This window comes from Pseudomonas sp. NPDC088368, from assembly GCF_044753445.1.
Taxonomy (GTDB): domain Bacteria; phylum Pseudomonadota; class Gammaproteobacteria; order Pseudomonadales; family Pseudomonadaceae; genus Aquipseudomonas; species Aquipseudomonas bambusae.
Genome location: NZ_JBIVNG010000012.1, coordinates 173,015 through 258,269, shown reverse-complemented (window position 1 = coordinate 258,269; position 85,255 = coordinate 173,015). Strand labels below are relative to the sequence as shown.

83 protein-coding genes and 1 pseudogene (1 of these 84 only partly in view) are annotated in these 85,255 nt (G+C 60.9%); 43 read left to right on the top strand and 41 right to left on the bottom strand.

Annotated elements, in window-relative coordinates; all coding sequences use genetic code 11:
• Window positions 1–231 precede the first annotated feature (231 nt).
• Window positions 232–687 carry a YkgJ family cysteine cluster protein gene (locus tag ACIQAL_RS25760; protein ID WP_341961318.1) on the bottom strand — a complete coding sequence of 152 codons (456 nt, stop codon included), beginning with the start codon at window positions 685–687 and terminating at the stop codon, window positions 232–234.
• 174 nt (window positions 688–861) lie between these two features.
• Between ACIQAL_RS25760 and ACIQAL_RS25755 the strand changes: the two genes are divergently transcribed.
• Window positions 862–1,428: a phosphonate degradation HD-domain oxygenase gene (locus ACIQAL_RS25755; RefSeq protein WP_401150397.1), complete on the top strand. Its 567-nt coding sequence runs from the start codon at window positions 862–864 to the stop codon at window positions 1,426–1,428.
• A gap of 156 nt (window positions 1,429–1,584) precedes the next feature.
• On the opposite strand, the gene ACIQAL_RS25750 is transcribed toward ACIQAL_RS25755, so the two are convergent.
• The gene (locus ACIQAL_RS25750) at window positions 1,585–2,970 is read right to left on the bottom strand and encodes a DUF3482 domain-containing protein (protein ID WP_401150395.1); all 1,386 of its coding nucleotides are present in this window, start codon (window positions 2,968–2,970) and stop codon (window positions 1,585–1,587) included.
• Window positions 2,963–4,342 (bottom strand): DUF2868 domain-containing protein, encoded by a 1,380-nt coding sequence (locus ACIQAL_RS25745; protein WP_401150394.1) that lies wholly within the window; start codon window positions 4,340–4,342, stop codon window positions 2,963–2,965. Before ACIQAL_RS25745 ends, ACIQAL_RS25750 begins: the two co-directional genes overlap by 8 nt.
• A 155-nt stretch (window positions 4,343–4,497) precedes the next feature.
• Here ACIQAL_RS25745 and ACIQAL_RS25740 point away from each other — a divergent pair, with 155 nt between their 5' ends.
• The gene (locus ACIQAL_RS25740; RefSeq protein ID WP_401150412.1) at window positions 4,498–5,010 is read left to right on the top strand and encodes a dihydrofolate reductase; all 513 of its coding nucleotides are present in this window, start codon (window positions 4,498–4,500) and stop codon (window positions 5,008–5,010) included.
• Window positions 5,011–5,304: 294 nt separating this feature from the next.
• Window positions 5,305–6,360 carry a haloacid dehalogenase-like hydrolase gene (locus ACIQAL_RS25735; RefSeq protein WP_401150393.1) on the top strand — a complete coding sequence of 352 codons (1,056 nt, stop codon included), beginning with the start codon at window positions 5,305–5,307 and terminating at the stop codon, window positions 6,358–6,360.
• 150 nt (window positions 6,361–6,510) lie between these two features.
• Here the strand turns inward: ACIQAL_RS25735 and ACIQAL_RS25730 are convergent, their stop codons facing one another.
• Both ACIQAL_RS25730 and ACIQAL_RS25725 read right to left on the bottom strand, forming a co-directional pair.
• Window positions 6,511–7,893: an ATP-binding protein gene (locus ACIQAL_RS25730; RefSeq protein WP_401150392.1), complete on the bottom strand. Its 1,383-nt coding sequence runs from the start codon at window positions 7,891–7,893 to the stop codon at window positions 6,511–6,513.
• On the bottom strand, window positions 7,890–8,600 hold the full coding sequence (locus ACIQAL_RS25725) for a response regulator (RefSeq protein ID WP_401150390.1): 711 nt from the start codon (window positions 8,598–8,600) through the stop codon (window positions 7,890–7,892). The genes ACIQAL_RS25730 and ACIQAL_RS25725 overlap by 4 nt, the downstream gene beginning before the upstream one ends.
• Before the next feature lie 257 nt (window positions 8,601–8,857).
• Here ACIQAL_RS25725 and ACIQAL_RS25720 point away from each other — a divergent pair, with 257 nt between their 5' ends.
• The 3 genes from ACIQAL_RS25720 to ACIQAL_RS25710 are packed head-to-tail and all read left to right on the top strand — an operon-like array spanning window position 8,858 to window position 11,819.
• Complete coding sequence (locus ACIQAL_RS25720; RefSeq protein WP_401150410.1) at window positions 8,858–9,958, top strand: ABC transporter substrate-binding protein; 1,101 nt, start codon at window positions 8,858–8,860, stop codon at window positions 9,956–9,958.
• A gap of 17 nt (window positions 9,959–9,975) precedes the next feature.
• A complete protein-coding gene (locus tag ACIQAL_RS25715) occupies window positions 9,976–11,037 on the top strand; it encodes a FecCD family ABC transporter permease (protein ID WP_401150389.1) in 1,062 nt (353 codons plus the stop codon).
• Entirely contained in the window at window positions 11,034–11,819 is a 786-nt protein-coding gene (locus ACIQAL_RS25710) for an ABC transporter ATP-binding protein (RefSeq protein ID WP_401150387.1), read from the top strand. The genes ACIQAL_RS25715 and ACIQAL_RS25710 overlap by 4 nt, the downstream gene beginning before the upstream one ends.
• Window positions 11,820–12,001: 182 nt before the next feature.
• On the opposite strand, the gene ilvD is transcribed toward ACIQAL_RS25710, so the two are convergent.
• Complete coding sequence (ilvD, locus tag ACIQAL_RS25705; protein WP_166595792.1) at window positions 12,002–13,849, bottom strand: dihydroxy-acid dehydratase; 1,848 nt, start codon at window positions 13,847–13,849, stop codon at window positions 12,002–12,004.
• Window positions 13,850–14,307: 458 nt separating this feature from the next.
• On the opposite strand from ilvD, the gene ACIQAL_RS25700 reads away from it, so the two are divergent.
• The gene (locus ACIQAL_RS25700; protein WP_401150385.1) at window positions 14,308–15,033 is read left to right on the top strand and encodes a magnesium transporter; all 726 of its coding nucleotides are present in this window, start codon (window positions 14,308–14,310) and stop codon (window positions 15,031–15,033) included.
• A 55-nt stretch (window positions 15,034–15,088) separates the two neighbouring features.
• Here ACIQAL_RS25700 and ACIQAL_RS25695 read toward each other — a convergent pair whose 3' ends face one another.
• Window positions 15,089–16,285 carry a class I SAM-dependent rRNA methyltransferase gene (locus ACIQAL_RS25695; protein WP_401150383.1) on the bottom strand — a complete coding sequence of 399 codons (1,197 nt, stop codon included), beginning with the start codon at window positions 16,283–16,285 and terminating at the stop codon, window positions 15,089–15,091.
• Between the two features lie 213 nt (window positions 16,286–16,498).
• Between ACIQAL_RS25695 and ACIQAL_RS25690 the strand changes: the two genes are divergently transcribed.
• From ACIQAL_RS25690 to ACIQAL_RS25680, 3 genes are all read left to right on the top strand, one after another.
• Window positions 16,499–17,311, top strand: a complete 813-nt coding sequence (locus ACIQAL_RS25690) for an HDOD domain-containing protein (RefSeq protein WP_166595895.1) — start codon at window positions 16,499–16,501, stop codon at window positions 17,309–17,311.
• Window positions 17,312–17,350: 39 nt separating this feature from the next.
• Complete coding sequence (gene mutM, locus ACIQAL_RS25685; protein WP_166595788.1) at window positions 17,351–18,163, top strand: bifunctional DNA-formamidopyrimidine glycosylase/DNA-(apurinic or apyrimidinic site) lyase; 813 nt, start codon at window positions 17,351–17,353, stop codon at window positions 18,161–18,163.
• A 108-nt stretch (window positions 18,164–18,271) separates the two neighbouring features.
• Window positions 18,272–18,610: a multidrug transporter gene (locus ACIQAL_RS25680; RefSeq protein ID WP_401150381.1), complete on the top strand. Its 339-nt coding sequence runs from the start codon at window positions 18,272–18,274 to the stop codon at window positions 18,608–18,610.
• On the opposite strand, the gene ggt is transcribed toward ACIQAL_RS25680, so the two are convergent.
• The 4 genes from ggt to ACIQAL_RS25660 form a co-directional block, all read right to left on the bottom strand.
• Window positions 18,592–20,334 (bottom strand): gamma-glutamyltransferase, encoded by a 1,743-nt coding sequence (gene ggt, locus ACIQAL_RS25675; protein ID WP_401150380.1) that lies wholly within the window; start codon window positions 20,332–20,334, stop codon window positions 18,592–18,594. The genes ACIQAL_RS25680 and ggt overlap by 19 nt on opposite strands.
• Window positions 20,335–20,417: 83 nt before the next feature.
• Window positions 20,418–20,669, bottom strand: coding sequence for a YfhL family 4Fe-4S dicluster ferredoxin (locus ACIQAL_RS25670; RefSeq protein ID WP_074752410.1), 252 nt, complete (start codon window positions 20,667–20,669; stop codon window positions 20,418–20,420).
• 91 nt (window positions 20,670–20,760) lie between these two features.
• Complete coding sequence (gene coaD / locus ACIQAL_RS25665) at window positions 20,761–21,246, bottom strand: pantetheine-phosphate adenylyltransferase (RefSeq protein WP_401150408.1); 486 nt, start codon at window positions 21,244–21,246, stop codon at window positions 20,761–20,763.
• 139 nt (window positions 21,247–21,385) lie between these two features.
• The gene (locus tag ACIQAL_RS25660) at window positions 21,386–22,825 is read right to left on the bottom strand and encodes a coniferyl aldehyde dehydrogenase (RefSeq protein ID WP_401150378.1); all 1,440 of its coding nucleotides are present in this window, start codon (window positions 22,823–22,825) and stop codon (window positions 21,386–21,388) included.
• A gap of 206 nt (window positions 22,826–23,031) precedes the next feature.
• Here ACIQAL_RS25660 and ACIQAL_RS25655 point away from each other — a divergent pair, with 206 nt between their 5' ends.
• The 5 genes from ACIQAL_RS25655 (at window position 23,032) to ACIQAL_RS25635 (ending at window position 27,366) form a co-directional block, all read left to right on the top strand.
• Window positions 23,032–23,964, top strand: a complete 933-nt coding sequence (locus ACIQAL_RS25655; protein ID WP_401150376.1) for a phytanoyl-CoA dioxygenase family protein — start codon at window positions 23,032–23,034, stop codon at window positions 23,962–23,964.
• Between the two features lie 102 nt (window positions 23,965–24,066).
• Window positions 24,067–24,513, top strand: a complete 447-nt coding sequence (locus ACIQAL_RS25650; protein ID WP_401150374.1) for a sugar 3,4-ketoisomerase — start codon at window positions 24,067–24,069, stop codon at window positions 24,511–24,513.
• A gap of 3 nt (window positions 24,514–24,516) precedes the next feature.
• On the top strand, window positions 24,517–25,644 hold the full coding sequence (locus tag ACIQAL_RS25645; protein ID WP_401150373.1) for a DegT/DnrJ/EryC1/StrS family aminotransferase: 1,128 nt from the start codon (window positions 24,517–24,519) through the stop codon (window positions 25,642–25,644).
• A 114-nt stretch (window positions 25,645–25,758) separates the two neighbouring features.
• Complete coding sequence (locus ACIQAL_RS25640) at window positions 25,759–26,448, top strand: TetR/AcrR family transcriptional regulator (protein ID WP_166595779.1); 690 nt, start codon at window positions 25,759–25,761, stop codon at window positions 26,446–26,448.
• A gap of 63 nt (window positions 26,449–26,511) precedes the next feature.
• Window positions 26,512–27,366 carry a sulfurtransferase gene (locus ACIQAL_RS25635; protein ID WP_401150371.1) on the top strand — a complete coding sequence of 285 codons (855 nt, stop codon included), beginning with the start codon at window positions 26,512–26,514 and terminating at the stop codon, window positions 27,364–27,366.
• 43 nt (window positions 27,367–27,409) lie between these two features.
• Here ACIQAL_RS25635 and ACIQAL_RS25630 read toward each other — a convergent pair whose 3' ends face one another.
• The 9 genes from ACIQAL_RS25630 to ACIQAL_RS25590 all read right to left on the bottom strand — a co-directional run bounded on the left by ACIQAL_RS25630 (window position 27,410) and on the right by ACIQAL_RS25590 (window position 36,087).
• Window positions 27,410–28,336, bottom strand: a complete 927-nt coding sequence (locus ACIQAL_RS25630; RefSeq protein WP_401150370.1) for a MetQ/NlpA family ABC transporter substrate-binding protein — start codon at window positions 28,334–28,336, stop codon at window positions 27,410–27,412.
• Between the two features lie 64 nt (window positions 28,337–28,400).
• On the bottom strand, window positions 28,401–29,069 hold the full coding sequence (locus ACIQAL_RS25625) for a methionine ABC transporter permease (protein WP_401150368.1): 669 nt from the start codon (window positions 29,067–29,069) through the stop codon (window positions 28,401–28,403).
• An 18-nt stretch (window positions 29,070–29,087) separates the two neighbouring features.
• On the bottom strand, window positions 29,088–30,092 hold the full coding sequence (locus ACIQAL_RS25620) for a methionine ABC transporter ATP-binding protein (protein WP_401150367.1): 1,005 nt from the start codon (window positions 30,090–30,092) through the stop codon (window positions 29,088–29,090).
• Between the two features lie 151 nt (window positions 30,093–30,243).
• On the bottom strand, window positions 30,244–30,567 hold the full coding sequence (locus ACIQAL_RS25615; protein ID WP_166595774.1) for an AzlD domain-containing protein: 324 nt from the start codon (window positions 30,565–30,567) through the stop codon (window positions 30,244–30,246).
• Entirely contained in the window at window positions 30,564–31,292 is a 729-nt protein-coding gene (locus ACIQAL_RS25610) for an AzlC family ABC transporter permease (protein WP_401150365.1), read from the bottom strand. The genes ACIQAL_RS25615 and ACIQAL_RS25610 overlap by 4 nt, the downstream gene beginning before the upstream one ends.
• A gap of 341 nt (window positions 31,293–31,633) precedes the next feature.
• Window positions 31,634–32,638, bottom strand: coding sequence for a hydrolase (locus ACIQAL_RS25605; RefSeq protein ID WP_341961337.1), 1,005 nt, complete (start codon window positions 32,636–32,638; stop codon window positions 31,634–31,636).
• A complete protein-coding gene (gene rsmD, locus ACIQAL_RS25600; RefSeq protein ID WP_341961338.1) occupies window positions 32,622–33,242 on the bottom strand; it encodes a 16S rRNA (guanine(966)-N(2))-methyltransferase RsmD in 621 nt (206 codons plus the stop codon). Before rsmD ends, ACIQAL_RS25605 begins: the two co-directional genes overlap by 17 nt.
• The gene (locus tag ACIQAL_RS25595; RefSeq protein ID WP_401150363.1) at window positions 33,242–34,738 is read right to left on the bottom strand and encodes a M16 family metallopeptidase; all 1,497 of its coding nucleotides are present in this window, start codon (window positions 34,736–34,738) and stop codon (window positions 33,242–33,244) included. The genes rsmD and ACIQAL_RS25595 overlap by 1 nt, the downstream gene beginning before the upstream one ends.
• Window positions 34,735–36,087 (bottom strand): M16 family metallopeptidase, encoded by a 1,353-nt coding sequence (locus ACIQAL_RS25590; RefSeq protein WP_401150362.1) that lies wholly within the window; start codon window positions 36,085–36,087, stop codon window positions 34,735–34,737. The genes ACIQAL_RS25595 and ACIQAL_RS25590 overlap by 4 nt, the downstream gene beginning before the upstream one ends.
• Window positions 36,088–36,387: 300 nt before the next feature.
• Here ACIQAL_RS25590 and ftsY point away from each other — a divergent pair, with 300 nt between their 5' ends.
• From ftsY to rpoH, 4 genes are all read left to right on the top strand, one after another.
• Entirely contained in the window at window positions 36,388–37,935 is a 1,548-nt protein-coding gene (gene ftsY, locus ACIQAL_RS25585) for a signal recognition particle-docking protein FtsY (protein ID WP_401150360.1), read from the top strand.
• Window positions 37,932–38,603 (top strand): cell division ATP-binding protein FtsE, encoded by a 672-nt coding sequence (gene ftsE, locus ACIQAL_RS25580; protein ID WP_166595768.1) that lies wholly within the window; start codon window positions 37,932–37,934, stop codon window positions 38,601–38,603. Before ftsY ends, ftsE begins: the two co-directional genes overlap by 4 nt.
• Entirely contained in the window at window positions 38,600–39,625 is a 1,026-nt protein-coding gene (gene ftsX / locus ACIQAL_RS25575; RefSeq protein ID WP_401150357.1) for a permease-like cell division protein FtsX, read from the top strand. The genes ftsE and ftsX overlap by 4 nt, the downstream gene beginning before the upstream one ends.
• Before the next feature lie 138 nt (window positions 39,626–39,763).
• Complete coding sequence (rpoH, locus tag ACIQAL_RS25570) at window positions 39,764–40,618, top strand: RNA polymerase sigma factor RpoH (protein WP_065991120.1); 855 nt, start codon at window positions 39,764–39,766, stop codon at window positions 40,616–40,618.
• An 80-nt stretch (window positions 40,619–40,698) separates the two neighbouring features.
• Here the strand turns inward: rpoH and mtgA are convergent, their stop codons facing one another.
• Window positions 40,699–41,409 (bottom strand): monofunctional biosynthetic peptidoglycan transglycosylase, encoded by a 711-nt coding sequence (gene mtgA, locus ACIQAL_RS25565; protein ID WP_401150355.1) that lies wholly within the window; start codon window positions 41,407–41,409, stop codon window positions 40,699–40,701.
• Window positions 41,410–41,488: 79 nt separating this feature from the next.
• On the opposite strand from mtgA, the gene ACIQAL_RS25560 reads away from it, so the two are divergent.
• The 4 genes and pseudogenes from ACIQAL_RS25560 to trmB form a co-directional block, all read left to right on the top strand.
• Window positions 41,489–41,872, top strand: a complete 384-nt coding sequence (locus ACIQAL_RS25560) for a DUF423 domain-containing protein (RefSeq protein ID WP_296186334.1) — start codon at window positions 41,489–41,491, stop codon at window positions 41,870–41,872.
• Window positions 41,873–41,983: 111 nt separating this feature from the next.
• Window positions 41,984–42,184: a sulfur carrier protein ThiS gene (gene thiS / locus ACIQAL_RS25555; protein ID WP_341961347.1), complete on the top strand. Its 201-nt coding sequence runs from the start codon at window positions 41,984–41,986 to the stop codon at window positions 42,182–42,184.
• 67 nt (window positions 42,185–42,251) lie between these two features.
• A complete protein-coding gene (locus ACIQAL_RS25550; RefSeq protein WP_401150353.1) occupies window positions 42,252–43,046 on the top strand; it encodes a thiazole synthase in 795 nt (264 codons plus the stop codon).
• A gap of 55 nt (window positions 43,047–43,101) precedes the next feature.
• Window positions 43,102–43,809, top strand: a pseudogene (gene trmB / locus ACIQAL_RS25545) (tRNA (guanosine(46)-N7)-methyltransferase TrmB); the annotation flags it as partial.
• 75 nt (window positions 43,810–43,884) lie between these two features.
• On the opposite strand, the gene ACIQAL_RS25540 reads toward trmB, so the two are convergent.
• The 9 genes from ACIQAL_RS25540 to ACIQAL_RS25500 form a co-directional block, all read right to left on the bottom strand.
• Window positions 43,885–44,208 (bottom strand): DUF3392 domain-containing protein, encoded by a 324-nt coding sequence (locus ACIQAL_RS25540; protein ID WP_062385487.1) that lies wholly within the window; start codon window positions 44,206–44,208, stop codon window positions 43,885–43,887.
• Between the two features lie 22 nt (window positions 44,209–44,230).
• Window positions 44,231–45,445 (bottom strand): radical SAM family heme chaperone HemW, encoded by a 1,215-nt coding sequence (hemW, locus tag ACIQAL_RS25535; RefSeq protein ID WP_401150351.1) that lies wholly within the window; start codon window positions 45,443–45,445, stop codon window positions 44,231–44,233.
• On the bottom strand, window positions 45,442–46,050 hold the full coding sequence (rdgB, locus tag ACIQAL_RS25530; RefSeq protein ID WP_401150349.1) for an RdgB/HAM1 family non-canonical purine NTP pyrophosphatase: 609 nt from the start codon (window positions 46,048–46,050) through the stop codon (window positions 45,442–45,444). Before rdgB ends, hemW begins: the two co-directional genes overlap by 4 nt.
• The gene (locus tag ACIQAL_RS25525) at window positions 46,047–46,493 is read right to left on the bottom strand and encodes a DUF4426 domain-containing protein (protein ID WP_341961353.1); all 447 of its coding nucleotides are present in this window, start codon (window positions 46,491–46,493) and stop codon (window positions 46,047–46,049) included. The genes rdgB and ACIQAL_RS25525 overlap by 4 nt, the downstream gene beginning before the upstream one ends.
• Before the next feature lie 23 nt (window positions 46,494–46,516).
• Complete coding sequence (gene metW, locus ACIQAL_RS25520; RefSeq protein ID WP_166595759.1) at window positions 46,517–47,137, bottom strand: methionine biosynthesis protein MetW; 621 nt, start codon at window positions 47,135–47,137, stop codon at window positions 46,517–46,519.
• A gap of 7 nt (window positions 47,138–47,144) precedes the next feature.
• Complete coding sequence (locus tag ACIQAL_RS25515) at window positions 47,145–48,284, bottom strand: homoserine O-acetyltransferase (RefSeq protein WP_401150347.1); 1,140 nt, start codon at window positions 48,282–48,284, stop codon at window positions 47,145–47,147.
• A 515-nt stretch (window positions 48,285–48,799) separates the two neighbouring features.
• On the bottom strand, window positions 48,800–49,390 hold the full coding sequence (locus tag ACIQAL_RS25510) for a YggT family protein (RefSeq protein WP_341961357.1): 591 nt from the start codon (window positions 49,388–49,390) through the stop codon (window positions 48,800–48,802).
• A gap of 11 nt (window positions 49,391–49,401) precedes the next feature.
• A complete protein-coding gene (gene proC / locus ACIQAL_RS25505) occupies window positions 49,402–50,220 on the bottom strand; it encodes a pyrroline-5-carboxylate reductase (RefSeq protein ID WP_401150344.1) in 819 nt (272 codons plus the stop codon).
• Between the two features lie 24 nt (window positions 50,221–50,244).
• Window positions 50,245–50,931, bottom strand: a complete 687-nt coding sequence (locus tag ACIQAL_RS25500) for a YggS family pyridoxal phosphate-dependent enzyme (RefSeq protein ID WP_401150343.1) — start codon at window positions 50,929–50,931, stop codon at window positions 50,245–50,247.
• Between the two features lie 54 nt (window positions 50,932–50,985).
• Between ACIQAL_RS25500 and ACIQAL_RS25495 the strand changes: the two genes are divergently transcribed.
• Entirely contained in the window at window positions 50,986–52,020 is a 1,035-nt protein-coding gene (locus ACIQAL_RS25495) for a type IV pilus twitching motility protein PilT (protein WP_166595754.1), read from the top strand.
• Between the two features lie 160 nt (window positions 52,021–52,180).
• Here ACIQAL_RS25495 and ACIQAL_RS25490 read toward each other — a convergent pair whose 3' ends face one another.
• The gene (locus ACIQAL_RS25490; protein ID WP_401150341.1) at window positions 52,181–52,906 is read right to left on the bottom strand and encodes a C40 family peptidase; all 726 of its coding nucleotides are present in this window, start codon (window positions 52,904–52,906) and stop codon (window positions 52,181–52,183) included.
• A gap of 250 nt (window positions 52,907–53,156) precedes the next feature.
• Here ACIQAL_RS25490 and ACIQAL_RS25485 point away from each other — a divergent pair, with 250 nt between their 5' ends.
• Window positions 53,157–53,576, top strand: coding sequence for an NINE protein (locus ACIQAL_RS25485; protein ID WP_401150339.1), 420 nt, complete (start codon window positions 53,157–53,159; stop codon window positions 53,574–53,576).
• Between the two features lie 95 nt (window positions 53,577–53,671).
• Here the strand turns inward: ACIQAL_RS25485 and ACIQAL_RS25480 are convergent, their stop codons facing one another.
• The 7 genes from ACIQAL_RS25480 to gshB all read right to left on the bottom strand — a co-directional run bounded on the left by ACIQAL_RS25480 (window position 53,672) and on the right by gshB (window position 59,998).
• The gene (locus ACIQAL_RS25480; RefSeq protein WP_401150338.1) at window positions 53,672–54,943 is read right to left on the bottom strand and encodes a dihydroorotase; all 1,272 of its coding nucleotides are present in this window, start codon (window positions 54,941–54,943) and stop codon (window positions 53,672–53,674) included.
• Complete coding sequence (locus ACIQAL_RS25475) at window positions 54,940–55,944, bottom strand: aspartate carbamoyltransferase catalytic subunit (RefSeq protein ID WP_166595750.1); 1,005 nt, start codon at window positions 55,942–55,944, stop codon at window positions 54,940–54,942. The genes ACIQAL_RS25480 and ACIQAL_RS25475 overlap by 4 nt, the downstream gene beginning before the upstream one ends.
• 12 nt (window positions 55,945–55,956) lie before the next feature.
• Complete coding sequence (gene pyrR, locus ACIQAL_RS25470) at window positions 55,957–56,478, bottom strand: bifunctional pyr operon transcriptional regulator/uracil phosphoribosyltransferase PyrR (protein WP_401150336.1); 522 nt, start codon at window positions 56,476–56,478, stop codon at window positions 55,957–55,959.
• Between the two features lie 77 nt (window positions 56,479–56,555).
• Entirely contained in the window at window positions 56,556–56,996 is a 441-nt protein-coding gene (ruvX, locus tag ACIQAL_RS25465; protein WP_166595748.1) for a Holliday junction resolvase RuvX, read from the bottom strand.
• Window positions 56,996–57,565 carry a YqgE/AlgH family protein gene (locus ACIQAL_RS25460; RefSeq protein WP_166595747.1) on the bottom strand — a complete coding sequence of 190 codons (570 nt, stop codon included), beginning with the start codon at window positions 57,563–57,565 and terminating at the stop codon, window positions 56,996–56,998. The genes ruvX and ACIQAL_RS25460 overlap by 1 nt, the downstream gene beginning before the upstream one ends.
• Before the next feature lie 255 nt (window positions 57,566–57,820).
• On the bottom strand, window positions 57,821–58,723 hold the full coding sequence (locus ACIQAL_RS25455) for a TonB family protein (RefSeq protein WP_401150334.1): 903 nt from the start codon (window positions 58,721–58,723) through the stop codon (window positions 57,821–57,823).
• Between the two features lie 321 nt (window positions 58,724–59,044).
• Window positions 59,045–59,998, bottom strand: coding sequence for a glutathione synthase (gshB, locus tag ACIQAL_RS25450; protein WP_401150332.1), 954 nt, complete (start codon window positions 59,996–59,998; stop codon window positions 59,045–59,047).
• Between the two features lie 264 nt (window positions 59,999–60,262).
• Here gshB and pilG point away from each other — a divergent pair, with 264 nt between their 5' ends.
• The 16 genes from pilG to madM all read left to right on the top strand — a co-directional run bounded on the left by pilG (window position 60,263) and on the right by madM (window position 79,082).
• A complete protein-coding gene (gene pilG / locus ACIQAL_RS25445) occupies window positions 60,263–60,673 on the top strand; it encodes a twitching motility response regulator PilG (protein ID WP_341961371.1) in 411 nt (136 codons plus the stop codon).
• Window positions 60,674–60,718: 45 nt separating this feature from the next.
• Window positions 60,719–61,084 carry a twitching motility response regulator PilH gene (gene pilH, locus ACIQAL_RS25440; RefSeq protein WP_093468272.1) on the top strand — a complete coding sequence of 122 codons (366 nt, stop codon included), beginning with the start codon at window positions 60,719–60,721 and terminating at the stop codon, window positions 61,082–61,084.
• Between the two features lie 16 nt (window positions 61,085–61,100).
• The gene (locus tag ACIQAL_RS25435; RefSeq protein ID WP_401150330.1) at window positions 61,101–61,640 is read left to right on the top strand and encodes a chemotaxis protein CheW; all 540 of its coding nucleotides are present in this window, start codon (window positions 61,101–61,103) and stop codon (window positions 61,638–61,640) included.
• A gap of 44 nt (window positions 61,641–61,684) precedes the next feature.
• Window positions 61,685–63,727 (top strand): methyl-accepting chemotaxis protein, encoded by a 2,043-nt coding sequence (locus tag ACIQAL_RS25430; RefSeq protein WP_401150328.1) that lies wholly within the window; start codon window positions 61,685–61,687, stop codon window positions 63,725–63,727.
• A gap of 36 nt (window positions 63,728–63,763) precedes the next feature.
• On the top strand, window positions 63,764–69,760 hold the full coding sequence (locus ACIQAL_RS25425) for an Hpt domain-containing protein (protein WP_401150327.1): 5,997 nt from the start codon (window positions 63,764–63,766) through the stop codon (window positions 69,758–69,760).
• Window positions 69,753–70,223 (top strand): chemotaxis protein CheW, encoded by a 471-nt coding sequence (locus tag ACIQAL_RS25420; protein ID WP_341961375.1) that lies wholly within the window; start codon window positions 69,753–69,755, stop codon window positions 70,221–70,223. Before ACIQAL_RS25425 ends, ACIQAL_RS25420 begins: the two co-directional genes overlap by 8 nt.
• A 279-nt stretch (window positions 70,224–70,502) precedes the next feature.
• Window positions 70,503–71,645 carry a Fic family protein gene (locus tag ACIQAL_RS25415; protein ID WP_401150325.1) on the top strand — a complete coding sequence of 381 codons (1,143 nt, stop codon included), beginning with the start codon at window positions 70,503–70,505 and terminating at the stop codon, window positions 71,643–71,645.
• 106 nt (window positions 71,646–71,751) lie between these two features.
• The gene (gene mdcA, locus ACIQAL_RS25410) at window positions 71,752–73,425 is read left to right on the top strand and encodes a malonate decarboxylase subunit alpha (protein ID WP_341961380.1); all 1,674 of its coding nucleotides are present in this window, start codon (window positions 71,752–71,754) and stop codon (window positions 73,423–73,425) included.
• Entirely contained in the window at window positions 73,425–74,312 is an 888-nt protein-coding gene (locus ACIQAL_RS25405; RefSeq protein ID WP_401150323.1) for a triphosphoribosyl-dephospho-CoA synthase, read from the top strand. The genes mdcA and ACIQAL_RS25405 overlap by 1 nt, the downstream gene beginning before the upstream one ends.
• A gap of 1 nt (window position 74,313) precedes the next feature.
• Window positions 74,314–74,613, top strand: coding sequence for a malonate decarboxylase subunit delta (locus tag ACIQAL_RS25400; RefSeq protein ID WP_401150407.1), 300 nt, complete (start codon window positions 74,314–74,316; stop codon window positions 74,611–74,613).
• Complete coding sequence (locus ACIQAL_RS25395; protein WP_401150321.1) at window positions 74,606–75,457, top strand: biotin-independent malonate decarboxylase subunit beta; 852 nt, start codon at window positions 74,606–74,608, stop codon at window positions 75,455–75,457. Before ACIQAL_RS25400 ends, ACIQAL_RS25395 begins: the two co-directional genes overlap by 8 nt.
• Window positions 75,454–76,254 carry a biotin-independent malonate decarboxylase subunit gamma gene (gene mdcE / locus ACIQAL_RS25390; protein ID WP_401150320.1) on the top strand — a complete coding sequence of 267 codons (801 nt, stop codon included), beginning with the start codon at window positions 75,454–75,456 and terminating at the stop codon, window positions 76,252–76,254. Before ACIQAL_RS25395 ends, mdcE begins: the two co-directional genes overlap by 4 nt.
• Window positions 76,248–76,886 (top strand): malonate decarboxylase holo-ACP synthase, encoded by a 639-nt coding sequence (locus ACIQAL_RS25385; RefSeq protein ID WP_401150318.1) that lies wholly within the window; start codon window positions 76,248–76,250, stop codon window positions 76,884–76,886. Before mdcE ends, ACIQAL_RS25385 begins: the two co-directional genes overlap by 7 nt.
• Complete coding sequence (mdcH, locus tag ACIQAL_RS25380; protein WP_401150316.1) at window positions 76,883–77,818, top strand: malonate decarboxylase subunit epsilon; 936 nt, start codon at window positions 76,883–76,885, stop codon at window positions 77,816–77,818. Before ACIQAL_RS25385 ends, mdcH begins: the two co-directional genes overlap by 4 nt.
• A gap of 63 nt (window positions 77,819–77,881) precedes the next feature.
• Window positions 77,882–78,316, top strand: coding sequence for a malonate transporter subunit MadL (gene madL, locus ACIQAL_RS25375; protein ID WP_401150314.1), 435 nt, complete (start codon window positions 77,882–77,884; stop codon window positions 78,314–78,316).
• Window position 78,317: 1 nt separating this feature from the next.
• Entirely contained in the window at window positions 78,318–79,082 is a 765-nt protein-coding gene (gene madM / locus ACIQAL_RS25370; RefSeq protein WP_166595731.1) for a malonate transporter subunit MadM, read from the top strand.
• Window positions 79,083–79,317: 235 nt separating this feature from the next.
• Here madM and ACIQAL_RS25365 read toward each other — a convergent pair whose 3' ends face one another.
• The gene (locus ACIQAL_RS25365) at window positions 79,318–80,238 is read right to left on the bottom strand and encodes a LysR substrate-binding domain-containing protein (RefSeq protein ID WP_401150312.1); all 921 of its coding nucleotides are present in this window, start codon (window positions 80,236–80,238) and stop codon (window positions 79,318–79,320) included.
• 165 nt (window positions 80,239–80,403) lie between these two features.
• On the opposite strand from ACIQAL_RS25365, the gene ACIQAL_RS25360 reads away from it, so the two are divergent.
• Window positions 80,404–81,021, top strand: a complete 618-nt coding sequence (locus tag ACIQAL_RS25360) for a hemolysin III family protein (protein WP_401150311.1) — start codon at window positions 80,404–80,406, stop codon at window positions 81,019–81,021.
• 165 nt (window positions 81,022–81,186) lie between these two features.
• On the opposite strand, the gene ACIQAL_RS25355 is transcribed toward ACIQAL_RS25360, so the two are convergent.
• Together ACIQAL_RS25355 and ACIQAL_RS25350 are read right to left on the bottom strand one after the other, a co-directional pair.
• Window positions 81,187–81,906, bottom strand: a complete 720-nt coding sequence (locus tag ACIQAL_RS25355) for a 16S rRNA (uracil(1498)-N(3))-methyltransferase (protein ID WP_401150310.1) — start codon at window positions 81,904–81,906, stop codon at window positions 81,187–81,189.
• Window positions 81,907–82,055: 149 nt separating this feature from the next.
• The gene (locus ACIQAL_RS25350; protein ID WP_401150309.1) at window positions 82,056–83,462 is read right to left on the bottom strand and encodes an adenosylmethionine--8-amino-7-oxononanoate transaminase; all 1,407 of its coding nucleotides are present in this window, start codon (window positions 83,460–83,462) and stop codon (window positions 82,056–82,058) included.
• A 235-nt stretch (window positions 83,463–83,697) separates the two neighbouring features.
• Here ACIQAL_RS25350 and ACIQAL_RS25345 point away from each other — a divergent pair, with 235 nt between their 5' ends.
• Window positions 83,698–85,255 carry the 5' portion of an FAD-dependent oxidoreductase gene (locus tag ACIQAL_RS25345; RefSeq protein ID WP_401150308.1) on the top strand. 221 nt of this gene lie beyond the right edge of the window, so 1,558 of the gene's 1,779 nt are visible here — the first part of the coding sequence; the start codon lies at window positions 83,698–83,700; the stop codon falls past the right edge of the window.

Here is an 85,255-nt window from a genome sequence, read left to right as displayed (position 1 = left end):
CCACGGTCTGTACTGCTGCTAACAGTCAGAAGCTGGCTTTTGGTCCCACCCACCCCTTCGAGTCTTACCATACAAGCTGGCTTGCCTGCGATCTGGCGCGGAGCGGCAGTGAAACCGCATACCTCGGTTGTGTCAGGCAAACTCAATGTCCAGGGTTCGCTGTCGCTTCGCAACAGATCGTAGGCAAGCCAACTCCCACGGCCTTCGGCCAGAGCCGAACTGCGACCAACCTCAGAACTTCAACGGCACCCGCCCTGAGTTCGAGCTCAGCGTGCCGCTGCTTTCGCGCACGACTTCTTTCGGCTTGTACGCGCAATAACCAGGGCGCGGGCCGATGCGTGGGTGATTGCGGCACGTGTCCGGACGCTTGTCGTAGATGGTGCACAGGCGGCTCTTGCGATCCAGATACAGGCAGTCATTGTTGCTCATGCGCTGCAGCGTGAAGATCCCCGACTTCTGGTTAAAGCGCTCGACAATGCCTTCCTTCTGCAAACGCTTGGCGATGTTCTTCGGGTTATCGCCCTGCTCGAACTCGTCCACGATGCCGATGCGGATCAGGTCCTTGATCTTCGCTTCCACAGGCAGGGTGCAGCAGCTGGATACGCAGCCCCCGCACATGTGGCTGGAATATTTCTGCCAGGTTTCGAGACGGTCGATTTCGGCGGCGGCGATCAAAGTGGGCTTCATGAGCGTGAGGTTCCGGGTGTATCGGGCGCGCGATCATACCGGGCCGCGGGCATTTCCCCTACCGCAATTTGATCGGCGCGACTGTCGGCAAACCGCCCGCCGCTGCCACGACTTGGCAACACAGGCCGAGTAGCTTAGGTGGCCAAGCGAACGAGTCCGAAACGGGGGTGGCTCATGCAACAGGCACAGCACGTGGTCAATGAGGTCTTCGATCTGTACCTGCAACGTGGCAGCGACGATTACATCGGCGAGCCGGTGTCGCAGATCGAGCACATGTCCCAATCTGCGCAACTGGCGCTGGGCGAGGGTTACGATGACGAAGTGGTGCTGGCGGCGTTCTTTCACGACATTGGCCACATCTGCGATCACGATCTGGACGCGTCGAGCATGGGCGGCTATGGCGTGGGGAGCCACGAGCGTGTTGGCGCCGATTACCTGCGCAAATGCGGGTTCAGCGAGCGGGTCGCCAAGCTGGTGGAATACCACGTTCAAGCCAAGCGCTACCTGACTCTGCGTCAGCCGGGTTACTACGCACAACTCAGCGAAGCGAGCCGCCGCACGCTGGAATACCAAGGTGGCGTGATGAGCGAGGCCGAGGCGACCGCCTTCGAACAAGACCCATTGTGTAATGTGAGCCTGCGGATGCGGCAGTGGGACGAGAGGGCAAAAGAGATGAATGTGCCGGTGATCGATCTGAAAATCCTGAAGGAAAAGGCGCTGGCGCTGCTGGTTGATGCTTGAGTGATTGATGCGGCCCTCTGTAGGAGCGAATTCATTCGCGATTGGCCGGTACAACCGCGAGATATCTATCGGATGTAAGATTTTTCGCGAATGAATTCGCTCCCACAGGGTTTCGGTGACGTCAGGACCCCGGGCACCCGTTCTCAACAGGTTGGGTCAGCGAATTACTACTACGGCTAGGCCTTCAACCTGCTCCTGCCGCTCCGCCTGATTGAGCTTCGCATGCGGATTCAGCGACGACCATTGCGGATGGGCCCGTGCTTTGCGCAGCGCGTCCGGCAGTTTGCCTTCGCGCCAGGATTTGTCCTGAGGCGCATCCAGTCTGATGCTGTCCATCGCTGCGTGGCCCCGCGCCTCCAGCGCCAGCAGCAGTTGCCGTTGACGCAGAGCCAGCAGTCGCAGCACCGCGTCATCTACCGTCAGTTCCCGTTGGCCCTTGAGTTTGCCCAGCAAGCGCCCGCCATAACTGCGCGCCGTCTGCAGGGCGCCTCCGGCAATCGCCCCGACCAACGCCGCCGCACCCAGCGTGATGCCCCCGACCAGCAGGTCTACGCCTGCGCCCGCCGCTGCACCCGCCGCGATGCCACTGCCAACCCGCACCCCCAACAGCTTCAGGGTTTCCGGGTTGAACAAGTCATCGCCCCAACGCCCGTCGAGCAACGGCAGATCACTGGCCGAGGCGTCCTCGCGACGAAACGCATAAAGCTTCAGCAGCGCCTCGACGCAACGTTGCTCGCGCTGGCGGACTGACTGGCGAAGGTCGTCAATGGCGGCCTGCACGTAATCAGCCTCTGTCGAGACGCTGCGCCGACAGGCCGCGCAGTCGATCAATAACTCGGCGATCAGACGCGCGGCGCTGTGGCGACGAAGCTCGCGTTGAGCCTGTTGATCCGTGATCAGCCGCTCCAGTTGTGGGCGCGAATTTTCCAGCAGCAGAGCCAGACTTTCATACAGCCGCCGCTCGCCGTCTTCCGGGGGCGCCACGCTGTCGAAACGCACCAAAGCATGAAGGCCCAGCCGGGCTAGGGCTTCGCGCCAATCCGGCTCACGATGCTGCGAACTGCTGACGAAATTCAGCACCGGCAACAGCGGTTTGCCGCAGCTGGCCAAGACTGCCAGTTCATCACGGTACTTAGCGAGGACCGGTTCGCGAGCGTCGATCACATAAAGCCCCGCGTCCGACGCCAGCAACTGGCGCAACACCTTGGCTTCCTGTTCGAAGCGCTGTCGGGCTTCGCTCCCTTCGAGAAATCGGGCCAATCGCGCAGGGCCGTCGAGGCGTTCGCCGGGGCGATCCAGGCGCTCCAGAAAGTCGAGCAGGGCGATGGCGTCTTCCAGGCCAGGTGTGTCGTACAGCTCCAGCAACGCTTCGCCGTCCACCGACAAGCGCGCCCCTTCCACGTGCCGCGTAGTGCTGGGGCGATGGGATACCTCGCCAAAGCCGACGTCGCGGGTCAGGGTCCGCAGCAGTGAAGTCTTGCCGACGTTAGTGTGCCCGACCACGGCCAGTTTCAGCGGGCGCGCTTTTGATCCTTCAGTCATGTCCGGTCTCCAGCCAATTCAGTGGCGCGCTGTCGGTCCACGTCAGCTCCAGCTGTCCCAGCGCGACATGCCAGTCGCCCAACCGGTCGGCGTCCAGCGTTTCACCGTCGGGCGCGGGCAGCAGCCAGACTCGCGTGGCCGTCGCGCAGCGTGCTAGCTCGGCGATGAGCGCAAGGCTGCCACGATCAGGCGAGCGGCGGGGATCGCAGGCAATCACCAGGCGTGCAGGCGGGTAGCGGGTCAGTTGGTCAAGCAGGTTGCGGCGGGATTCGCGGCTGTCGAGGACGCCTGCGTCGGCCACGTTTTCGGGCAGCGTCGGCGGCCAGAGGCGTTGATCATCCAGCTCGATGGCGACCAGCAACGCGCCCTCGCTGTCAGTGACCGAAGGGCCGGGTTGCACCGAGTGCAACGAGGCGGGCGCGGCGTCGTTAATCCCGAGGCGCTCACTGCTCGGCATCAAGCGCTCGCGCAGCTCGGCAAAACCCGGCTCGCTCAGGTCCAGCGCCAATTGCTTGCGACCTGCACGCCAGCGCCCATAGCAGAACAGGGCCAGCAGCAGACGCGGCGCAATGCCATAAACAACGAGTACACCCACCAGCCAAGCTGCCCAGGCCTGTCGGGCGTTCTCGATCACCAGCGCACTGTCGCCGCTGGCGCGGATCATGTCCTCGGTCGGTACGCTGAAACCCAGCATCGACGGCAGCGTACCGAGACTTTGAGTGAGATTGACGAACGTATCGCTGCCGAGAATCGTGGTTTCCCAGACAAACCCGTAGCGCCGGGTCGCCATCAGCAACAGCAGTAAAGTGAGAGCACTGAGCAGGGCCAGCAGCCAGAGCCCGTTGACGCAGGCGCCAAGCAGCCAGCGATTCAGTCGTTTGCGTTGCAATAGCAGGATCAGGGCGGGGGCCAGTTGCGCCGCTTGAGCATCGCGGGCGAGTTTTTCGCTGAGCCACCACCAAAGCCTTCCGAGGCTGGCCGCGCTTTCCCCAGCGAACAACAGGCCCAGCAGCCAGCTGATCAACAGAATCAGGTTCACGCCCAACAGACTGCCCAGGGCCCAGAACACGTTGACTGGGGCTTGGCCGTTGCCCAGCGCTGCGAACGCCAGGCCGGCCCCGCTGATCACCGCGAAAATGGCCAACACGATCAGCGACAGTCGCGCGCCCTGTTTCCAGTGGCGCAGCGCTGCAAGCATGCCGTCGCGCTCGGCCAGCCAGCGGGCTCGGTGTTTGATGCGGGTCAACAAGTCGCCCCCTGTCACGCGGGCGCGGCGATTGGCTTCGTCGTCATCGAGCGGGCCTGCGTGTTGCTCGCGCAGGCGCACCGCTTCGGTCAGCCAGAGTTCATCGAGTGGGGTCAGTGCAGTCACACGGCGTCTCGTTGGTGAAATCAGAAGTGAGCATAACCGCTGCGGCAGACTCGCGCAGGGTCGCAGGGTGTGCGGGATATGACCGCAGCATTGTCGATGTGGCAGCACGACTATCAGCGCACGATTTTGCGATGCCCTCTGCTATCCTCGCCGCCATGAAAAAACATCTCCCCCTCAGCCTGATTGCCGCCCTCGGTGAAAACCGGGTCATCGGCGTCGACAATTCCATGCCCTGGCATTTGCCGGGGGATTTCAAATATTTCAAGGCCACCACGCTGGGCAAGCCGATCATCATGGGGCGCAAGACTTGGGATTCGCTGGGCCGTCCGTTGCCGGGCCGGTTGAACATCGTGGTGACCCGCCAGGCCGACCTTCAATTGGAAGGCGCCGAAGTGTTTACCTCACTGGGCGCCGCCGTTGAGCGTGCCGAAGCGTGGGCGACGGAGCAGGGTGTGAGCGAAGTCATGTTGATTGGCGGCGCACAGCTGTATGAGCAAGGGCTGGCGCAGGCAGATCGTCTGTACCTGACTCGCGTGGCATTGAGCCCTGAAGGGGATGCGTGGTTTCCGGAGTTCGATCAGGCGCAGTGGCAGCTGGTTTCCAACGCGGAAAACCCGGCTGTGGATGAGAAGCCTGCGTACAGCTTTGAGGTGTGGGAGCGAAGGTAGAACCAATCCTGCGCCTGCCACCCATCCAAACTGTGGGAGCGAATTCATTCGCGAAAAATGGATCAGTCGACAAAGGTGTGCCTACCTGAACGCCGATTCGCGAATGAATTCGCTCCCACAGGTTTACGTCGCCATTGCCAACAGGCTTGTAACAAATATGTCGCTTTTGCGTCATCTGTCGTGATCGGCAATGAACATGACGCCATCAGAACGCGCACCGTCGCTGACGCATTAAAACAGTCATTACTTTTTGTTACGGTCCAGCCTCGGATTTCTAAAGGGGAGGATACCGTTATGAAGCTCGCACCAAAATTGTTGGCCGCTGCGGTCTGTCTGGGCCTTGCCGGTCAGGCGTTTTCGACGGAATTGAAGCACTGGCCGGAGCCTGCTGCCAAACAGCTGGATGCCATGATCGCGGCGAATGCCAACAAGGGCAATTTCGCGGTGTTCGACATGGACAACACCAGCTACCGCTACGACCTGGAAGAGTCGCTGCTGCCGTATCTGGAAAACAAAGGTCTGCTGACCCGCGAAAAGCTCGACCCTTCCCTCAAGCTGATCCCGTTCAAGGACACCGCTGAACACAAGGAAAGCCTGTTCAGCTACTACTATCGCCTCTGCGAAATCGACGACATGGTCTGCTACCCGTGGGTCGCGCAGGTGTTCTCCGGCTTCACGCTCAAAGAGCTCAAAGGCTACGTCGATGAGCTGATGGCCTCGGGCAAGCCGGTACCGAGCACCTATTACGAAGGCGATGTGGTCAAGACCATCGACGTGCAGCCGCCGAAGGTCTTCACGGGCCAGGCCGAGCTGTACAACAAGCTGATGGAGAACGGCATCGAGGTCTACGTGATGACCGCTGCGTCCGAGGAACTGGTGCGCATGGTCGCGGCTGATCCGAAGTACGGCTACAACGTCAAACCGCAGAACGTCATCGGCGTGACCACGCTGCTGAAGAACCGCGAGACCGGCGAGCTGACCACCGCACGCAAGCAGATCACGGCAGGCAAGTACGACGAAAAGGCCAACCTCAATCTTGAGCTGACGCCGTACTTGTGGACCCCCGCGACCTGGATGGCGGGCAAGCAGGCGGCGATCCTGACCTACATCGATCAATGGAAAAAACCCGTGCTGGTGGGTGGCGATACCCCGAGCAGCGACGGCTACATGCTGTTTCACAGCGTCGATGTGGCCAAGGGCGGCGTGCACTTGTGGGTCAACCGCAAGGACAAATACATGACCCAGCTCAACGGCATGATGAAGTCCAACGCCGAGGCGCAGGCCAAGGAAGGGTTGCCGGTGACGGCGGACAAGAACTGGGTGATCGTCAAGCCGGATGAGATTCAGTAAGGCATCGAGACCGGTGGACTAACCCTGTGGGAGCGAATTTATTCGCGAGAGGCCCGTACATCCGACGCATATCGGTTGAATGTACCGTCGCATCGCGAATGAATTCGCTCCCGCAGGAAGATGTGCCGCCGGGTTGACCGGTGCGCCCCCTCAAACCCTCGGCAAATCCAGTATTGCTTCCAGCCCGCCGCTCTCCCGATTGCGCAGTTGCAACCGCCCTTCATGGGCCGCCGCCACGGTGTGAGCGATGCTCAGTCCCAGCCCATACCCGCCGGTGCCCGCATTGCGCGAACTTTCCAGCCGGAAAAACGGCTCCACCACCTGCTCCAGCTGATCCTCAGGAATCCCCGGCCCCTGATCGGCGATCACGATGCGCAGCCGCTCGGGCTGGTCTTCGATAAAAATATCCGCCTGATGGCCATAGCGAATGGCGTTCTCCAACAGGTTCTGCACACAGCGCTTCAAACTTCGCGAGTAAGCAGGCAACGGCTCCAGCGCCGTGCCGTGCAATGCGACCTGCGCGTTCATGTCCTGAAAGTCGGCCTGCAAACTTTGCAACAGCGCATTGATGTCCACGCTCTGCCGAGGCTCGTTGACCTCGCCGCTGCTGACGAACTCCAGGGTCGAGGCGACCATGTTTTCCATGTCCTCTAGATCCTTGCGAAAGCGTTCCTTGGCCTGTTCGTCGGCCAGCATTTCGGTGCGCAGACGCAGGCGTGTGATCGGCGAACGCAGGTCGTGAGAGATCGCCGCCAGAAAACGCGTGCGCTCGCGCAGGTTGTTGATCAGCCGCTGTTGCATGCTGTTGAACGCCTTGGCGGCACGGCGGACTTCCAGCGGACCATTCAGCGCCAGAGGGGGGCGCTTGATGTCGGCGCCCAGTGCCTGCGCCGCCTGAGTCAGTTCAGTGAGGGGGCGGATGGCCAGGCGCACCGCCAACAGCACGACAATCGCCAGCAGGATGATCCGCACCAGATATATCCTGAGGAAGTAATCGAACATCACTTGTACCGGCGTCAGGCTGGTCCAGCCTTGATCCTCCCGCGCACGAACCTGCAACCAGCGGCCGTCCGGCAAATGCACTTCGATGTTGAACATGCCCGCCGCAGGGCTTGAACCGAACAGCGTGCTCATGCCCGCTGCATGGCCCTGATCGTCCAGCAACGACAAATGCAGCAGGCGCAGGTCGCTGAAAATTCCGGTGCGCTGTTCAATCACATTGTTCAGCAGGCGCTCGGTGGCTTCATCCGCGCTGCTGAGCTTTTCCGTGCGCGGGGTCGGCGCTTCGATGAACTGCAAGCGGAAATCCGGCGTATTGAGATGACCGATGAAGCCATTGGTGTGCGTCGGCTCGATGTGAATGACCCGCACGATATCGGCCAGACGGCTGGCGATCAGGCGCGTGGGGATTTCCAGCACCTGACTGTGGCGCACGTCGTACCAGATGCTGCTGGTAGCGATCTGCGCGGCGATCATGCCGCTGACCAGAATGATGACCAGTCGCCCGTACAGCGTTCGCGGCCATAGCCTCACGAAGCGGCTGCCACGTCGGTGGCGGTGAGCATGTAACCCTCGTTGCGCACAGTCTTGATCAGTCGGGCGTCCAGTTGCTGGCGCAGGCGGCTGACGCACACATCGATGGAGCGGTCGAACGGGGTGCTGTTTTTCTCGAACACGTGGTTAAGCAAAAAGTCCCGGCTCAGTGGGCGATTCGGGTGTTGCAGCAGCAGGCGCAGCACGCGGTAGTCGGAGTTGCCGAGGCTGATCACCAGCCCCTCGGGCGAGAGCACCTGGCGTGCGCGGGTGTCGAGTTTCCAGCCGTCGAACATCACGTAGGGCGTTTCATCGACCCGCGCCCGTTCAGGAAAACTCTGCACCCGGCGCAGCACCACTTTAATCCGCACCAGCAATTCACGAGGGTCGAACGGTTTGGGCAGGTAATCGTCGGCGCCGATTTCGAGGCCGACAATTCGGTCGATCAGGCTGCCCCGCGCCGTGAGCATGATCACCGGAATATTGGAGGTCGTGCGCAGTTCGCGGCACAGGCTCAGGCCGTCTTCGCCAGGCAGCATCAGGTCCAGCACGATGAGGTCGACGACGTTCAGCTCCAGGCGCCGACGCATTTCCTTGCCATCGCAGGCGGTGGACGTCTGATAGCCCGCATCGCGCAGGTACTCGGCGAGCAGTTGGCGGATTTCGGGATCGTCATCGACGATCAACACGTGATCTTGCTTGGACATAAGGGACGTCGTGCCTGTGTCTGTAGCGCGGTGAAGTGGCAGCCCTGCCGAAAGTCCGCTCCGCGCTGCGCAGCCGAAACGCGTCGGAGGGAAGCGTCGGCTGCCGGCCGGGGCAAATGTAATGGAATGTTGTGTACGGCGTTTTCCTGCACCGCCAATACAAAGTCGGGCCGTCCTGGACCGGGCGGCTCTTTAAACTGGTCGGTGTAAATGCGAGTCATTGTAATCTGGAGACGTGCGTGTTCAAACCTTTCTCGATGCGGGCGGCCATTGCGCTGGTCCTGCTGCTGGGCGCCTCCCTGGGCCAGGCATCCATGGCTTCGGCCAAAGAAGTCACCGACGTGTTGGGCCGTAAGGTCGAGGTGTCCGACCATGTTCAACGCGTGGTACTGGGCGAAGGCCGGTTGATTTCGGTGTTCGCGCTGCTCGACCGTGACGCGCCGTTCAAGCGCATCGTGGGCTGGCAGGCTGACCTGAAAAAGCTCGACCCCAACACCTATAACGCTTATGCCGCTAAATTTCCTGAAGTCAGCAAGATCCCTCTGATCGGCCAGGCGTCGGAGCAGAGCGTCAGCGCCGAGGAAATCCTCAGCCTGAAACCCGACCTGGCGGTGTTCAGCATTTCCGGGCACGGCCCGACCGAACACAGCCCGGTGGCTGACACCCTGGCGGCAGCAGGGATTCCCGTTCTGTTCGTCGATTTTCGTATCAAGCCCGTCGAGGGCACCCGCACTAGCATGATGGCGCTGGGCCGTGCGCTGGGGCGCGATAAGGAGGCGGCGGCTTACGTCGATTTCTATGATCGGCACCTCAGGCGTGTGATCGACACCGTGGGCAATGTCGATGACAGCCAGCGCCCGAGTGTTTTCCTCGAACTGCTGGCAGGTGCGTGGCAGGCGCCGGGGCACACCACCGGCAAGAGCGGCATGGGTGAAGTGATCAAGCTGGTCGGTGGTCGCAACATCGCGGAAGGCGTGGTGCCTGGCGCGTTGGGTGACGTCAGCGTCGAGTTCGCGCTGAAGGCCGACCCGGACGTGTACGTCGCCACCGGCAACCACGAACCGGGCCTGTTGCTGGGCGCAGGCGTTCAACAAGCCCCGGCTCAAGCGGCCTTCGATAAAGTGCTGGCCCGCCCCGAGTTCAAGGACCTGCGCCCGATTCGTGACGGTCAGGCCCATGGCTTGTGGCACGACTTCTACAACTCGCCGTACAACATTCTCGCCATCGAGGCCTTGGCCAAATGGATCAACCCAGGCAAGTTCACGGCGCTTGATCCACAGCAGACGATGGCCGAGATGAACGCGCAGTTCCTTGATACGCCGCTGTCTGGCCAGTACTGGATCGACCAACAGAAGTGAACGCCCAAGCGCACTCCTTGCCCGACACTGGTCCGGCAGGCCTTGAAGCCGCCAGTCAGGGCTATCGCCGCTTACTGGCGCGCCGTTGCTGGCTGCTGGCGATTCTCGTGATTCTGCTGCTGTTCGCCGTGCTGATCGACCTCACCACCGGCCCCTCCGGCATGGGCCTCGGCACGTTGATCGACGGCATGCTGCACCCCGAACACCTGGCGATTACCGACCGTATCATCATCTGGAACGTGCGCTTGCCGTACGCGCTGATGGCCGTGCTGGTGGGCTGCGCGCTGTCATTGGCGGGGGCCGAGATGCAGGCGATCCTCAACAATCCGCTGGCCAGCCCTTTCACGCTGGGCGTGTCATCGGCGGCGGCGTTGGGTGCGTCGCTGGTGATTGTGTTTCCAGTGTCGGTCAGCTGGCTGTCGGGCAATGCGGCGGTGTCGTTGTCGGCGTTTGTGTTCGCCTGCGCCTCGGTCTTTCTGCTGCAAGCCATGTCGCGGCTGCGCGGGGCGGGGGTCGAAAGTCTGGTGCTGTTCGGCATCGCGCTGGTGTTCAGCTGCAACGCACTGGTGGCGCTGCTGCAACTGGTCGCCACCGAAGACGTGTTGCAACAGTTGGTGTTCTGGAGCCTCGGCAGCGTCGCCCGCGCCAATTGGGACAAGCTCGGCATTCTGGCGCTGGTGCTGCTCGTCGTGATGCCGATGTCCTTCGCCGCCTCGTCGCGCATGACTTTACTGCGCATGGGTGAGGATCGCGCCCAGAGCTTTGGCATCGACGTGCGACGTCTGCGTCTGTTTTCCCTGCTGCGCATCAGCCTGTTGTCAGCCACTGCCGTGGCGTTTGTAGGCACCATCGGATTCATCGGTCTGGTCGGTCCGCATATCGCGCGGATTCTCGTAGGTGAAGACCAACGTTTTCTGCTGCCCGCGAGTGCGATTGTCGGGGCCTTGCTGCTGTCGCTGTCGTCCATCGCCAGCAAGCTGATCATGCCCGGCGTCATCGTGCCGGTGGGGATCGTAACGGCCTTGGTCGGCGTGCCGATCTTCGTGGTGCTGGTGTTCAAGCGCGGGAGGCAACTGTGAGCGGGTTGAGCGTGCGCGATGCGCATGTCAGTTATGGTCGGCGTCAGGTGGTGCGCGGTTTGTCGCTGCCGGAGCTGGAACCGGGGACCGTCACGGCGCTGATCGGCCCGAACGGCGCGGGAAAATCCACGCTGCTGCGGGCCATCGCAGGGCTGGAAAAGATGCACGGCGACGTCAGTCTGCAAGGGCGTTCGCTGAATGACGCGTCCATTGCCGAACGTGCGCGACTCATCACTTACATGCCGCAGAACCTGCCGCCGGGCCTGTCATTGAGCGTCATGGAAAGCATCGTCGCGGCGCTGCGCGTGAGCACGTTCGACGGCATACCGTTGTCGAGCGAAGCCTGTTTGCGTGAGGCGTACAAGGCGTTGCAGAGGATTGGTATTACTCATCTGGCCGACAGCCTGCTGAACAGTCTTTCGGGTGGGCAGCGGCAGTTGGTGAGTCTCGCGCAACTCATCGCACGCAAGCCCAAGGTCATGCTGCTGGACGAACCGACGAGCGCGCTGGACCTCAATTACCAGCTCAAAGTGATGGCCTGCGTGCGCGATATGGTGCGGGAGCATCAGTTAATCGCGATAGTCGTGCTGCACGACATCAGCCTCGCGGCGCGGCATGCCGACCGGATTGCGGTGCTGCGCGATGGCGAGTTGTTCGCCCATGGCGCGGCGGAGGAGATTCTGACGCCGAGCCTGCTGGCGGAGGTGTATGGCGTGCGCGGGCGAGTGGAGCGCTGTTCGCAAGGCACGATTCAGGTGTTGGTGGATGGGGCGACGACGTAATAGCGATATTTCATTGTGGGAGCCGGCTTGCTGGCGAAAGCGGCGTGTCAGGCAACGGGGTCTTGTCTGATCGAATGCTTTCGCCAGCAAGCCGGCTCCCACAAGTTATGCGGTGATGCTGATACCTGACTAAAAAGCCCGGCATCACTGCCGGGCTTGTTGTTTGCTGCGTCAGGCGCCGATCACGGCACCAGCTTGTCCAGCAGCGCCTTGTCACGCACGGCGCCTTTGTCGGCACTCGTCGCCAGCAGGGCGTAGGCCTTGAGGGCGGTGGTCACTTTGCGCGGACGCGCTTCGACCGGTTTCCAGCCTTTCTTGTCTTGCTCGGCACGACGGGACGCCATTTCTTCGTCGGAGATCAACAGGTTGATCCCACGGTTCGGGATGTCGATCAGCACTTTGTCGCCATCACGCACCAGACCAATCGCGCCACCCGCTGCCGCTTCCGGCGAAGCGTGGCCGATGGACAGACCGGAAGTCCCGCCAGAGAAACGGCCGTCGGTCAGCAGTGCACAGGCTTTGCCCAAGCCTTTGGATTTCAGGTATGACGTCGGGTACAGCATTTCCTGCATGCCCGGGCCGCCTTTCGGGCCTTCGTAACGGATGATCACGATGTCGCCAGCCTTCACTTCGTCGGCGAGGATGCCGCGCACGGCGCTGTCCTGACTTTCGAAAATCTTCGCGTTGCCTTCGAACACGTGAATCGACTCATCCACACCGGCGGTTTTCACCACGCAGCCGTCCAGCGCGATGTTGCCGTACAGCACGGCCAGGCCGCCCTCTTGCGAGTAGGCGTGCTCCACGCTGCGGATGCAGCCGTTCTCGCGGTCGTCGTCCAGCGTGTCCCAGCGAGTCGACTGGCTGAACGCGGTTTGCGTCGGGATGCCAGCAGGACCGGCCTTGAAGAAGTGATGGACCGCTTCGTCGTCGGTCTGGGTGATGTCCCACTTGGCGATGGCTTCTTCCATCGACTTGGAGTGCACGGTCGGCAGGTCGGTGTGCAGCAGTCCGCCACGGGCCAGCGAACCCAGGATGCTGAAAATACCGCCAGCGCGGTGCACGTCTTCCATGTGGTACTTCTGGATGTTCGGCGCCACTTTGCACAGCTGCGGCACTTTGCGCGACAGGCGATCGATGTCGCGCAGGTCGAAGGCGATTTCGGCTTCCTGAGCGGCCGCCAGCAAGTGCAGGATGGTGTTGGTCGAACCACCCATCGCGATGTCCAGCGTCATGGCGTTTTCGAACGCTTTGAAGTTGGCGATGTTGCGCGGCAGCACCGAGTCATCGTTGTCGCGGTAGTAGGTTTTGCACAGCTCGACGATGGTGCGGCCAGCCTGCAGGAACAGCTGCTCGCGGTCGCTGTGAGTGGCCAGGGTCGAACCGTTGCCTGGCAGCGCGAGGCCCAGGGCTTCGGTCAGGCAGTTCATCGAGTTGGCGGTGAACATGCCGGAGCACGAACCGCAGGTCGGGCACGCACTGCGCTCGTATTCGGCGACTTTCTCGTCGGAGGCGCTGGAGTCGGCGGCGATGACCATCGCGTCAACCAGGTCCAGACCGTGGCTGGCGAGTTTGGTCTTGCCGGCTTCCATCGGGCCGCCAGAAACGAAGATCACCGGGATGTTCAGGCGCAGGGCGGCCATCAGCATGCCGGGGGTGATCTTGTCGCAGTTGGAGATGCAGACAATGGCGTCGGCGCAGTGGGCGTTGACCATGTACTCGACGGAGTCGGCGATGATCTCGCGGCTTGGCAGTGAATACAGCATACCGTCGTGGCCCATGGCGATGCCGTCATCCACCGCGATGGTGTTGAATTCCTTGGCCACGCCACCCGCTTTCTCGATCTCGCGGGCAACCAGTTGACCCAGGTCTTTCAGGTGCACGTGGCCCGGAACGAACTGGGTGAAGGAGTTGGCGATGGCAATGATCGGTTTCTTGAAGTCTTCGTCTTTCATGCCCGTTGCACGCCACAGGGCACGCGCGCCGGCCATGTTGCGACCGTGGGTAGACGTTTTCGAGCGGTAATCAGGCATTGGAGCACTCCGGGCGGCTAATCAGGTTCAGTAGGGGAGTGAGCTTCTCTTGGTCCATTGCAACGGCGACAGGTCGCTGCCGTTGCGGATGAGGTCGGTGACGCCACAGGATCGCTGCGCTTGACCGGAGCTCATAAACCCGCCGGGGGATGATTGGCGATGAATAGGCCGATTCTACACCGCTGGCGGCGGGATGGAATGGCGAGACCGATCAGGGGCGTCTGTATCAAGCTGTGTAGGACGTTTCTGAAACGGCTTTCGAGGGGTGTTTTCATTTGCCGAACCTCATTACTATCCCCGCGCCGCATGTGCGGTTGACGAGAAATACCCCAATGGACCACCCCAGTTCACGTTCATTTAGAACGCACAATCTGGCACCGACCGCAGCGGCGGCGGGCTTGCCTGTGAGCTGACGTGGTCGGCTTTCCGGGAGCCTGCGCGGCTGCCTGGAGAGACACATGACTATTTTTGACCTGACCCAACCGCTGTCCCCGCTCGATAAGCTGTCTGCCGCGGACATCGCGAATCATCTGCAAGCCCTGCCTCAGGACAAGCGCACCGAGGTGCTGGGGCGACTCAACACCCACGCAGCCGAGGAAGCCACCGAAGACTTCCACAAAGGCGCATTGATTTCCACGCCGCTGGGCAATCTCCGCGATGCCACCGCGGGATTCCTTTACCGCAAACGTGTGCTGTGGCTGGTGTTGCTGGTGTTTGGCAATCTGTTTTCAGGCGCAGGTATCGCTGTGTTCGAAGACGTGATCGCCGCCAACATCGTCCTGGTGTTCTTCCTGCCCCTGTTGGTGGACAGCGGTGGTAACGCAGGCTCGCAGTCGGCAACCCTGATGGTACGGGCCCTGGCCACTGGCGATGTGGTGATGAAGGACTGGCTGCGACTGCTGTGGCGTGAATGCTCGGTCGCGCTGGCCCTCGGGGTGACCATGGCCGTTGCCGTCGCGCTGTTGGGGGCGATGCGCGGTGGCTGGGAAATTTCCATGGTGGTGGCGAGCAGCATGCTGATCATCGTGTTGATCGGCAGCCTCATCGGGATGAGCCTGCCATTCATGTTCAGCCGCCTGCGCATGGACCCGGCTGTCGCTAGCGGACCGCTGATCACATCGATTGCCGATGCGGCGGGGGTGCTGGTGTATTTCGGGATTGCTTCGGTGATTTTGGGGCTTTGAGGGTGCTAGCAGGGGCCATCGTTCAGATGATGGCCCCATTCAAACGCTATAAACGTCAGCTGTTGGGCAACAGCCGGCACGTAATGCTCTTGATGTACCGCGTTTCCGGGATCGCCGGGTGGACCGGGTGATCCGGGCCTTGGCCGCCGCGTTCCAGCAGCTGGATGTTGCGGTCCAGGTGACGGGCGCTGGTCAGGAGGATGTTCTGCAGGTCGTCTTCCGGCAGGTGCATCGAGCAGGAGGCGCTGACCAGAATGCCGTCTTTGCTGAGCAGGCGCATGGCCTGTTCGTTCAAACGGCGATAGGCGCCTTCGCCGTTTTTCAGGTCTTTCTTACGTTTGATAAAGGCAGGTGGGTCGGCCACGATCACGTCGAAACGCTCTTCAGCAGCTTTCAGCTCTTTAAGGGCTTCAAACACGTCGCCTTCGATGCAGGTGACTTTCTCGGCAAAGCCGTTCAAGCCAGCGTTGCGCTCAACGCCATCGAGGGCGAAGCCCGACGCGTCAACGCAAAACACTTCGCTGGCGCCGAACGCACCCGCTTGCACGCCCCAGCCGCCGATGTAACTGAACAAATCCAGTACGCGCTTGCCTTTGACGTACGGCGCCAGGCGCGCGCGGTTCATGCGGTGGTCGTAGAACCAGCCGGTTTTCTGGCCTTCCATCACCGGCGCTTCGAATTTCACGCCGTTTTCTTCCAGCGCGACCCACTCCGGTACCAGCCCGAACGCCGTTTCTACATAGCGGTTCAGGCCTTCGGCGTCACGGGCGGCCGAATCGTTTTTCAGCAGAATGCCGCTCGGCTTGATCACTTGAATCAGCGCAGCCAGCACATCGTCCTTATGTTGCTCCATGGTGGCCGATGCCAATTGCACCACCAGAATGTCGCCGAAACGGTCAACCACCAGGCCTGGCAGCAGGTCGGAGTCGCCGTAGACCAAGCGATAGAACGGCTTGTCGAACAGGCGCTCGCGCAGGGACAGGCAGACCTTCAGGCGGTGTACCAGCAGGGATTTATCCAGTGGCAACTTGATGTCGCGAGACAGCAGCCGCGCGCAGATCAGGTTGTTCGGGCTCATGGCCACGATGCCGAGCGGCTTGCCGCCCGCCGCCTCAAGAATTGCTTGAGCGCCTGGAGCGAAGCCATTGAGCGGGGTGGCGGCAACGTCGATTTCGTTGCTGTAAATCCACAAATGACCGGCGCGCAGGCGACGGTCGGCGTTGGGCTTGAGGCGCAAGCTAGGCAGGGACATGACGTCGCTCCGGGGAAAAAAGAGCGGGATTATACCGCTGCGCGCTCGCTCGGGTGAATTTACCTGTAGGCGGTCTGTCGGGAGCGAAGAGTGTTTCAACGGTTGTCGAAGCATGGGCGGTAAGGGTTAGAATCGCCCCCTGACCTTGAGTGTGTACTTATGTCCCAAGAGCTTACTTCCGAGCAGATTCAGCAGGCGTTGCAAGGCATCAGCGTGCCGCCCCAGCCGCAAATCATGGTCGATTTGCAGATGGAGCAGTACATGCCCGACCCTGATCTGGGTGTGATCGCCCGGTTGATCGCACAGGACCCGGGGCTCTCCGGCGCCTTGCTTAAGATCGTCAACTCCCCTCACTACGGTCTCGCGAACAAAATCGCGTCGATTCAGCGTGCGGTGAACCTGCTGGGCAGCCGCTCGGTGATCAACCTGATCAACGCGCAGTCGATCAAGGGCGAGATGACCGACGAGACGATCGTGGTCCTCAATCGTTTCTGGGACACCGCCCAAGACGTCGCGATGACCAGTCTGACGCTGGCCAAGCGAATCGGGTCGCAAACTGTGGACGAATCCTACGCGCTCGGTCTGTTTCACGACTGCGGTGTGCCATTGATGCTTAAGCGCTTCCCCGAATACATGAATGTGCTGGAAGAGGCTTACGCCAAAGCGGGGCCGGACCGGCGCGTGGTCGATACGGAAAACCACATTCTCAACACGAACCATGCGGTTGTTGGCTATTTCACGGCCAAATCATGGCGTTTGCCTGAACATGTGAGCAATGCCATCGCTAATCACCACAATGCGCTGGCGATCTTCCAGGAAGAGTCGGGCCGCAATGCGCCGCTGAAGAACCTGCTGGCGATCCTGAAAATGGCCGAACACATTTGCTCATCGCATCGGGTCTTGGGTAATCAGGCGGTGGACCATGAGTGGAACAGCATTGGACACCTGGTTCTGGATTACGTGGGCCTGTCCGACTACGACTTCGAAAACCTCAAAGAAAGTATCCGAGAACTGAGCGCACACTGAGTTTGCGCGCTCGCGTTTCACCCGCCATCGAGCCGGCCCATGCCTGAATTACCTGAAGTCGAAACCACTCGTCGGGGCATCGCGCCCCATCTCGAAGGCCAGCGCGTCAGCCGCGTGATCGTGCGGGATCGCCGCCTGCGCTGGCCAATTCCGGAAGACCTGGACGTGCGGTTGTCTGGCCAGAAGATCGTGGTTGTCGAGCGGCGCGCCAAATACCTGCTGATCCAGGCCGAAGTCGGCACGTTGATCAGTCATTTGGGCATGTCCGGGAATTTGCGGCTGGTCGAGGCGGGGTTGCCTGCCCTCAAGCATGAGCATGTGGACATCGAGCTGGAGTCGGGGCTGGCGCTGCGTTACACCGACCCGCGGCGTTTCGGCGCGATGCTGTGGAGCCTCGACCCACACAACCATGAGTTGCTGATTCGGCTGGGGCCTGAGCCGTTGACCGATCTGTTCGACGGGTTGCGGTTGTATGAGCTGTCGCGTGGCCGTTCGATGGCGGTCAAGCCGTTCATCATGGACAACGCCGTGGTGGTGGGCGTGGGGAATATCTATGCGACTGAAGCCTTATTTGCGGCGGGCATCGATCCGCGGCGTGAGGCCAAGAGTATTTCAAAGGCCCGCTATATAAAGCTGGCGATTGAGATCAAGCGCATTCTCGCGGCGGCCATCGAACGCGGCGGCACTACGTTGCGTGACTTCATTGGTGGCGATGGGCAACCGGGGTATTTCCAGCAAGAGCTGTTCGCCTATGGCCGAGGCGAAGAGCCGTGCAAGGTCTGCGGGACGATCATGCGCGAGGTGAAGCTGGGGCAACGGGCAAGCGTGTTTTGCCCGAAATGTCAGAAGTAAAGTGAGACGGAAATTGTGAGCAGGGTCTGCATGGCCCCCTTGCTTAACCCCAATCCCTGTTTATAGTGAGCAGCATCACTCTTCCCGCTGTGCCTGAAGGATCACGCCATGAGCCCGTTTCGCATTCTCGCTGCCACCCTGGCCTTGTTTTTCGGCTTGCAGATGACCCCGGCGATGGCGCAGGTCGAGGCATCAGGCAGCGGCGACCCCGTTTATGAAATCCAGAACCCACCGGCGTACGCCATGATCGGCGACCTGTTGGTCGCCCGCCCGCTGCTGATCGTCGCCACGGTCGCGGGTGCGGCGCTGTTTGTCGTGGCCTCGCCATTCGCGGCGGCAGGCGGCAATCTGGGTGCCACCGGCAAGGCCTTGGTGGTTGATCCCGGCAAGGCAGCCTTCGTTCGCTGCCTCGGCTGCACCACCAGCGGCTACGGCAAACACGACTGATCCGCGCAAGTCCGCACCAGACTCAGCGGTGCATCAGGCCTGAAAATCGCTGAAATCCCTACGCCGCGAGGATCGCTCGCGGCTTCGACGTTGGCGCTGTTCTTGTCCCACAGGAGTACTTGCTGATTACCAAAGTCGCGTCGGGTCTCCCTCAGTTTGTAACCCCGCTCGCGCAAATCATTCAACTCCTCGGCGGTAAACGCCCCCGGCTCGTACTCCATCACATCCGGCATGTATTGATGGTGGTAACGCGGCGCCGACACCCATTGGGCCACCGGCCGGTCGTCCAGGTATTCCAGCATCGACAACAGCACAATGCTCGGAATCCGGCTTCCTCCCGGAGTGCCGAAAGCGGTGAAGGTATTCGGGCTTTCAATGAAACTGGGGCTCATGCTCGACAGCGGCCGTTTGCCCGGTTCGATGATGTTGGCCTGACTGCCCACCAATCCGTACGTGTTGCTGCCTTTGGGATCAACGGCGAAATCGTCCATTTCGTCGTTGAGGATCACGCCGGTGCCGGGCACCGTAAACGTCGAGCCAAACGGAAGGTTCAGGGAGAGCGTCGCCGCAACGGCATTGCCTTTGTCGTCGAGCACTGAGAAATGGCTGGTGTTGTCGCCTTCCCGCCAGCGGGGCGCCGGTGGCAACGCAGTGTTCGGTGTCGCCATGTGAGGGTCCACGCTGGTCGAGAGCTGGAGCAGATAATCAGGCGCCAGCACTTGGGCGACGGGATTAGGCACGAAGTCGGGGTCGCCGAACAACACCCGATCACGGTACGCGCGGCGCAATACTTCGACGACGTAATGGGCGCGTTGCACTTTTTCGGATTCACGCCACGGCAGCTGTTGCAGCATGTACAGGCTTTGCGCCAGCGCGATGCCGCCCGCCGATGGGGGCGGGGCGCTGATCAATTCGCGCTGATCCGCCAGTTGAAAGCGTAGCGGCGTGCGGGTGACGACGTCGTACTCTTCGAAGTCGTGGTAATTCCAGATCCCGCCTGCCGCCCGATTGCCGTTGACCATGGCCTGGGCGGTCAGGCCGCTGTAAAAGCCTGATCGCCCTTTGTCTGCCAGGCGGTCGAGTGTCTGGGCCAATTCAGGTTGCTTAATGACTGCGCCCAAATCGGGCACATCATTGTTGCGCAGGAACAACCGGGCGCTCTCTTTGTTGGCTCGCAACGCGAAGAGTCTCCAGCTGGCGCGTTCACGGTAGATCTCATCCACCTTGAAACCGCGATAGGCGATGCGAATGGCGGGTGCCATGGAAATGCTGAGGGGCAGTCGCCCATAACGTTCTGCGAGTTCGACCAGCGCGGCAGGCAAACCCGGAATGGCGGCCGCCAGCGGGCCGTTCAGGGACAAATCCGGCTGCACGATGCCGTTGCGGGTGAACATCTTGAGTCTGGACTTCAAGGGCACTTTTTCTCGCGCATCGAGAAACTGGTACTGCACCGGCTCTCCGGCCTGGCGGAGCAAAAAGAAACCGCCGCCGCCCAATCCAGAACCGTAAGGCTCAACCACGGCGAGGGTGGCGCTGATGGCAACGGCGGCGTCGAACGCGTTGCCGCCATCGACCATGATTTCTCGGCCGGCGGCGGTGGCGATGGGGTGTGGGCTGGCAATGGCGGCCTGCCGGGGATGGTCAGGGCTGCCGTGAGCCGAGAGGGCGCACAGAAAAAGTGTGGCGCCAAACGAGGACGGTATCCACGTAAGCTTCGATGTCATGCGTATCTCGCTCGCTCAGGTCAACAGGCATTACAGCCAGTGTCTTCGGCGAAAGCGCGTATGCCGACAGGATATGCCTTCGTTTATGCCTTGCTGGTAATCAACTGGTACTTGGCCATCAGCTCGTCTTTGCTCTCGACGTGGTTTTCATCCAGTGGGATGCAATCCACGGGGCAAACTTGCTGGCACTGCGGCTCGTCATAGTGGCCAACACATTCGGTGCACAGGTTCGGGTTGATCACGTAGATCTCTTCACCCTGGGAAATCGCTTCGTTCGGGCACTCGGGTTCGCAGACGTCGCAATTGATGCAATCGTCGGTGATGATCAGGGACATGGAAACTCCAGCCGCGGCCAATGCCGGGGCATAACTAAACTAATGCGGCGAATTGTGCCGCATTAGCGCTCGGTATGCACCTGAACATAGCTCACGTACCCGGCTGAAACCTCTCCTTGAGCGCATGGGCGACAGCCGGATGCACGAACTTGGTGATGTCTCCCCCCAATGCAGCAATTTCCCTGACCAGCGTAGATGAAATGAATGAATAGCGTTCGGACGGCGTGAGAAAAAGACTCTCGACGTCCGGCGCAAGTTGTTTGTTCATGTTCGCCAGCTGGAATTCATATTCAAAATCGGAGACAGCACGCAGGCCACGCAGCAGGATATTGGCGTTCTGTTCCTGGGCGAAATGCGCCAGCAGGGTCGAGAAACCAACCACTTCGACGTTGTGCAGGTGCTTGGTCGCCTCGCGCGCAAGCTCGACGCGTTGCTCCAGCGAAAACAGCGGGTTTTTCTTGGGGCTGGCGGCTATGGCAATGACCACTTGGTCGAACATGCGCGATGCGCGCTCGACCAGATCGCCATGACCCTTGGTGATAGGGTCGAAGGTGCCTGGGTACAACACTCGGTTCATCGCGTCGTCCTGGTCGGAGTCCGAAGGGATTCGGATGGTAGCGCAGCGGGGCGAGGCGGCCAAGTCGCGGGCGTCTTCCACAGGCATCGCGGACGTGCCGAGATTCCACGACGCCCCCAACCCCGTGCCTGGCCGTTGCCTACCGAATGAACAGCTTGTAGATCAGTTTCTGAATCGCTTTCCCGTAAGGCGGATAAATCAGCCGCGCTGCGTTGACACGCTGTTTGATGAACACACCTTTGGCCTTGCTGAATGTCAGAAAACCTTCGTGGCCGTGGTAATGGCCCATACCGGAGGGACCGATGCCACCGAAAGGCAAATCGTCCTGCGCGACGTGGAGCAGCGTGTCGTTCAGACAGACTCCGCCGGAATGAGTCTGCTCCAGCACCCGATTCTGCTCGGCCTTGTCGTACCCAAAGTAGTAAAGCGCCAGCGGCCGAGGCCGGCGATTGATGTAGTCGAAAGCCTGTTCGATGCGCTCATATGGCACGATGGGCAGCAAAGGGCCGAAGATCTCGTCCTGCATCACCAGCATGTCGTCGTTGACGTCGAGCAGCAGACTAAAAGGCATACGTCGCCCCTGGCCCTGCTCATACAACGACACGATCTGCGCACCTTTGCTGCTGGCGTCGGCGATGTAGCCGTTCAGCCGTGCCATTTGTCGTGGATTGATAATGGCGGTGTAGTCCGGATTGTCCGCCAGCGTCGGATAAAACCTTTTGACGGCCTGACGGTAGGCGTCGACGAACTCATCGATCCGGTTCGCGGGTACCAGCACGTAGTCAGGCGCCACGCAGGTCTGTCCGGCGTTCATGGTCTTGCCAAACGCGATTCGCTCGGCGGCGTCCATGATCGGCACGTCCTGCGAAACGATGGCCGGAGACTTCCCGCCCAGTTCCAGCGTAACGGGCGTCAGGTTTTCAGCGGCGGCGCGCATTACGTGCCGTCCAATGCTAGTGGCCCCAGTGAACAATAAATGATCAAAAGGCAGCTTCGAAAACGCCATCCCCACCTCGGCTTCCCCCAGAACCACGGCCACCAGATCCTCTGGAAAAATCCTGGCGAACAGCGTTTTGAGCAGTTCTCCGGTCGCAGGCGTTGACTCGCTGAGCTTGAGCATCACACGATTACCTGCTGCTAGCGCGCCGACCAAGGGGCCAATGGCCAGATACAACGGATAATTCCACGGGACGATGACACCGACGACGCCCAGCGGCTGATAGATGACTTTTGCTGACGCGGGCTGAAACGCCATGCCGACGCTGCGTCGAGACGTGCGCATCCACTTCTTTAAATGACGCCGGGCGTAGCGGATGTTGTGGAGGCTCGGCATCAACTCGGCAAGCAGCGTTTCATCAGCGCAGCGATGGCTGAAATCCGTGCTGATCGCCTCGATCAACGCCTGGCGTTCGTCGCTGAGCAATTGATGCAGGCTGTCGAGCCATTGCAGGCGCTGCCCGGCAATCGGCATGGGATTGGCCGCAAAAGCCTGGCGTTGCAGGTCGAACAGGCGTTCGAGCGTATCAGGCGATGTGGATGCCGCCTGGAGCGTTGGCCATTGCACGGATTCGACAGGCATTGCTGCGGTTCCTTTTGAAGTTATAGAGTGTTTCTAGAGTTGTAGCTCTACAAAGTCAAATGCCGCCTGTGAGCTTGAGTTTGGGCAGGATTACAGCGTTTCTGGTCACACACGCGGCCAAATATTTTTCCGGGCGATATTTCATTTAAATCCCGTTCCGCCGATAAGGCTTTTAGTGCGTTCGCGGACCGTTTAGCGGGTAGATCATGCAAAGCTGCGTAAAGAATCTGATTGAACAAGGCGCCCACCTGTTTGGTGAAATGCTGAATGTCGAGCAAGTCCAGGCGCTCTACCGCGCCATGGTCGCTGCACGTGCGTTCGATGGCAGCCTGTTCATGGACGAAGCGGAGTATCTGGCCCAGGAAAACCATTTCAACGCCAACCCGACCAAGGCGTTTAATTTTCTGAATCAGTTCGACGAGCAGTTGCAGTTCATCGAGCAGGACGCGCGCTTGACGGGCGTACTCAGTGAGCTACTGGGCGACGATTATGAAGTGGTGATCAAAAAGGCTGTTTGTGGCGTCCCGGATTCGTGGCTGCCAGACTGGATTCGCGAGCGGATTCGCGACGTGAACGTGGCCAACCTCGGCCCATACATCAAGAAGCCTTACCGCGACATCACCTATTTTCGCGGCATCGACTTTCATCAGGACATCATCGATTGGCCCCAAGGGCGGGTCGAACTGGACCCCTCTACGTTTCTGACGCTGTACGTCTATTTGCATGACGTGACGGAGTACGATTCGCCACTGCACCTGATTCCTGGCTCCCACCAGTTTGGCGCCACGCTGTTTCCGCACAGCCTTGAGCCGTTGGGGGGTGATCAGTGGATGTACGCCGATGACCACGGCAACGCGATCCGCTGCCAGGATCGCACCCTGCTGGGCGGTCCCGGCTATGTCGGGTTGTGGCACAACTGCACCTTGCACGGCACGCGACCCGTTGCGCACGAGTCTGAGCAATTTCGTTTGTCGCTGCGTTATTTGGTGGGTAAGTCGAACGGCAATCATACGAAGACCGCCATTGATGAGATCAACGAGACGCTTCAAGGGGATCTCAAGCCGATGCGCACGCGTCGGGATCTGGACGACAGAGGGGCTGCGCGGATGCGCGGCAATATCATCAATGCGAAAGGTTGAAGCGGCCAAATCCGGGGTTCGGCTCTCCGGCAGCCAACTTCGGTACATCAACAAGTTGTCGACAGGCTGCAAGGGACTGCGCGAGTTCGCGAGCAAAACGTTATGAAAATCCAATTCCTGCAGTTGCAGACACATGGCGATGAGCGCGGCTCATTGATCGCACTGGAAGAGGGCAAGAACATCCCCTTCTCGGTCAAGCGTGTCTACTATATGTTCGAAACCGGGGAGGGGGTCCGTCGTGGCTTTCACGCCCACAAGTCGCTGAAACAGGTGGCCGTGGCCGTACGAGGCTCGTGCCGTTTCATGCTGGATGACGGGACGGAGAAAATCGATATCCGTCTCGATCACCCGCAACAGGGGCTGCTGATCGAGTCCTTCATCTGGCGGGAAATGTACGATTTCTCCCCAGACTGCGTGCTGATGGTGCTGGCCGACAATCTCTACGATGAGGCCGATTACGTCAGGGACTACGCCACTTTTCAGCAGATGGTTTCAGACGAGATGGCCCCTGATGCGTATCGACCTTTTTTGACCGCGGCACGAGGTTAGTGAATGGATATCCCGTTTCTCGATTTGAAAGCGGTCAATCATGAATACGCCGACGAGTTGAAAGCGGCTTGCGCCAGGGTCATCGATTCAGGTTGGTACATCGGTGGCGCCGAGTTGGCCCGGTTCGAAAAAGCCTTCGCCGAATACTGCGGTGTCCCCTTCGCTGTCGGCACCGGCAACGGCCTGGACGCGCTGATACTGGTGCTTCGCGCCTGGAAACAACAGGGCAAGCTCAAGGCCGGGGACGAGGTGATCGTCCCAGCCAATACGTTCATTGCCACGGTATCTGCGGTGACCGAAACCGGGCTCGTACCCGTGCTGGTCGATATCGACCCCGCCACTCACAATCTCGATTGCGCAGCCGTCGAAGCCGCTATCAATCCTCGAACACGCGTGCTGCTGCCGGTTCATCTCTACGGCCAACTGGCGCCGATGCCACAGCTCATGGCCCTGGCGGAGCGCCACGGGCTGCTGGTGCTTGAAGACTGCGCCCAGGCGCATGGTGCTCAGTTGAACGGTCGCAAGGCCGGTAACTGGGGGCATGCCGCGGCCTTCAGCTTCTATCCAGGAAAAAACCTCGGCGCGCTCGGGGACGGTGGCGCCGTGGTCACGTCGGATGACGAGCTGGCACGATTGGTCAGGGCATTGGGTAACTACGGCTCCAGCGTCAAATACCGGCACGACTACCCCGGCGTGAACAGCCGGCTGGACGAAATCCAGGCCGCGATGCTGTCGGTCAAACTGGCTTATCTGGACGCCGATGCCGAGCGCCGTCGGAAAGTGGCCGAGCGCTACCTGCGAGGGGTCAACAACCCTCTGATCACGCTGCCTGGCGTTAGCGAGCGCAACGCTCATGTCTGGCATCTCTTCGTGGTCGAATGCGTTGAGCGCGACGCCCTGCAACAACATTTGGCGCGGCGTGGCATTCAGACCGCCATTCACTACCCCTTGCCAATTCCTGATCATGCACCGTACAAGGCCCTGAAGCTGAGCCTCCCCATGGAGAAGGCGCGACTGCATGAGCGAATTCTGTCGCTGCCGATTTATCCGACACTGAGCGAAGGCGAGCAAGAACGGGTCGTGGCGGCGCTCAACGAGTTCAAGCGGGAGAACGCGTCGGGACACGCTTGAAGAGTGTGCTCTTCACACCGGGGGCGTGTGATGTGCTGCCAAGACGCACCGAGTCGCGACGGCATGCGTTAAGATCCAGCACATCACTGTGACAACCACACGTTCGAGTCGAACATGGCGCCGCGCATCAAAACCCTACGCATCAAAACCCGTGAACGCATCGTGCAAAGCAGTCTGGAGCTTTTCAATCTGCAGGGCGAGCGTAGTGTCAGCACCAACCACATCGCCGCGCACATGGAAATTTCGCCAGGCAATCTCTACTACCACTTCCCCAATAAGCAGGCGATCATCGCCGAGCTCTTCAGCGAGTACGAAACGCTGGTGGACAGTTTTCTGCACCCGCCGAAAGGGCGTTTGCCGGATGTCGAAGACAAACGCCATTACCTCATGGCGATCCTCGACGGGATGTGGCGCTACCGTTTCCTGCACCGCGACCTTGAGCACCTGCTCGACGCCGATCCAGAATTGGCGACGCGCTATCGCCGGTTTTCCCAGCATTGCCTGATCAAGGCCATGGCCATTTATGGCGGCTTTGTCGAGGCCGGTATCTTGAAAATGGACACCGTGCAGATCGAATCCTTGACCCTCAACGCCTGGATCATCCTGACGTCCTGGGTACGCTTTCTCTGCACGACGCGGGAAAACGCCGCGCACCTGAACGAAAACGCCATTCGGCGCGGTGTCTATCAAGTCTTGGTGCTGGAACTGGCCTACGTCACGCCGCTGGCACACGACGCGGTCCACGCGCTGTGCACCGAATTTTACGTGCCGCTGAACAAGGCACTGGAGGAGGCGACTCCATGAGCGTCTCCTTCAATCCAATGCTCTTATCGCTTTAGCCACTTTCACTGTCTGCAGGAGCCCGTCATGTCCATCGCGCAATTGATCAGCCCGCAACAACTGGCCGAACGCCAAAAACAGCCCGGCCTCGTGATTCTGGATTGCCGTTCCTCTCTTGAGGATCTGGACTACGGCCAGCGCAGCTACGCGGAGGGCCATATCGAAGGCTCGTCCTACGCCGACTTGCTCAATGACCTGAGCGGCCCGATCACCAAGGGCGTGACCGGTCGACACCCGTTGCCTGACCCCAACACGCTGATCGACCGTTTGCGTTTCTGGGGCGTCAACAATGACAGCGACATCGTGCTGTACGACGACGGCCCAGGCGCCTATGCCGCGCGTGCATGGTGGCTGCTGGCGTGGCTGGGCAAACGCGACGGCGTGTTCATTCTCGATGGTGGCCTCAAGGCCTGGCACGCGGCGGGCTTGCCGTTGAGCCTCGACCCGCCGCAGCACGTCGAGGGGCGATTCGAAGGCAAGCCTGACGATGCGCTGGTGCTTAGCGCGGCCGATGTGCAGAAGAAGCTCGATAAACCTGAAGTGACCTTGATCGATGCCCGTGCCCCGGCGCGTTTCCGCGGGGAGGTCGAGCCGATTGACCCCATCGCCGGGCACATTCCTGGCGCGCAATGCGCAGCGTTCACCGATAACCTTGGGCCGGATGGCCGGTTTTTGCCTGCTGATCAGCTCAAGCAACGTTTCGCGGAAACCCTGAACGGCCGCCCGCCTGAAAAGCTCGTCGCATACTGCGGTTCGGGGGTGACGGCCTGCCACAACCTGTTCGCACTTTGCCTGGCCGGGTATCCGTTGGGGCGTTTGTACGCCGGGTCGTGGAGCGAGTGGATCAATGATCCGCAACGTGGAATCGCGAAGGGAGAGTGATGCAAATGGCGCCGTTACGAGCAGCGGCGCCAGATGTCCCGTATCAGCGGACAAGTTTCTGGTCGGGCACCACGAAGCCTTTGTAGTTGGCCTCGATGAACTGCTTCACTTCCGGCCCGGTCAGGTACTTCGCCAATAGCGTCAGTCGAGGATCGTCCAGCATCTCGTTGCGGGCGTAGATAAGGTTGGCGTACGGGTTGTCCGCTGTGTGTTCCCGTACCAGCGCACGTGACGGATCGACGCCGTTCGACAGGGCAACGTCCCCGTTGATGAAGCTGGCATCGGCATCAGGCAAGGCTTTGGCCCGCAGCACTGTGTCTGTCGGGATCAATTGCAGATGGCGCGGGTTGTCGATGATCGACTTTTCGCTCACCGAAATCGCCGCTGGCGAGCTGTCGAGCTTTTCCACATTGAGCTTGATCAGCCCCAAGTCCTGAAGAATGAACAGTGAGCGGGGCAGGTTGGTTTGCTCGTTGGGGACCAGGATTTTCGCGCCGTCCGGCAGGTCTTTGGGGCTGGTGTATTTCACCGAGTACAAGCCAAAGGCGTTCAACAGCACTGTCGCTTTGCCATCGAAATTGTTGAGCTTGGGGTGCGCCGCTTTCCAGGCGTTGACGTAGGGTTGGTGCCCCGTGAAATTCACATCGGTGTCACCGCTGGCGAGCAGCTCGTAGGAATCCAGCGCGCCACTGCCGCCGCTGGTGGTCAGCTTGAGCTTCAGCCCTGAATCGTCAGCGTCCGCTAGTTTCTGCACGAAACGCACAATGTCGCCCTGAGGCGAAGCGGTCGCGTAAATTTTCAGCGGCGTGTCCGGGACGGTCGTGCCCTTGTTGGCGGTGGCCGTCACCTCGCTGGCCGACGCGGTGGCGCCCATGAAGGCCGGAATGACCATCGCAACACTGGCAACGATCGCTGTGAAGGCGGCGGCCAATGCCACCGTGCGTCTGGATGTGGCGCGTGTGTTTTCCATGATTTCTCTTCGACAAGGTTGAGCGGGGCAGCAGGCCTGGCGACCTGCCGCTGAGTGTTTGCGGCTATCGCTTATGGCTGCGGGCACGAATCCACACGTCGCCGGTGATCTGGATGAACTGGACGATGATGACCATCGAAAACACCGAGATGAACATCAGCTCGCCGTAGAAACGCTGGTATCCAAACTCGATGGCGAAATCCCCGACGCCGCCTGCGCCCACGGCGCCCGCCACTGCGGTGCCCTCCACGGTGCCCACCAGAATGATGGTCATGGCATTGAGCAATCCTGAGAAAGACTCGGGCAGCAGCACCCGGAAAATCAGTTGAAAGCGGGTCACGCCCATGGAACGTGCGGCCTCGATTCGGCCCTGATCAATCTCCCGCAGCACCGACTCCACGAGCCTTGAGAAGAACGGCGTGAAACCCAACACCAGCGGAATGATGGCCGCCACCGGCCCAAGCGTTGTGCCCACGGCGGCGCGGGTAACGGGGATCAGCAGCACGATCAGAATCAGGAACGGAATGGAGCGACCGACGTTGACGGCGGTGGTCAACAGGTAATACAGCGCCGGTCTCGGTGAAATGGATTGTGGCGCGATCAGGTACAGCGTGGTGCCAACCGTGAGACCAGCCACGATGATGCAGGGTCCGGCGATGGCGATCATGTAGAGGGTCTGCGCCAGGGCGGCCCAGAAATCCGGAAGGTAGGTTTGCCAGGTCATGGGGTTCATGGGGCGCTCGAACGGGAATCAGAGGTTGACGGTGATCATCTGGTCGGTCAGCCATTGCTTGACCTGCCCGACATCGAGGTGGGTCTGCGGGTGGCGTGGGCGAAAGCGCACCTGAAACCGGGCGACCGGGGTTTTGCCAAGATTGTCGACCCGCCCGGACAGGATCGAGAAGTCGAGACTCAGGGCACCCGCGAGTGTGGACAGCAGGTCGGTCTGGGTTTCGGGATGCTCGAAAATCAGGTCTAGGGTGTCGGGTCCGTTCTGCCAGGCGGCGTCTTTGTTCAGGGGCAGAAGGTGGTCCTTGAGAACCGAATGCTCCCGCTGGATCACGTCCTTGAGCGTGCCCGCTTCGGTGATACGCCCGTGTTCGATCAACACAGCGGCATCGCAGGCGTAGCGAATGACATCCCATGAATGCGTGATCAGGATCACAGTGAAACCGTAAAGCTGCTTGAGCTCTCCGAGCAGATCAAGAATGGTCTGCGTGGTTTGCGAATCCAGCGCGCTGGTGGCCTCGTCGCACAGCAACACTTGAGGGTTGGTGATTAGGGCGCGGGCAATGCCGACGCGCTGTTTCTGCCCACCTGACAGCTGTGAGGGGTAATGCCCTTCGCGATCTTGGAGTCCGACTTTTTCGATCAACGCCCTCGCGCGTGCATACCGCTCGGCGGCCGGGACGCCGCGAATGGCGAGCGGAAACGCGACGTTGTCGAGGACGGTCTTGCCGTGAAACAAATTGAAGTGCTGAAAAATGGTCGACACTTTCGACAGGTATTCGCGCTGACCCCGAGCATCCAGCGATGCCAAGTCCTGGCCGTCGAACTCAACGGTGCCTGCCGATGGCGCTTCCAACAGATTGAGCAGACGCAGCAGCGTGCTTTTGCCAGCGCCCGATGTGCCGACGATGCCGAGAAACGCGCCGCGCTCGATTGTCAGATCGACATCGTCAAGCGCGGTGGTGGCGGTGTTGTCGCGGTTGAAGGTTTTGCTGACGTGGGTCAGACGGAAAATCGGATCACTCACTGCAGCTGTCCTTGGTGATATTCGCTTGCGCGACAAATCAGACGTCGAAAACCGCCGACATCAGACGTGCCGCCAATCATTCAAGAACTGCATAATCAGTGCTACTGGTTATAGCTGAAAGGAATTTTTAATTCTTTGCTTATAACCTCGTTCAAATCTGCCCCATCGCCCAGCGCAGCAAAAAGAACACCGCCAGGCCGCCGCCGATTGTTGCCAGCAGGTTGCGGCTGAAGGCAGCGATGGCGATAGCGGCAATCCCCGCCAACAGGTAGGCGTTGTGCCACGATACCTGCCAATGCTGGCCGTCCGGCAGGAGCATGCCAGGCACAACGATCGCAGTGAGCACCGCAGTCGGCACGTAGTGCAGCCCTTGGCGAACCACCGGCGGGAAACGCAGATTCGGCCAGGCGAACAGGCTGTAGCGCATCAGAAATGTGATCGCGGTCATGCCGAGAATCAGCCACCAATAGCTCATGAATGCACCTCATTGCTCGGGGCGTCCTGCGCGTCGGAAGACTGCCGGCGTTCGAGAAGTACGCCCACGGCGATGCCACTGAACGCCGCGGCCATCAGCCCCAATTTATAGGGCCACGACCAGGTCATCAGCGCGACAGCACCGGCCGCCAGCGCAGCCGCGACCTGCGGTCGGTTGCGCAGAAGCGGGACGACGATGCCGATGAACGTCGCCAGCATCGCGAATTCCAGCCCCCAACTCGCCATGTCCGGCACGGCTTGACCGAATAAAACGCCGACCAGTGAACTGCTGACCCAGCAAGCGTAGAGCGCAACGGTGACGCCCAGCCAGTACCAATGCGCCAGCGGGGTACGGCCATGAACGAGGTAAAAGCGCTGGACGACCGCGAAGGTTTCATCGGTCAGCCAGAACGCCAGCAGCAACCGCCAGCGCTGCGGCAACCCCTGAACTTGAGGCTGCATCGTGGCGCTGTACAGCACGTGGCGAAGGTTGACGATGAACGTGGTCAGCAAGATCACGACTGCGCTGGCGCCAGCGCCCATCAAGCTGACAACGATGAACTGCGCCGACCCGGCATAGACAAACATCGACATGCCGACCGCCTGCCACAGCGACAAGCCGCCAACGCCTGCGAGGGTTCCAAATATAATGCCGAACGGTGCAATGCCGACCAGCATCGGCACGCTGTCGCGAAGACCGCGAACGAACAGTTGATTACGAGACATGGTTCTTCTCCTTATGTCCCGCAGGGTAGGCGTTCGGGGTGGGAGTGTCTTGAACGATCTTGCACGGTTCAACGCAGATCCGCGTCCGATTCTGGCAGTAGGCAGTAGGCAGTAGGCAGTAGGGAGTGGCGGAAGCGGACGGGTGGTGCGATCAGCGCGTGTGATTCTGGCCGGAGGCCGTGGGAGTGCCGGGGTGGCGCTCCCACGGCCTCCGGCCAGAATCAAAAGCGTTGCCCGCCTCGATCTGCGTCTGCCGAAGGCGTAGGAGCGTTGCTTGCTCCGGGCTGTGATCAAGGCTTCGGCAGCGAAGACGATTTTCAGTCAACGCATAGGGCTTAGGCTTACGCCCCATGCACCTCCACCAACCACTCCGGAATCCGCTGTTCCAGATAATAGGTCGGTGTTCTGATCGTCCCGCCGACAAACCCGACATGACCACCCTGTGCCTGAAAGTCGAATCGGGTGCTGTCAGACAACTCGCCAGGCTCGGGCAGGCTGTGGCGAAACACGAACGGATCGTCCAATGCCTGCACCAGCAGCGTCGGCGTGCGAATCGCGCCGAGGTAATAGCGGCTCGACGCTTTCCGGTAATAGTCGTGGGCATCGAGGAAACCGTTGAGCGGCGCGGTGACCTTCCCGTCGAAATCCCAGAACGTGCGCAGGTTGTCCAGCGAGCCTAGTGCGGCGAGGACCGCGAGCCCGTCGCTCAACCCTTCGTGTTGAAAGCGGCGTTGTTTGTCCCGGATGTAACCGACCATCTCGCGCATGAAGTGGCGCTGATACACCTTGGAAAAGCCCAGCCCGATACGGTCCGCGCACTCGTCCAGCCGAAATGGCACCGACACCGCCGCAGCCCCTTGTAACTGGCTTTGGAGGCCGGATTCGCCGAGGTACTTGAGCAAGATATTACCGCCCAGCGAATAACCGACGGCATAGAGCGGCGCCAAGGGGCGGGCGGCTCGCAAGTGATCGATCACGGCGGCGAGGTCTTCCGTGGCGCCGGAGTGGTAGCTGCGAGGCAACAGATTGGGCTCTCCCGAACAGCCACGCCAGTTCACCGCAACGCTGGACCAGCCGCGCTTTTCCATCGCCCGCTGCAAACCTGCAACGTACGGCGAATTGGAAGAGCCGGTCAGGCCATGCAGCACAATGACGACCGGCACTTGGGCGTCATGAGGCCCATGCCAGTCGAGGTCGAGGAAGTCGCCGTCTTCCAGCCAGATGCGCTCGCGACGACGGTCGAGATGAACGGTCTTGCGCCACAGCGGCCCCCACAACGTTTGCAGGTGGGGGTTGCCGAGGCCGGTTGCCGGAACGAAGGCCCGGCTGTCAGCTGGCGACGGCACTTCGTTCCCACAGCGCGTAATACACCTGCCCGGCCTTTTTCTCGCGGTGCAGTCGCCAGTTGCCCGGCATGGCCAAGGTGGAGGGCGCAGTTTCGCTTTCGGTGTAGATCCACGCGTTGTCCGCCAGCCACTGACGTTCTTCGAGCAGCGTGCAGGCCGGTGCCAGCAGGTTTTGGTGGAACGGCGGATCGAGGAAGATCACGTCGAACTGCTCGGCGGGCTGGGTCTCCAGATAACGCAGGGCGTCGCCGGTCGATGTCCTGCCAACCGTGCAGCGCAGGGTGCCGAGATGCTCACGCAGATTGGAAATGGCGGCGGAATTGGTGTCCAGCGCCAGGCCCAGGCTAGCGCCACGGGACAGTGCTTCCAGATACAGCGCGCCGCTGCCCGCGAACGGGTCGAGCACGCGGGCGCCTTCGATGTAAGGCGCCAACCAGTTGAACAGGGTCTCGCGCACCCGGTCCGGCGTCGGGCGCAGGCCGGGGGCATCAGGAAAGCTCAGACGCCGACTGCGCCATTCGCCGCCGATGATTCGCAGTTGGCCGAGGCCCGTATGGACTTTGTGCCCTTTGTGAATGCGCGGCGGCTTGGAAGTCGAGGTCATTAGTGCTCCGGAACGCCGAGGGGTTGCTCGGCAGGTCGATCAGTAGGGGGCGGCAGAGGTTTCTGCGGGACAGTAGGGCCAGCGGTCACGATGATCAGCTTGTCCACGTCCAGATGCTTGTTCATCACCGTCTTGATCTGCTCGACGGTGACGCTCTGAGACTGCGTCATGAAGTCTTCGATGTAGCTCAGGGGCAGATTATAGAAGCCGATTGCCCCCAATTGGCCAACGATTGCCGAGTTGCTCGCCGTGGACAGCGGGAAGCTGCCTGCGAGTTCGCGCTTGGCGTCGTCGAGCTCTTTCTGGGTGGGGCCGTTCGCGAGGAAGTCACGGGTGACGTCCTTGACCAGCTTCAAGGTATTTTCGCTGAGTTCGGCACGGGTTTGCAGGCCGATGATGAACGGGCCTTGGGCCTGCATCGGCGTGAAGCCCGACGAAATGCCGTACGTCAGGCCACGCTTTTCCCGAACTTCGGTCATCAAGCGACTGCCAAAGCCGCCGCCGCCGAGGATCGAGTTGCCCAGCGACAGCGCTGCGTAATCCGGGTCGGCCCGGTCAATGCCCAGCTCGGCCAGCATCAGGTGGGTCTGCTTGGAAGGAAACTCAATGTGAGTCTCGCCAGATTTCGGCTCGGTCGGCGCAACGGTCTTCGCCAATGCCGGGCCTTTCGGCAGCGACGCCGACACTTGAACGGCAACGGCTTCGGCATCTGCGCGAGAAAGATCGCCCACCAATGCAATCACCGCATTCCCCGCCGCGTAGGCCTTGGCGTGAAAGGCTTTCAGCTGCGCGAGCGTGATTGGCGTGATGCTTTTGGCAGTGCCCATGCTTGGATGCCCGTAGGGGTGATTCCCATACAGACGTGTGAACAGCTCATCGCCCGCCAGTTTGCCGGGGTTTTGCTTTTGATATTCAAAGCTGGCGAGAAGCTGGTTTTTGATCCGGGCCAGCGAGTCACTAGGGAACGTGGGCTTGCCAACCACTTCCGAGAACAGCTTGAGCGCCGGTTCGCGTTTCTCGGGCGCGCTCAGGCTGCGCAGCGAAACCAGCGCCATGTCGCGGTAGGAACCGTTGCCGAAGTCGGCGCCCAGCCCTTCGAAGCCTTCGGCGATGGCGCTGACATTCTTGCCTTTCACGCCTTCATTGAGCATGGCGTTGGTGACCAGCGCGATCCCCGGGGTGGCGCCGTCCTGACTGCTGCCAGCCGCGAACAGCAAGCGCATGTCGAACATCGGCAGCTCATGGGCTTCGACGAACAGCACGCGGGCGCCTTCGGCGGTGTTCCATGACTGAATGTTCAATGAGCGACGGGCCGGGGCCTTGCCGTCGAGCTCCTTCAGGGATTCGAGGGTGTTGGCAGCTTTATCGATGGCCTTGGGCGCTTCGGCGGCCGTGTCGGCCATGACCGGTGCAGCGCTAAACAGCGCGAGGGTCGCTGCCAGCAGCATCGAAGGGGCCCGCGTTCGCCCCAGGCGTGTTTCGTTGCGCGGGGTCATTTGGCTTTCTCCTCAGGCAGAACGTGCGCGACGGCGAGGCGTTCGCGGGTGAAATAGGTGCGAGCGGCTTTCTGGATGTCTTCCGGAGTGACGCTTTGCAGCGCCGCCAGTTCGCCGTCGATCAGGCGCCAGGACAGCCCCACGGTTTCCAGCTCGCCGATGGTGCTGGCCTGACTGGTGATCGAATCACGCTCATACACCAGACCGGCAATGACCTGCGCCCGAACCCGCTCAAGCTCTTCTTTGGTCGGCGGCTTGTTTTTCAGCTCGTCCAGCAGGCGCCAGATACCGGCTTCGGTGTCGGCGAGGGTTTTCTTCTTCTGCATGTTGGGCGTGGCGCTGATGGTGAACAGGCTGTCACCACGGGTGTAGGCGTCGTAATCGGAAGATGCACCGGTCACGAGTTCTTCACCGCGCTCCAGACGCGTCGGAATGCGCGCGCTGTAGCCGCCGTCCAGCAGCGCCGAGATCAGGCGCAGGGCGTTGACTGACTGCGGATCGGTCGCGGTGGACAGGCTTGGGACGTTGAAGCCGTACATCAGGCTCGGCATTTGAGTTGCAACATGCACGGTGATCTGGCGCAGGCCCGGTTCAGGCAATTCCAGCGGCTTTTTCGATGGCGGTGTGTCTCGGCGGGGAATCGGCCCAAAGAAGCGTTCGGCCAATGCCTTCACTTCGTCGGGTTTCACGTCGCCCACCACCACCAGCGTGGCGTTATTCGGCACGTACCAGGATTCGTACCAGTGGCGCAGTTCTTCAACCTTCATGCGGTCGAGATCCGCCATCCAGCCGATGGTCGGCGTGTGGTAGCCGCTGGCCGGGTAGGCCATGGCCTTGAAGCGTTCGTAAGCCTTGGCGTTCGGCTTGTCATCGGTGCGCAGGCGGCGCTCTTCCTTGATGACTTCGATCTCGCGCGCGAATTCTTCAGGCGGCAGGCGCAGGCTGGCCATGCGATCGGCTTCCAGCTCGAAGGCCACGCTCAGGCGGTCGCGAGCCAGCACTTGGTAGTACGCGGTGTAATCGTCGCTGGTGAAGGCGTTTTCTTCGGCGCCAAGGTCGCGCAGGATCAGCGACGCCTCACCCGGACCCGCCTTGGAGCTGCCCTTGAACATCATGTGTTCCAGCGCGTGGGACAGGCCGGTCTGGCCGGGCGTCTCGTAACTGGAGCCCACCTTGTACCAGACCTGCGACACCACGACTGGCGCGCGATGATCTTCGCGCACGACGACTTTCAGGCCGTTATCCAGCGTGAATTCGGAAGTGGGTTGAGGGTCGGCGGCGAGAGCAGCAAGGGGCAAACACAATGTGCCGAGCAGAAGGCCTGCGGCACGGCGGGCAATAGCATTCATTCGTCATTTGAACCTTCGAGACGGCCTGCTTGAACTTAGCGTCGGCGGGCGCGGGGGTGTTAGGATAGCGGCCAGTTTGCTTGCCGACTATGCCTGAGAGTCATGCTTGGGAATCGGACTACGATGTAAGTCGGTTGTCCGGGGGCATTTTGTAAGGCTACCCCGCGCTTGAACGGTCATCTGACGGGCCGTCAGCCAGCCAACTGATGAACAAGCGGACATAAAAGCAGTCTGTTTCGCATACAGAATTTTTCAGAGGCGCCGCTCTGGCGCGTCGCTACCTTGAGATAGCCGTCCTCCATGTTTGGTTCCAACGACGACAAGAAGACCCCAGCCTCGGCTGGCGAGAAAAAAGGCCTGTTCGGATGGCTGCGCAAAAAGCCGCAGGAAGCCGTTGCCGAGCAGCCACAGGATTCAACCGCCGCAGCGCCCGAGCCTGTCGTCGAACCGACGCCGCCTGCTGCCGAGCCGCAAACCCCTCCGGCGATCCCGCCTGCTGTGCCACATGTCGCCACGGCTTTCGAAGCGCCAGCGCAGATCGTCGAGCAACCCGCTGGCGAGCCTTGGCTGAAACTGCCGGTCGCCGAAGAGCCGGTGGCGCTGACGGATGAACACGAGCCGCACGTCACCCCCGAGATTCCGGTGTACACCGCGTCGCACGTGCAATCTGAGATCGCCATTCCGCATCCGCCGGCTCAGCCTGCGGTGGTCGATACCCCGTCTTTTGAAGTGCCACCGTCCATCGAGCCAATCCCGGTTGCCCTGCCGGGCCCGGTCGCTGGCGCTGACTTGCCTGCGCTGACCCAGCCTTCGCCTGTTCCCGCGCCGACAGTGGCTGTGCCGGTTGCACCCGTGATCGAGACCCCGCCAGCGCTAGTCGTCCCTGAAGCTCCGGCTCCCGTCGTGGAAGCCAGGCAGCCCGGTTTCTTCGCCCGCCTGAAACAGGGTCTGTCCAAGACCAGCGCCAGCCTTGGTGAAGGCATGGCCAGCCTGTTTCTGGGCAAGAAAGCCATCGACGATGACATGCTCGATGAGCTGGAAACGCGCTTGTTGACCGCCGACGTGGGTGTTGAAGCCACGTCGTTGATCGTGCGCAACCTGACCCAGAAAGTGGCGCGCAAACAGTTGACCGACAGCGATGCGCTGTACAAGTCGCTGCAAAGCGAACTGACTGAAATGCTCAAACCGGTGGAAGCGCCGCTCGTCATCACGGCAGAACACAAGCCGTTCGTGATTCTGGTCGTTGGCGTCAACGGCGCGGGCAAGACCACCACCATCGGCAAGCTGGCCAAGAAGCTTCAGCTTGAAGGCAAGAAAGTCATGCTGGCGGCAGGCGACACCTTCCGCGCTGCGGCGGTCGAGCAGCTTCAGGTCTGGGGTGAGCGCAACAAGATCCCGGTCATCGCCCAGCACACCGGCGCCGACTCGGCCTCGGTCATCTTTGACGCCGTGCAGGCCGCCAAGGCCCGTGGTGTCGACGTGCTGATTGCCGACACCGCTGGTCGTCTGCACACCAAAGACAACCTGATGGAAGAGCTGAAAAAGGTGCGCCGCGTGATCGGCAAGCTGGACGAAGCCGCGCCTCACGAAGTCTTGCTGGTGCTGGATGCCGGTACAGGTCAGAACGCCATCAACCAGGCCAGGCAATTCAACCAGACGGTGAGCCTGACGGGCCTTGCGCTGACCAAGCTCGACGGCACGGCCAAAGGCGGGGTGATCTTCGCGCTGGCCAAGCAGTTCGGGCTGCCGATTCGTTACATCGGCGTCGGTGAAGGCATCGACGATTTGCGGACATTCGAGGCCGAACCGTTCGTTCAGGCCCTCTTCGCCGAGCGGGAGCGCACATGATTCGTTTCGAACAGGTCGGTAAACGCTATCCGAACGGACACGTCGGCTTGCATGAGCTGAGCTTTCGAGTGCGTCGCGGCGAGTTTCTGTTTGTAACCGGCCACTCCGGTGCCGGTAAAAGTACGCTGTTGCGCCTGCTGCTGGCGATGGAACGTCCCACCACCGGCAAACTGCTGCTGGCGGGGCAAGACCTCGGGCAGATCAGCAACGCACAGATTCCGTTCCTGCGTCGGCAAATCGGCGTCGTGTTCCAGAATCACCAGTTGCTGTTCGACCGCACGGTGTTCAACAACGTCGCCCTGCCGCTCCAGATTCTGGGGTTGTCCAAGGCCGAAGTGACCAAGCGTGTCGATTCGGCGCTGGAGCGTGTGGCCCTGTCTGACAAGGCCGAGCTGTACCCTGGCGACTTGTCCACCGGTCAGCAGCAGCGCGTCGGTATTGCACGCGCCATCGTTCACCGCCCGGCTTTGCTGCTGGCGGACGAACCCACCGGTAACCTCGATCCACGGCTGGCAGCGGAAATCATGGGCGTATTTGAAGACATCAACCGCCTGGGCACCAGCGTGCTGATCGCCAGTCACGACCTGGCCCTGATTGCACGCATGCGCCACCGCATGCTGACCCTGCAACGCGGCCGACTGATCGGTGACGGGGAGGCTGGCGTATGAGTGCCACTCGCAGCCCCAAGGTTTCCGAACGCGTGGCGCCAAAGGCCGCCGAGCCGGGCCCGCAGAAGAAAAAGAAACACGACGATGATGATGGTCCAAGCTTTGGCCAGCTGTTCAACGCGTGGATAGAAGCCCATCGCTCCAGCATGACTGACAGCTTGCGGCGTCTGGGCAAGCAGCCAATTGGCAGCTTCTTTACCTGTCTGGTGATGGCCGTCGCATTGAGCCTGCCGATGGGCTTGTCGTTGCTGCTGAGCAATGTCGAGCGGCTGGGCGGTTCGTGGCAGCGCGCGGCGCAAATCTCTCTTTATTTGCAACTGGATGCTTCACCTAGCGAAGGTGCTGGCCTTGTAAATCAGATCAAAGACATGCCCGGCGTCGCCGAAGCGGAGTACATCTCCCGCGATCAGGCGCTGAACGAGTTCCAGCAACAATCAGGCCTGGGCGAAGCGCTCAAGGAATTGCCTGAAAACCCGCTGCCCGGCGTCGTGCTGGTGACTCCACAGGAAGTTGACAAGCCAGCGCTGGAGGCATTACGTACGCGTCTCGCTGAATTGCCGAAAGTGCAGCAGGCGCAGCTTGATCTGGTCTGGGTCGAACGTCTGGCGGCGATTCTGAAATTGGGTGACCGCTTCGTGTTCGGCCTGACAGTGCTGCTGGTGGTGGCATTGTTATTGGTGATAGGCAATACCATCCGTCTTCATATCGAGAACCGCCGCACCGAGATCGAAGTCATTAAACTAGTGGGCGGTACCGATGCCTACGTGCGCAGGCCCTTCCTTTATATGGGCGCGCTGTATGGCTTCGGTGCAGGGATTCTGTCTTGGGGTGTGCTGGCGTTCGGCCTCGACTGGTTGAACGAGGCGGTGGTGCGATTGGCTGGCCTTTATGGAAGCAATTTCGCACTGGCTGGTGTGCCGGTTGCCGATGGTCTGTCCCTATTGCTTGGGGCGGTGCTGTTGGGGTATATCGGTGCGTGGATTGCCGTTGCACGCCATTTGAGAGAGCTGGCACCTCGTTGAGTTTTAATGTTCGGGTAATCTTTTAAGCGTAAATTTTGTTTCATCTATTGACTTTTCAGCTAAGGGAACTTGTTTAGCGGCTCCCGGTCAATTTCGCAGTGCTGAACTGCACGAGTCATGTGTCGGAGGTTTTTTCGTATGACCAATTCTTTGCAACCTGCTTATGCCTTGGTTCCGGGTGCAAACCTGGAAGCCTATGTGCACACGGTCAACAGCATTCCATTGCTGACGCCCGAGCAGGAGCGTGAACTGGCCGAGAGTCTCTATTACGAGCAGGATTTAGGGGCGGCTCGGCAGATGGTGCTCGCCCACCTGCGTTTTGTCGTGCATATCGCACGCAGTTATTCCGGTTATGGACTGGCTCAGGCTGACCTGATCCAGGAAGGTAACGTCGGTCTGATGAAGGCCGTGAAGCGTTTCAACCCAGAAATGGGCGTGCGTCTGGTGTCGTTCGCCGTGCACTGGATCAAGGCTGAGATTCACGAGTTCATCCTGCGCAACTGGCGCATCGTGAAAGTCGCGACCACCAAGGCCCAGCGCAAGCTGTTCTTCAACCTGCGCAGCCAGAAGAAACGTCTGGCGTGGCTGAACAATGAAGAAGTGCACCGTGTGGCTGAAAGCCTTGGTGTAGAGCCACGTGAAGTGCGCGAGATGGAAAGCCGTTTGACCGGTCACGACATGGCGTTCGACCCGGCTGCTGAAGCCGACGACGACAGCGCGTTCCAGTCTCCGGCCAACTACCTGGAAGACCATCGTTACGATCCGGCGCGTCAGTTGGAAGATTCTGACTGGACTGACAGCTCGACCGCCAACCTGCACGAAGCCTTGAACGTGCTGGACGACCGTAGCCGCGACATCCTCTACCAGCGTTGGCTGGCCGAGGAAAAGGCGACGCTGCACGACCTGGCCGAAAAGTACAACGTCTCTGCCGAGCGTATCCGTCAGCTCGAAAAGAGCGCGATGAACAAGCTCAAACTGTCGATTGCTGCGTAAGCGGTCAACCGAAATGCAAAACGCCCCGAGATGATCGGGGCGTTTTTGTTTGTGCCGGCAGTTGCGGCGGAGGCTTGAACTCACCACTCACGCCGATGATTCAGCCCCACCAGATACTCATCCCCACCCAACTGGCGCATCTGTTGACGAATCCACCCGGCGCGGCGCGACACATAGCTGGTGGGGTGGCTGGCGCTCCATTCCCGAGGATTGGGCAGCACGGCGGCGAGGTAGCTGGCCTGCTGGGTCGAGAGCTGGCTGGCGTTGACGTGGAAGTGATGTTGCGCCGCAGCCTGGGCGCCGAACACGCCGTCGTCCCATTCCACGCTGTTGACGTAGACCTCAAGAATCCGTTGTTTGGACCAGAGCACCTCGATCAGGCCGGTGAACCAGGCTTCCAGACCTTTGCGCAGATAACTGCGGCCGGACCACAGAAAGAGGTTTTTCGAGACCTGCTGGCTCAGCGTGCTGGCGCCGCGAATCGAGCCACCACGTTCGTTATGAACCAGTGCGGCCTGAATGGCGTCGATATCGAAACCCCAGTGCTCGGCGAACTTCTGATCTTCGCCGGCGATGACGGCAACTTTCAGGTCGTCGGAGATTTTCTCCCATGGTTCCCAGTCCCGTTGCAGATCGATGGGTTGGCCGTCGAACCAGGACTCGACCTTGCGCTCGACCATCAACGCGGTGAACGGCGGAGGCACGAAGCGAAAAATCAAAACCAGCACGACACTAGCCGCTGCGAACCAGAGCAGGCCTTTGGCGACACGACGGAGAAGGAAACGCAGCATAGGGATGGCTTGGCCGAACCGGTTGAGCGGGCCATTATACAGACCACGCGCCATTGAACGACTTTGCCTGGAGTTTCACATGTTACGAACCTTTCTGATGTTGGCGGCTTTCTTCGGATTCACCGGCGTCGCCCTTGGCGCATTCGCGGCCCATGGCCTGAAAAACCGCCTGACGCCTGAGTACCTGGCGATTTTTCACACCGGCGTGCTGTATCAATTGATCCACACCCTTGCGATCTTTGGTGTGGCGATTCTGGCGACGCAGATTCAGGGGCGGCTGGTCAGTTACGCGGGCATCGCCTTTGTGCTGGGTATTTTGCTGTTCTCGGGCAGTCTTTACCTGCTGACCCTCACCGGCGTCAGCAAATTGGGCATCATCACGCCGATTGGCGGGCTGTGCTTCCTCATCGGCTGGTTCATTCTGGGCTGGCTCGCCTGGCGTCTGGGGCTCGATACGCTTTAAAGAGAACCTGACCCGGCAGTCCGATGTGAGACGAATGGCACTGCTTTGCCTTGGACCCATCGGCTGATCGGGCTAGAATGCTCGCCCCTAAAAATGATGGCTGCCTTTCGCATGCGCATTCAGTTGAACGGTGAATCCTACGAACTGCCCGATGGCGAGACCGTCGCGGCGTTGCTGAACCGTCTGGAACTGACGGGGCGTCGAATCGCGGTGGAGCTGAATCTGGATATCGTCCCGCGCAGCCAGCACGCTTCCACAGCGCTGAACGAAGGCGATCAGGTCGAAGTGGTGCATGCCATCGGCGGCGGCTGATTCACAGCGCCGTGGCCTGTCCGATCCAGAAGAACTGCAAGAACCTCAACCCTAAAGAGGATTTCCGATGAGCAATGTTCGTAGCGATAAGCCGTTTACAGTGGCTGGTCGTACTTTCCAGTCGCGCCTGTTGGTCGGCACGGGCAAGTACAAGGATATGGAAGAAACCCGCCTGGCCATCGAAGCCTCGGGCGCCGAGATCGTCACCTTCGCTGTGCGCCGCACCAACCTCGGCCAGATCGAAGGCGAACCGAACCTGCTCCAAGTACTGTCACCGGATCGCTACACCTTCTTGCCAAACACAGCTGGCTGCTACGACGCCACCGAAGCCGTGCGCACTTGCCGCCTGGCCCGGGAGCTGCTTGACGGCCACAACCTGGTGAAACTGGAAGTGCTGGCGGACCAAAAGACCCTGTTCCCCAACGTGATCGAAACCCTCAAGGCCGCCGAAACGCTGGTCAAGGAAGGCTTCGACGTGATGGTGTACACCAGTGACGACCCGATCATCGCGCGTCAATTGGCCGAAATCGGCTGCTGCGCGATCATGCCGCTGGCAGGCCTAATCGGCAGCGGTCTTGGCATCTGCAACCCCTACAACCTGCAGATCATCCTTGAAGAATCGAACGTCCCGGTGCTGGTCGATGCCGGTGTCGGCACAGCCTCTGACGCCACCATCGCCATGGAACTGGGCTGCGAAGCGGTGCTGATGAACTCGGCCATCGCCCACGCGCAACAACCGATCCTCATGGCCGAAGCCATGAAACACGCCATCCTGGCAGGCCGCATGGCTTACTTGGCTGGCCGTATGCAGAAGAAACTCTATGCCAGCGCGTCCTCGCCGCTGGATGGTCTGATCAAGTAAGAGCCTGTTGATGATTGATTCGCAAACGCCTGACCCACTTCCGGACGACGAAGTGATGAACGACGAAGACGGTAAAGCTCAAGGCGATGACAGCCACCATCGGCGCATCAAGAGCTTCGTGATGCGCGCAGGTCGCATGACCGAAGGCCAGCAACGCGGTCTGGACCAGGGCAAGCCGCTGTTCGTGCTGCCACTGGCCGACGCGCCGGTTGATTTCGACAAGGTGTTCGGTCGCTCCGCGCCGCGCACCCTGGAAATCGGTTTCGGCATGGGCCACTCGTTGCTGGAAATGGCAGCGGCGGCGCCGGAGCAGGATTTCATCGGCGTCGAAGTGCACCGCCCAGGTGTTGGCGCATTGCTCAATGGCGTGCTGACGCAAGGCCTGACCAACCTGCGGGTCTACGATTGCGACGCGATCGAAGTGCTCAACCGCTGCGTGGCCGACAACAGTCTCGACCGCCTGATGCTGTTCTTCCCGGACCCGTGGCACAAGGCGCGTCACCACAAGCGCCGCATCGTACAAGCCGAATTCGCTGAGCTGGTTCGCACCAAGCTCAAGCCGGGCGGCGTTCTGCACATGGCCACCGACTGGGAACCGTATGCCGAGTACATGCTGGAAGTGATGAACGTCGCGCCGGGTTATCGCAATCTGGCCGAAGACGGCAAATGCGTCCCACGCCCTGCGGAGCGCCCGATCACCAAATTCGAACGCCGCGGCGAGCGTCTTGGGCACGGGGTTTGGGATTTGAAGTTCGAGAAGCTGGCGTCACCGAGATCTCTTGTCTCACCGCCGTACCTGTGGGAGCCAGCAAGCCGGCTCCCACAGTTCGTTTCGGATTTACTTTCTGTCGGCGACGACGCCAATCAACACCAGCACCACCAACAGCACCGGCGCCAGACTGTAGTTGTTGAACTGGCTCAGCCCGCGCACGACCCAAGGCGTGGCGTAAATCAGCGCGGCGCCGCTGCCGATGGTGCACAGGAGCGCCATGACCGGTACGCGCAATGCACCGGCAAAGCTGCTCAGGCGACCTTCAATCCAGCCTTTGATGTCTGCGCCGAACAGGATCAGCAGGCAGCCTACCAACGCCAGTGCGATTTCCGACAGGTTGCTGCGGCTCCAGCGTGAGACAGTGGCCAGCAGGTCGAGTACGAGGTCCATTCAGTTTCCTTTGCGTTAAGCCTTAAAGAAGAAAGTACTGCAGCAGGTCATTGAGGAACAGTTGACCTCGGGAAGTGGCCGCCAGACGCGTTGGATCGGTTTCCAGCAAGCCTCGTTGTTCGGCCTGCTGACGCGCGCTGGCGAGCGAATCGACGCTTAGACCCGTGCGACGCTGAAATAATGCAGCGTCCACACCATTTGTCAGGCGCAGTGCGTTCATCAGGAATTCGAACGGCATTTCGTCCAGTGGCAGCAGCTTTTCCCCCGCCTGAAAAGGCTTCGCCGGATTCAGGTAATCCTTGGGCAAACGGGTCTTCCACGTGCGCAGGATACGGCCATCGGGATGGCTGAGCTTGCCGTGGGCACCGGCGCCAATGCCGATGAAATCGCCAAAGCTCCAGTAATTCAGGTTATGCCGCGCAGGACGGCCTGGTTGCGCATAGGCCGACACTTCGTACTGCGTGTAGCCGTTTTCCCTGAGCAGCGTTTGCCCCGCCTCCTGGATGTCCCAGAGAATGTCGTCTTCTGGCAGCGTTGGCGGCTGATTCCAGAACACGGTGTTCGGTTCGAGCGTCAGCTGATACCACGACAGATGCGTCGGGGCGAGAGCGATGGCTTGGCGCAAATCGCCCAGCGCGTCGTCCTGCGACTGATCCGGCAAGCCATGCATCAAGTCCAGATTGAAGTTGTCGAAACCGGCCTGACGCGCCATGTCCGCCGCCCGCACAGCTTCATCGCCGTTGTGGATGCGGCCTAGCGCCTTGAGTTTGGCTTCCTGAAAACTCTGAATACCAATGGAAAGGCGATTAATCCCCAGGCCTCGATAGGCGCTGAATTTCGCCTGCTCAAACGTGCCGGGGTTGGCTTCCAGCGTGATTTCAATGTCTGGCGCGAAACGGATGCGTTGCTCGACGCCCTTCAGCAATCGCCCCAATGCGTCAGCGCTGAACAGGCTGGGCGTGCCGCCGCCGAAGAAGATTGAACTCAGCTCGCGTCCGTAGACGTGGGGCAGGTCCTGATCCAGATCAGCCAACAGCGCGTCGACGTATTCCTGCTCGGGCAGGACAGGGCTGGCGGCGTGGGAATTGAAGTCGCAATACGGGCATTTGCGCACGCACCACGGGATATGAATGTACAGCGACAGCGGAGGCAGCTCGGGCAATGGGCTTCGAGGCTGTTCGGAGCTGAAACCGGCCGCGCCAAGGATCAGCGGCCGGGTGGTTGAATCTTGGGTCATTTCCCCGCCACATCCAGGAGCAGGCGCTGACGCAGAATGGCCATGGCGCGGGCGCGGTGGCTGATCTGGTTCTTGTCGGCAGGAGTCAGCTCGGCGCTGGACAGGCCGCGCTCAGGCACCCAGAACAGCGGGTCATAGCCAAACCCATGCTCGCCACTGGCGGCGGTCAAAATGCGGCCGTGCCACAGCCCTTCACAGAGGATGGGCAGCGGATCGTCGGCGTGACGGACCAGCGCCAACACGCACACGAACTGCGCGCCACGCTGCTCTTCCGGCACGTCTTTGAGGGCGTCGAGCAGCTTGGCGTTGTTCGCAGCGTCGCCTTTGCCATCCGCATAACGTGCCGAATAAATGCCCGGCGCTCCGCCGAGGAAGTCCACCGCCAGCCCTGAATCGTCGGCCAGCGCGGGGAGGCCGGAAATGCGTGCGGCATTGCGAGCCTTGAGGATCGCGTTCTCGACGAACGACAAACCGGTTTCTTCAGGCTCGACGCTGCTGAACTCGCCAATCGAGCGCAGCTGCACGCTGCCGCCGAGCATGGCCTGGAGTTCTTTGAGTTTGCCGGCGTTGTGGCTGGCGAGTACGAGTTGGGAAAACGTCATCATTCGTCCGAGAAAATCTGTTGGTTGAAGCTGAGCGTGTGCGTGTCGTCGTCCCCGGTCTTCACGTTGATGGTGAAGACATAGGTCGCCGAGCTGTCGGGCTCAACCGCAAATTGCGCGAGATAATTCACCGCGCTGTTTTCGTTGAAGGGCTTGAAGGTCAGCGGCTTTTCGCGGCCCGTGAGGTCCTGGATCGTGCCGCTGACAGTGGCCGGAACGGTTTTGCCGTTCTTGACCGCCGTAATGTTGATCACGCCTTGGCCTTTGCTGCGAATCAGCCCGGCTTCCTGCGCGATGGCCGGTTGCAACAGGCCGGAGGCGAAGGCGTTGTAGTGAATGATCAGGTCGCCGAACTGTTCCTGTCGGTTCGGGCTGGCGCTGTTGGCGGCCATTAGCGGCGTCGCCAGCGTCATCAGCATGCCCAGCAGTGCAATCAGACGAGCCATGATCGTTCTCCTGTGAATAGGGATCACACGGCGATCTGGTGGTCCTGCAAGCCGGGGCTGCTGACCCGATAGATGCCGATCTCACCCAACAGATTAGGCCAAAGCTTGCTCGCCCAACCGTGACGATGCTGTTGATCGACAGCCAGCCGATCAATGACCTTCGCCGAGCGGCCCCGGCACAACTCTTCGAAGTCTTCGAAGGTGCAGAAGTGGATGTTCGGCGTGTTGTACCACGTGTACGGCAGGAATTCGGAAACCGGCATCCGGCCCTTGCTCGCCAGGTACCAGCGGCAGCGCCAGTGACCGAAGTTCGGGAAGGTGATGATGCATTGGCGACCGACGCGCAGCATTTCGTCGAGGATGCGGTCCGGGTAGTGCACGGCTTGCAGCGCCTGCGTCATGACCACGATGTCGAAACTGTTGCTGGCAAAGTTGCCCAGCCCCTTGTCCAGGTCTTGCTCGATGACGTTCACGCCCCGCGCCACGCAGCGCGCGATGTTTTCAGCGTCGTTTTCCAGGCCGTAGCCGGTCACTTGCTTGTTGTCCTTCAGCCAGGCCAGCAATTCGCCGTCGCCACAGCCGAGGTCGAGCACGCGGCTGCCTGCCGGTATCCAGTCTTGGATGATTTCCAGGTCGGCTCTCATGGTGTCCTCAGAGTGCAATTCGGTTCATGTAGCTGGAGAAAGCCTGCAGGTAGCGCGGGATCGGCATCAGGAAGGCGTCGTGGCCCTGCGGTGCGTCGATTTCCAGGTAGCAGACGTCCTTTTTCGCGGCCATCAGCGCGTCTACCAGCTCGCGGGAGCGGGCCGGGGAAAAGCGCCAGTCGGTGGTGAACGACATCACGCAGAACTTCGACGTGGCGCTGGCGAAGGTCGCCGCCAGGTTGTCGTCGAAGTTGGCCGCTGGATCGAAGTAGTCCAGCGCCTTGGTCATGAGGAGGTAGGTATTGGCGTCGAAACGGCCGGAGAACTCTTCGCCCTGATAACGCAGGTAACTTTCGACCTGAAACTCGACGCTGTGGAAGTCGTAGTTGAGGTTTTCGTTCTTCAGGCCACGGCCGAATTTCTCGCCCATGGAGTCGTCGGACAGGTACGTGATGTGGCCGACCATGCGTGCCAGCATCAGGCCGCGCTTGGGGATCACGCCCATTTCCTGGAACGAGCCGCCGTGGAATTCCGGGTCAGTGAGGATCGCCTGACGTGCCACTTCGTTGAAGGCGATGTTTTGCGCTGACAACTTGGGCGCCGAGGCGATGGCCAGGCAATGGCGCACGCGATCCGGGTACGTGATGGTCCATTGCAACGCCTGCATGCCGCCCAGACTGCCGCCGACGATGGCCGCCCATTGCATGATGCCGAGGGTGTCGGCCAGACGGGCCTGACTGTGGACCCAGTCCTCGACCGTCAGCACCGGGAAGTTGGCGCCGAAAGGCTTGCCGGTTTCCGGGTTGATGCTGCTCGGGCCAGTGGAGCCATTGCAGCCGCCGAGGTTGTTCAGGCTGACGACGAAGAATTTGTCCGTGTCGATAGGCTTTCCGGGGCCAATGCAGCTGTCCCACCAGCCGGGCTTGCGCTCATCTTCGCTGTGATAACCCGCAGCGTGATGATGGCCGGACAGGGCGTGACAGATCAGCACCGCGTTGCTCTTGGCAGCGTTGAGTTGACCGTAGGTTTCGTAGATGAGGTCGTAATCGGCCAGCGAACGCCCGCAGGCCAGAGCCAGTGGCTCGCTGAAATGCGCCGTCTGCGGCGTGACTAGACCGACAGAATCTTCGGGAAAGACCGTGGACATCGACCCTGCTCTCGCTGAAATGAGGCATAAGTCTAAAGATCGCGGGGGGTAGCGGCAACAAAGTAAATCGCTGAATTCGCTGACGGTCGCGCTTTTGATTCTGGCCGAAGGCCGTGGGAGTTGGCTTGCCTACGATCTGTTGCGAAGCGACAGCAAAACCATGCGACCTTGACCCGCCTGACGTACCGCATGCAGAGGGTTTACTGCCGGTGCCCGGCAGATCGCAGGCAAGCCAGCTCCTACGCCTTCGGCAAAAACGGGATCGCGGTATGTTCTGGGATTTAATTGTGCCGAAGGTGACACGATGGGGCGGTGTGACGCAATTCGCTTTTGATTCTGGCCGAAGGCCGTGGGAGTTGGCTTGCCTACGATCTGTTGCGAAGCGACAGCAAAACCATGCGACCTTGACCCGTCTGACGTACCGCATGCACAGGGTTTACTGCCGGTGCCCGGCAGATCGCAGGCAAGCCAGCTACGCCTTCGGCAGAAGCAGGCTTGTCGTGCGACAGGGTTCTTTAAATCAACCGCCACAACTCCTGCGGCATACCGGCGTAGGCTGCCAGCTCAGGCATGACATACGACTGAAGCACCTGGATCGCCAGAAAGGCGAAGATCGGTGAGATGTCGAGGCCGCCAAGGTTCGGGATGATGCGGCGGAACGGCGCCAGGATCGGTTCGCTGATCTGGTAGGCCAGTTCCGCAGCCGGGTTGTGAGTGCCCGGCGCGATCCAGGACACGATCACCATGATGATCATCGCCACCCAGAAGATTTTCAGCAGCAGCGAGGTAATGCCGATGATCGACCACATCAGCAGGTGAGGCACGTCGCCAATGGTGCCGTAGGTCATCATCAGCACGAACGCCATCAGCAGTGCCTGAATCACGATGGCCAGCAGCAGGGACGAGGTGTCCAGCCCCAGCACGCTTGGCACGATGCGGCGGATCGGCTTGAGCAACGGCTGGGTAGCGCGCACGGCGAACTGGCACAGCGGATTGTAAAAGTTGGCTTTGACCAGTTGCAGCACGAAGCGCAGCAGAACGATGGTCAGGTACAGGCTGATCAGCGTCTGGATGACGAAAATCGTGGCGCCAGTGAGTGCATTCATGAATTGCTCCTTTATTTGCCCAGCAGTTCGGCAAGCTCGGCCGAGCGATGCGCGGCGGCGCCCAGCGCTTTCTCGACAATCGCTTCAAAGCCATCGGCCTGGAACGATTTGATCGCGGCTTCCGTGGTGCCCGCAGGCGAAGTGACGCGACGACGCAGCACAGCCGCATCAACATCGCTGGTGGTGGCCATGCGGGCGGCGCCGAGCGCGGTTTCCTGGCTCAGCTGCTTGGCAACGTCTGGAGACAAGCCCAGCTTCACGCCTGCGGCGGTCATCGCTTCGATCAGCAGGAAGAAATACGCCGGGCCGCTGCCCGATACGGCGGTCACAGCGTCGATTTGGGCTTCGGTGTCCACCCACAGCGCGATGCCGACGGCGGACAGCAGGGTTTCGGCCTGCTGACGTTGGGTCTGGGTCACGTCATCGGTGGCGTACAGCCCGCTCACACCCTGACGCAGCAGCGCCGGGGTGTTAGGCATGCAGCGCACCAGCGGCTGATCGCCCAACCAGGCTTTCATGCTGGCGCAGGTGATACCGGCGGCAATCGAGACGATCAATTGGTTCGGCTTCAGGGCCGGTTTGATCGCTTCGCAGACGGCTTTCATCATCTGCGGCTTCACCGCCAGCAGCACCACGTCGGCGCCTTCGATGGCTTCGGCGTTATCGGCCACAACGGTGATGCCGTGCTCTTTGGCCACGCGCTCACGGGTTTCCTGGCCGGGGTCGCTGGCGCGGATCAAATCAGCTGCGACGCCCTGGGCACGCATGCCGCCAATCAAGCTGGCGGCCATGTTACCGGCGCCGATAAACGCGATACGGGTTTTGCTCATGAACGGCTTCCTGTGAGGCAAAAGTTAAGGCTGCCCATAATTGCGGGCGCCAAAGAGGGCAGTGCCGATCCGCACCCAAGTCGCGCCTTGTGCAATGGCGGCTTCCAGGTCGTGGCTCATGCCCATGGAAAGGGTGTCCAGCGGCAGGTTCAGTTGGTCTTGCAGGTTGCGCACGGTCGCGAACGCGGCGTTCTGTTCGTCGCTGTTTTCGGTCGGTTCGGGAATTGCCATCAAGCCGCGCAATCTCAGATTGGGCAGGGCGCTGATTGCGTGTGCCAGCGCAGGCAGATCTTCAGGGGTGCAGCCGGATTTGCTCGCCTCGCCACTGACGTTGATCTGAATGCAAATGTTGAGAGGAGGCAGTTCGGCGGGGCGTTGTTCGGACAGGCGTTGTGCGATTTTCAAACGATCCACGGAATGTACCCAGTCAAAATGCTCGGCGATGGCGCGAGTCTTGTTTGACTGGATGGGGCCGATGAAATGCCAGATCAAGGGCAGGTCGCTCAATTCGGTCTGTTTGCCGAGGGCTTCTTGCAGGTAGTTCTCGCCAAAGTCGCGCAGCCCGGCGTCATACGCTTCGCGCAGATCGCTGACGGGCTTGGTCTTGCTCACGGCCAGCAGCCGGACGGACGACGGGTCGCGTTGGGCCACCTGAGCGGCGTGACGAATTCGCTCTGCGAGCGTTGAAATGTTCTCTGCTATCGTGGACATTGATTTGCGCCAGCAGGGCTAAAGTCTGCGGCATTCTATGTGATGAGGAGCTGTATGGATATTACCGAGCTGCTTGCCTTCAGTGCCAAGCAAGGCGCGTCGGACTTACACCTCTCGGCTGGCCTGCCGCCGATGATCCGGGTCGATGGCGATGTGCGGCGGATCAACCTGCCAGCGCTGGACCAGAAAGAAGTCCAGGCGCTGATCTACGACATCATGAACGACAAGCAACGCAAGGACTTCGAGGAAGATCTGGAGACGGACTTTTCCTTTGAAGTGCCTGGCGTTGCGCGGTTCAGGGTCAACGCGTTCAACCAGAACCGTGGCGCAGGCGCCGTGTTCCGGACCATTCCGTCGAAGGTCCTGAGCATGGAAGACCTGGGCATGGGGGAAGTGTTTCGGAAGATTACAGACGTCCCCCGTGGACTGGTGCTGGTCACCGGGCCGACCGGTTCGGGTAAATCGACGACGCTCGCCGCGATGGTCGATTACCTGAACGCCAACAAGCACCACCACATCCTGACCATCGAAGACCCGATCGAATTCGTTCACGAGTCCAAGAAGAGCCTGATCAACCAACGTGAAGTCCACCGCGACACCCACGGCTTCGCCGAAGCCCTGCGGTCGGCGCTGCGGGAAGACCCGGACGTGATTCTGGTGGGTGAGCTGCGGGACCTGGAAACCATTCGACTGGCGCTGACCGCTGCGGAAACCGGGCACTTGGTGTTCGGCACTTTGCACACCACGTCGGCGGCGAAAAGTATCGACCGGATCGTGGACGTGTTTCCAGCTCAGGAAAAATCGATGATTCGCTCAATGCTGTCTGAGTCGCTGCACGCCATCGTGTCGCAGGCATTGCTGAAAAAGGTGGGCGGCGGTCGGGTCGCAGCGCACGAAATCATGATCGGCACGTCGGCGATTCGTAACCTCATCCGCGAGGACAAAGTGGCGCAGATGTACTCGTCGATTCAGACCGGGGGCGCGTTGGGGATGCAGACACTGGACATGTGCCTGAAAGACCTGGTGACCAAAGGGCTGATCACGCGGGAAAGCGCTCGCGAGAAGGCGAAGACGCCGGATAACTTTTAACTGCCAAGCGCTGGATACAACTGTGGGAGCGAATTCATTCGCGATTGGTCAGTACATCCGATAAAACTCTATCGGCTGTACCACCGTATCGCGAAGAAATTCGCTCCCACAGGTCTTGCATTCGGCAGCTGGGTTCCGTCGTCAGACAGAACGTCGCAGATCAGCGTTGCGCGATCCGCACGGTGCCTTTCTTGCTCGGTGGTTGCTTCGGCAGTACACGTTTGGCCACGACGTAGTGGCTGTCCCAGTACGGCTTTTTCAGCGTGTCGATCGTCACGGCCTTGCCACGGCGAGGCGCGTGGACGAAGCGATCATCACCCAGATAAATCGCGACGTGATTCACCTGACGGCTCTTGATGTTGAAGAACAACAAGTCGCCTGGCTTCAAGTCCTTGCGATCGACCTTTTGCCCGTGTCCTTCGGACATAGCATTGGAGGTGCGCGGCAAATCCACTTCGCTCACGTCGTTAAACGCGTATTTCACCAAGCCACTGCAATCGAACCCTTTTGTTGGGCTAGTACCGCCCCAACGATAAGGTGTACCGATGGCCTTGACGGCCCGGTTGACTACGTTGCTGCTTTGCTTGGTGCCCATCTGCCCCGTTGTGGCGAGGGCAACGGTGTGCTGCGAAATCTTGTGAGAACCGGCCTGGGCTTTTTTGCCTTTGGTGGTTCGGCTTTTCTTATCGGAGGTTTCGAGCGGCATTGCCGTTTCTTCGAGGGCCTCTTGGGTGACTCTTTTACTCGCTACCGATGTTGGCGAAGGATGACTGTTCGCTGTAAATCCGGTGAAGCTTGGAGGTAGCGGTTGCTCACGATTGGTGGCGTGGGCGGCCAGTGGCATAAATAGACAGATAGTCAGCCATGTCTTCAAAAATGGACGCATTAGGCAGGGCTCATGTGGGTCAGCGCGCAACTTTATAACAGCTTTTTCAAGGATTCTGATCCCATTTGTCGAACAATTTACTGCCCGGGAAGTCAGAATTGACCGCAAAAATGTCACATCGCGGTAGGCTCCCCCTTGCAGAACAAGGGTTTGCAGGGATGGACAGAGGTTCAAGCCATACGTCGGACGGCATCACGAAAGTCACAAAACTTACGCATATTTTTTTCTATTGCCCCAAAAGAGGTACCCAATGAACACCTATTACCCGGATGGCCAGCGGCCAGACACCCACAGCAAGGTCATGGGATACCTGTTGTGGATTTTCGGTTTTACCGGCTCTCACCGGTTCTATTACGGCAAGCCGGTGACCGGGACGATCTGGTTTTTCACCTTGGGGCTGTTGGGGATTGGCTGGTTGATTGACCTGTTCCTGATCCCCTCGATGGACGAACAGGCGGACATGCGTTTCAGCGACGGACCGACCGATTACAGCGTCGCGTGGATTCTGCTGACGTTTCTAGGCGTGTTCGGGCTGCATCGGATGTATCAGGGCAAATGGATCACCGGGATCATCTACCTGCTGACGGGGGGACTGTTCTTTCTGGGGATTTTGTATGATTTCTGGACGTTGAATGACCAGATTTCGGAGAAAAATGCCCGACGTCGTTGAAACGAACGTCGCGAAACTCTGTAGCAGTCTGGCTTGCCGACGGTAGCGATTTTGAAGGCGCCACCGTCGGCAAGCCGTGTGGCTACGGGGGTTAACTACGCGATATAGCTCATCCGCCCATCCACGAAGGTGTACCTGACAGCGCCCGGCAAGCAGTGGCCGAGGAACGGGCTGTTTTCGCCCTTCGACAGCCATTTTTCGCCTGCCACAGTGGAAGCCGCGGGATCAAACAACACTAGATCTGCCGCTGCACCCGCTGCCAGTTGGCCCGCAGGCAAACGCAGGGCCGCTGCAGGACCTGCGCTGAGACGCGACAAGAGCGTCGGCAGGTCCAACAGGCCGTCTTCCACCAATGTCATCGCCAGCGGCAGCAGCAGCTCGACACTGCTGATCCCCGGTTCAGTCGCGCCGAACGGAGCCAGCTTGGCGTCACGTTCATGAGGCTGGTGATGGCTGGAGATCGCTTGAACCACACCCGATTTGACTGCCTCACGCAGCGCGTCGCGGTCGGCGCGGGTGCGCAGGGGCGGTTGCACGTGATAGAGGCTGGAGAAGTCGATCAGCGCTTCGTCCGTCAGGATTAACTGATACAGCGCCACGTCGGCCGTCACCGGCAAACCACGGGCTTGCGCCTGAGCAACCAATGCCACGCCCCGCGCGCTGGTCAATTGCGTGAAGTGCGCGCGCACGCCGCTTTGTTCGACCAGCAGCAGGTCGCGGGCCAACGCCACGGTTTCAGCGGTTTCCGGAATGCCCGGCAGGCCGAGGAACGCTGCCGTCGGGCCGTCATGAGCCATACCGCCTGCTGCCAGATCGTGGTCCTGCGAATTGAAAATCACGGTCAGGTCGAAGGTCGCGGCGTATTCCAGCGCGCGGCACAGCGTGCGATTGCTCTTGAAATTGGTCAGGCCGTTGGTAAACGCCACGCAACCGGCGTCGCGCAGGGCGATCAGTTCGGCCAGTTGCTCGCCTTCGAGACCCTTGCTCAGCGCGCCGATGGGGAACACCTTGCTGTGGCCGGCCTCGCGGGCGCGGTCCAGAATCAACTCAGCCACCGCCGAGGTGTCCAGGACCGGCTTGGTGCGCGGCGGACAGCATAGGCTGGTCACGCCACCGGCCGCAGCGGCGCGGGTTTCACTGGCGATACTGCCTTTGCGGCTGTAGCCCGGTTCGCGCAGGGACACGTTCAGGTCAACCAGACCCGGCGCCGCCACAAGGCCTTGGCCGTCGATGGTTTGCGAAGGCGAGAAATCGGCAGGGGCCGCGCCCAGGGCGAGGATTTTGCCTGCCTCAAGGTGAACGTCGATGACTTGATCCAGACCGCTGACAGGGTCGATGACGCGAGCGCCGAGGATGCTGAACTTCACTGGGCGTTCTCCTGCTCGAACTGACGTTGCGCGGTTTGGCCACTCATGGCCATGGACAGAACGGCCATGCGGATTGCAATGCCGTAGGTCACTTGATTGAGGATCACCGAGTGGGCGCCGTCGGCCACCGCCGATTCGATTTCCACACCCCGGTTGATCGGGCCGGGGTGCATGACGATGGCGTCGGGCTTGGCACCGGCCAGACGCGCGGTGGTCAGGCCGAACAGGCGGTAGAACTCGCCTTCGCTCGGCAGCAGGCCGCCGGACATTCTTTCCCGTTGCAGACGCAGCATGATCACCACGTCCACGTCTTTGAGGCCCTCGGTCAGGTCGGTGTAGACCTTTACGCCATACTGCTCGACGCCAATCGGCAGCAGGGTTTTCGGCGCGACCACGCGGATGTCCGGGCAGCCCAGCGCCTTGAGCGCGATCATGTTCGAACGCGCCACGCGGGAGTGCAGGATATCGCCAACGATGGCCACCGACAGGTTCTTGAAGTCGCCCTTGTGGCGGCGGATGGTCAGCATGTCGAGCATGCCTTGCGTCGGGTGTGCATGGCGCCCGTCGCCACCGTTGATGATCGCCACCTGCGGGCAAACGTGCTCCGCGATGAAGTGCGCCGCGCCCGAATCGCCGTGACGTACGACGAACATGTCGGCGGCCATGGCCTCAAGGTTGCGCAGGGTGTCGAACAGCGTCTCGCCCTTGCTGGTGGAGGACGTCGACACGTTCAGAGTGATGACGTCCGCTGACAGCCGCTGTGCCGCCAGTTCGAATGTAGTGCGGGTGCGCGTCGAGTTCTCGAAGAACACGTTGCACACGGTTTTGCCGCGCAACAGCGGGACTTTCTTCACCGCCCGGGCGCCGACTTCGAGGAACGAATCAGCGGTGTCGAGGATTTCGGTGAGCAGTTCGCGGGGCAAACCGTCGAGCGAGAGGAAATGTTGCAACTGACCCTGATGGTTCAGTTGCAGCGGGCGCTTGGCGTCGAGAGGCGTCATCGCAAAGGACTCTTAGAGGGCGGCGGAATCGGTGGAAAGGTCTTGCAGCTCCAGCGTGAGCGGCGTCGGGCCGGACAGTTTGACGCGCTCGTCTGGAGACAGATTCAGCGTCGCGCCGGTCACATTCGGACGAATCGGCAGCTCGGCGGCGTCCAGGTCGAGCAGCGACACCAGCGTTACGCTGGCCGGGCGGCCATAGTCGAACAGTTCATTGAGGGCGGCGCGAATGGTCCGGCCACTCATCAGCACGTCATCGATCAGCACCAGATGCTGGCCTTCGATCTCGAACGGCAGCTCCGACGGACGCACTTGAGGGTGCAGGCCGTTCTGGCTGAAGTCGTCACGATAGAAAGAAACGTCCAGCGTGCCCAGTGGCGACTGGCTGCCCAGCGCTTCGAGCAGGGCTTGCGCGACCCAAACGCCGCCGGTGCGGATGCCGATGAAACGGGGTTCGCTGATGCCGCGTTTGTTCAGGTGTGCGCTCAGGTCGATCGCCATCTGGCTGATCAGTGCGGCGGGATTGGGCAGGGTCATGGTGGCTCCTTCAAGAACCCGGCCGTGCGATGGCGGACGGCAGGGCTAAAACTCGGATTCGTTGCAGTGTAAACCGCTCAGGTTTCAAACAGCGCGCCGTTGGCGTCCAGCCAGCCTTGCAGCAGCAGAGCCGCGGCGATGGCGTCCACCGGGTTGTCGCGGTAACTGCCACGCTGGCCACCACGGGCCATGCGCTCGCCCTTGGCTTCGAAGGTGGTCAGGCGCTCGTCGTGGGTGTACACGGGGAGGTTGAAACGTCCATTGAGCTTGCGCGAGAACTTCTCGGCGCGAGCGCTCATTTCGCTGGGGGTGCCGTCCATGTTGAGCGGCAGGCCGACGACGATAGCGTCGGGCTTCCATTCGGTGATCAGTGCCTGCACCTTGTCCCAGTCCGGAACGCCGTTTTGAGCCTTCAGTGTGCACAGCTCGCGCGCTTGGCCGGTGATCACCTGGCCGACGGCAACGCCGATTTGTCGGGTGCCGTAGTCGAAGCCCAGAAGCAGACGCAATGCAGCCATCAGGCGTGGCCCGCCTGGCTGGTCAGCAGATTCAGGTTGATGCCGAGTTTGGCGGCGGCGGCGTCGAGACGGAGTTCGCTGTCGACTTCGAACAGAATGGCCGGGTCGAATGCGCAGTTGAGCCAGGCATTGGCAGCGAACTCAGCTTCCAGTTGGCCTGCGTCCCAGCCCGCATAGCCCAGCGTGATCAAATTTTGATCAGGGCCGTAGCCGTCGGCGATGGAGAACAGCACGTCTTGCGAGGTGGACAGCGAGATGCCGCCCAGATCGACTGTGGCCTGAAACACTTGGCCGGTCGGGTGCAGGACGAAGCCACGGTCGGTTTGCACCGGGCCGCCGACATGAATGGGGATGTGCTGACAACGGGCGGGCGGCGCCAACTCCGGTCGCAGCTGTTCGAGAATATCGGCCAGCGACAGGCTTTGCGGTCGGTTGATCACCAGACCCATGGCGCCATTGGCGTTGTGCTCGACGATATAGGTCAAGGTCTGAGCGAAGTTCTCATCGTGCATGTGGGGCATGGCGATCAGAAATTGGTGCTTGAGGTACGACGGAGTGACGTTTTTCATGAGCCCTAGTGTGGCGCCGTAGGGCTGCTGTGACAACTGGCAGAACCGACGCAGCGGGGGATAAATCGCGACGTGGGTCAGGTTTCATGCGCAAGGGGATGCAGCGGGCGAATCGGATACTGCTTTGGAATGCATGAACTGTGGGAGCGAATTCATTCGCGAAAAATCCGTCAGGCGACACAAATGCGTTGAATGTCCCCTCTTCGCGAATGAATTCGCTCCCACAGAGGAGGGCGTCTGTGGGGTCGCGTTCCGTCAATTACTGGAAAGCTTGTCCCCACGGGCGAATTTCCAGGTGCGGATGATTTCCAGTCGGTCGATGTCCGACAGGTCGCCGGTAAATGGCGCGAAGGGCGCGGCAAGTCGGACGATGCGCTGGGCTGCCTGATCCAGCAGCGGCTGGCCGGAAGACTCCAGCACCAGCACTTCATACAAAGAGCCGTCCCGGTTGATCGACACCATCATCCGCAGGCTGCCGTAGATCTGCTGGCGGCGCGCTTCTTCGGGGTAGTTGAGGTTGCCGATGCGCTCGATCTTCTTGCGCCAGTCCTCTTTGTACCAGGCGCCCTTGTCGCGCATGGTCGAGGCCGCGCTCAGGCGATGGATCTTCGGACGCTTGGCGTACGCCTGCTGCTCGTCGGCCAGTTCGGCTTCGAGGCTGGCGATTTCGCTGTTCAGCTGCGTGCTGTCGAAGGTCGGCGCGGCTTTCTTCGGCTCTTCGGTTTTGACCTCGTCCCGTTTGGCGACGGTCTTTTCTTTCGCAGGTGCCTTGGTGGCGACGGCGGTCTTGGGCGCTTCCTGCTTCACCACCGGCTTGGCGGCAGGCGGCGGGGTCACCTTGTTGATCTGGGTGTCTTGGTATGGCGCGATTTCGGTGGTCTTGGGCACCGCTTTCTTGTCGAGCGTGCCGCTGCCTTGCTGGTTTTCCTGGGCAAGGAAGTCTGCATCCTTCGGCTTGGTGTCGCTCTTGAAGGGGGCGAGGGTGATTTCCAGGGTCTGGCTGATGGTTTCGGGTTTGACGTAGGTGAAGCCCACCCCAAGGATCAGCGCCAAATGCACGAGGGCCGCGATCAGCAGGGTAAAACCCAGACGATCACGCGGGCGCACGTGGGTGCGGGTCAGGGCCATCGGGAGATCACTGTCGACCGCCGCGTTCATCGGCGCTCCGGAATCACATGAACCAGCATTGCGAAAACCAACCTAAGGCGAAATTCAGGCCGCGCATGATAACGCAATGTCAGGGACGTCTTGGGGTTTGATGACGGCGGGCCGATTAGTGGGTGGTGAACCGGATTTGCTTTGCTTCTGCCGAAGGCGTAGGAGCTGGCTTGCCTGCGATCTGCCGGGAACCGGCAGTAAAATCGGTGGACGCGGTATTTCAGGTACACCGCGTCGTCAGGGTTTACTGCCGCTGCGCGCCAGATCGTAGGCAAGCCAACTCCTACGCAAGCGTGACTGCGTTAATGCAACAAAGGCGACTTAGCGCGCCTTCAGCTTCTTCTCGATCGCATCCATCAGCAGCCCACCAATATCGGTGCCGTACGCATTGTCGATTTCGCGGATGCAGGTCGGGCTGGTGACGTTGATTTCGGTCAGGTGGTCGCCGATCACGTCCAGGCCCACGAACAACAAGCCCTTTTCACGCAAGGTCGGGCCGATTTCGGCGGCGATCCAGCGGTCGCGGTCGCTCAGCGGGCGGGCTTCGCCACGGCCACCGGCCGCCAGATTGCCACGGGTTTCGCCCGCTGCCGGAATACGCGCCAGGCAGTACGGCACCGGCTCGCCATCGACCATCAGAATGCGCTTGTCGCCGTCCTTGATCGCTGGCAGGTAGGCCTGGGCCATGATCTGGTGCGCGCCGTTGACGGTCAGGGTTTCGAGAATCACTGACAGGTTCGGGTCTTCAGCGCGGTGGCGGAAGATCGAGGTGCCGCCCATGCCGTCCAGCGGCTTGTAAATCACGTCGCCATGTTCGGCGGCGAAGGCCTTCAGAATGTCGGCGCGACGACTCACCAGCGTGGGCGGCGTGCAGTGCGGGAATTGCGTCGCGAACAGCTTCTCGTTGCAGTCGCGCAGGCTTTGCGGCTTGTTCACGATCAACGTGCCCGCACGTTCGGCCTGTTCCAGCAGGTACGTGGTGTAGATGAAATCCATGTCGAACGGCGGGTCCTTGCGCATCAGGATCACGTCCAGATCGTCGAGGCCGTTGTCGATTTCGGCTTCGAATTCGAACCAGTGCTCCGGGTTCGCGAAGACTTTCAGCGGTTTCATGCGGGCGCGGGCCTGACCGGCTACCTGATACAAATCCTGCTGTTCCATGTAGAACAGCGACCAGCCGCGCGCCTGCGCCGCCAGGAGCATGGCCAGCGAGCTGTCCTTTTTATAGGAGATGCGCTCGATAGGGTCCATGACAATGCCAACGCGAACGCTCATGGGGTATATCCTCTGTCCGGTAATGGCCTGAGTGGGCCTGAAAATACGCGTCAGGGTGGCGCTGCGCTGGCTCGCGGTCAAGGGGCAAGCGTGGCGCATTTGCTTTATGGATTGCGCCTTTAGAGTGTGCTAAAAAGGCTCGGCATCTGACGTCAGGTCAGTTGTCATATACCCCTCTAGATGGGGGTTCAGCGATTCAAACAGCACCAGAAGCCAGGCAGAAGGCAAACCCATCTGAATCGCCTTGGCGATGGTAGAGCAGATATGGAACAGCATTCAGCCCCACTGAAAGTCATGATCATCGACGACTCGCGCACGATTCGTCGGACCGCCGAGACGCTGTTGAAGAACGTCGGTTGTGAGGTGATCACTGCTGTCGATGGCTTCGATGCTCTGGCCAAGATCGCCGATAATCATCCAAGAATCATTTTTGTCGACATCATGATGCCCCGGCTGGACGGGTATCAGACCTGTGCGTTGATCAAGAACAACCGGGCATTCAAGTCTACGCCGGTGATCATGTTGTCCTCCAGGGACGGGCTGTTCGATAAGGCCAAGGGGCGTATCGTCGGGTCCGATCAGTTTTTGACCAAGCCGTTTAGCAAGGAAGAGCTGCTCAGTGCGATCAAGGCCCACGTGCCGGGGTTCGTGGCAGTAGAACAACAACTATCTTGATGCCGTGCCTTCCGTGAGGGGCGGCTGTTTCTATGGGGATGCACCATGGCTCGAATTCTGATCGTCGACGACTCGCCGACCGAAATGTACAAGCTGACCGGGATGCTGGAAAAGCACGGTCATCAGGTGCTCAAGGCTGAAAACGGTGCCGATGGCGTCGCCCTGGCGCGTCAGGAAAAACCCGATGCGGTGCTGATGGACATCGTCATGCCCGGCCTGAACGGCTTCCAGGCCACCCGCCAGCTGACTAAAGATGCCGACACCAACATGATCCCGGTGATCATGATCACCACCAAGGATCAGGAAACCGACAAGGTCTGGGGCAAGCGCCAGGGTGCGCGGGATTACCTGACCAAGCCGGTGGACGAAGAAACCCTCATGAAAACCCTGAACGCGGTGTTGGCGGGCTGAAGGCCGGCCAGCGTCCATGGCTCAGTCACAAACTGCCTTTCAACTGCTGCTCGACATCGACCAGCAGTGCCGCTCGTTGGCGGCCGGACTTCCGTTGCAGGAAACCCGGCAGCAAGGCTGGAGCGGCATCGGTTTTCGCATGGGCGAGCATTTGTACGTCGCGCCGATGGGCGAAGTCGACGAAATCCTGCATGAGCCTCGCTATGCCGCGCTGCCAGGCGTGAAGCCTTGGGTTCGGGGCATCGCCAACCTGCGCGGGCGGTTGTTGCCGATCATGGATTTGCACGCTTTCTTCGGCCATGAACTGTCGCCCTTGCGCAAGCGGCGCCGGGTGCTGGTGATCGATCATCAGGACGTGTTCGCCGGTCTGCTGGTGGACGAGGTGTTGGGCATGCAGCACTTCAATGAGCGCAGCCTGATGCCGGAATCCCCTGACGACAGCGATCCCGACATTGCGCCCTACCTCCAAGGCCGCTTCCTGCGCGAGCAGGCCTGGCGGGTGTTCAGCCCCAGAGCGTTGGTGCAATCGCCGGGCTTCATGAATGTCGCCCTTTAATCCGGTTTGGCCACACAACCGAACGTCAGGCGGAGCCCTGAGCAATGAGTAATACCGGCAAGTCACTGGAAGGAGCATTCAGCCGCTCGCAAATCGTCGTGCTGTTCGTCTGCCTGATCATTTTCATCATGTTGCTGTTCGTCAACTTTGCGTACCTGAGCACGCAATCCAACTACGACAAACAGTACATCGGCCACGCGGGCGAGCTGCGGGTGCTGTCCCAGCGCATCGCCAAGAACGCCACCGAAGCGGCGGCGGGCAAAGCTGCGGCCTTCAAATTGCTGGCCGACGCGCGCAACGATTTCGACACGCGCTGGGAATATCTGAAAAAAGGCGATAAAAACACAGGGCTTCCTGCGGCACCGGTCGAAGTCAGCGATGAGCTGAAAGCCGTGCAGAACGACTGGGAAAATCTGCGAAAAAGCACCGATGTCATTCTCTCCCGCGAGCAAACGGTGCTGTCCCTGCATCAGGTGGCTGCGACGTTGGCCGAGACCATCCCGCAATTGCAGATCGAGTCGGAAAAAGTCGTCGATATTCTGCTGCAGACCCGTGCCCCGGCCAGCCAGGTCGCGCTCGCTCAGCGTCAGTCACTGCTGGCCGAGCGCATTCTCGGCGCCGTGAACACCGTGCTCTCGGGCGACGAAACCGCGGTTCAGGCCGCTGACGCGTTTGGTCGGGATGCCAGCCAGTTTGGTCGCGTTCTCAACGGCATGCTGGAAGGCAACGCAACGTTGAAAATCACCCAGGTCGAAGACCGCGACGCTCGCGCACGACTGGCCGAAATTGCCGAGCTGTTCCAGTTCGTGTCGGGATCGGTTGACGAAATTCTGGAAACGTCGCCGGAATTGCTGGATGTGCGCGAGTCTGCGGGCAATATTTTTACGCTGTCCCAAACGCTGCTCGACGAAGCGTCGGTGCTGGCGAACAGCTTCGAACACATGGCCGGCGGGCGGAAAGCCAACATCTACGTGGGCTATCTTCTGGGCCTGCTGGCGCTGGGGTCGATCATCTTGATCGGCCTAGTGATGGTGCGGGAAACCAACCGCCAGTTGCGCGAGACCGCCGAGAAAAGCGAGCGCAACCAGACCGCGATCATGCGTTTGCTGGATGAAATTGAAGATTTGGCCGACGGCGACCTGACGGTGGCGGCGTCGGTCACCGAGGACTTCACCGGTGCCATCGCTGACTCGATCAATTACTCCATCGATCAGTTGCGCGAGCTGGTGGCGACCATCAACCTCACCGCCGAGCAGGTGTTCGGCGCGGTCAAGGACACCCAGACCACCGCGACCCAACTCGCCGCAGCGTCCGAGCATCAGGCGTTGCAGATTGCGGCAGCGTCCAACGCGATCAACGACATGGCGATGTCCATCGATCAAGTCTCGGCCAACGCAGGCGAATCGGTGGCCGTGGCCGAGCGCTCTGTGGAAATTGCCAACAAGGGCAACGAGGTGGTGCACAACACCATCAACGGCATGGATAACATTCGCGAACAGATTCAGGACACGTCCAAGCGCATCAAACGCCTGGGCGAGTCTTCTCAAGAAATTGGCGACATTGTCAGCTTGATCGACGACATTGCCGACCAGACCAACATCCTTGCGCTCAATGCCGCGATTCAAGCGTCCATGGCGGGAGATGCCGGGCGGGGCTTTGCGGTGGTGGCGGACGAGGTTCAGCGTCTGGCCGAGCGTTCGTCGTCGGCGACCAAGCAGATTGAAACACTGGTCCGGGCGATTCAGAACGACACCAACGAGGCCGTCATCTCCATGGAGCAGACGACGACTGAGGTGGTGCGGGGCGCACGTTTGGCGCAGGATGCCGGTGTGGCGCTGGAGGAAATCGAAGGGGTCTCCAAAGTGCTGGCGGCGCTCGTCGAAAGCATCACCAACGCCGCGCAGCAGCAGGCCGCGCTGGGCCAGCAGATTTCGGCGACCATGACCGTGATACAGCAGACCACCACGCAGACCACGTCGGGCACCGCAGCCACTGCGCAGAGCATGGGCAATCTGGCGAAGATGGCCAGTGAGATGCGCCGCTCGGTGTCCGGTTTTACACTGCCGCCATCGCGGGACTCACATTGATCGTCAGGTCACAGGACTTGGGCAACTGGAGCCACCATGGCTGACCGTCACGACTACGTGGCCCTGGAGTGGGTCAAGGGCGAGATCGCCGACACCCTGAAGCACGCCCGGCAGGCACTCGACATTTTCGTCGCGCGTCCTCATGACCCTGCGGCCATGGACGTCTGCCTGGGCTTCATCCATCAGGTCCACGGCAGCCTGCAAATGATCGAATTCTATGGCGCCGCGCTGTTCGCCGAAGAGATCGAGCAGCTCGCGGTGGCGCTGCAAAAGGGGCATGTTGGGCAAGAAGCCGAAGCCGTCCAGCTGTTGAACCTGGCGATGAGCCAGTTGCCGGTGTACCTGGACCGTGTGTATTCCGCCCGACGCGACCTGCCGCTGGTGGTGCTGCCACTGCTCAACGACCTGCGCAGCGCACGAGGCGAAAGCCTGCTCTCGGAAACCAGCCTCTTTTCGCCGCAACTGCTGTCGATTCCGGAGCTCGACGAACAGGCGCTGGCTGAGCGCGACTTTCCCGAACTTCCCGTCAAATTGCGCAAGTGGCGCCAGAGCCTGCAAACCGCACTGGTCGGCCTGCTGCGCGAACAAGACATGCAGACCCAGCTCGGCTACATGAGCAAGGTCTTCGCCCGCCTCGAAGTGCTGTGTCGGGATGCGCCGCTGGAGCCGCTGTGGCGCATCGTGTCCGCGCTGGTCGAGACCATGGCGGGCGGGCATTTCACCAACAGTCCGGCCCTGCGCAGCCTGTTCAAGGATGCCGACAAGGAACTCAAGCGGCTGCTGGAACAGGGCATCGCAGGCATCAATCAGCCCGCTCCGGATGAGCTGCTGAAAAGTTTGCTGTTTTACATCGCCAAATCTGACAGTCAGGCGCAAAGGATGATGGATTTGAAGGATCAATACGGCCTGGCCGAAGCCCTGCCTGCAAGCGCGCTGGTGGATGAAGAGCGCACCCGGCTGGCCGGCCCTGATCGGGACGCCATGCGATCGGTGATCATCGCCTTGTGCGATGAGCTGGTCGGCACCAAGGAGCGACTGGACGTTTTCGTTCGTGGCGACCGGCAGCACGTGAGTGAGCTCAATGCTTTGCTGCCGCCTCTTCGGCAGATCGCCGACACGCTGGCGGTGCTGGGTTTCGGCCAGCCGCGCAAGGTCATCATCGATCAGCTTGCCGTGGTGCAAGGCATGGCCCAGGGCCAACGTGAACCCAATGACCCGACCCTCATGGACGTCGCTGGCGCGTTGCTCTACGTCGAAGCAACGCTGGCAGGCATGGCCGGGACGGTCGACCAAAGCAGCCCCGAAGAAAGCCGTCTGCCCACCACGGACCTGAGCCAGATTCACCAGTTGGTCATCAAGGAAGCCCGCGCCGTGCTGCAGCAGGCCAAGGACGCCATCGACGATTACCTGGATGGCGAGCGGGATCGCGAGCGGTTGTCTCCACTTTCTGCGCAGCTGACGCAGGTGCGCGGCGCGCTGGCGATGATTCCGCTGGCCCGCGCATCGGGGTTGCTGGCAGCGTGTAATGACTACATTGTCGAGCACCTGTTGAAAGACGGTCAGCGTCCGGCCTGGTCGCAGCTGGACCACTTGGCCGACGTCATCATCGGCATCGAGTATTACCTGGAGCGCATGGCCGAAGACCCGGAAGCGCCGGGCGAGCATGTGCTGGACCTGGCTCAGGAAAGCCTGGCCAAACTCGGTTATTCGCCGGTCGCCGAGGCCGACGTACCGGTCCTCGAAGAGATCGTGCGTCAGGACGAGCTGCACGAGCCAGCTGTGTCCAATGATGGCCAGAGCATCGCCCAAGTCCTGGCCAGCCCGGTGTCTGCCGTCAACCCGCCTGCGCGCCACGTCCCCGCCAGTCTGCTGCCGCCGCCCAAGGACGAACCGCCGGTGGACGATGAACTGCGCGACGTGTTCCTCGAAGAAACCGATGAAGTGCTCGAAGCGCTGCACGAATATTTGCCGCGCTGGCTACACGATGCCGAGAATCTGTCGGCGCTGGGCGAGATGCGTCGGGCGTTTCACACGCTCAAGGGCAGCGGGCGCATGGTCCGGGCGCTGATCATTGGTGAGTTGGCATGGTCGGTGGAAAACCTGCTCAACCGCGTGCTTGAGCGCAGCGTTGAACCTACAACGCAAGTCCAGCAATTGTTGCGCGACGTGCTGATGCTGCTGCCGGATGTCATCCGGGACTTCGCCGAAGACGTGCAGCGTCAGCGCGACGACGTGGACCTGCTCGCCGGCCGCGCCCACGCGCTGGCGCAAGGCGAAAGCGCAGCGCCTGAGTTGGCGGCACCTGTCCCGGTCGCAGAGCCGGAAGACGAGGGCTTCGACCCGCAATTGCTGGAGATTTTCCGTCAGGAAGCCCACACCCATCTGGACGTGCTGAATCGCTACCTCAACGCCGCTCAGGGCGAAGAATCGCCCTCGTTCAGCGACGAGTTGCTCCGCGCCTTGCACACGCTCAAGGGCAGCGCCTACATGGCGGGCGTGTTGCCGATGGCCGAATTGGCCAGCCCGCTTGATCAGTTGGTGCGCGAGTTCAAGACCAACCTGATCGCCGTCGGCTCGCCTGAAATTGATTTGCTGCGCTCCGCCGAACCGCTGTTTCATCAAGGGTTGGCGCAGCTGGATGTCGACCCGCTGATGCCCATCGAAGGCGCTGGCGCATTGATCGCCGCCGCTCACGAACTGCTCGACGACAGAATGGCCGCTGCCTTGAGCGCCGACAACAACGGCCTGCGCATTCGCCGTAATCCGCAACTGATCGCCAGCTTCCTGGCCGAAGGCATGGACATCCTGCTGGACGCCGAAAACCTGCTCAAACGCTGGCGGCAGCATCCGGGTGAGCGTCAGGAGCTCAACGCGCTGCTCGATGAACTGACCATGCTCGGTCACGGCGCGCACATGGCGGATCTGCCGCAGGTCGATGAATTGTGCGAAGCCCTGCTCGACCTGTATGGCGCGGTTGAAGAGAGCAGTCTGGCGGTCAGCGACCGCTTCTTTCATGAAGCCGAAAACGCCCATGAAGCACTGATCAACATGCTCGATCAGGTCGCGGCGGGTCAGCAGGTCCAGCCATGCCCTGAGCGGGTTCGGGCACTGCGCGAGTTGCTGGAAGAAGGTCTCGACCCGTCTGCCATGGGCGTGATCAAGAGCGAAGGCGGGCTGGCGACCCACGTGACGGAACTGAGCGAGGCCACCGGTCATCTGGAGGCTGAGCCGATTGAAGCCAAGTCCGAGCGAGACGACATCGATCAGGAAATCGTCGACATCTTCCTTGAGGAAGCCGTCGACATCCTCGACAGCGCAGGCCATGCACTTCAGCGCTGGCTGGACGACCCCGAAAACCCGATGCCGCTCTCTTCGTTGCAACGGGATTTGCACACCCTCAAGGGCGGCGCACGGATGGCCGAAATCGGCCCAGTCGGCGACCTGGGGCACGAGCTTGAATCGCTTTATGAAAGCCTGATCGACCGACGTTGCAGTCACACCCCGGCGCTGGCGGATATGCTGATCCGCAGCCACGATCATCTGGCCTTGATGCTCGAACAGCTGCAAAACCGCAGCGAACTGGCCTCTCCCCAAGCCTTGATCGAATCAATCCGGTCGTTTCGACAATCCACAGGGCCGGTGCTGGCACCCGACGCCGAGCCGAGAAACGTCGGCTCGATGATCCAGCCGCTGGACGAGCGCGATCCCGAGTTGCTGGAAATCTTCCTCGAAGAAGCCGACGACATCATTGAGAGTTCCAGCGCCGCGCTGGTGCGTTGGCAGGCCGATCCGCAAAACACGCTCGAAGTGGAAAACCTGCTGCGTGACCTGCACACCCTCAAGGGCGGTGCGCGGATGGTGGAAATCGCCCCGATTGGCGACCTCGCCCATGAAATGGAGTCGCTGTACGAAGGCCTCGCCTCCGGTGCGCTCAAGAACAGCGCGCTGCTCAACGGCCTGCTGCAAAGCGGACACGACATGCTCGCTGACATGGTCGATGCCGTGCGCGGTTACGAGCCGTTGCCCAACCCGGCGCTGCTGATCGAGAGCATTGCGCACTATTCCGCTTCGGGCGGCGTTCAGGAAGTCATCGCCAAACCGGCGGAGATTTCGCCCGTTGTAGCACCGTCAGTTGCAGAGCCAGCCCCCGCCGCGCCAGCCCCCGCCGCGCCGGACGCCGAAGCCGAGCGCAGCGGCCCGGAAATGGTCAAGGTGCCTGCCGAGCAGTTGGAGGATTTGGTGAATCTGGCGGGTGAAACGTCGATCTTCCGGGGCCGCATTGAACAGCAGGTCAGCGACGCCCAGATCACCCTCGCCGAGATGGAAACCACCATCGAGCGGATGCGCGACCAATTGCGTCGATTGGACATCGAGACCCAAGGCCGAATTCTCAGCCGCGATCATCAGGCCGCGCGTGAGGGCTACGAGGAATTCGATCCGCTGGAAATGGACCGACATTCGCAATTGCAGCAGTTGTCCCGGGCGTTGTTCGAGTCCGCGTCCGACCTGATGGACCTCAAGGAAACCCTGGACACCCGCACTCATGAGGCCGAAACGCTGCTGTCGCAGCAGGCGCGGGTGAACACCGAGTTGCAAGAAAACCTGATGCGCACGCGCATGGTGCCTTTCGAACGCATGGTGCCGCGCCTTCGCCGCATCGTGCGGCAGGTGTCGGGTGAACTGCACAAGAAGGTCAAGTTCGATGTGGTCAACGCCGAAGGCGAAATGGACCGCAACGTCCTGGAACGCATGGTCGCGCCGCTGGAACACATGCTGCGCAACGCCATTGACCACGGCCTGGAAAGCACCGAAAAACGCCTCGCCGCGGGCAAGTCTGAAACCGGCCACATCACCCTCAGCCTTGCGCATGAAGGCGGCGATATTGTCATTGAACTGAGCGACGACGGCGCCGGTGTCGATTTCGAAGCCGTGCGGCGCAAGGCGATCAAGCGTGGCTTGATCGCCTCGGATGCCGAGCTGAGCGAACACGACACCTTGCAGTTCATTCTTCAGGCCGGTTTTTCGACCGCTGAGACCATCACGCAGATCTCGGGGCGTGGCGTCGGGATGGACGTGGTGCACGCCGAGGTGAAAGAGCTGGGCGGCTCTATGGTCATTGATTCGAGGTCGGGGCAGGGCGCACGGTTTCGCATTCGACTGCCGTTCTCGGTCTCGGTGAATCGAGCGCTGATGGTGCAGTGCGGCGACGAGCAATACGCGGTACCGCTGAACAGTGTCGAAGGCATCGTGCGCGTGATGCCCGGTGAGCTGGAAACGTATTACCAGTCAGCGCCCCCGCGTTATCAGTACGGCGAGCGCACGTATGAGCTGCGCTACCTCGGTGAGCTGCTTAACAATGGCCAACCACCGAAATTCTCGGGCCAGACCCAACCGCTGCCGGTGCTGCTGGTGCACGTGCATGACCAGTGGGTGGCCGTGCAGGTGGACGCTTTAATGGGGTCGCGGGAAATTGTCGTGAAAAACCTCGGCCCGCAGTTCGCGGGCGTGCAGGGGATTTCCGGCGCGACCATTCTCGGCGACGGGCGCGTGGTGCTGATCCTCGACCTGTTCGCCCACATCCGCCGCTTGCACGCACAGATGCTGGCGTTGCAAGTGTCGGGGCAGGCGCCGTCCCGTTATGTCGAACCCGAACAGGCACGTCCGTTGCTGGTGATGGTGGTCGACGATTCGGTCACCGTGCGCAAGGTCACGGGCCGTTTGCTGGAGCGCAACGGCATGAACGTATTGACCGCCAAGGACGGGGTGGACGCCATGGCGTTGCTTCAGGAGCACACGCCGGACGTCATGCTGCTCGACATCGAAATGCCGCGCATGGACGGCTTCGAGGTGGCCAGCAAAGTGCGCGAAGACGAAGCGTTGAAGCACCTGCCGATCATCATGATCACCTCCCGCTCCGGGCAAAAACACCGGGATCGGGCCATGGCGCTGGGGGTCAACGACTACATGAGCAAGCCGTATCAGGAAGCGGCGCTGCTGGAGAGCATCGCGCACTGGAGCCACGTGCATGTCTGACACCACGACTCAAACCGCACGCCTGACCAGCCTCACCGGCCTGCTCATCCCCTTGAGCGACCGGCACCTGCTGCTGCCCAACGTGGCTGTCGCCGAATTGATCGACTATCAAGACAGCGTCGCCGACCCCGCCGCGCCTCAGTGGTACCTGGGCCCCATCAATTGGCGCCACCGCAGCCTCCCGTTGCTCTGCTTCGAAGCCGCCTGCGGCAACCGCGCCCGCGTCGGCGGCCGAGCGCGCATCGTTGTCCTCAACGCATTGGGCGGCAGGCCAGACCTGAAGTTCATCGCATTGCTGACCCAAGGGATTCCACGGTCCTGCAAACTGGACAGCCAGTTGAGTTACGTCGATGTGCCGCTGGCCGAGCTGGAACTGGCGGCGGTGCAGGTGGGCGAGACGGTCGCGAAAGTGCCGGATCTGGTGGGGTTGGAGCAGTGGTTGGTGGATGCGGGGTTGGTGTAGGGGGAGTCGTTGTGGATACCAATGACCGTGGGAGCAATGCGACGGGCGCCAGCGTTTGATTCTGGCCGAAGGCCGTGGGAGTTGGCTTGCCTACGATCGGCCCGGGGTCGCGCTCGACCGTAGCGTCAGCAAAATCAGACGATCTCATCAAAGCGATGGCGTCATTTTTCGCCAACCCTATTCATTCGCTGGACTATGAGCCGAATACATCGCATATTCGGCTCATTATATGAGCCGTATATCCCCCATATTCGGCTCACCACGTGTTGAGGCTTTCGCTTGAATCACTCCGTCGAATGGATCTGGCAGCACCCCCACTGGCCCGCTTTCACGTGGAAAGTCGAATCCTTGGCGCCTTTGTTGCGTACCTGCACGCAGGCGCAGGGGCAGTTGCTGGGCATGATCCGAGCTTCAGGGGAGGAGGCCAGTGCGCAGACCGAGCTCGACGCTTTGCTGCAAAACATCATCATGTCGTCGGCGATCGAAGGCGAGCAGTTGAACGTAGGTTCTGTGCGGTCCTCGCTTGCCAAACGTCTCGGGCTGGTCAGCGATGAGCGGGTGAGCGCGCGCAGCGAAGGATTGGCAGAGCTGATGTTGGATGCCACACAGCGGCACGACCTGCCACTAGACTCTTCTCGACTGATGCACTGGCACCGTTTGCTGTTTCCCGAGACCGATTCGCTGCTGGCCCATCACGTCCGGGTTGGAGTGCTCAGGGGGGAGGAACCGATGCAGGTGGTGTCCGGTCGCATCGACCGGCCTGTGGTGCATTTCGAGGCACCGAGCCGCGATGGACTTGAGAAACAGCTGGAGGGTTTTTTCTATTGGTTCAACACCAGCCGATCAGACCCGACCCTCGATCCTCTGCTGCGTGCAGGCATCGCGCATTTCTGGTTCGTCACATTGCATCCCTTCGACGATGGCAACGGTCGTCTGACACGTGCGATCACCGATCTGGCGCTGGCCCAGGGTGAACATCAGGCGATCCGTTTCTATGCTATGTCCGCAAGCATCCTCAACACCCGTCAGGATTATTACCAGATTCTGGAAGCCACCCAGCGTGGCGGCGTCAATCTTACTTCCTGGCTGGTCTGGTTTCTGGGGACCCTGCTCGATACGCTGAAACAGGCGATGCAACGTATCGACCGCGTGCTGGCGAAGGCGCGTTTCTGGCAAAAGCACCGGGATGCTGGCCTTTCCCCTGAACAAACCAAAGTCCTCAACCGTTTGCTGAACGGTGACGTGTTGTCCGAAAAAGCCGGTAGGGGATTCGTCGAGGGCATCAGCGCAGCGCAATATCAAGCCGTCGCGAAGGTCAGCAAGGCCACCGCAACTCGCCATCTTTCAGACCTGTTGGAAAAAGGCTGCCTGATGAAACTTCCAGGTGGTGGGCGAAATACCCGTTATCAAATCAACGGGTGACGCACCCATCATTACTCCAACCGTAACGATCCACGTCTCTGCTTGATTGATGCCCCCAACCCACTCGCCCTAATGTGACCCACGACAGCGAACTCGTGGAGTCAGCATGACGACTACAACAAAACTTGACCCGCGCTGGTCGCGTCGTCGCAGCGAAAAGCAGCGGCGGCTCGAACAAGTGCGTTCCCTCGCCGATGGCGTGGTTCTGCCCACCGACAAGATCGTCGCGGCACTGGAGGCGTTGATTGCGCCCGGTGATCGCGTGGTGCTTGAAGGCAACAACCAGAAACAGGCGGATTTCCTTTCACGTTCTTTGGTGAAAGCCGATCCCGGCAAGCTGCATGACCTGCACATGATCATGCCCAGCGTCGGCCGCGCCGAGCACTTGGACCTCTTCGAACGTGGGATCGCCCGCAAGCTCGATTTCTCTTTTGCCGGTACGCAAAGTCTGCGTATCAGCCAGTTGCTGGAAGACGGGCTGCTGGAAATCGGCGCGATTCACACGTACATCGAGCTGTATTCCCGCCTGTTGGTGGACCTGATTCCCAACGTCGTGCTGTCTGCCGGGTTCATGGCCGACCGCGCGGGCAACATCTACACCGGCGCCAGCACTGAAGACACCCCGGCCCTGATCGAGCCTGCCGCGTTCAGCGATGGCATCGTCATCGTGCAGGTGAATCAACTGGTAGACGACGTCAGCGACCTGCCTCGCGTGGACATTCCGGCTTCGTGGGTCGACTTCGTGGTGGTGGCCGACAAGCCTTTCTACATCGAACCGCTGTTCACCCGTGACCCGCGCCATATCAAGCCTGTTCACGTGCTGATGGCGATGATGGCGATTCGCGGCATCTACGAGAAACACAACGTTCAGTCGCTGAACCACGGCATCGGTTTCAACACGGCTGCCATTGAGCTGATCCTGCCGACCTACGGCGAGTCGCTGGGGCTGAAAGGCAAAATCTGCCGCAACTGGACCCTCAATCCCCATCCGACCCTGATCCCGGCCATTGAAAGCGGCTGGGTCGAAAGTGTGCATTGCTTCGGCACCGAACTGGGCATGGAGAATTACATCGCGGCCCGCCCGGACGTGTTCTTCACCGGTCGCGACGGCTCGATGCGTTCCAACCGGATGATGTGCCAGCTCGCAGGCCAGTACGCCGTGGACTTGTTCATCGGTGCCACGCTGCAAGTGGACGGTGACGGGCATTCCTCGACCGTTACCCGTGGTCGGCTTGCGGGTTTCGGGGGGGCGCCCAACATGGGCCACGACCCACGCGGTCGTCGCCACAGCACTCCGGCCTGGCTCGACATGCGTCAGCAAAACCCGGACACCGACGCCTACCTCGAACGCGGCAAAAAGCTCGTGGTGCAGATGGTCGAGACCTTCCAGGAAGGCGGTAAGCCGACCTTCGTCGAAACGCTGGACGCCATCGACGTCGCCAAGAAAAGCGGCATGCCGCTGGCCCCAATCATGGTCTACGGCGACGACGTGACCCACCTGCTGACCGAAGAGGGCATCGCCTATCTCTACAAGGCGCGCAGCCTCGAAGAGCGTCAGGCAATGATCGCAGCGGTCGCGGGCGTCACCTCGATTGGCCTGCGCCACAACCCCAAAGACACCGCCCGCATGCGCCGCGAAGGTTTGATCGCGCTGCCCGAAGACCTGGGGATTCGTCGCACCGACGCCAGCCGCGAATTGTTGGCCGCCAAGAGCATCGCCGAGCTGGTGGAGTGGTCCGGTGGTTTGTACAACCCGCCTGCGAAATTCAGGAGCTGGTGATGCGTGCACTCAACGTTGCATTCAACGAAGCACCGCGTTCGCTGCCACTGGCCGAGCGCCTGGCAGATCTGGCGGTGGACGCGCTGATCGACGAAGCCGATCTGTCGCCCAAACCGGCGCTGGTGGACCGTCGCAGCAGCGGCGCGCACACGGACCTGCATTTGGGCCTGATGCACGCGTCGGCGTTGTCGCTATGGCCTGCTTTTAAGGAAATGGCAGAAGCGGCCATTGAGATCGGCGAGATTGGCCAGCCTTTGCGTGAAGCGATTGGCCGCATCGGACGTGAAGGCGAAGTCGCGATGATGCGCACCACCGGGGGCGTAAACACCCACCGTGGCGCGATCTGGGCGCTTGGTCTGCTGGTCACGGCCGCTGCACTTGATGCGTCTGATCTGTCGCCTGCGGGGTTGGGGCTGCGCGCCGGGTGTCTGGCCTTGCTCGGAGACCGTAATCAGCCCGTCAGCAACAGCCACGGCGCGCAAGTCGCTCGTAAGTTTGGCGCGATGGGCGCGCGTGAACAGGCGCAGATGGGCTTTCCGGCAGTCACGCAAACTGGCTTGCCGCAACTCAAAAAAAGTCGTGCGACGGGCAACGGCGAGCAGAACGCACGGCTCGACGCCCTGCTGGCGATCATGACCACGCTGTCCGACACCTGCGTGCTGTACCGCGCAGGCGAGCAAGGTTTGCAGGCCATGCAGCACGGCGCGCAAATGGTGCTGGACGCGGGGGGCAGCGCGACACTCAGCGGTCGACGTGCCTTGCATGAGCTGGATCAGCAGCTGCTGAGCCTGAACGCATCCCCTGGCGGCGCGGCCGATTTGCTCGCTGCCTGCCTGTTCATCGATTGCCTGGAGCCTGCGCTCGGCAATGAAACGAGGAATGTCTGAGATGGAAACCTTGTCCTTTGAATTCCCCGCCGGTCAGCCGCCACTTGGCCGTGCGTTGGTGGGTTGTGTCGGGTCTGGCGATCTGGAAGTGCTGCTGGAACCCGGTGTGCCCGGCAAATTGACGATTCAGGTGCTGACTTCCGTTAACGGCAGCTCGGCGCGCTGGCAAAACCTGTTCGAGCGCATGTTCGACGGCCAGACCCCGCCTGCGCTGAGCATCGACATCCACGATTTCGGCGCGACCCCGGGCGTGGTGCGTCTGCGTCTGGAGCAAGGCTTCGAGGAGATCGGTCATGACTGACAGCACTCGCTTGTTGAAACAGCACAGCTTCGTCGAACTCGGCGCCCGGCAGCGTGCCCGCGCCTTGCTCGACGAAGGAAGTTTTCGCGAATTGATCGACCCGTTTGCCCGCGTCACCTCGCCCTGGCTGGCGAAGCAGGGCGTGGTGCCTCAAGCCGATGACGGCGTGATCGTCGCCAAGGGTTCGATAGGCGGCCAGCCGGTGGTGATCTGCGCCATCGAAGGCGCCTTTCAGGGCGGAAGCATGGGCGAGGTCGGCGGCGCAAAAATGGCCGGCGCGCTGGAATTGGCGGCAGAAGACAATCGTAAAGGCGTCCCCACCGCAGCGGTGTTGCTGCTGGAAACCGGCGGCGTGCGTTTGCAGGAGGCCAATCTGGGTTTAGCCGCGATTGCCGAGATTCACGCAGCCATTGTCGATCTGCGTCGTTATCAGCCGGTGATCGGTGTGGTGGCGGGCAGCGTCGGTTGCTTCGGCGGCATGTCCATCGCAGCGGGGCTGTGCAGTTATTTGGTGGTGACTCAGGAAGCGCGCCTCGGATTGAACGGCCCGCAGGTGATCGAACAGGAAGCGGGCATCGAAGAGTACGACTCCCGCGACCGGCCTTTCATCTGGAGCCTCACCGGTGGCGAGCAGCGCTTTGCCAGCGGTTTGGTAGACGCCTACGTCCCTGACGATATCGCGGCTATTTCGCAGCAGGTGGAAACGTTGCTGCAAAAAGGCAAACCCGAACAGGAGCGCAGCAGCCAATACGGCGTGTTCCTGCAACGTCTGTCGGCGCTGGACACCACGTCGCAGATTGAGCCCGCCGCTGTGCGTGCGCTGTATCAAGGAGAACAGCCATGAGTGCATCAAGCCGTGGTTTGAACTGGTTCAACGCGCTGAGCGCGGGCGCTGCCGAGGTCGTCGGCCTGCCTACGTCCGTGAAAGCCGCCGACGGCCAATTGGGCGGTCAGCCTGCACGGTTTCTGGCCGTAGTCGCAGACGCGGACAACCGTTTTCCTCGTGCGCAAAACGGTGAAGTCGGACTGCTGGAAGGCTGGGGCCTGGCGAAGGCTGTGGATGCCGCCATCGAACTGGATCGCCAAAACCCACAAAAGCGGGCGTTGATCGCGATCATCGATGTACCGAGCCAAGCCTATGGTCGTCGCGAAGAAGCCCTGGGCATTCATCAGGCGCTGGCCGGAGCCGTTGATGCGTACGCTCGCGCTCGTCTGGCCGGGCATCCGGTGATTGGCTTGCTGGTGGGCAAGGCGATGTCCGGCGCGTTCCTCGCTCACGGCTACCAGGCTAATCGCCTGATTGCCCTGCGCGATCCCGGCGTGATGGTGCACGCGATGGGCAAGGCATCGGCGGCGCGGGTGACATTGCGCAGCGTCGAAGAACTGGAAAAACTCGCCGCGAGCATTCCGCCGATGGCCTATGACATCGACAGTTACGCGGGATTGGGCCTGCTCTGGGAAACCCTGTCGGTGAGCCAGATTGAACAGCCTTCCGCTGGCGATATCACCGCCGTGCAGGAATGCCTGATCGCCGCAGTGAAAGACGTTCGAGGCAGCGGCAACGACCTGAGTTCGCGACTGGGTGCGCCGAACCGGGCGGCTTCTTCCAAGGTGCGTGAACTGCTGCGGGCGCAGTGGTAATGAACGCTCATCTGCCCGTGCAACCGCACGATCTGTTGTGGGGTATGCCTGTGGCTGCCTTGCCTGCCGGCGCTCCGGCGTGGGTGGTCGAGGTGGTGAGCATGGGGCATCCGCTCGTGGTGCGTCGGGCGCAGGTCGATGAAGGTCTTGTGGCAGTGGGTGTGCGTGGGCGTTCTCGGGATCAGCGTTTTGCCACGGTGATGAAGCTGTCCGATCTCGCGCGGCAGGTTAAGCCTGAGCAGTTGGTGGAGGCTGTGGAAAAGGTCGAATCCGACTGGCCCGCCTTGCGTGCGCTGAAACAGATTCGGCCTTTCCTCGACGCCGTGGCGTTGCCATGGGGTGTCGCAGGCAGTGCGGGTTTTGAGCTGGCCACGGGCATCAACGTGCTGCATATGGACAGCGACCTCGACCTGATTCTGCGTACGGATCAACGCTTCAGTCGCGAACAGGCCGCTGAATGGGTGACCGCGCTGGACAGCGCGATATGCCGAATCGACCTGCAACTGCAAACCCCCTTCGGTGCCGTTGCCTTGCGTGAGTGGGCCGGGTCGGCGCGTCAGGTTTTGCTCAAGGCCGACGATGGCGCGCGATTGGTCAGCAATCCATGGCAGCCTCAGGAGCGCGCAGCATGAGCAGCTTGTGGGCATTTCCCGGTCAGGGGGCGCAGCAGGCGGGCATGCTGCACGCGCTGCCGAGCGAACCTCTGATCGGCGAATGCCTGCGTGAAGCCAGCGATGCGTTGAATGAGGACGTGCTCGATCTGGACTCCGCCCAAGCGCTGCAGTCGACCCGCGCTGTTCAGTTGTGTCTGTTGATTGCAGGGGTCGCTTGCTCGCGGTTGTTGATGGCTCAAGACATCAAACCCGATTACGTCGCCGGCCTTTCGATTGGTGCGTATCCGGCGGCGGTGATTGCCGGGGCGCTGAGCTTTGCCGATGCCGTGCGCTTGGTGGCGCTGCGTGGCGAACTGATGCAAAACGCGTATCTACAGGGCTACGGCATGACCGCGTTGATCGGCCTGGATCAAGGCGCGGTCGAGTCCTTGGTGCAGCAAATACACGGCGAAAGCACGCCGGTGTACCTGGCCAATATCAACGCCGACAACCAGTTCGTCATCGCGGGCAGTGATCAAGCGATGGCCAGCGTTGCGGCCTTGGCAAAAGGGCAGGGCGCCGCTGCGGCCAAACGGCTGGCCGTCAGCGTGCCGTCCCATTGCGAGCTGCTGAGTGAACCTGCACAAGTCCTGTCCGACGCATTCGCAGCGGTCTCGATTCAGGCCCCGACCGTGAAATACCTCAGCGGCAGCAACGCCCGCCCGTTGTTCACGGCCGACAAATTACGCGACGACCTGGCGTTCAACATGTGTCGGGTCATCGACTGGCGCAGCACCGTGCAAACCGCCTACGAGCGTGGCGTGCGCCTGCACATTGAAATGCCGCCCGGCACCGTGCTGACGGGCCTGGCGCGAAAAACGTTTGAACAAGGGTCGGTTGTCGCTTTTCAGGGCGCCCGGCTGGACACATTGAGCGCCCTGTCGCGAGAGGAGGACCTTCGCCACCCATAGACCGGCTGCTTTCGAAGAACACAAAAACAACAACTTCGACGATGCACAGTGAGGATAAGAACAATGGTGATTTATGGCGTTGCGTTACTGGCTATCTGCACCCTCGCGGGGGTGATTCTCGGTGACTTGCTCGGCGTGCTGCTGGGCGTCAAATCCAACGTGGGCGGTGTCGGGATCGCGATGATCCTGTTGATCTGCGCCCGTCTCTACATGCAAAAACGCGGTGGCATGAGCGAAGGCTGTGAAATGGGCGTCGGCTTCTGGGGCGCGATGTACATTCCGGTGGTCGTGGCCATGGCTGCCCAGCAAAACGTAGTCACAGCCTTGAAAGGCGGCCCGATTGCAGTGATCGCTGCGATTGGTTCGGTGATCATCTGTGGCTGCACGATTGCGCTCATCAGCCGCACCAACAAGGGCGAACCCTTGCCCAAAGAAGACGACCCTGTTATTCCGGCGCCGGTAATCGTGCCGACCGTAACGCCAGCGGGAGGCCGTTGATATGTGGGATCTCATTCAGAAAGACCTGATCAGTCAGGGCCTCGTCACTGCTTTCGCAGTGGTTGGCGTGGTGATGTGGATTTCCGTGGTGCTGTCCAAGCGCCTGACGTTCGGGCGTATTCACGGCTCGGCCATTGCCATCGTGATTGGCCTGGTGCTGGCGTGGGTCGGCGGAGTGATGACCGGCGGGCAAAAGGGCCTGGCGGATTTGGCGCTGTTTTCCGGGATCGGCCTGATGGGCGGCGCGATGCTGCGCGATTTCGCTATCGTCGCCACGGCGTTTGAAGTGCAGGCCACCGAGGCGAAAAAGGCCGGTTTGATCGGCGCGTTTTCGTTGTTCCTCGGCACCGTTTTGCCATTCATCGTCGGTTGCTGCGTGGCTTATGCGTTCGGTTATCGCGATGCAGTGAGCATCACCACCATTGGCGCGGGCGCCGTAACGTACATCGTCGGGCCAGTGACCGGTGCGGCACTGGGCGCAAGCTCTGACGTGATGGCGCTGTCGATTGCCACCGGGTTGATCAAGGCGATTCTGGTGATGGTCGGCACCCCGATGGCGGCGCGCTGGATGGGCCTGGATAACCCGCGCTCGGCGATGGTGTTTGGTGGGTTGGCCGGTACGGTGAGCGGCGTGACGGCGGGTCTGGCGGCGACGGATCGTCGGTTGGTGCCGTACGGCGCGCTGACGGCGACGTTCCATACCGGGCTGGGCTGCTTGCTCGGGCCTTCGTTGCTGTATTTCATCGTGCGCGGGATTTTGGGTTAAGCGCCCTGTTGTTGATTCTGGCCGGAGGCCGTGGGAGTCCAGCTTGCTGACGATTGAGTGCGAAGCGCTCACAAAACCAGAAACCTCGGTAAGGGCAGAAAGAGCGAATCGGCAGGGTTTGCTGCCGGTTCGCGGCAGATCGTCGGCAAGGTGGAGCGCCACCCCGGCGGCTCCTACGCCCTCCGGGCAGAATCAAAAGCGTACAAGCACGCCAGGCAGAGGCCCGCAGTGATCGTCAGATTTGCTCCAACCGATTCGAATACATCCGGCATTCCGCCAGCAACGCCAGCAGATTCGGGTCGCGCTCACGGGCTTTGAGGAACACCAAGCCAATGTGCTGCTGCATGCGGTAACGCGCTTGCAGCGGTATCAGGCGCACGCGGTTTTCATAGACGGCTGCAATTCGCCCCGGCAGCAATGCGTACCCGACTCCTGAACTGACCATGCTCAGCAGCGTGAAGATGTCGTTCACCTGCATCGCCACCTTCGGCTCAAAACCCGCCTGTTCGAACACTCGCGTGCCGTCGCGGTGAGTGGCGAAGCCTTGGGTCAGGGTGATGAACGTCATTTCCCGCAGGTCAGCGAGGTCCACTTCCGCCTGTTGCGCAAACGGCGAATCAGCAGGGGTGGCGAGGAAAATGTCGTCGGAGAACAGCGGCAGCTGTTCGCAATCCGGGTCGCTGACGCTTTCGTTCAGCGAGACGAGGATCGCGTCCACTTCCATGTTCTTCAACTTGTAGAACAGGTCGATGTTCGATCCCAGAATCAGGTCGATATTCAGCTCGCTGCGGCGGAGCTTCAGGCCCATGATCAGCTGCGGCACAGTCTTCACCGTTAACGAATACAGCGCGCCCAGCTTAAACCGCGCCGCCGAAAACCCTGCCGCCGCGCGCGTCTGTTCAACCGTGCTCAACACGTCCTGCACCAGCTTCTGTGCCCTTTCTTCCAGCACGTAGGCGCTTTCCAGCGGCGTCAGGTTGCGCCCCTCGTGTTTGAACAGCGGGCAGCGCAAGGCGTTTTCCAGCGAGTGAATCGCCCGGTGAACGCTGACGGTGCTGGTCTGCAATTCCGCGGCGGCGCGGGCCAGATTGCCGGTGCGCATGAACGCCAGAAAAATCTCCAGCTTCTTGAGGGTCAGTTCTTCGTCGATCTGCATCGTGGCGCTTCCAGACCTTTCTTGTTGTTCGAGCCGCTGATTGTGCCCAACTGACACCCGACTGGCTGCATTAAATTCTCATTAACACTGACACATGCATTGCGCTTTTGGGTCATAAGCTGGAGCCTTGTCGAGTGTCGTACAACTGAGAGAGGTTTTTTGCGGATGTACTACGGAGAGAAATTCAACGCCTGGACCCACCTTGTGGGTGCGGTGCTGGCGTCCATCGGTGCGGTCTGGTTGTTGGTGATCGCAAGCCTTGCCGGTGATGTGTGGAAGATCGTCAGCGTGGCGGTGTATGGCGTGGCGCTGGTGGTGCTGTACAGCGCCTCGACCGTGTACCACAGTGTTCGGGGGCGGGCGAAGGTGATCATGCAGAAGGTCGATCACTTTTCGATCTATTTTCTGATCGCAGGCAGTTACACGCCGTTCTGCCTAGTGACCCTGCGCGGGCCGTGGGGCTGGACGCTGTTCGGCATCGTTTGGGGGCTGGCGGTGATCGGCATCCTTCAGGAAATCAAGCCCCGCTCAGAGGCGCGGGTGATGTCCATCGTGATCTACGCGGTGATGGGCTGGATTGTGCTGGTGGCGGTGAAACCCCTGATGGCCGCGCTGGGAACGGCGGGGTTTACCTGGCTGGCGCTGGGCGGCGTGCTGTACACCGTGGGGATTATTTTCTTCGCCTACGACAAGCGCTTTCGGCATTGGCACGGCATCTGGCATTTGTTTGTGATTGCCGGGAGTTTGCTGCACTTTGTGGCGATCACTCGCTACGTGCTTTAAGCGTCCGTATCCGGTCTCGCGGGCGGTCGCAAATCTGTGGGAGCGAATTCATTCGCGAATCGATGTTCCAGACGGCCCATCTCTATCGGATGTACCTCTTTCGCGAATGAATTCGCTCCCACAGGGTGCGGTGTTACTGCCGATGTCGGGTTTGACACCCGGCCCTTAAAAATCCCCCCACAACTGCTGCGCCACGCTTAACGCGACGACAGGCGCGGTCTCGGTGCGCAGCACGCGCGGGCCGAGGCGGGCGGCGTGGAAACCGGCGTCTTGCGCCTGATCCACTTCCGCGTCGTTCAAACCGCCCTCCGGCCCGATCAGAAACGCCAGCGTGCCCGGCTTTTCATGACTCACCAGCGGTTCGGCCACCGGGTGCAGGACCAGCTTCAAGTCAGCCTCGGTGTGCTTGAGCCAGTCGCTCAGCGTAACCGGCGGGTTGACCACCGGCACCACGGAGCGCCCGCATTGCTCGCAGGCGCTGATCGCAATTTGTTGCCAGTGCGCCTGACGTTTCTCGGCCCGCTCATCCTTGAGGCGCACTTCACAGCGCTCGCTGACGATGGGGGTGATCTGCGTGACGCCCAATTCGGTGGCTTTCTGAATCGCCCAATCCATGCGCTCGCCGCGAGACAGGCCTTGGCCGAGGTGAATCTGCAAGGTCGATTCGGCGAGGCCCGCGAAGCTTTCGGTCACCTGAACGCGTACCCGCTTCTTGCCGACTTCCACCAATGTGGCACGAAACTCCTGGCCGGAACCGTCGAACAGTTGTACCGCATCGCCCTCGGCCATGCGCAACACTCGGCCGATGTAATGGGCCTGGGCTTCGGGGAGTTCGTGCTCACCCATGCTCAGGGTGGCGTCGATGAAAAAGCGGGAGAGTCTCATGGTTGTTTCTCTGTGAATTTTTCAGGTACTGCGCATTTTCCTGTGGGAGCGAATTCATTCGCGAATCGATGTTTCGACCGGTACGTCTCCATCGGATGTGCCCCCTTTCGCGAAGGAATTCGCTCCCACAGGTTGTTTCTGTATTCCCATCAACCCGGATCACGAAACTCAGGATGGAAGTTCTCACGTACCGCCACGCTGATGCTGCTGCGGGTCGCGATGTCGATGCCTTCGCTGGCCACTTCGGCGAGGAAGTCGATCTGCTCCGGCGTGATCACGTACGGCGGCAGGAAATACACCACGCTCCCCAGCGGTCGCAGCAGCGCGCCACGGGTCAGGGCATGTTCGAAGACTTTCAGACCGCGACGTTCCTGCCACGGATAGGCCGTTTTGGTGGCCTTGTCCTGCACCATCTCGATGGCGAGCGCCATCCCGGTCTGACGTACTTCGGCGACGTTCGGGTGATCCACCAAGTGCGCTGTCGCGGTCTTCATCCGCTGGGCCAGCGCCTTGTTGTTCTCGATGACGTTGTCCTGCTCGAAGATGTCCAACGTCGCCAGTGCCGCCGCGCAGGCCAGCGGGTTGCCGGTGTAGCTGTGCGAGTGCAGGAAGGCGCGCAGGGTCGGGTAGTCGTCATAAAAAGCAGCGTAGACGTCATCCGTGGTCAGGCACGCCGCCAGCGGCAGGTAACCGCCGGTCAGGGCTTTTGACAGGCACAGGAAATCCGGACGAATACCGGCTTGCTCACAGGCAAACATCGTCCCGGTGCGACCGAAGCCTACCGCGATCTCGTCATGAATCAGGTGCACGCCGTAGCGATCACACGCCTCACGCAGCAGCTTGAGGTAGATCGGGTCGTACATGCGCATGCCGCCCGCGCCCTGGATCAGCGGCTCGATGATCACTGCCGCGACCGTGTCATGGTTGTCCGCCAGCGTCTGTTCCATCACCGCGAACATCGTGCGGGTGTGTTCTTCCCAGCTCACGCCCTCAGGCCGGTAATAGCAGTCCGGGCTTGGCACCTTGATGGTGTCCAGCAGCAGCGCCTTGTAGGTTTCGGTGAACAGCGGTACATCGCCCACCGACATCGCCGCTACGGTTTCGCCGTGATAACTGTTGGTCAGGGTAACGTAGCGTTTCTTTTCCGGTTTGCCGCGATTGAGCCAGTAGTGAAAGCTCATTTTCAACGCGACTTCGATGCAGGACGAGCCGTTGTCCGCGTAGAAGCAGCGGGTCAGGCCCTCGGGCGTCATGGCGACGAGGCGCTCGGACAGCTCGATCACCGGCTGATGACTGAAACCGGCCAGAATCACGTGTTCAAGCTGATCGACCTGATCCTTGACGCGCTGATTGATGCGCGGGTTGGCGTGGCCGAACACATTGACCCACCACGAGCTGACGGCGTCGAGGTAACGTTTGCCTTCGAAGTCTTCCAGCCACACCCCTTCACCCCGTTTGATCGGGATCAGCGGCAGGTTTTCATGGTCTTTCATCTGGGTGCAGGGGTGCCACAACACCTTGAGGTCGCGCTGCATCCAGTCGTTATTAAGGCCCATCGGTCATCTCCAGCTGGCGGCTCGCACTCGGCGAGGCAAAACAATCGCGCAAGCCTATGCAATGCACGGCAACGGGACAACCTTTGATGCCTTCTTTTCTCGGATAGCTGACGCCAGAAATAACGCCGACGGACATTGCTGGCGGGCCTCTCCCGGCTGGCGTATTCTTCGCGCTCTTTGAAGAATCGAGCGATAAAGCCCGACAATTCCTACGTTTTATTCCGGAGTTTGCTGAATGCTTTCTGGTTGGCTGCGCGCCTGTGCGCTGGTGATGGTTGGGCTGGTCAGCGCTTCGGCGCTCGCTGTGGATAAACCCCATACGGCCATTGTGGTCGGTGGCGGTCTTGCAGGTCTGACGGCGGCCTACGAGCTGCAAAACAAAGGCTGGCAAGTCACGCTGCTGGAAGCCAAACCCACGGTCGGTGGTCGATCCGGCTTGGCGGGCAGCGAGTGGATTGGCAACGCCAAGGCGCAGCCGGTGCTCAACCAATACCTGGATCGCTTCAAGCTCAGCCCGGTGCCTGCGCCGGAGTTCGTGCGCACACCGGGTTATCTGATCGAAGGCGAGTACTTCTCCGCTGCCGATCTGGCCACCAAACAGCCCGCCACGGCCGAAGCGATCAAACGCTACGAAGCGGCGCTGGACGACATGGCCCGTTCGATCACCGACCCTCTGAATCCGGCTGCCAACAGCACGCTGTTTGCGCTGGACCAGATCAACGTCGCCAACTGGCTCGACCGTCTGGCCCTCCCGCCAACCGCTCGTCAATTGATCAATCAGCAGATTCGTACACGCTATGACGAGCCTTCGCGCCTGTCGTTGCTGTACCTCGCACAGCAAGCCCGCGTAAGCCGTGATATCGATGACCGCGACCGCCGTGCGGCCCGTCTGCCGGGTGGCAGCGCCGTGTTGGCCGAGGCGTTCGTCAAACAGCTGAAAGTGATCAAGACCAACTCGCCGGTCTCGGCCATCAACCAGGACAAGGACGGCGTCACCGTCAAAGTCGGTTCGGTGGGTTACGAGGCGGAGTATGTGGTGCTTGCGGTGCCGCTGCGCGCATTGAGCAAGATCACATTGACCCCGGCGCTGGACGCTCAGCATCAGGGCGCGATCAAGAGCACCAACTACGGCTGGCATGACCAGATCATGCTCAAGTTCAAGACCCCGGTCTGGGACAGCAAGGCCCGCATGTCCGGCGAAATCTACAGCAACACCGGGCTGGGCATGCTCTGGATCGAGCCTGCTTTGAAGGGCGGCGCCAATGCCGTGATCAATCTGTCCGGCGACAACGCCCGCATCATGCAGGCCTTCGGCGACAAACAGATGGTGGATCAGGTGCTGATCCGTCTGCACGCCTTCTACCCTCAGGCGCGCGGTGCATTCACCGGTTACGAAATCCGTCGCTCCAGCGTCGATCCTTCCACGGGCGGTGCCTACCTGGCGTTCGGCCCTGGCCAGATCAGCAAGTACTGGCGCCTGTGGGAAAAACCGTTGCAGCGTGTAGCCTTCGCGGGCGAGCACACCGACAGCCTGTACCCGGGCACATTGGAAGGCGCGCTGCGCACCGGTCAGCGTGCGGCCAGCCAAGTGCAGGATCTGGCAGCGGGCAAGTCGTTCGAGCCAGTGAAGGTCGCCCCACCGAAAGCGCCAGAGCCTGCGAAAGAAAGCAGCGGCGGCATCGGCGGCTTCTTCTCCAACCTGTTCGGCGGTTCCAAACCAGAGCCGAAACCGGCCGAAAAAGCGCCAGAGCCTGCTCCGGCGCCTGCTCCTGCCCCGGCTCCAGCGCCTGTCA

Coding starts and splice junctions, on each gene's coding strand:
- ACIQAL_RS25760 (WP_341961318.1), bottom strand. CDS start 687: ATGAAGCCCACTTTGATCGCCGCCGCCGAAATCGACCGTCTCGAAACC.
- ACIQAL_RS25755 (WP_401150397.1), top strand. CDS start 862: ATGCAACAGGCACAGCACGTGGTCAATGAGGTCTTCGATCTGTACCTG.
- ACIQAL_RS25750 (WP_401150395.1), bottom strand. CDS start 2,970: ATGACTGAAGGATCAAAAGCGCGCCCGCTGAAACTGGCCGTGGTCGGG.
- ACIQAL_RS25740 (WP_401150412.1), top strand. CDS start 4,498: ATGAAAAAACATCTCCCCCTCAGCCTGATTGCCGCCCTCGGTGAAAAC.
- ACIQAL_RS25735 (WP_401150393.1), top strand. CDS start 5,305: ATGAAGCTCGCACCAAAATTGTTGGCCGCTGCGGTCTGTCTGGGCCTT.
- ACIQAL_RS25725 (WP_401150390.1), bottom strand. CDS start 8,600: ATGTCCAAGCAAGATCACGTGTTGATCGTCGATGACGATCCCGAAATC.
- ACIQAL_RS25720 (WP_401150410.1), top strand. CDS start 8,858: ATGCGGGCGGCCATTGCGCTGGTCCTGCTGCTGGGCGCCTCCCTGGGC.
- ilvD (WP_166595792.1), bottom strand. CDS start 13,849: ATGCCTGATTACCGCTCGAAAACGTCTACCCACGGTCGCAACATGGCC.
- ACIQAL_RS25700 (WP_401150385.1), top strand. CDS start 14,308: ATGACTATTTTTGACCTGACCCAACCGCTGTCCCCGCTCGATAAGCTG.
- ACIQAL_RS25695 (WP_401150383.1), bottom strand. CDS start 16,285: ATGTCCCTGCCTAGCTTGCGCCTCAAGCCCAACGCCGACCGTCGCCTG.
- mutM (WP_166595788.1), top strand. CDS start 17,351: ATGCCTGAATTACCTGAAGTCGAAACCACTCGTCGGGGCATCGCGCCC.
- ACIQAL_RS25680 (WP_401150381.1), top strand. CDS start 18,272: ATGAGCCCGTTTCGCATTCTCGCTGCCACCCTGGCCTTGTTTTTCGGC.
- ggt (WP_401150380.1), bottom strand. CDS start 20,334: ATGACATCGAAGCTTACGTGGATACCGTCCTCGTTTGGCGCCACACTT.
- ACIQAL_RS25670 (WP_074752410.1), bottom strand. CDS start 20,669: ATGTCCCTGATCATCACCGACGATTGCATCAATTGCGACGTCTGCGAA.
- coaD (WP_401150408.1), bottom strand. CDS start 21,246: ATGAACCGAGTGTTGTACCCAGGCACCTTCGACCCTATCACCAAGGGT.
- ACIQAL_RS25660 (WP_401150378.1), bottom strand. CDS start 22,825: ATGCCTGTCGAATCCGTGCAATGGCCAACGCTCCAGGCGGCATCCACA.
- ACIQAL_RS25655 (WP_401150376.1), top strand. CDS start 23,032: ATGCAAAGCTGCGTAAAGAATCTGATTGAACAAGGCGCCCACCTGTTT.
- ACIQAL_RS25650 (WP_401150374.1), top strand. CDS start 24,067: ATGAAAATCCAATTCCTGCAGTTGCAGACACATGGCGATGAGCGCGGC.
- ACIQAL_RS25645 (WP_401150373.1), top strand. CDS start 24,517: ATGGATATCCCGTTTCTCGATTTGAAAGCGGTCAATCATGAATACGCC.
- ACIQAL_RS25640 (WP_166595779.1), top strand. CDS start 25,759: ATGGCGCCGCGCATCAAAACCCTACGCATCAAAACCCGTGAACGCATC.
- ACIQAL_RS25635 (WP_401150371.1), top strand. CDS start 26,512: ATGTCCATCGCGCAATTGATCAGCCCGCAACAACTGGCCGAACGCCAA.
- ACIQAL_RS25630 (WP_401150370.1), bottom strand. CDS start 28,336: ATGGAAAACACACGCGCCACATCCAGACGCACGGTGGCATTGGCCGCC.
- ACIQAL_RS25625 (WP_401150368.1), bottom strand. CDS start 29,069: ATGAACCCCATGACCTGGCAAACCTACCTTCCGGATTTCTGGGCCGCC.
- ACIQAL_RS25615 (WP_166595774.1), bottom strand. CDS start 30,567: ATGAGCTATTGGTGGCTGATTCTCGGCATGACCGCGATCACATTTCTG.
- ACIQAL_RS25610 (WP_401150365.1), bottom strand. CDS start 31,292: ATGTCTCGTAATCAACTGTTCGTTCGCGGTCTTCGCGACAGCGTGCCG.
- rsmD (WP_341961338.1), bottom strand. CDS start 33,242: ATGACCTCGACTTCCAAGCCGCCGCGCATTCACAAAGGGCACAAAGTC.
- ACIQAL_RS25595 (WP_401150363.1), bottom strand. CDS start 34,738: ATGACCCCGCGCAACGAAACACGCCTGGGGCGAACGCGGGCCCCTTCG.
- ACIQAL_RS25590 (WP_401150362.1), bottom strand. CDS start 36,087: ATGAATGCTATTGCCCGCCGTGCCGCAGGCCTTCTGCTCGGCACATTG.
- ftsY (WP_401150360.1), top strand. CDS start 36,388: ATGTTTGGTTCCAACGACGACAAGAAGACCCCAGCCTCGGCTGGCGAG.
- ftsE (WP_166595768.1), top strand. CDS start 37,932: ATGATTCGTTTCGAACAGGTCGGTAAACGCTATCCGAACGGACACGTC.
- ftsX (WP_401150357.1), top strand. CDS start 38,600: ATGAGTGCCACTCGCAGCCCCAAGGTTTCCGAACGCGTGGCGCCAAAG.
- rpoH (WP_065991120.1), top strand. CDS start 39,764: ATGACCAATTCTTTGCAACCTGCTTATGCCTTGGTTCCGGGTGCAAAC.
- mtgA (WP_401150355.1), bottom strand. CDS start 41,409: ATGCTGCGTTTCCTTCTCCGTCGTGTCGCCAAAGGCCTGCTCTGGTTC.
- ACIQAL_RS25560 (WP_296186334.1), top strand. CDS start 41,489: ATGTTACGAACCTTTCTGATGTTGGCGGCTTTCTTCGGATTCACCGGC.
- thiS (WP_341961347.1), top strand. CDS start 41,984: ATGCGCATTCAGTTGAACGGTGAATCCTACGAACTGCCCGATGGCGAG.
- ACIQAL_RS25550 (WP_401150353.1), top strand. CDS start 42,252: ATGAGCAATGTTCGTAGCGATAAGCCGTTTACAGTGGCTGGTCGTACT.
- ACIQAL_RS25540 (WP_062385487.1), bottom strand. CDS start 44,208: ATGGACCTCGTACTCGACCTGCTGGCCACTGTCTCACGCTGGAGCCGC.
- hemW (WP_401150351.1), bottom strand. CDS start 45,445: ATGACCCAAGATTCAACCACCCGGCCGCTGATCCTTGGCGCGGCCGGT.
- rdgB (WP_401150349.1), bottom strand. CDS start 46,050: ATGATGACGTTTTCCCAACTCGTACTCGCCAGCCACAACGCCGGCAAA.
- ACIQAL_RS25525 (WP_341961353.1), bottom strand. CDS start 46,493: ATGGCTCGTCTGATTGCACTGCTGGGCATGCTGATGACGCTGGCGACG.
- metW (WP_166595759.1), bottom strand. CDS start 47,137: ATGAGAGCCGACCTGGAAATCATCCAAGACTGGATACCGGCAGGCAGC.
- ACIQAL_RS25515 (WP_401150347.1), bottom strand. CDS start 48,284: ATGTCCACGGTCTTTCCCGAAGATTCTGTCGGTCTAGTCACGCCGCAG.
- ACIQAL_RS25510 (WP_341961357.1), bottom strand. CDS start 49,390: ATGAATGCACTCACTGGCGCCACGATTTTCGTCATCCAGACGCTGATC.
- proC (WP_401150344.1), bottom strand. CDS start 50,220: ATGAGCAAAACCCGTATCGCGTTTATCGGCGCCGGTAACATGGCCGCC.
- ACIQAL_RS25500 (WP_401150343.1), bottom strand. CDS start 50,931: ATGTCCACGATAGCAGAGAACATTTCAACGCTCGCAGAGCGAATTCGT.
- ACIQAL_RS25495 (WP_166595754.1), top strand. CDS start 50,986: ATGGATATTACCGAGCTGCTTGCCTTCAGTGCCAAGCAAGGCGCGTCG.
- ACIQAL_RS25490 (WP_401150341.1), bottom strand. CDS start 52,906: ATGCGTCCATTTTTGAAGACATGGCTGACTATCTGTCTATTTATGCCA.
- ACIQAL_RS25485 (WP_401150339.1), top strand. CDS start 53,157: ATGAACACCTATTACCCGGATGGCCAGCGGCCAGACACCCACAGCAAG.
- ACIQAL_RS25475 (WP_166595750.1), bottom strand. CDS start 55,944: ATGACGCCTCTCGACGCCAAGCGCCCGCTGCAACTGAACCATCAGGGT.
- pyrR (WP_401150336.1), bottom strand. CDS start 56,478: ATGACCCTGCCCAATCCCGCCGCACTGATCAGCCAGATGGCGATCGAC.
- ruvX (WP_166595748.1), bottom strand. CDS start 56,996: ATGGCTGCATTGCGTCTGCTTCTGGGCTTCGACTACGGCACCCGACAA.
- ACIQAL_RS25460 (WP_166595747.1), bottom strand. CDS start 57,565: ATGAAAAACGTCACTCCGTCGTACCTCAAGCACCAATTTCTGATCGCC.
- ACIQAL_RS25455 (WP_401150334.1), bottom strand. CDS start 58,723: ATGAACGCGGCGGTCGACAGTGATCTCCCGATGGCCCTGACCCGCACC.
- gshB (WP_401150332.1), bottom strand. CDS start 59,998: ATGAGCGTTCGCGTTGGCATTGTCATGGACCCTATCGAGCGCATCTCC.
- pilG (WP_341961371.1), top strand. CDS start 60,263: ATGGAACAGCATTCAGCCCCACTGAAAGTCATGATCATCGACGACTCG.
- pilH (WP_093468272.1), top strand. CDS start 60,719: ATGGCTCGAATTCTGATCGTCGACGACTCGCCGACCGAAATGTACAAG.
- ACIQAL_RS25435 (WP_401150330.1), top strand. CDS start 61,101: ATGGCTCAGTCACAAACTGCCTTTCAACTGCTGCTCGACATCGACCAG.
- ACIQAL_RS25430 (WP_401150328.1), top strand. CDS start 61,685: ATGAGTAATACCGGCAAGTCACTGGAAGGAGCATTCAGCCGCTCGCAA.
- ACIQAL_RS25425 (WP_401150327.1), top strand. CDS start 63,764: ATGGCTGACCGTCACGACTACGTGGCCCTGGAGTGGGTCAAGGGCGAG.
- ACIQAL_RS25420 (WP_341961375.1), top strand. CDS start 69,753: ATGTCTGACACCACGACTCAAACCGCACGCCTGACCAGCCTCACCGGC.
- mdcA (WP_341961380.1), top strand. CDS start 71,752: ATGACGACTACAACAAAACTTGACCCGCGCTGGTCGCGTCGTCGCAGC.
- ACIQAL_RS25405 (WP_401150323.1), top strand. CDS start 73,425: ATGCGTGCACTCAACGTTGCATTCAACGAAGCACCGCGTTCGCTGCCA.
- ACIQAL_RS25400 (WP_401150407.1), top strand. CDS start 74,314: ATGGAAACCTTGTCCTTTGAATTCCCCGCCGGTCAGCCGCCACTTGGC.
- ACIQAL_RS25395 (WP_401150321.1), top strand. CDS start 74,606: ATGACTGACAGCACTCGCTTGTTGAAACAGCACAGCTTCGTCGAACTC.
- mdcE (WP_401150320.1), top strand. CDS start 75,454: ATGAGTGCATCAAGCCGTGGTTTGAACTGGTTCAACGCGCTGAGCGCG.
- mdcH (WP_401150316.1), top strand. CDS start 76,883: ATGAGCAGCTTGTGGGCATTTCCCGGTCAGGGGGCGCAGCAGGCGGGC.
- madL (WP_401150314.1), top strand. CDS start 77,882: ATGGTGATTTATGGCGTTGCGTTACTGGCTATCTGCACCCTCGCGGGG.
- madM (WP_166595731.1), top strand. CDS start 78,318: ATGTGGGATCTCATTCAGAAAGACCTGATCAGTCAGGGCCTCGTCACT.
- ACIQAL_RS25365 (WP_401150312.1), bottom strand. CDS start 80,238: ATGCAGATCGACGAAGAACTGACCCTCAAGAAGCTGGAGATTTTTCTG.
- ACIQAL_RS25360 (WP_401150311.1), top strand. CDS start 80,404: ATGTACTACGGAGAGAAATTCAACGCCTGGACCCACCTTGTGGGTGCG.
- ACIQAL_RS25355 (WP_401150310.1), bottom strand. CDS start 81,906: ATGAGACTCTCCCGCTTTTTCATCGACGCCACCCTGAGCATGGGTGAG.
- ACIQAL_RS25350 (WP_401150309.1), bottom strand. CDS start 83,462: ATGGGCCTTAATAACGACTGGATGCAGCGCGACCTCAAGGTGTTGTGG.